Source organism: Grimontia celer, from assembly GCF_900055185.1.
Classification (GTDB): domain Bacteria; phylum Pseudomonadota; class Gammaproteobacteria; order Enterobacterales; family Vibrionaceae; genus Enterovibrio; species Enterovibrio celer.
Window position 1 is genome coordinate 519,044 of sequence record NZ_FIZX01000001.1, and the last position, 115,343, is coordinate 634,386.

Consider the following 115,343-nt stretch of genomic DNA (forward strand, 5'->3'; position numbering starts at 1 on the left):
TCTGCCAAAGGTGATGCAGAAGCCATGATCGACAAAGAGATCATGATGTCTCAACTGCGCACATTATCACTTGAAGCAAGTGCCAACGATGCAGCAACTCAACTGGAAACCTTTACGTTGAAAGCAGACCGTCTTGGCCTCGCCATTCCTATGGTGTTTGATTTTGCCGCCAAAGGTAAAGCTTCGGACATGTCGTTTGATGCTACAGGCAAAACCACAGTTGAAGTCGACGAAGCCATCACCTTGATCACCGCAAAAGCGCTGGAACTGAATACGACAGTCGCAGGCAAGTCATTGCCTCGCCCTGAGATGAAAATCAGTATGGCTGGCGATGTGGCTTTTGATAACAAGGCACAGAAACTGTCACTTGAAAACCTGAAAGCGGCAGTAGACGAGCTGAACCTTGATGGTAAAGCGTCGGTTGCACTCGCCGATATTCCAGCCATTCGATTTGATGTTCACAGCCCGAAAATCAATCTGGATACGTTCCCAGGCGGCAATACAGCTGCAGCAGAAGATAAACCAGCAGCATCGGGTGGCTCGCAAGGCGGCGCAGCAGAAAAGCCTGCTGATAAGAAACCGCTGAGCGATGTTGAACCTGACCTTTCGGCTCTGAAAGGATTGGATATCGCAGGTAAGATCACAATCGATGATTTCGTTGCCAGCAACGTGCAGGTAACAGATGTGATTGCAAACTTTGCGGTTAATCGTGGCAAGGTTGATGTCAAACAGTTCGATGCCAAGTTATACGACGGGACAATCAACGTAGAAGGCAAGCTTGATGCGACCACTTCTCCTGCCCGCTATCAGGTGAAAAAAGACATCAAGAACGTCAATGTCCTTCCACTTATGCAAGCTGCAGCAAATCAGGATATGTTGGCAGGTATAGGCAGCATCGATGCAAACGTGAGTGGTGTTGGCCTGTCGGAAAAACGTCTGCGAACTGGCATAACGGGCACTGTGGCGATCAATTTTGCTGATGGTGCAATTAACGGCATCAACATTCCGGAGATGATCCGCGAAGCGAAAGCAACACTCAAAGGTCAACGTGCTGAGTATGTTGAAGAAACCCGTAAAACGGACTTTAGTGCGCTGACAGCAACGTTCAATCTTGGCAAAGGCATCGCTTCTACCCGCAACATGAAGATGGAAGCGCCAGCACTGCGTGTTCGTAGTGAAGGTCAAACCAATCTGGTGAAAGAAGACCTCGACTTCGAAGTGTTTGTCTCTGTGGTGGGTACCAGTAAAGGGCAGGGCGGCAAAGACATTGATGAACTCAAAGATGTCACCATTCCAGTGAAAATCGGCGGTACTTGGACAGCACCAAGTTACAACCTGGATGTGAAATCCCTGCTGACCAGTAACAAAGTACTGGAAGAGAAAGCGCGAAAAGAAGCAGAGCGTGGTTTGAAAAAACTACTGGGTGACAAAGCCGAAGATGACAAAGTGAAAGAGGCAGCTGACAAACTGCTCAAAGGTTTGTTCAACTAAACCGCCACCTCGACCCCAACCTGAAAGCCGCATTCTGCGGCTTTCTTTTTATCTATTTCACCAAATACTTAAGTTCAATATCCGTTGCTATACTCGATAAGTACTTGTCTCTAAAACAAGAACTTCCGTTTGGAATGGAGCATCCAATGAGAAAATACCTGCCACTGTTCTTCTTGCTGGCGATAGCACAGAACGCTTGGGCGAAAGATTCGTTCAATGTTTGCTGGAGCCATTATGTGGGGTGGGAACCATGGGCATACATTGAGGCAAGTGGTGCGATGGCGCGATGGGGAGACAAGTATGGCATTGAGGTTAACATCAAAAGAGTCGACGATTATGTGGACTCTCTGGAGCGTTTTTCTTCCGGTGAATTTGATGCCTGTACCATGACGCAAATGGACGCGCTGGCATTTCCGGCGACTAAGGGTGTGGATACATCCGTGCTGATTATTGGTGATTACAGCAATGGAAATGATGGCATTTTGAGCCGCGATGCTGGCAGTGTCATTGACTTGAAAGGGCAGGATATCTTGCTGGTGCAGTATTCCGTTTCACATTACTTGTTAGCACGGGCTTTGAAGAGAGCTGGTCTGAGTGAAGCGGACGTCAATTTGGTGAGTGTTTCTGACGCCGAGATACTTGATGTTTTCCGATCAGGAAAAGCACCCACTCTGGTAACCTGGAACCCTATCCTTAAAAAGGCACAGACAGAAACCAAAGCTAAACTGATATTCGACTCCTCTGAGCTTCAAGGCGAAATTCTGGATTTGATGGTAACCAGAACGGATACAGATGAAAGGCTAAAAAGAGCGTTGACAGGTGCTTGGTACGAAACCATGGAGCGTCTCAGAAACGAAGACATGTCAGTGGTTTCATCCATGGCAGAAAGTGCGGGAGCTTCAAGGGTTTCTATTCTTCAACAACTCGCCTCGACGAAAATGCTGTACAGCCCGAGAAGAGGTGTCAAAGTCGCTAACAGTAAATCGACGCTGAATGCCATGGACAGGGTGCGACAGTTTTGCTTTGAGCACGGACTTCTTGGCGATATCACCAATCTTGATGACATTGGTATCTCGTTCCCTGATGGCTCAGTGCTGGGGGATTCGAAGAACATCAGATTCCGAATAGACAGCCGTTACATGCAGATGGCAGCGGAAAACCGACTTTAAAAAGGCAGACTTCCGGGCCTGCCTCATTTCTATCTTGTTAAGCTCTCGCTTTCTTCAAAGACTTTTCCCGTTTGAGGATATCCTGCAAAGCTGCCAATAAATCAACAGCGGATAAAATGCCTACCAAGTTTTCTGTTTTATCAAGAACAGGCAGAGCACCGACGTTATGGTCGAGCACTTTTTGGTTGGCTTTGGATAAGGTTTCGTAGGTGTGGCAGGTGATCACATCCGTTACCATCACGTCACCCACATTTAAATCATCTGAGAGCAGATAAGGGTGCTCGATGTCAGGGGCTTCATCGGCCCAGTTTGGCCTGCGAAGTTGTCGGTCGCTAATAATCCCGACCAGTTCGTCGTTTTCCACCACAGGAAGATGGCGAATGTCTTTATCCCTCATCAGGAAATACGCCTCGCGTACTCCCATATCTGGGCTGATGGTAACCAGTTTACGCGTCATGTAATCGGAAACTTTTCCTGGCATCGTATCGACCTTCCTCATTGTTTGGATTGACTCCTTTAAACCTACAAAAAGTAAGGACGTAATGTTGGGAGGCATCGCCCAGAAATCCAGTAGGAACAGATCTGCGCCAACACAGTTATTCGTTTCAATTTATGTATACCCAGTCAGAATGTGCGCTAAAATCAGCCACCTGAACAAGAAAAAATAAAATAGGAAAACCAAGGTTCATGGACTCTATTTCTCAGGCAGCCCTCGGCGCTGCAGTTGCCGGTCTGGTTGCCGGTAAGCGATGCTCTCCAAAAGTACTTCTTGCCGGTGCCGCGCTAGGCACCGTGCCCGATTTAGATGTGGTATTGGATTACGGTGACCCGATTTCCAATATGATTAAACACCGTGGGTTTAGTCATTCCCTGTTTGTTCTGTTCCCGTTTGCTGCCGTATTAGCGGTTTTCTGGAAGCGGTTTTTCGCCAAAGAATGGCCGCTATGGCAACTCTGGGCCTTGTTTACCGCGGTGCTGGTAACGCATCCGATTCTGGATTCTTTCACGACGTACGGCACACAGCTGCTCTGGCCATTGGATACGCCACCAGTAGCAATCTCCAGTGTCTTTATCATTGACCCGCTTTATACCATTCCGCTGCTCATTCCGGTTTTGGCAGCGTTTATTTGGCGTAGCCGTGCCGCCAAACTCTGTGGCGTGGGGCTGGCGATTTCTACGCTTTATCTCGCCTGGTCGCTCGTTGCGATCGGCGTAGTGAAAGATCGGGTCGAAGAAAACGTCGCGGGCACGCACCTTGAAGGACAACCCGTGTTTATTGGACCGACGCCTTTCAACACCGTACTTTGGCGCGTGGTCGTGCTGGATGACAACAAATACTGGGAAGGCCTGACATCGTTGCTGGACGAAGATCCAACCATTGACTGGATGCCGATGGTGCGAGGAGATTGGACATTTCCGAGCAAGCCGGAACTACTGACCGATTTTGAAAACTTCACCCGTGGCTTTGTGCGTTACGAGCAAGATGGTGACGCATTAACGGCGACGGATTTGCGTCTTGGTATGGCCATGTATCACCCGTTTAGCTTTGTAGTGGCTGAGCAGGGAGAAAATCAGGTTTGGCAATTGGTGCCGCCAGTACAATTGGATCCAGGCCCGGTGCTCCCAAGGCAAATCCCTGCACTATGGATGCGTCTCCTTGGCTGGCAAAGTATTGATGCCATGCTGTGTAATGAGCATGATTGCTTTCGTGACGACTTATCATCCAACTAATAGTGATACCAATCGTAGTAAATATCTGCTCATCCTAGGGGCTGTTGACCTTTGGTGGTGAAATTTTGTTCTAGCGCTAAGCGTTTTAGGCGCGGCGAGGTGTGTGCCGCCTAGCATTCTAAGCAAACACACCTCAACAAAGCATAAAACGCTTAGAGCAGAACCCTTCGGGCAGCGTTTGTGGGGAATTTTTGCTGCGTTATCGGCTTCTCATGTAGGCTAGCTACACATCAAAGCCTCTGCCTTGCATAAAATCCCCACAAACTGCTGCAAAAATCATCACCAAAGGTCAACAGCCCCTGGCCAGTTAAAATGCTCGATAACTGCGTTGAAAAGTTTGATTGTAGAATAACTACTTATCGAAATTTCCGCCTTGTTCTCGAGCATTTTTTCTGCGCTATTTCTGATCATCTACTTACTGTGATTGGTATGAAAAGCCCAGCAATGCTGGGCTTTCTTCTATCTAGTGTCGCGGAAGGGGCTAATTACCAATCAATGCCTTTGCGTACCTTGATACCAGAATCAAAAGCATGCTTCACATTGCGAACTTCAGAGACGGTATCTGCCATCTCAGTCAGTGTGCGGTGAGCAGCGCGGCCAGTGATAATCACTGACTGCTCGCTCGGACGGTTTTCAAGCGCTTCTACCACTTCATCCAGCTCGATGTAGCCGTAAGTTACCATGTAGGTCATTTCGTCCAGCAATACGACGTCGTAACTTGGGTCAGCCAGCATGCGCTTACATTCCTGCCATACTTCTTGTGCGGCTTGGGTGTCAGCTGCTTTATCTTGTGTGTCCCAGGTAAATCCTGTCGCCATAACATGGAATTCAACACCACATTTTTCCAGCAAATTGCGCTCGCCACATTCCCAAGTGCCTTTGATGAATTGGGCCACACCGCACTTCTGGCCGTGACCTGTTGCACGAGTGACCATGCCAAATCCTGAGGTCGATTTCCCTTTGCCGTTGCCGGTAATCACCAACAGCAAACCTTTCTCAATCTGTGCAGCGGCCACACGCTCGTCGACTTGTTCTTTGACTTTTTGTTGTCGGGCTTTATAGCGCTCATCGCTCATGAGATTTTCTTCCTTTCAAAGTAATTAGGCCGAAGCAGTATGGGTGGTCAGCTAAGTTGGATCACAACATACCAAAACCCACCTATTTTGGAAGAGTGTAAATCTGAGTAAATCGCTCTGGTATTGGCGTTCGTACGGAAATTAGTCAACTACACTCAATCAGAATAAAACCACGAAGGATAAAAGATGAAAAAATTAGGATGGCTAGTGATGGCCCTGCCTTTAAGCGCGATGGCAGGCGAAGTGGTCGATTACAGTTCCAATGGTATGGCTTTAGAAGGGTATTACGCTGCTGCCGAGGGAGACGCCAAGGGGGCGGTGATTTTAATCCATGATTGGGATGGACTGACTGGCTATGAGCAAAAGCGCGTGGATATGCTGTCTTCTATGGGCTACAACACCTTTGCGGTGGATCTGTATGGCAAAGGCAATCGCCCGATAGATACCAATGCCAAGAAAGCGGAAGTCGGCAAGCTTTATAAAGACAGAGAAAAAATGCGAACCTTGATTCTCGCTGGCCTCGATAAAGCGCGAGAAATGGGTGTAGAGGACGTGGTGGTTGCTGGATATTGCTTTGGCGGCGCAGCAACGCTGGAGCTGGCACGCTCTGGAAAAGGCTCTGGCATCAATGGTTATGCAACATTCCATGGTGGGTTGTCGACACCTAATGACCAAAGTTACCCTAAAAACACCGCACCGATTTTTGTCTCTCATGGTGGGGCTGACAGCAGCATTCCAATGAGTGATGTGGCAGATCTCTCTGAAGAGCTAGAAGTCGCAGGTATTCCGTATCTGATTGAAGTCTATTCCGGTGCACCCCATGCCTTTACGGTGTTTGAGTCGCCACGCTACCGTGAGGTCGCGGACAAACGCTCTTGGGCAACCTTCACTGGCTTCCTTGAAGAGAATCTCTAAAAGAGCGCCTTCATACATCTGTCTCACTTACTTTGCTCTCCGTTCCTTGATTCGTTACAGTGTCCGTAATGAACAGGGAATGGAGTGCCAATGTCCGCTAACAAACCGAAAATTCTCGTTGTCTGTATGGGCAATATTTGTCGTTCGCCTACCGGAGAAGCAATACTCCGTGCCAAAGCCAAGGCACGCGGTTTGGATGTTGAAATTGATTCTGCAGGTACCATCGGGTATCACGCTGGCTCTAAGCCTGATGAAAGGGCCAGGAAAGCTGGAGAAGCCAGAGGCTATGACTTTTCAGGCATTTATTCCCGCCCGGTGGAGGATGGCGACTTTGAAAAGTTCGACATAATTCTGGCGTCAGATAAAGCGAATCTAGCCGATCTTCTGGATCGCTGCCCTGATGAGATGCGTGAGAGAGTGTCCTTGTTCTTAAGTCACGGTAATTCTTCTTTGGCGGAAATTCCTGACCCTTACTATGGCGGCTCTAAAGGCTTTGAACTGGTTCTGGATTTAATCGAAGAAGCCAGTGACAGTGTGCTGGATAAAGTGGTCGTCAAATAAACACATTTCGAGTGTTTCTCTAGCCCGCCCAGCGCGGGCTTTTTCATGTCAAACGGAACAATGTTTGGCAACTTTGCCTGTCATGAAGCAATTTCCCACCTTTATGCTTGTTTAAAATTGATCGCTCTTATAAATTTAAGATCTATAGCTGATAGCTTTTTGTGAGGTAAGGGATTGAAACTTCAGCAGCTTAAATATCTAAAAGCGATAAAGGACAATAATTTAAACGTGTCCGCGGCCTCCCAGTCGCTTTTTACGACCCAGCCAGGCGTCAGTAAACAAGTCGGATTGCTGGAAAAAGAACTGGGCGTGAGGATTTTTGAACGTCGTGGTAAGAACCTCAGCGGTATTACCCCGATCGGTGAACGAATCCTTGAGCAGGTCGAGCGCATGCTGGCGCTGGAGCAAAAAATCAAAGCGCTGGCGAACGAGCATCTGGATCCGAGTGTAGGTACGTTGAATATCTATACCACGCATACCATCGCCCGTTATCTGCTGCCAAACAGCGTGTCTTACTTCACTAAAAAGTATCCGAACATCAACTTCCACTTGCATCCGACACTGCCGTTGCAAACGAAGGGGGTGATCAGTAAGGGGCACTCTGACTTTTCAATCGTTGCCCATGACATTGGTGCCGATAACGATTTGATCCAGTTGCCTGCGTATCTTTGGACCATGGGGCTGGTGGTGCCGGAAGACCATCCGCTGGCGGATGTGCGTAAGCCGACGCTCAAGCAGCTGTCTGAGTACCCGATTTTGAGTTATGAGCCAGGCTCAACGGGTCGTCAGGTTCAGGATGAAGCCTTCAGTAGAGCGGGTATTCACCCCAACTACTTTATGACGGTGATGGATGCGGACGTGATTAAGCGTTATGTCCAGCTTGGGTTCGGTATCGGTATTATCTCTACTTTGGCGGCGCGAGATATCGAAAACACCGGCCTGACTTATATCAACCTCGATCATTTGTTCGAGCCATGTAATGCTTGGATTTGTTTCTCGAAAGACATTTTGCTGCAGAACTACATGTATGACTTCCTGATGTCATTCTCGCCACATTTGACCAAAACGCTGATGGAAAGTGTGCTGATGCAAAACAGCAGCGATAAAGTCGATAAGCTGTTTGAAGGGCTTGAACTCCCTGTTTACTGACCCGGAAAAAGTGAGATGAAAAACGCCAGCTTATTGCTGGCGTTTTGCATTTAATTGGTGGGAGTTTCACTTTCAACATCTGGCGAGGTCCGAATGACCCTGCCTTGATTGTTATTTAGCTCCGGGTGGTCAACCAAAAGATGCTTTCGGATTGCGGGTGGCTCAGGCTCATTTTCCGGATGGTTCTGATGGAAAATGGGGGTTTTCGGTCGATACACATGGTGCGGTCTGCCATCATCCAAAACAGTTTCCGGAATGCGTTTACCTATGATGACTTCAATCGCTGTCATGGCATCGTCCGTTGGGAGCAAGACGGTTTCTGATTCATCAACCGCCACTTCTTCGGCAGCGTTTAATGCAAATGGCGAAGTCGCAATGGCCACACCTACCAACAGGAAAATCGCCAGTTTTTTCATTGCTTGGGCTTCAATGTCTGACATATTTCCTCCTATGCGGGTGTGCCGTCGTTTCTGTCACGTGCAGCAACGAATCCATAGAAGATGTAGCCGAACATGGTGAGGATAGAACCCCAGAACACGGCAGACTGACCACAGGCATACACGCCATAGATGCTGTAAATCACCGCAAACGTCCCGATAACCGCCGCCGTTTTATACTCCTTCTGGCTGACGTTCTGTTTGCGGAGGATGACTTCCAGACCTGTCAAGGACAGGATGTACGGTACCATATTGATAAACACGGCCAGATTAAGCAGCACGTTGAACTGTTTGACCAAATTTGGCGAAATCGTCATCACCGCCAGCAGCAATTCGAGCCCCAGCATGATCAACATACCTTTAATTGGCGCATTATCTTTGTTGACTTCACCGAACACTTTCGGGAACAGACGAATATCCGCTGCGGCTTTCGATACCTGCGCATTGGTAAACTGCCAGCCAAGCAAAGAGCCGATACAGGCAATCACTGCCAGTGCCGTAATGACGCTACCGACAGTCTCGTTAAACATGTAGGTATAAACCAGCCCGAAAGGCGCATCGGATTTGGCCAGTTCTGCGTTCGGGATAATCCCCTGAATCACCGAAGTCGATGTGATGTAAACGATAGCGGTGAAGCTGGTGGCGAGCATGCACGCCAAAGGAACGTTCTTTTCGGGGTTTTCCACGGCCCCCGAATTTGCGCCGGCTGACTCTATCCCCAAAAAAGCCCAGAGGGTTAAAGCGATGCCTGATGACACTGCAGTGATAGTGGTGTCCTGATGGGGATTCCAAGCTTCTGCAAAGACTTCAGGTTTGAACCAGAACCAACCAGCAACAGACAATCCAACTACAGGAATAATGATGCCCCAAACCGTGATGGCTGAGATTTGTCCCGTGATTTTCGGCCCCCAGAAGTTAGCCACCATGGTCACAACCAAAATAGCGACGACAGCGGCAAAAGTGTGGATAGGGGTGGTTTTTATCCAAGGAAAGAAGGGCACTAAATAACCAGCCGCAGAGACTGCAATCGCTACCGCGCTGATCACCAGACAGACGTAATAGGTATACGAAGCAATAAAAAACGATGATTTCCCGTGTGCTTCGTTGGCATAGGCTGACATGCCGCCGTCTTTGTTACAGTACATACCGCACTTGGCGAAGGCGTAGGCAATACACATTGCGCCTAACGCTGTCACTACCCATGAAAGCAGCGAAATTGCCCCGGTTTGAGCAAGACTTGCTGGCAGCATTATGATGCCCGAGCCCATCATGTTTACAGTCACTATGGTGGTTAATCCCACCAGTCCCATTTTATTTTGTTCTGACGCCATACTGATTCTCCACTGCATTATTTGGGCAAGAAATGCAGGTATTCACCTTGCTGCTTACACGTTCGATTGACGATCTCCCGCCGATGCATCGAAGCAAGTGAAAAGGCTTTGCCTGTCGAATTGAAAGTAGAAGTGGAGTAGTGAGGTGTTTGGTTCTTTTACAAGACAAAAGCGCAGTTCGTTCTGGTGAAACTAATTACATATATCTTTGTAAGCCAATAAAAGTAGAGGATTGATCGTGTGCCTTATCGGCAATGCATCAGGTCTCACTTTGGCTTTTTCTTAAAATTTGTCTTTTTTGCGACTTTGTCTATCCAAGGGCTCTTCTATGGTGAATGGGATTAAAACAAAACACTTCTCCTCATTCAGTGTCGGAGCTTGGCTATGAAGACCTACGGAAAGAAATTTAACGTTCTTATCTTGGAAGAAGCCCATAAAGAAGGTGTAGTAGGGCATGCAATTGAAAGACTGATTGCTGAGCTGGAAAACAGCGGTGCAAGAGTTATGGTAGCAACAAGCTTTGATGATTGTTATTCGGTGATTTTCTCGAATACTGCGCTTGATTGTCTGATGCTAACATCAGCCATGAGCGGCTCCCAAAGTGAAGAAAATGAGCGCTTTTATGTGTTGATTGAAAAGCTCAATCGTCGTCAGCAAAATGTCCCTGTATTCCTGTTGGCAGAGCGCAAGAAAATTACTCTTCACGTTACCCGTGAGATGATGGAAAAAGTCGACGAGTTCGCCTGGATTCTGGAAGACACACCAGACTTTATTGCTGGCCGCGCCGTCGCCGCAATGAACCGTTACCGTAAGCAGCTACTGCCTCCACTTATGTCCGCATTGATGAGGTACGACGATATTCATGAGTATTCGTGGGCAGCACCGGGTCATCAAGGTGGTGTGGGCTTTACCAAAACCCCTGCAGGACAACGCTTCTATAACTACTACGGTGAGGGACTGTTCCGCACCGACATGGGGATCGAACGCGGCAGCTTAGGTTCATTGCTTGACCACACAGGCTACTTTGGTGACAGTGAGCGCTATGCAGCCAAGGTATTTGGCGCTGACCAATCCTACTCTCTGGTGACGGGCACATCAGGCTCCAACCGCACCATTATGTCTGCCTGTATGAATGAGAATGATCTGGTGATTTGTGACCGCAACTGTCACAAGTCGATTGAGCAGGGGTTGATGCTCTCCGGCGCGCGGCCTGTTTACCTGCTGCCAACACGCAATCGCTATGGCATTATCGGCCCCATCTATCCTGATCAGCTCTCCAAGCAAGTGCTCGATCAGCGTGCGAAAGATTACTCACTCACCAAAGATTACGCTGACCAACGTGCCGTTTATGCTGTGCTGACAAACTGTACCTACGACGGTCTTTGTTATAACGCTGAAAGGGCGCAGGATATTCTGGCCGAGAGCAGTGACCGTATTCATTTCGATGAAGCTTGGTACGGATATGCACGCTTTAACGCGATTTATGACAAACACTACGCGATGCGTGGCGAGCCAACCGAAGATCCGGATGCGCCAACTGTGTTTGCGACTCACTCTACCCACAAACTGCTGAATGCCTTGTCCCAAGCGTCTTGGCTGCACGTGAGAAACGGTAAAGGCGCTATCAGCTTTGAGCGCTTCAATCAGGCGTACATGATGCATGCGACCACTTCTCCGCTGTATGCGATCTGCGCATCGAACGATATCGCTGTGTCTCAGATGGCGGGTAACCGAGGTCATTCGTTGACGCTGGAAGTGATTCGCGAAGCGGTAGATTTTCGTCAGGCGATGGGGCGGCTGAATCGTGAATACACAGAAAATGGTGATTGGTTCTTCACACCATGGAATGCGGACACCGTCAAAGACCCACAAACCGGGGAAACGTACGCCTTCGAAGATGCGCCAGCGGACCTGCTATGCGAGAGTCAGGATGCCTGGGTGATGCACCCAGGTGATAATTGGCATGGCTTCAAAGACATGCCTGCAGACTGGTGTATGCTCGATCCAATCAAGGTCAGTATTCTCGCGCCAGGTATGGGCGATGATGGCAAACTGCTTGATAAAGGTGTGCCAGCCGCACTGGTTACACTCTACCTCGGACGCTTCGGTATAGTGCCAACGCGTACCACGGATTTTCAGGTGATGTTCCTCTTCTCCATGGGTATCACTAAAGGTAAGTGGGCGACACTGGTCAATACGCTGATGGGCTTCAAGCGCCACTACGACAACAACACACCGCTGGTGGATTCATTGCCTGACTTGGTATCAGATTTCCCTGATGTCTATGGTGACATGGGGCTAAAGGATTTGGGCGATAAGATTTTCAGTTACCTGAAACTGCACAATCCGGGTGAAGTATTGAATGCAGCTTATGAAACGCTACCAGAAGCCGTGATGACACCACGCGCTGCCTATCAGGCGATCGTGGCTGATAACGTGGAAATGGTGCCTTCGCATCAACTCGTTGGGCGTGTTGCCGCCAATGCGGTTATCCCATATCCACCGGGCATTCCGATGTTAATGTCCGGAGAGAGCTTCGGCGACGAGAACAGTCCGCAAATCAAATACCTCAAGAGCCTAGAGGTGTGGGATGAAGAATTCCCGGGCTTTGAAAAAGAAACCGAGGGGACAGAAATGCATGATGGTATCTATCATGTAATGTGCGTTAAGAACGTTTAACTGTTTCTGCCGATCAATACGAAAAAGGCCTGATAGTGCATCAGGCCTTTGGTTTATTTAGGGGGAGTCAAGCTTAGTGGCAGGCGATATGGATAAAAATCTGCGCACCGACCAACAGGAAGTCGTCATCCACGTAGTAAGGGTTTGAGTGCAGGTAATTACAGATGCCTGCCTCTTTGTTACCACTACCGAGGAAGAACATCGCGCCTTTGCGATCTTCTGCTGCATTCACCATCAGGCTGAAATCTTCAGAACCTGTCATTGGATTGCCATTTGGATCCAGACGGTCTGTAGGCACGATAGCGCGCGCTGCTTCCACCACGCGCTGGTATGCGTCTGGGTGGTTGATGACTGCTGGGTAGCCTTCGCAAACCATGGTGGTTTTGAAGCCACGGATTTCACTTTCTTTTACGAAAGTTTCGAAGCTGTCTTTCAGGATCTGGTCAGTTTCAGCGTCCATTGCGCGGATAGTACCGCGAGCCTGTGCGTAGTCAGGCACAGCGTTAGGAATGCTGCCGCCATTGAACATACCGCAACCGAAGACTGCAGGGCTGAACGGGTTAGTGCGCTTGGCGACCACGTAGTCCATGTCCATGATGATGCGGCTGGCCTCGCGAATCGCATCCAGACCTTTCTGCGGGGTTGAACCGTGGGCAGAAACGCCGTGTACGTCCAATGTCCACGCAGAGCCATAAGAAGACATGATGCCGTTGTTGATTTTCACAAAGCCGTATTCCAGTGCAGCATCGTTGTGCAGTGCATACACTTCCGCGACACCTTTCATACAACCCAGCTCAACCATTTTGCTTGCGCCCGGAACACGCATGTCTTCTTCCGCCATTTGGAAGATGAAGCGCACGTTGTGTTTCAGCTCGGCTTGGTTTGCGGCAAGGTATTTCGCTGTGGTCAGGATGATCGCCATGTGGGTATCGTGACCACAGTTGTGTGAGCGGCCTTCATGCGTCGAACGGTATTCGTTGTCCGTCATGTCGTCCATTTCCAGTGCGTCCATGTCCGCACGGAAGCCAACACGTTTCCACTCAGGATTCACGGTCAGATCAGCGATGAAGCCAGTGAAACCTTCGTAAGTGGTCAGGCTGTAACCCATCTCAGTCATCAGCGCCTGGCAGTAAGCCGTGGTTTTGAATTCTTCACCTGAGATCTCTGGGATCTGGTGCAGGTCACGACGTGTGTTGATGCTGAACTCATGCAGGCCAAGTAGCTTGCTGTCCAGATTGAAGTTTGAGTACTTAGCCGACATTTAGATAATCCCTTTCATTTGGAAGCCGATTTGTGCAATCACAGACGCGCCGAAGAAACAGCTGGTCGCCACAATCAGGAAGATAACGATAACTTTCCAAGACATCTTTTTCAGCTCTTCCATCTGTCCGCCAACGGACAGTCCTGCAAATGCCAGCAGCGGCACACACACAGACAGGAACTGGATCTTACCCACTGATTCCAGGAAGTAAGTGCGAACTGGTGTCTCAGGCAGACAAATCAGAATACCGATAATGGTCGCGTAGGCGAACGTTGGAAGTGAAGAAGGAATGAACTTCTTCGCAACCAGAGAGAGGAACACAATCACAGACATGGCAATGAAACTGTGAACCATCTCAGTTGGCGCAGTACCGTTGGTCAGAAATTGGGTAAAGCCAGCCAGTACAATCGCAAGCGAGACCAGCTTCATGTCATTCATAATCACTTTCATGGCTTATTTACCTTTATTGCAAATTTTGTACATCAGCTCAGCCAATGGCAGGCCAAGGAAAGTCAGCGACAGTGCGCCCAGAACAGATGAAAGCAGATTAGATGCCGCAGCAATACTCAGCACTTGTTGTGCCAGCGCTGGTTCGAGACCTGATACCAGTGCGCCTGATGCTGCGCTTAGCATTGAGCCAGAACCTACGCCTGAACCCGCAGCCAGTGCCAGTGGGTGAAGACCCGTCAGCGGCGCGATACTGCCCAGTACAGAGAACCATAGGGTGCCGATAACAGAACCACACAGGTAGATAGCCAGTACACCAACGTACTCTGGACTGCCAGTGCCGAATTTGCCTTGGATAACAGCGATAGAAGGTTCACGGCTGATCGATGAACATGCGCCGATCGCTTTGCGGTCGAACTTGAATTTCACCGCCAAAGGAATGGCAATCAGGATTGGAAGAAGGTTACCCAACTCTTGGAACAGTAGTGGAACACCGGCATCGATGATCATGTCCAGGTTAGGGATGATCATGCCTGCGTATTGGGTACCCAGCACCAGTAGACAGTAACCGACCATCTTGCCGCAGAAACCTTCTTCTTTCTCAGTGAAGACTTTGCCCCACGCTTTGATCTTGGACTTGGTCCAGTTTACTGACAGCGCCATGCCGAACATCACGGCAAACAGCATTGGCAGGATAGAAATAGTGGCAAATCCCAGATCAATCTTCTTGGTACCGATAACAAACTGGGATAGGAAAATCAGTGCGGATACCGCGATGACACTGGTCATGATGACGCGTGCCTGACCGCTTTTGTTTTCTTCTGTGCTCATAGTTATTCAACAGTAAAAGTGGAAATCGCCGCTGATTATAGGGACGGATGAAAAGCGAAACGTGAACAAGATCAACGGTCGGTATCGGGATCTAGATGAAAACTAAATATGATATTCCCTTACGGAATTAGTGGTTATAGGCCGGTAAAATGCGCTTAGGTTTGGTGTTGTAACTGTTGGTTTTAAGTGTCATTCGGTAACCGGATTAACTGTTCATCTCCGCTTAGGTAACAAGATCGTCAAGCCGCAGATAAAAGAAAACCCGGCGCGAGGGCCGGGTTTAAGTTGGTCAATGTCAGCTGCTACAACAAAGGCGCACAGTTACAGTTGCCGTTTGAGGCACTTTGCTTGCTTTCTTTCTGAGGCTGATACCATTCCTCAAGGCCATCTTGCAGTTGCTTAGCGGCTTGAGCAGGGCTCATTTGGCCTGTCATCACACCCACACTGGTTTCCCAAATCTCAAGCTCGAAGTTTGGCTCTCCACGGGACAGAACCTGTGCTGAGTTACGGATGGTCGAATCACACTGGTCGCGCCAGGAGATCATCTCCTGAGCGATCGGGTCTTTCACATCAAAGAAGTGGTTAGACAGCGAGAAGAAGCCAGAGATTTCGTTGGTCAGAAGCTCTGCGAACTCCGCGGTGGTCATCCATTTCAGGAAGGTCTCCGCTGCTTCTGGGTTTTTAGACTTGGAGTAGATGCCCATACCAAGGTCTGTGTGGTCGCTGAAATAACAAGCATCGCCGCGTTTCTCAACCGGTGGCGGGAATACACCCATGTTGACTTTTCCACGGAAGGTGCCGATATCCCAAGAACCTGCCGGGTAGACTGCCGCTTTACCGTCAGCAAACATTTTGATCGCGTCGTTATAGCCGCGCTGCTCAAAGCCTTCGCCCATGTAGCTTGCCCATTTACCAAGCTCACGGAAGGTATCGCGATATGGTTTGCTGTCGACGCGCTCTTTACCGGTTAGCAGGCCGTCACGGCCATCTTCACCTTTCCAGTAGGTTGGACCAATGTTCTGGAAGCCCATAGTCGCGGCTTCCCATTTGTCCTTGGTGCCCATTGCCAGCGGCAGGTAACCCGCGCGCTTGGCTTTTTCCAGCGCCCAGTAGAAATCGGCTTTGGTCACTGGCTCATTCACGCCGACATCTTTAAAGATGTCTTTGTTGTAAAAGAAGCCATGAATAACAGATGCCATTGGCAAACAGAACGTCTGTGCGCCAGAGTCAGTCTGCCAAGGTGCCAGAGCGAAACTCGGGAAGTTCTCCATCCCTTCCATTTCGGTCACTTCTTTCAAAAGACCGCGCTTGAAAAGACCCAGCGAGCCATCAAAAGGGCGGCAGGCAATCAGGTCACCCGCGGATTCACTTTTAAAGCGAGCTTCCATGTCACCGTTCCACTTGGACGCATCCAGGTCTGGTGGTGAGCGGTATTCCACTTTGATGTTCGGGTAGTGTTTGTTGAACGCTGGGATGATTTTTTCGTTCCACACTGCGTCGTCGCTGCGCCATGAATCAATCACCAGCGTGGTTTGTGCATTCGCCAACGTTGAAGCGGCAAAGGTGAGTGCTGCGATAGGCAGCAGGGCTAACTTCTTCATTCTCTGCTCCTTAAACGCGGAAGTTTGCAATCAGGTTTTGCTGGTCTTGTGCCAGGTCTGCCAGTGCTTCACTGCTCGAAGCTGATGCGCGTGCATCTTTCTCCGCTTCGTAGGCGACGTGCGCGATACCGTTGATGTGTTCTGCGACATCATGGCTCACTTTGATTTGTTCTTCGGTCGCCTGAGCTACGTGCACGGCCATCTCGTGAATGGACTTCATGCGCGAAACAATGTCCTGCAAGGTTTCATCAGTCATACGGGTTTGTGTCAGACACTCTTCCATCTGTTTCTGACTGGTGCTCATGGTTTCAGCCATGCGCGAAGCATTGCCTTGCAGATTATTGATCATCTGCTGAATTTCTTCCGTCGACTGCTGGGTGCGAGTCGCCAGAGCACGCACTTCGTCTGCGACAACGGCAAAGCCACGGCCATGAGAACCTGCGCGTGCTGCTTCAATCGCTGCGTTGAGTGCCAGCAGGTTGGTCTGCTCTGCAATATCCTGAATCACATGCAAGATAGAGCCGATGTTGTTGGAGTACTGGTTAAGCTGCTGGGTGTTGTTCACCGCCTCTTCGATGTTGCCGGAGAGCTGTTCAGTCAACTGACGGCTGCGGGAAACCTGTGAACGACCGCTATTCGCTGCATCGTTCGTGCTTTCTACTTCTGATACTGTCAGTTCAGTAGAGCGGGAGATTTCCTTCGCACTCACTTCCATCTCAGAAATTGCCGCTGCAACCTGGTCGGTTCGGGATTTTTGGTCTTCCACTCGTGACATGGCGCTTTCGCTGACATTTGCTGCGCGGCTTGCCTCATCCAGCAGGTGCTGTGCACCGTCACCGAATTTGGCCAGTGTTTGAGCCATGGTATTCGCCAGTTCATCAATCGAGCGGCTGAGCTCTCCAAATTCATCCTGTGCGTTGTAGTTTGCACGGGTGCGCATGTCGCCGTCGGTCATCTTGTCGAGCACGTTTCGGATCAATGCCAGTGGCTTTTGAATACTGCGAGTGGTGCTGACGCCAACCCAAAGGCTGACAACCGCAGCAATAGAGGTCATTAGAATGACATAAAGGAAAGCTTCACTCACTGCTGCTTCAGCATCTTCACGACTGCTGGTAGCAAGTTGCTGTGCGTATTGAGCGTAACCTTCAAGTTGGCCCTGAATGTCTTCCATCTGGCGGTTGGTGCGTTGGCTTTCCTGTTGAAGGCGTGCATTAACCTGCTGTTGTTGGCTCAGCACATCAATCAGGCCGCTTTCACCTAGCGTCAGTGATTCAACCTTCTTCAGGTTTCTTGAGTAACGGGCTTTTACATCGTCTTCTACGCTGATGAGCTCCAGACGTTTGAATGCGATTTCGATGTCTTTCGCCATAGTGGCACGAAGTTTATCGAGATTGGTGTCTTGATCGGCGCGGCGCAACATTTTCAGATCACGGGCGATACCGCTGGTGATGAGTTCCGCGCGATTGTGCAGTGAGCGCTTAACAGAAGCTTTTTGCAAAAGAAGGTTCGCTGCCCACTGGTAAGTATCTTCGAGGCGTAGGAATTTCAGATCCAATGCTTCGCGCTCAGCAATCAACTGGTTAGATTGCTTCTGCAGCTCAATCAGCACTTTTGCCTGCTCAAAGTAGCCGTTCGACGCTTGGGAAATAGCATTCAGTTGCTGGCGTTCGGCGTCGGTCGGACGGCTCTGTTGAGCGGTGTTGAGCGTGTCAAAGAAGCGGCGTTTCTGCTCGTCAAATGTTTGGTCAATCTGGCTCGCTTCAGATGGGTCATTGTGGAAAGTTCTTACCAATAGATTGGTGCGCATCAGCTGAGTGATCAGGTTTCCGGATGCAACAACCATGGGGGTGGATTGGTCTGTGATTTGTTCAACTTTGCCCTGTAGGGTCTTTGCGTTGAACAGGCTAACGCTGCTGAGTAATGCCATTAATACGAACATTAAGACAAAACCTGCAACTGTTCTCTGTACGACGGACAACTTCATTGTTCTCTCACTCTACGACAGTCTGGCGATGGGGATTCAAAAACTACGCGGTACATTCCGGTAGCCTTGAGTCACAACGGCTTCTAAATTTACGCCTCTAAATAAAGACTTAGGAGAAGCCAAAAAAGGCCGAGGATTGTGACATCAAACATTCTTATCGGCACACCGTACGTCGTTCTTTAATAAAAAAATGCTATCTGACGCACAAATAATTCGCGGACAAAAATAAATGTTGAACGAATGTATCAAAAACGATTCATGACTGTATGATTTATTGGTTCTAGGGTCTGTTGACCTTTGATGATGATTTTTGCAGCGGTTTGTGGGGATTTTATACTTTGTTGAGGTGTATTTGCTTAGAATGACTAGGCGGCACACACCTCGCCGCGCCTAAAACGCTTATAGCTAGAACAAAATTTAACCATCAAAGGTCAACAGACCCTAGGACGCTGAGGTTTAGCAGGAAAGGACTGACGGATACAAAAAAGCCCCTTTTACGGGGCTTTTGACAAGAAAAGAAGTTAGTGAGTTACCACTTTTTCTTCGGCGCAAACAGCTCGTCGAGTTCGTCGCCTTCTTTCTCTTTTGGCTGTTGGGCCGCGGTAGTTTTGTTCAGCGCAGTATTCACATCTTCCAGCATGGCAGAAAGGCTTTCTTTCGCCGATTGACAGTAAGGGTCATTCTTAGCGCTAACCACATCCAGTGCCTTTTTAAGCAACTGTTGGGCAGTACCCATCTGACCTTTGATCTTCGCATCGTTCACACGTTTCAGCACGTTCTCGATGTTGATCTTCATTTGCATCTGCTCAAGGCGCGAGTTTTCCGCCACAAACGCTTGAGTTTGCATACGGCCCTTGGTGTGCTCTGCCTTGATGACTGCACGCAGACGCTTGACCAACTTGAGCATTGAAATGGCTTCGCGATCGCTGTCTGGAACGCGGAAAGAGGTGGACTCTTTATTTTGGTAAGTCTGCTTGATCTGATTAACCTGCTGCTGCACATCAGCGATACGCTGAGGCAGAGAGCGATCGCTCTTGTCGATCTCGTGCATGGTTTTGAGAGCATCAAGAATTTTCTGGTTCAAACAAACCAGCAGGGACCCACTGTAAGGAAGGTTATGTGCGTTACCGATCAGCTCTTCAGTGGCATCAATAACTGCAATATATTTAGCCATTTCCTGGCGCTTTGAAGACTCCACGCGCTGACGTTGCTGGGCCATAATGTTGTAGCCAACAATAAGACCAAGCAAAATGACGCATAGGCCAACAACTAAGGCAATATTCATAAGTGAGCGTCGATAATCCCTGTTTAAACGATGACTGCCTAAGATACACGATCTGCTGATAGGGTCATAGTTTGTTAGTACTATTTTCGATCTTAGCTAAATTCTGACGTAGCGTAACCCTTTTCTCTAACTTACTGCGCCGGAACGCACGTTTATTTACTGCGCTATCATTAAGTTATCGCCCATATTCATTAGCCTTGAAGCCTAAGCCAGACAAGGTATTTTGGGCGCTGGATAAAGGTTATGTGCTGTAAGGCTACGCCTTCGCTAATTTTAGCGCTATAACAGCATTAGTCCCATTTCTTGCTTGCTGCAACATTATGAAATTACAACAACTAAAGTATATCGTCGAAGTGGTTAACCACGATCTCAATGTTTCTTCAACAGCAGAAAGCCTCTACACGTCCCAACCGGGTATTAGTAAACAAATTCGAGCGCTTGAAGACGAGCTGGGTGTGCAAATTTTTGGCCGTAGTGGCAAGCACCTCACTAAACTGACTCCTGCTGGCTGTCAGATTGTTGACATTTCAAGAGATATTCTTTCACGCGTCGACAGCATCAAATCGGTGGCACAGGAATATACCAACCCAGAACGTGGCCAGTTGAATGTTGCGACGACACATACGCAGGCGAGATATGCATTGCCTGAGGTGATTTCGCGTTTTGTGAAACGCTACCCGAAAGTATCCCTGCACATGCATCAGGGAGCACCCAGCCAGATTGCCGACTTTGTGTTAAAGGGAACATCTGACTTTGCGATTGCGACCGAAGCATCGCACCTTTACGAAGATTTGCTGATGTTGCCTTGTTATCACTGGACGCGTTCGTTGATCGTGCGAAAAGATCATCCGCTGGCTCAGCGTTCTTCCATCACCATTTACGATATTGCTCAGTACCCGTTGGTCACTTACGTGTTCGGTTTTACCGGGCGATCCAGTTTGGATACTGCTTTCAACAAAGCCAAACTCAAACCAAACATTGTTTTTACTGCCACGGATGCTGACGTCATTAAAACCTATGTCCGTTTGGGTGTCGGTATTGGTGTGATGGCTCGGATGGCCTATGACAATGAATTAGATAAAGATTTGGTGGCGATAGATGCCAGCCATATTTTTGATGCCAGCACAACACGGATTGGCTTTAGAAGAGGTACAGTACTTCGCAGCTATATGTACGATTTCATCGAGAGTTTCGCACCGCACCTGACCCGCGAAACCATAGAGAAAGCGATGCAGATGAAAGATCCAAACGAAGTAGAGAAGTTCTTCGATCAGTTTGACCTCCCTGTGCGATAGGCTTCGTTAAGAGAAGTCCTGCACCTCATCCTGAGATGGGTATATACTTCGCCTGTTTTTCCGGTGATTCCGCAGTGCGGGTGGAGTGCTTTCTTGTCAGTGCCCTTCAATGTTCTCTCTGAACGCTTTACTCAATTAGATGCTTTATTGTCTTCGCATAAGGCGTTTTGGCAGGGCGTTCCCTTTGATTGCCTCGACTTACCGTGGCGGGAGAGCCATCCAGAATTATGTGAATGGTTGGACTCTCAATCTCTTCAGGAACTGGAAACCTGGAAAGCGAATCCGACAACGTTAGCCAAAGTGCTCAATGAGTGGCTTCCGGAAGCGGACGCTTTTGTCAGTTTATCTGCGATCACATCACAAGAAATCGAGGATGTTTCCTGTGAATCTCATTGGTCGACGGGGGTTCCAGGTCGTAAATGGTCTCAAGTCAGTACGTTTACGGCGGCAGTGCCAGGTGGTGAAGGAGAGCGCTGGTTAGAGTGGTGCGCTGGTAAAGGTTTTTTGGGACGCTTTCTGGCGGTAACGAAAAAAGCGAATGTCACCAGTCTGGAGTGGCAGCAAGCACTCTGTGACGATGGGCAGGCTTACGCTGCTCAGCATCAGTTACCGATGCAGTTCGTACAGGGCGATGCCTTTGCCAAAGAAAGCCAACAGCTCGTTGAAGAGTGTGATCACGCGGTTGCCCTGCATGCGTGTGGTGACTTGCACGTAACACTGTTACGTCACGCGGTGGAAGCCAAACCAGAATCGGTATCAGTATCACCTTGTTGCTATCACTTGATTCAGAACAAGCACTATCAACCCTTGTCTTCGGTAGCAAAAGCCTCGAAATTGTTGCTTAGTAAGCACGATTTAAAGCTTCCACTGCAGGAAACTGTGACGGCCGGACAAACCGTCAGGAATAAACGTTTTGTTGAAGTGAGCTTCCGACTTGGCTTTGATGCGTTGCAGAGAAGCTTGTCCGAATCTGATAAATATTTACCTGTGCCCAGTGTACAAAAGTCTTTGTTAAGTGAAGGATTTGAGGCATTCTGCTATTGGGCGTCCGAACAAAAAGGCATCATTCTGCCAGAGGGTATTTGCTTCGATGACTTCCTTCAAATCGGAGAATCCCGCTTCCATACCGTAGAGAAAATGGAGACAGTAAGAACGTTGTTCCGACGTCCCCTCGAAATATGGTTGGTTCTCGATCGTGCCCTTTACCTGACAGAAAATGGCTACCACACAGACATCTCGACATTCTGCTCTCGCGAACTGACGCCGAGGAATTTGCTTATTCATGCCATAAGGAAAAAGTGAATGGCACTGAGTACTGAAGAACTCGTCTTAATCACACTGGCATTGAGTGCCGGTGCTTTTGTTCAAAGTTTGATTGGCTTTGGGCTTGCCATTGTATCTGCTCCAATCCTGATGTTCATTGAACCCTCTTTGGTTCCTGCGGCAGTGACACTTGTGACGCTTGGGCTGGCGATAGTGAATACCTGGCAATACCGCAGTCAGTTGTCATTTAAAGGGATCAGCTGGGCGTTCGTCGGGCGGATACCGGGAACCTTTGTTGCTTCCGCGCTGCTGTTCTATCTCTCCGTTAATGCACTTGAGTTACTGATGGGGGCAGCAGTGCTGATTGCTGTAGTTGCCAGTATCTTCAAATTCGCCGTAGAACCGAACAACAAGAACATGTTCTGGGCGGGGTTTGCAGCTGCTGTTATGGGAACAACCACTGGGATAGGCGGTCCACCGATGGCGTTGGTGCTGCAGAAAATGGATGTGGTGAAACTCCGGGCGACGCTTGCAGGGTATTTCATTTTCAGTTGCGCGATTTCTTTAGGTGCGCAAGCTATGGCGGGATACTTTGAGCTATGGCACTTGAAAGTTAGCCTGATCTCCTTGCCATTTGTTCTGTTGTCTTCTTTATTGGCGCTCCGTCTAGCGCCTTATGTCAGGGCAGAGTGGGTAAGGTACGGATTGCTGATTTTGTGTGGTTTTGCTGGTATCGCGCTTCTCAGCAAGGGGCTTGCTTAGTCGATTGATACCAGCGGTGCTTTGTCAGTTTCACAGATACAAAAAAGCCAGCGTAATCGCTGGCTTTTCTTTCGGCACATTAAGCTCAAAACTTCAGGCTGACTTGCATACCAATGAACTGGCTGTCATAAGGTGCGCCCGCATCTGCCGCGTAACGCGCTGCATCCTGGTTATTGAACCATGGGTCATAGTTCATGCGAACGTCAGTGTCGCCCTGCCACATGTTCGTCACCCAACCATGGATATGCCCCACTGGGTTTAACAGGAACAGGCTGACGCCACCCAGCGTATCAGAACCTAAAACTTCGCCGCCGTCAGCAACAATGTTTTGTTCGGTCAGATACATCCATTCACCGACAGCCGCACCAAACAAAGGTGTGACGATGATGTCCTGAATCGATGGAACTTCTGCAAAGGCTTCCACACCGTATTCCCAGAAGAAAGTCGACATGGTGAACGAGTATAGGAAAGACTCAAACTCGTTGAAGCCAGAGTGACGCGCTGCGGTGTAGTAAACACCACCAAAATAAGGGTGCATCACATAGTTCAGGTAGTGGTCGTCTTTATCCCATACAGGACCTTCAGAAACGTTATCCCACCATTTTTTACCAAGGTTGGAGAAGTCGCGATCTTCTGCTGTCCAGTTGGTGACGCTTTCAGGCAAGAAAGTCATCAGGCCAACAGTTGCCACACTGAGGCCAAGAATGGTGTAGGTCTGACCCATCAGGTAATCCCAGTCTTTACCGGAAGAGGTAGACAGGTAACGAGGCAGTCCTTGTGAACGGTATTCATTTACATCAAAAGAATAAGCGTTCTGAATAGGCTCGTCTGTCTCCAGCACAGTATGACTGTAATTCAACTGGTTGTTGTAGACATAGGCCTGCTGCTCGAAGTTGATGGTGGACGCATCGAATGCAGAGACAGAATGAGTTACAAATAAAGCGGCGGCTGCGATAGTAGAGCGAAAGCGCACGTAGGATCTCCCACACAAACAAAATGCCAAACCTCATCGCGACAAATTGTGCGAGTGGTCTGGCATATAAATTCTTGAGTTAGACGAATTTTCGTCCATCGATGCGATTCAGTACGTCCTTTCTGAATGACACCGATACATATGGTTACTACCCAATACCGTGTGCTAATTGTGAGGCAATCACGGAAAGGCCGCTAATCATAGCAACGGAAAGGGCTACTTTTCCACCGGAAACTTGATATTGGTCGCGATTTAAACCTAAACGGCGCACTTTCAGAGCCATTAAAACGGGAAGTACGACAGCCAAAATGACCAATGCTATGGAGGCAAAACCTAAAGCTGCAATGAATCCTTGCGGGTAAAACAAAGCGACCAGCATGGGAGGGATAAAAGTCACTAAACCTGTTTGAATTCGGCCTTTTGTAGATGCCGGGCGTTTCAGCATATCAGCCATGAAGTCAAAGAGACCCAGACTCACGCCCAGAAAGGAAGTCGCAAGCGCCAGATCAGCGAATAGAGAAATCGCATTTGCGATGCGCGTGGAATCTACCACCGCACTGATAGATTGAATGAACATCCCCAGATTAGAGTTTTGAGAAAGCGTTGACGCCCCTAATACACCGAAACTTGCGGCTTGCCAAAGTACGTAGATAACCAGAGGTAGTGCTGACCCAATCAGCATAACTTTTCTTAGTACTTTAATGTTAAGCCCCGTGTAGGCGACCACTGACGGGATGCTGCCGTGAAAGCCAAATGAAGTGAACATCACTGGAATCGCTGCGATGAGTAAGCCTTCTTGAAGAGGCAGAGACACCAGATTCTGACCCTCTCCCAACGGAAGCAGTAAGGCAAGGGAAAGGCCGAGTAATACGACTTTGAGTAAGAACAGTCCGCGGTTAATCACATCGACCTTTTGGGTACCTAACATCACGACGGTAGCGACCAGCACAGTAAACAGCACAATCCCAGTATTCTGAGGAAGCGACTCTGCCATCCTGAGTGCAGACAATTTGTTATGGAACTGGCTACCACCGCCCGCAATGTAAGCGGCGCAAAGCGCGTAAAGTAGAAACAATGTGGCGGCCGTTGCAACCCACTGTCCTTTTTTGCCAAGGAATTGTCGTGCCAGACTATTTAGGGTCGCGTTTGCTGGTGCATGTTGGTGAACCTCTAACATTAATAATGCGGTATAGCTCATCAGCATCCACATGGCGATCATCAGGAAAATGGAGTACGTGAATCCCAGCCCGGCCGATGCAAGGGGGAGTGCCAACATACCGGCTCCGATGGTGGTGCCAGCAATAATGAGAGTGCTTCCTAAAACTTTACTGCGCATAGTCGACTTCTTGTAATGATATATTTACGAAATTGGCGTGAGGTCGGGTTGATACTTCTGTTACAACGCCAGAATATAGAATTCTATTTTGCTGTAAAGGTAAATGTAAGCATTAAGGTACGGTTGGTGTAATTATTTATTTACGATTGGCGTTGTTTGTCCAAGCTGTGAAAGCACGTTGAATTTGAATCGCATCTGGTGAGTATTTTTTGTGCTTGAACGGGCTTCCTGATAACGTTTTAGTATTAATACAGTCCGAACAAGGAGATATCGGTGGAACACAGCAAACTTCGAGTTGCAATGCTCAGCACTGGAGAGGAAGTGCTTCACGGAGACATCACCGATACCAATGCGGCTTGGCTGTCTAGACGCTGCTTTGAGGAAGGGTTCGCTATGCACCGCCGTGTGACGGTGGGGGATGCTCTGGATGACATCGCCATTGAACTCGTTAGGTGCAGTCAGGTGTCTGATGTAGTGATCGTCAATGGTGGCTTGGGGCCAACCACGGACGACCTGACTACAGAAGCCATGGCAATGGCGATGGATGTCGATCTGGAACTCAACAGCCTTTGGCTGACGGAGCTAAAAAACCGCTTTGAAAAGAACGGTAAGACAATGCCTAAAAGCAACATCAAACAAGCAATGTTACCTGAAGGCAGCGAGTTGGTAGATAACCCTGTAGGCAGTGCGTGCGGATTTTCTGCCGAGCTTAATGACTGTCTTTTCTTCTTCACCCCTGGTGTGCCGAGCGAGTTCAAGCAGATGTTCGATAACGAAATTCTGCCAAGGCTTCAAGAGCGCTTTCCCAATACTTACCGCCGGGAAATTAACCGCTTCTATACTTTTGGGTTCTCTGAGTCTCTTCTGAATGACAAGCTTGAATCATTGGCGCTACCAGAAGGTTTCGAGTTGGGTTACCGGTCTTCCTTGCCTTTCATTGAAATAAAAGTGTTTTCACCGCGACAGCATTCGGATATCTCGCTGGTGGCTGATGGTGTGCGTAATGTCCTTGGGGATTTGATGGTAGGTGATGGCCTTCCCATGCTGGAATCTGTAGGTGTATTACTTGAGGACTCTGGTCTCACACTGGCTGTAGCCGAAAAATTCTCTGGTGGTTATCTCACTAATTGGCTGAACCAAGATGATGATACACGTCAGGCACTTATTCAGTCTTGGGTGTTGAGTGAATCCACACTCACAGCAGATGGAGATTACAATCCGCTGGCTGCTGTGCTCGCCATGGCGGCAGCTTCCCGTGAAAATGCTGGGGCCAACATTGGTCTTGCCTGCGGAAATCTTGAATCGGGCAGAGTAGCGCTTGGTTTGTCTTCTCAGGAAGGTGACTGGGGAGTGATCGTGAAGCCCCGTCGCAACCAGACGTCGGAGAATTTTCGGATTTACTGCAGCACCATGTTGCTTGACCTACTTAGACGTTATCTAACTGGTCAAAACATGTTCCCTGAGATTGCCTCTCTTGTGACGTTGGAATCGCTTCATATTCCTGTCGAGGAAAGTGAGGAAACAGAAGAGTAACTAAAAAATGGCCTGAAAATCAGGCCATTTTGTTATCCGTGATGGAAAGAGGAAGTTGCACCTGAGTGGGTCTGAGGATATTGCTTAAAGTAGTTAACACATTGCTTTAAATCTTCGAGTAATAAAGCAACCATGTCTTTGCTGACGCCATGGCGGATCATAATGCGTTGAATCACAGTATCCTGTCTGTTACCCGGGAGCGGATAAGATGCAATCTGCCAACCACGCATTCGCATGCGATCAGACAGGTCATAGAGTGAGAATCCCCAATCCCCCTCTTTCAGGCAATAGCTAAGCGCTGGCAGGCCTCCTCGACCATCGTAGAAAAGGTCAAATGGGCCAATTTTGGCGATTTCATCGGCGAGCCACTGTGCGGTTTTCAGACACGTCGTCTGAATGCCCTTATAGCCATCAAAGCCCAGACGGAGGAAGTTGTAGTATTGCGCGACAATTTGCCCGCCTGGCCGCGAGAAGTTCAGCGCGAAGGTCGGCATGTTCCCACCGAGATAATCTACGCTGAACACCAAGTCTTCTGGAAGATGCTGTTTATCGCGCCATACTACCCAGCCAACGCCAAGTGGCGCGAGGCCATATTTGTGGCCAGAGCTATTGATGGAAACCACGCGGGGCAACCTGAAATCCCACTTCAGATCAGGATTCACGAAAGGTGCAATGAATCCGCCAGATGCTCCATCAACATGGATGGGGATATCCAGTCCGGTTTCGTCTTGAATATCGTCGAGCTTTTTCGAAATAGTCTCTACAGGTTCGAAAACACAAGTGTAAGTGACGCCGAGAGTGGGAATAACGCCAATGGTGTTTTCATCGACGTATTCTGAAAGCTTGTCTGGATTCATGCAGACTTCGTCACCATCAAGCGGAATTTCCCGCATTTCTACGTCGAAGTAGCGGGCAAACTTGTGCCAACAAATTTGTACCGGCCCACAAACAATATTGGGTTTGTCGGTTGATTGCCCGAGTGCTTTCCGTTTGGTGCGCCAGCGCCATTTCATTGCAAGGCCGCCGAGCATCGCGGCTTCTGAAGAACCCGTGGTCGAGCAGCCGACTGTCGTATCACTTTCTGGGCTGTTCCACAATTTGGCGAGGATATGCACGCAGCGAGCTTCAATTTCTGCAGTCTGTGGATATTCATCTTTATCGATCATATTTTTGTCGATACAGACATCCATCAAATCGTGAACGCTGGGCTCCATCCATGTTGAGCAGAAGGTTGCCAAGTTTTGCCGCGCGTTACCATCCATCAACAACTCATCTTTTAGTAGCTGGGCAATCAGTTCAGGTGATTGGCTTTGTTTAGGAAGGGAATACTTTGGAAGTTGAGTTTGAGAGAGGGCTTCTTCGTAGATGTTTTCGTTTTCGGTATTTTCTTTATTGGTGAAGTGCAATCCCATGATTTGCTCCTTTTACTGGGCAGCCAGCCGCACTGTGTTAGCGGCTTCGTCGTAAAGAACTGCAATTAGTATTAGATTGCATGCCTCTTTGAAATGACTGAAATATGAGATAAGCCGGAGAGAAGTCCTGAAGATGATGTACCTGTGAGCGGAGAAAAAAGTGCGCCCATCAGGAGGCGCACTATAAAGTACGAAGGATTACTTAAACAGGTTAGGTAAGAACATGACTAACCCTTCGGAGAAAGTCAGTAACATCAACACAGTGAACAATGCGCCCAGCAGAGGCGCCGCTTCACGCACAAAGTCGACCATTCTTACCCTGAGTATCGAGCAAACGGTAAACATCATGGAACCAAACGGCGGCGTGACACCACCAATCATAATGTTCACGATAACCACGATACCGAAGTGTACAGGGTTGATGCCGAGGTTCAGCACAGCTGGTAGCAGCAGTGGTGTCAGAATGATCATCGCCGCACCGCCTTCAATGAACATACCGACAACGAGCAGAAGAATGTTGATGATCAGCAGTAGCGCATACTTGTTATCGGTAAGACCAATCAACATGGATGCGACGTTCTGGGGAATTTGTTCCAGAGTCATGTAGTAACCGAAGACCAATGCACCCACGATGATAAACATCACGCTGCTGGTGCCTTGGATGGTTTCCCGCAAGATCTGCACAAAGTGCTGAGGTTTAAGCTCGCGATAGATCAGCAGGCCAATGATGGTACATAACAACACCGCAATCGCACCGGCTTCTGTTGGCGTAAACAGGCCAAAGCGCATACCCAGAATGATACCGAATGGGATCAGCAGTGCAGGTATGGCTTTCCCGAAATAATGAAAGCGCTCTTTTGCTGAGGCAGGCTTTTCACGGGAAGGCTTGTAGTTACGCTTTTTGGCGATGAAAGCGATGGTGATCATCAGTGACGCTGCCATCAAGAACGCAGGCACATATCCGGCAATAAACATCGAATGCACAGATACGTTGGCGAGCAGCGCGAAGATAATAAGGTTGATGCCAGGTGGGATCACTGGGCTGATGCTGGATGAAGTAGCAGTGACAGCGGCAGTAAACGCCACGTCGTAGCCTCGTTTCGTCATCTCAGGAGCCAGTATCTTTGACTGCATGGCAGCATCAGCATTTGCAGAGCCTGAAATGCCACCCATAAGGGTACTCAGCATGACGTTAACATGGGCCAAGCCACCGGTTTTATGACCAATCAGAGAATCAGCAAAGGCAAGCAGGTTCCGGCTTATTCCCGAATAGTTCATGATTGAACCGACCATAATGAAAAAGGGTATGGCCAAAAGGGGGAATGACGACACGCTGGAAATAAAACGCTGCATCACCAGGCTGACGGGCAAAGAGTCATTGATAAACAGGAAGTACACCATTGCTGACGCTATTAAAGAGAACGCAATGGGGATGTTTAAAAGGAATAAAACAAAAAGAAGTATGATAGGTATATAGATATCCACTGCATTCACCTACTGCGCTTCGTTAGAAGGTTCAGATGGCTTGAGGTCGTCGAGGATGAACCGAACCGTATGAATTGCCATTAATGAAAAACACACTACCAACACCCCGTTGATGGTGAAATATGACATGCCCATGACGGGGGTCACTTTCGTTGAGAGCATGGTGTAGTTGAAGCTCAGGTAAGCCATCAGAATGTTGAGCGCCAAGAGAAAGAAAGAGATCATCAGGCGAAAATATCGCTGCCCTGACGCAGAGATAAAACTCAGAATGACATCAACACCCATATGTAGCTTGTGCTTGTAGCAAGAGCTGATCCCAAAGTAGACCGCCCAGGTAAAGCAAATCACGGAAAGCTCCTCACTCCATGGCACGACGAAGCCGAGACCGTAGCGCAAGAAAACGTTGATGATGACTACCAGAACAGTGATAGAAATCGCTATAGAGGCAAGGATTTCCTCTAAGTTGTATATAAATCGCATTACAACTCCAACACATAGAAAAACGCCCCACTAGAGATAGCGGGGCGCTAAAAGGTGTTTATTTTGATGCGCGGATTTTTTCCAGCTCCGCGTTAATGGTCGCGTGAACGCCTTCGCTCCAGGTAGGGAACTGGTTGTAAACTTCCGCGGTCAGCTTGTTGAACGCAGCAGTGTCAACATCGTTGAAAGTCACGCCTTGCTCTTTCAGCTTCTGAGTATACTCTTCGTCAAGTTTAATCAGCTGCTCGGTGTTAGATTCCGCACCCGCAACGATTTCTTCCATCACGATGTTTTGCTGTTCTTCAGAAAGCTTATCCCAAACGCTTGGCGAGATATAAAGACCAACTGTGCCCAGGAAGTGGCCTGTCTTAGACATGTTTTTAGCAACTTCATAGATTTTTGTTGAGTACATGGTCAGGATTGAACCTTCCAAACCATCTACAACACCCTGCTGAACACCGGCATAAGTTTCTGGGAATGGGAGGGCTGCAGGTGCTGCACCCATTGATTGCAGTGTGCTGATAAACAGTTGGCTACCAGGAACACGGATGCGCATGCCTTTCATGTCTTCCGGTGTTTTGATCTCTTTATTGGTGATCATATGACGGAAGCCAAAGATGTAATCGGCATTCAGTACCTTGATACCTTTCTTCTCAACCTGTGCAGTCAGACCGGCTACGTATTCTGATTTCATCAGCGCCAAATATTCATCGTAATTGTTGTAAAGCATTGGTCCAGCCAGCGCTGCGAAATCTGGCACGTAGTCACCGAGGTAGCTCAGATCTTCTACCGCAATCCAATTCGCACCGTTTACTACCTGCTCAAGGTTGTCTTTGTAAACAGGAAGCTGACCGCCAGGGAAGACTTTGATATTAACGCTGCCGTCTGTACGTTCACGAATCTTGTCCGCGACTTTAATCAGTTCTTGTGTCAGCAGTTCATTTTGCTGAAACACAAGGCTCATGTTGATGTTCACTTTATCTGCAGCTAGAGCATTCGAGGCCATGCCGAAGATCGCTGATAGGGAAAGTACAGTTCCAAGGAGTAATTTTTTCATTCTGTTGCCTTTAGTTCTTAGTGAGGTCCATTTTTTACCAAGTGCACTTTGGCTTTATGTAATAGCGTTTCTGTAATTATTGTGAGGTCGCTCGAATAACGATACGGTATTACGAGGGTGTTTCAAATGAACATCTAAATGTTCGTTCGAATGTTGTGATCATGTTAACAGCTCGCTTTTTGTTAGCTTGAGTCTGCAGGTATACGCTGTGCATTCTTGGTTTTTGGCGTGTGAGCACTAATAATTTCAAATGAACATTTTATGGAAGGAAAAATGATAATTGGTCATCGAGGTGTGGCAGCCATCGCACCCGAAAATACCTTAGCTGGGATCAATGCGGCAGCGGACAGTGGCCTGAATTGGGTAGAATTGGACACCCAGCTTACCGCTGACGATGTGCCGGTATTGTTTCACGATGAAACAGTCGACAGATGTACAGACGGAAAAGGTCGATTGGATAGCTTTTCGCTTGAGCAACTGACGTTATTAGATGCGGGCGCATGGTTCAACGAACAGTTCCGTGATGAATGCATTCCAACATTACACCAGACGCTTACACTCTGTGGAAAAAGGGGGATGGGCGTCAATCTCGAGATAAAGTGTTACGAAGAGACAGATGTAGCCTTGCTGGTTGAAAAGGTCGCAGAGGTAGTGAAGGAAACCCAGTTCCCTTTAGATCAGCTTTTACTATCAAGCTTTTCCTTGGCGGCTATAAAGTGTTGTGCCGAGATGCTGCCGGACTATCGGGTGGGATTTATCACAGACCAAAGTTCACCAGACTTTCTTTGTGACATTGAGGACTTAGAGCTATTCAGCATTCATTGTGACCAACGAACTCTGACACCCGAACTGGCAGAGGCTATTACCCAAAAAGGCTATCAGCTAAATATATGGACGTTAAATGACGCTGGGAAAGTTCAAGATTTTGTCGACATGGGAGTCACACACATTATTACGGATGACCCAGAGATGTCTGCACCGTAATTTGACTATTAATGATGCTGGGAACGACTCCTATGACACCTAGACAAAGACAAATCCTCGATTACCTAAAAGCCAATGGGAATGTTCAGATTGAAGAGCTGGCAGAAATGTTCTCAATCACCACACAAACCATCCGAAGAGATGTGAACTGCCTTTCGGAGCAGGGGTTGGCGCGTAGGGTTCATGGTGGAGTCAGCCTCCCGGCTATTCTGACAAATACAACCTATCAGTTTCGTTTTCAACTTGAGTCCGAGATAAAACAAATACTGGCGAAGAAGGTAGCAAGCCATATTCCTGAAGGATCTACCGTGTTCTTGGGAATAGGCACGTCTATGGCTTACATCGCTCAATGCCTCGCTCAATATGAGAAACTGCGTATTGTGACGAACAACCTTCAGGTCGAGAAGGTGCTTCAGGGAAACTACAATGTGGATGTTTTTCTGGCGGGAGGGTTAGTGAGAAGCCAGCATCAGGATGTAGTTGGACAAAGTGTTTTGAGGTTTTTTGAAGATTTCGAAGCAGACATTGGGATTGTCGGTTGTGGTTCGGTAACCGCCAGTCACTTTGCTATGGAGCATGAGCCGATCGAAGCTGAAATATCCAGAAGCATTGTTGCTAATTCCCGGGAGTCTTGGTTATTAGCAGATGCCAGTAAATGGGGCAGATTTGCGTCGTCTAAGGTGGCGAGCCTATCTGACTTCTCGAAGGTGTATACCAATCAAGATTCACTGCCTTCAGATATCAACGTCTGTGGTGTGAAGTAGGGATACAGAGAAAAAAATATGCCAAAAAGAAGGCCGCGACCGAGTCAGAGGTTCGCGGCTTTTTTTGCTACAAAAGAAACTTGGTAATCAAATTCCAGTGAGACATCTTCACTGGGAGTAGAGCGGCACGTCAGGATTTCACCGGCGGCGAGGTATGCCATCGCGTCTTCCTGAGCAACATTGCCCTTGTCTAACTTGCAGCGGCAGGCTCCACAAACACCATTGCGGCATTGAAACTCTGGCTGCAGACCTGCTTGCTCAAGTTGTTCAAGCAGAGGCTGGTGGGTGTTACCCACCAGCGTTTGTCCGTTCACTGTAATAGCGATTCGGCTCATAGTTCGAAATCACCTAAGTCGTCGATGTCAACGTCGTTGTCAATTTGGCCAACCAGGTAAGAACTGATTTCTGCTTCCTGTGGGGCAACCTGAACGTTGTCAGAAGACAACCAAGCGTTGATCCAAGGAATTGGGTTCTGGCTTGCACCTTGATAAGCAGGTTTAAGACCAACAGCTGCCATACGTAGATTGGTGATGTACTCCACGTACTGACACAGAATGTCTTTGTTCAGGCCGATCATAGAGCCGTCTTTGAACAGGTATTCCGCCCACTCTTTTTCTTGCTCAGCCGCATCTTTGAACAGGTCAAAACAAGCCTGTTCGCATTCTTTGGCGATCTCCGCCATTTCTGGGTCGTCGTCACCGGAACGCAGAATGTTCAGCATATGCTGGGTGCTGGTCAGGTGAAGCGCTTCATCGCGGGCAATCAGCTTAATGATCTTGGCGTTACCTTCCATCAGCTCACGCTCTGCGAAAGCAAATGAACAAGCAAAGCTCACGTAGAAGCGAATCGCTTCCAGTGCATTAACTGACATCAGGCAGACATACAGCTTTTTCTTTAACTCGCGCAGAGACACAACAACGGTTTCGCCGTTGACTGTGTGTTCGCCTTCGCCGAGACGATGGTAATCGCTGGTGGCTTGAATCAGGTCATCGTAGTAACCAGCGATGTCATTTGCTCGCTTGATGATGTGCTCGTTTACCACGATGTCATCAAACACCAGTGCCGGATTGGTCACGATGTTACGGATGATGTGGGTGTAAGAGCGCGAGTGAATGGTCTCTGAGAAAGACCAGGTCTCAATCCAAGTTTCCAACTCTGGAATAGAAACCAGCGGAAGCAGTGCCACGTTAGGGCTACGGCCTTGGATTGAATCCAGCAGCGTTTGGTATTTCAGGTTGCTGATGAAAATGTGCTTTTCATGCTCTGGCAGCTTGTTGTAGTCGATGCGGTCACTGGAGACATCGACTTCTTCAGGGCGCCAGAAGAAGGAAAGCTGCTTCTCAATCAGCTTCTCGAAAATTTCGTACTTTTGCTGGTCGTAGCGAGCAACGTTAACCGGCTGACCAAAGAACATAGGCTCTTTGAGTGCGTTATTGTTTTCTTTAGAAAAAGTGCTGTAAGCCATTGCCGTAAATTTACCAATCAGGTTGAAACTTCAAAGAGGGAGCTATTGCTCCCTCCAAATTCTTTACTTAGATTTTGCAAGCGCCGCCTGCGCAATCATCATCTTGTGCAGCGAGATCTTTCTGCGCGTCGTCTGCACCATCACGGGTGTTGTGATAGTACAGGGTTTTGACACCCAGCTTGTAGGCAGAAAGCAGATCTTTAAGAAGCAGCTTCATTGGTACCTTGCCACCAGCCTGTTTGCTTGGGTCGTAGTTCGTGTTGGCAGAGATTGCCTGGTCCACGAACTTCTGCATCAGACCAACCAGTTGCAGGTAACCGTCGTTTGACTCGATGTTCCAAAGCAACTCGTAGTTGTCTTTGTACTTGTCGTACTCAGGAACGACCTGCTTCAAGATGCCATCTTTAGACGCTTTAATTGATACGAAGCCGCGTGGAGGTTCGATCCCGTTTGTGGCGTTAGAGATTTGCGAAGAAGTCTCTGAAGGCATCAGTGCAGAAAGCGTTGAGTTACGCAGACCATGCTCCATGATCTCTGTGCGCAATGCATCCCAATCAAAGTGCAATGGCTCGTCACAAATCGCATCCAAATCACGCTTGTAAGTATCGATTGGCAGCAAGCCTTTCGCGTAGTTGGTTTCGTTAAATGAAGGACATGCGCCTTGCTCTTTCGCCAGACCAACAGACGCTTTCAACAGGTAGTACTGAATCGCTTCGAACGTGCGGTGAGTCAGGCCGTTTGCACTGCCGTCTGAGTAACGCACGCCATTTTTCGCCAGGTAGTACGCAAAGTTGATCACGCCTACACCCAAAGTACGACGGTTCATGGTCGCTTTACGTGCCGCTGGCAGCGGGTAATCCTGGTAATCCAGCAGTGAATCAAGTGCGCGGATAGTCAGGTCAGCCAACTCTTCCAGCTCGTCCAGTTCTTTAATCGCACCTAGGTTAAACGCAGACAGCGTACACAGTGCAATCTCGCCCTGATCGTCTTCAACGTTGGTCAATGGTTTGGTTGGCAGCGCGATTTCCAGACACAGGTTAGACTGGCGAATCGGTGCAACCTGAGGGTCAAACGGGCTGTGAGTATTACAGTGGTCCACGTTCTGGATGTAGATACGACCCGTTGAGGCACGCTCTTGCATCATCAGCGAGAACAGCTCTACCGCTTTGCGGGTTTCACGCTTGATGGATGGGTCGTTCTCGTACTGAACGTAAAGACGCTCAAATTCTTCTTGGTCTGCAAAGAACGCGTCGTACAATCCCGGTACATCTGATGGTGAGAACAGAGAAATGCTCTCACCTTTGATCAGGCGGGTGTACATCAGTTTGTTGATTTGAACGCCGTAGTCCATGTGACGAACACGGTTCTCTTCAACACCACGGTTATTCTTCAGAACCAGCAGACTTTCTACTTCACGGTGCCACATTGGGTAGAACAGGGTAGCTGCACCACCACGTACACCACCTTGTGAACAACACTTAACAGCTGTCTGGAAGTATTTGTAGAAAGGAATACAACCAGTGTGGAAAGCCTCGCCACCACGGATTGGGCTACCCAATGCACGGATGCGACCAGCGTTGATACCGATACCGGCACGCTGACTCACGTAGCGAACAATTGCACTCGCTGTTGCGTTGATTGAATCCAAACTGTCATCACACTCAATCAGTACACAAGAGCTGAACTGACGGGTTGGTGTGCGTACACCAGACATAATTGGTGTTGGCAGAGAAATCTTGAACAGAGATACCGCGTCATAGAAGCGACGGATGTAGTCCAGACGGGTCTCTTTCGGATAGTTAGCAAATAGACATGCTGCAACCATAATGTACAAAAACTGTGCACTTTCGTAGATTTCACCAGTAACACGGTTCTGTACCAAATATTTACCTTCCAACTGCTTCACTGCTGCGTATGAAAAATTCATATCTCGCCAGTGGTCAATGTAGGTATCAAGAATGTTCAATTCTTCGGCAGTATAGTCTTCAAGCAGATGCTTATCATACTTGCCCATATCAACCATTTTGTTGACGTGGTCGAAAAGCGTTGGTGGCTCAAATTGGCCGTAAGCCTTCTTGCGCAAGTGAAAAACGGCCAAGCGTGCAGCCAGATACTGATAATCCGGCGTCTCTTCAGAGATCAGATCTGCAGCAGCTTTGATGATGGTTTCGTGAATGTCTTCAGTTTTGATACCGTCGTAAAATTGAATGTGAGAACGGAGTTCGACTTGTGATACAGAGACATTGTCGAGGCCTTCAGCGGCCCAGGTGATGACGCGGTGGATTTTGTCGAGATCTATGTTTTCCTTAACACCACTGCGCTTTTGGACGGTAATTTGTTGGTTCATTTATCTTGTTCCCGGTATTTCCTTGCCTGAAGACCTGTTTTAGCAAAATTTCACAAATTGCAAGGATGATTTGTGATCAATATTAAACTTATGGCGTAGTCATCAAAACACTATATATAGGGTCTACGCTCGACTTGAGTAACAAGATAGTGGTGGGAGGGAGATAATGCAAGTTCCCCCTGAAACAGGTGTCTGTGGATATCTTGGGGATGGGAATTGTTATGTTAGTGCTTACTCACTGTTTTATCCCAAGTAAGGCAATGGTATAGAAAAAATCAACGTTTTTTACGGTACGAAATCAAATAAAAAAAAATATTCTGCTTGCCTGATGACGCTTTCGGTGCATCCCGTTAAGCGTCTGAATAGTGGTTATTTTCTGTTCTGGACCAGTGTGATTGGGATCAGAATAATGACAGAATCTCTACAGGTTTATTAAAAATCTGATCGGCCTCCCATTCGGTTGGTCGATCGGTTTCGCCGATATACCCCCATGACGCCACCGCAGACATCATGTTGGCCGCTTTGGCAGCCACAATGTCATTCAGTATATCCCCAACATATAGGCATTTTTCTGGTTCGATAGTCAGAATCGACGCACCATGCAGTAATGGCGCAGGGTGGGGCTTTGCATGTGGTGTAGTGTCGGCACAGACAATGGTTCTGGCCTGCAAGAGCAAAGGGAAGTAGGGAAGGAGCATTCCAGTCAGAAACCCCGGCTTGTTTGTCACAATGCCCCAGGGGATTTGTCGAGCGGTGAGTTGTTCAAGCAACTCGATGACACCACTATATAGTGTGGTTGTGGTGCAAATGTTTTCTGCGTAGTGCTCGAGAAAGGAAAGTCGCAGCTGGTCGAGGTCTTTTCCTTGCAGCGTTTCACCAAATCCAGTACGCAACAATCCTCTTGCTCCGTGGCTGGTATTGGCTTGAATCTGTGAGTCAGAAAGTGGGGGAAGCCCATGGTCTTTAAGTACACAGTTTGCAGCGTTGGCCATATCCGGAGCAGTATCAAGTAGGGTGCCATCCAAATCAAACAGAACTGCTTCTACGCTTCCTTTCATTAATTTTCCTTGTTCAGGTTTTGGCGCTCAAAATAAAGCCCGGATTAGTCCGGGCTTTGAGTATGTACGATGTAATTCACGTCCACATTACGTGGTGACAGCCAGTATCGATCCGTCAGTGGATTGTAATGTAATCCTGTCATGTGTTGTTCCTGAAGTGGCGTGTAGTCGATCATCTTCAGCAACTCAGAAGGGCGGATGAACTTGTTATGGTCATGCGTGCCTTTAGGCACAATCTTCATCACATGCTCGGCACCAACAATCGCAAACAACCAGGATTTAGTATTGCGGTTTAGGGTAGAGAAGAATACGTGACCGCCCGGTTTTACCATCTTCGCACAGGAAGCAATCACAGAAGCAGGATCGGGTACATGCTCCAGCATTTCCATGCAGGTCACCACATCGTAATGGCCCTGATGTGCTTCAGCATGTTCTTCGGCAGTAGATTGTACGTAAGAGACAGTCGTGCCTGTTTCTAGCGCGTGCAAACGTGCCACCGTTAGTGGCTCTTTGCCCATATCGAGGCCGGTTACATCGGCACCTTCTCGTGCCATGCTTTCTGCCAAGATACCGCCACCACAACCCACATCGAGTACTTTCTTGCCAAAAATCCCGCAGCTTTTCTCAATCACATAGTTGAGGCGAAGGGGATTGATTCGGTGTAAAGGCTTAAACTCACCTTCCAGGTCCCACCAACGGGAAGCCATGTCTTCGAATTTTTGAATTTCCGCCGGATCGACGTTGAGTTGGGTTGTCATCTACATCTTATCCCTAAATTTTTTTTCCATTATACCCGTTTTGATTGCCATTGCAGGTGGAAGATTCATTGCTCAATACAGCAAGGTTGAAGTCTTTATGATTTGAATGTTACTACGGCTGATGGATAGATAAAGATTGAGCGAGGAGATCACAAAGCCGGAGGCAGACCCCCGGCGAGATTGGAAAAGTAGATGGTTATCGTGTTGGATAAAAGTTAAGCGGCATTGGTAACGGCAACAGCAGCCAGAAGCCCTAACAAAGTGTATTTTCCAACAATGATTGCCATACCCACCGCATTGATTGCTTGATGTAACATAGCGCACCCCCAATTTTTCTTAGCGACACTTTGCTGTGTCATGGGTATTTTCCCCTACAGAAAAAAGGGATATTGAGAGCAGGTTCCCATTGTACTTTTCCCTCCTTTATTACATCCGGATCCGTGAAGTAGGTGGTTTTCTCTGTTGAAAGGCGATTTAGCCGGCTTTGGATATGAAAAAAGACGCCTGAGCGCTTCTCAGCCTTTTTGGCAAATTTTGCTGGTTCCACCCTGTCATTGAGCGTTTTTTGGCCCTGTCGTGCGTTAGAGCGCCAAAATAAGAGTAATTCGTGATTTATCTCGGGTTTAGGCTGTGACTCTTTGCCCGCTTTTATGGTATTCTCACCTGTCTTGCACGTAGTCATTTTTGACATACTTACCTGAGGGATATTGGCTCCATGAGCGATCTTGCTAAAGAGATCACGCCCGTCAACATTGAAGAGGAGCTGAAAAGCTCATACCTCGACTACGCGATGTCAGTTATCGTGGGTCGTGCTCTTCCAGATGTGCGTGATGGCCTGAAGCCTGTACACCGCCGCGTTCTTTTCGCGATGAATGTACTGGGCAATGACTGGAACAAAGCATATAAAAAATCTGCGCGTGTTGTTGGTGATGTGATCGGTAAATACCACCCACACGGTGACAGCGCTGTTTACGACACCATTGTTCGTATGGCTCAGCCGTTCTCACTGCGTTACATGCTGGTCGATGGCCAGGGTAACTTCGGTTCGATTGACGGCGACTCAGCGGCAGCAATGCGTTACACCGAAGTTCGCATGGCGAAAATCGCCCACGAGCTGTTGGCTGATCTGGATAAAGAAACTGTCGATTACGTTCCTAACTACGACGGTACTGAACAGATCCCAGAGGTAATGCCTACCCGTATTCCAAACCTTCTGGTGAACGGTGCTTCCGGTATCGCCGTAGGTATGGCGACCAATATTCCTCCGCATAACCTGACAGAAGTGATTAACGGTTGTTTGGCGTACATTGAGAATGAAGACATCACGATTGAAGAGTTGATGACTCACATTCCTGGCCCAGACTTCCCAACTGCTGCAATGATCAATGGCCGTAAAGGCATTGAAGATGCTTACCGCACCGGTCGTGGCAAGATTTATCTGCGTTCAAAAGCAGACATCGAAGTCGAGAAGAACGGTAAAGAAACCATCATCGTTACCGAAATCCCTTATCAGGTGAACAAAGCGCGTTTGATCGAGAAGATCGCCGAGCTGGTTAAAGATAAGAAGATTGAAGGTATCAGTGCACTGCGTGATGAGTCTGACAAAGACGGTATGCGCATTGTTATCGAATGTAAGCGTGATGCGGTAGGTGAGGTTATCCTCAACAACCTGTACGCACAAACTCAGCTTCAAACCTCTTTCGGTATCAACATGGTTGCGCTGGACAACAACCAGCCACGCCTGTTTGGTCTTAAAGACATGCTGAAGTGCTTCGTGAATCACCGCCGTGAAGTGGTGACACGTCGTACTATTTTCGAACTGCGTAAAGCCCGCGACCGTGCACACATCCTTGAAGGTTTGGCCATTGCTCTGGCGAATATCGATGAAATCATCGAGATGATCCGTAATGCACAAACCCCAGCGATTGCGCGCGAAGAGCTGCAAAACCGTGGTTGGGAATTGGGTACTGTAGCTGCGATGCTGGAAGCAACCGGTGTTGATGCTGCACGTCCTGAGTGGCTGGAAGACGAGTTCGGTGTTCGTGATGGTAAGTACTACCTGACTGAGCAACAAGCGCAAGCTATCTTGGATCTGCGCCTGCACAAACTGACAGGTCTCGAGCACGAGAAGATCCTGGATGAATACAAAGAGCTGCTGGCATTGATCGGCGAGCTGATGTTCATTCTGTCCAGTCCTGAGCGTCTGATGGAAGTGATCACCGAAGAGCTGACTGCTGTTCGTGATGGTTTTGGCGATGAGCGCCGCACTGAAATCACAGCTGCAAGTGCTGACATCGACATCGAAGACCTGATCAATCAGGAAGACGTTGTTGTGACCCTGTCACATGAAGGTTACGTGAAGTATCAGCCTCTGACTGACTATGAAGCGCAGCGTCGTGGTGGTAAAGGTAAGTCAGCGACACGAATGAAAGAAGAAGACTACATTGAGCGTCTTCTGGTGGCGAATACACACGATACTATTCTGTGTTTCTCAAGCCGTGGCCGTATGTACTGGCTGAAGGTTTACCAATTGCCGTTGGCATCACGTACTGCTCGTGGTAAACCGATTGTTAACCTGCTGCCTCTGGAGCAGGACGAGCGCATCACTGCGATCCTTCCTGTTAAAGAGTACGAAGAAGACAAGTTCGTCTTCATGGCAACCGGTGACGGTACTGTGAAGAAGACACCGCTGACTGATTTCAGCCGTCCTCGTAGCGCAGGTATCATCGCAGTGAATCTGCGTGAAAACGACTCCCTGATTGGCGTTGATATCACTACTGGTGATAACGACATCATGCTGTTCTCGAAGTCTGGCAAAGTTGTTCGCTTCAACGAAGGCCAGGTTCGTGGCATGGGCCGTACCGCGGCTGGTGTTCGCGGTATCAAACTGGCAGAGGGCGACAAAGTTGTTTCTCTGATTGTTCCTCACAATGACGGTGATGTTCTGACGGTAACTGAAAACGGTTACGGTAAGCGCACTGAGCTTGTTGAGTACCCAGCGAAGAGCCGTGCAACTCAGGGTGTTGTATCTATCAAGGTTTCTGAGCGTAACGGCTGTGTAGTTGGTGCGGTTCAGGTAGAAACCGGTGATGAATTCATGATGATCACCAACGCAGGTACGCTGGTACGTACCCGTGTGGCAGAAGTCAGCCAGGTTGGCCGTAACACCCAGGGTGTGACGCTAATCCGTACCTCGGAAGACGAGAAAGTGGTTGGCCTTCAGCGCATCGATGAGCCTGATGAAGAGTTGCTGCCATTGGATGAAGACGGTGAAGTTGACGCAGAAGTTCAACCAACTGCCGAAGCACCAGCAGAAGACTCAACAGATGGAGAAGCGACCGAGGAGTAATTCCTGGCCTGCATTCATCAATCTGAAAAAAACGCAGCATTCGCTGCGTTTTTTTTATTCCCTTTTTAATTGTGTCGTCATTAGATCAACACTTTCCGTTCCAATCGCTTGCGAAAGGTGATAAAACAAAACGAATAACAATTCATCACGGCTTCTCTCTGCCCCCATTTGCGGGCGTTGTCGGGAATGGATTTCCTCAGTGACAAAATTAGAAAGCCATAAATAAGCGATTTAATGCAGGAGCATTCAAAAATCATGGAAAAGGTATATAACTTCTCTGCTGGCCCGGCGATGTTGCCGGAAGCGGTTCTGGAAAAAGTACAGGGTGAACTGACTAACTGGAACAGCTTGGACACTTCCGTCATGGAGATTTCTCACCGCAGTAAGGAATTTCTGGCTGTTGTTGAAGAAGCCGAGAAAAACCTCCGTGAACTGCTGTCTATTCCTGACAACTACCATGTTCTTTACGCACAAGGCGGCGCCCGTGCGCAGTTTGCAGCGGTGCCAATGAACCTTTTGGGCAGCAACACCATTGCTGACTATGTAGACGGTGGGTACTGGGCAGCCAGTGCAGTAAAAGAAGCCAAAAAATACTGCACACCTAACGTGGTAACAGTAAAAACGGAAATCGATGGCAAACGCGCGATCTTGCCTGCGAAAGACTGGAAATTGAGTAACGATGCTGCGTTTGTTCACTTCTGTCCAAACGAAACCATTGACGGGATTGAAATCCGGGATTTGCCAGAAACAGACAAGCCAATCGTGGCAGACATGTCTTCGACGATTCTGTCTCGTCCTATCGATGTGTCTAAGTACGGTGTGATTTACGCGGGTGCGCAGAAAAATATCGGTCCTGCTGGCATCACGCTGGTGATTGTTCGTGACGACCTGCTGGGCAAAGCGAAAGACTTCCTGCCGAACGTACTGAACTACGCCACGCTGGTAGATAAAGAGTCTATGTTCAATACGCCACCGACATTTGGTTGGTATCTGGCGGGTGAAGTATACAAATGGCTGAAAGAGCAGGGTGGCGTGGAAGCCATGCAGAAGAAAAATGAAGAGAAAGCTGCGTTGCTTTACGACTTCATTGATGGTTCTGACTTCTACGTGAACAACATCCATGCTGACAACCGTTCTTTGATGAACGTGCCTTTCCAGTTGGTGAATCCTGAGCTTGATGCGAAATTCCTGGCTGAATCAGATGCGCTTGGTCTGAAAGCGCTGAAAGGCCACCGTGATGTGGGTGGTATGCGTGCATCTATCTACAATGCGATGTCTTTGGAAGGTGTTCAGGCACTGGTTGCCTTTATGAAAGACTTCGAAGCCAAAAACGCGTAATAAGCCAAGTTTGCGCTTACCACCGTGTTCTAAAAGCCGCCGTTAACTGGCGGTTTTTTTACGCCGCTTTTTTGAAAATTGCACGCCTGACTTTCGCTTTCACCGAGCGCCAATGGGTGATCGGGCGGTTCGGTGAACGAGCTCTCAAATGAGCGATAATTTCTTCCGTTAATTCAATTTCACCGCCATGGGCAAGCCAGACGCCTCGAGGCTTTAGTTGTACGATTTTATCGACCGACGCTTTGTAGCGATTAGGGTAGAAGACGGGAAAAGGCGGAATGTAACGCCCTTTGACTGTCACCATTAAGTCGGCCACATAAACTCGATGCGTTGGTTCATGGTATAGAGACAAATCGCGATCGGTATGCCCTTGGGTAAAAAGCGCTTTCCATTCAGTAAAGCCGGGCAGTGGCTCTTCATCATTCAACATTACATCTGCTTTCAGCTTTCTGTTGTACCAAATGTTTTTTGCTGGTTGGCCTTTCCGTTTGGCCACCCACTTTGCCAAAAGTAAGTCGCTCCAATGCATCAGCACACCATCCAGTCCTTGATACCAGTTGCCTGGGACGTTGGCTGTGGCTATCTGACAGCCCGATAACTCTCGAAGTTTCACCGCTCCACCCGCGTGGTCGGGGTGCATGTGAGTGACGACGACCAACTTCAGATCATTTAAAGAGCGGTTCAGCTCTTCGGTGATGAACTGGCAAACTTTATCAACGTCAGCCCGGCTGCAGCCATCTAAGAGCAAGAGTCCATGCTGATGCTCAGCAAGGTAAATGGATTGAATGTAGCCGTCTAACTGGTGCAGTTTGATCAGTGTCGACACGTGGGACTCCTCTCTCATCAGACCAGTGAGAGTATACCCATTCGTATCAATTTTTCTGCATATTTGTAGTTGAAGTGTTAAATCAGAACAAAGCGTAAGCACTTGGCGCAAACGGTTTCCGCAACCGATTGCTTTTGGTTTTTTCCCGGATAGAATGGCGCGAAATTTCCTTCAGCCCAATCACTTAACTGATTGAATGCTCTGAGTAACAGCAATCACAGAGAGAAGCATTCTATCAACTGCTCTACCCATTCAGCGTATTGCAGCGAGTGAGTTTAAATAGGTATAACAATGAGCTCTCAGCGCCCATCAGAAAACGCTCGTCCATCGGAACTCGTCTATCGATTGGATGACAGGCCACCCTTGCCACAAACGCTTTTCGCTGCTTTCCAACACCTTTTAGCTATGTTTGTCGCAGTGGTGACGCCCTCTTTAATCATCTGCCAGGCACTTGGGCTTCCTACGAGTGACACCAACACCATCGTGAGCATGTCACTGTTTGCGTCGGGTATTGCTTCGTTTATCCAAATCCGTACGTTCGGTCCGCTGGGATCGGGGCTACTTTCCATTCAAGGCACAAGCTTTAACTTTCTAGGACCAATTATTGGCGCTGGTTTGGCGATGAAGGCAGGCGGTACGCCAACGGAAACAATGATGGCGGCGATCTTCGGGACCATTATGGTTGCTTCCCTAACTGAAGTTTTCCTTTCACGTGTGCTGGAACATGCGCAGCGTATTATTACGCCGCTAGTATCTGGTATCGTCGTTACCCTGATTGGCTTGACGCTGATTCAGGTAGGTCTAACCTCGATGGGTGGCGGTTATGCCGCGATAGAAAACGGCACCTTCGGTGATTTGAAAAATCTGTTGTTGGCGGGTTCAGTGCTGGCTGTGATCGTCTTTTTAAATCGTATCGATAATCCTTATCTGCGTGTATCGTCGATTGTGATCGCGATGACAGTCGGCACAATCATCGCCTATGCCTTGGGTATGGTGAACAGCGCGCCAACAGAAGATGTCGCCTTCTTTGCCATCCCGCAACCTATGCAGTACGGCATCTCGTTCGACTTTGCGCTACTTATTCCTCTCATTATCGTCTTTTTGGTGACTTCATTGGAGGCGATTGGTGATATTACAGCAACGTCGGAAACATCGGAGCAGCCAGTGTCAGGGCCTATTTACATGAAACGAATCAAAGGCGGTGTATTGGCGGATGGTGTGAACTCGGCATTGGCAGCGGTATTGAACAGCTTTCCTAATTCTACGTTTAGTCAGAACAACGGCATTATCCAGTTAACAGGCGTAGCAAGCCGTTATATCGGTTACTTTGTTGCGGGTATGCTGGTGATTTTGGGCCTGCTGCCCGGAGTAGCAACGCTGGTTCAGCTGATTCCGGAACCTGTACTAGGCGGTGCAACCATCGTGATGTTCGGTACGATTGCGGCCTCGGGTATCCGTATTATTTCCCGCTGTGAGCTTAACCGACGCGCGATTCTCATCATGGCGCTTTCATTCTCAATGGGATTAGGTATCGCTCAGAAGCCAGAAATCCTTCAGTTTATGCCTGAGTGGATTAAAAACATTCTCTCGTCGGGCATGGCGGCAGGTGGTTTGACAGCGATTATCCTGAATTTGGTGTTGCCACCGGACAGCGAGCCTAAGGAAAGTTAACGCACTTTGCTAGAAGGGTAGCAGTAGCAATACTTAACGCCGCTATCCTTCTCTAATCTCTAATCTCTAATCTCTAATCTCTAATCTCTAATCTCTAATCTCTAATCTCTAATCTCTAATCTCTAATCTCTAATCTCTAATCTCTGACCTCAGATCGTTTTCTTGTTTTTTCTGGCTTGTCTCTATACTGAGAAAGTGGAGGTGCAGTTATGTCGAATCGTTCTGAATCACTTGACCTGAAAGGTGCAGACATGGAGTCGCAATTAGAAGGTATGCAGGGAAGTGAAAAGGAAAGTTACAACAGCCAGTTAACTGATAACCCAGAGCAAAAAGTCATGACATGCCAATATCAGGATCCTGATGGCGAAGCCCATTGCTGTCATGAACCCGCAGGAGAGTCGGGCTTTTGTTTCTGGCACGATGAAAATACCCCAAAAGACCAGCCGGATGTAAAAGAGAAGCTTGAGAAATATGCTAAGCGCGGTGGGCAGCTGCGGGGGATTATTTGCAAGCGCGCCAATCTCGTTGATGTGAATTTGGTGAAGCATGGGCCTGGTGGGGGCTATGACCTTAGCTACGCTAACTTTTACCGCTCCAACATGACTAATGCACACCTGTTCAACGCCAAGTTTGATCACGGCAGTTTGATGAAAGCCGACTTGCATGACGCCAATATTCACTGCGCCAGTTTTCTAAAATGCAACTTGCTTGGCGTGAAACTCACTGATACCAAGATTGATAACATCAAGATTGGTGACACCTTACAGCAAGAGGTGGAAGGGCGGGTCGCCGAGAAAAAGGGGGACATGGAAAAAGCACTCGACCTTTACGAGCAGTCTGAAGAAATTTATCGGGATCTACGAAAAGCTTCAGAAGCACAGGGCATTTTCACCATGGCAGGGCATTTCCTCCAAAAAGAACTGACCATGCGACGATATCAAATGCCTTTGTTTTCCACTCAGCGGGCGATGTCGAAAACCGTTGACCTTTTTTGTGGGTACGGAGAAAGTCCTATTCGGGTCGTGTTTTTCTCCCTGGCGCTAATTTTTCTGTGTGCGATGATCTACTTCTTCACCGGCATCCAATTTGCTGGGGAGTATGTCGGGTTCCAACAATCTCAAGCCTTTGACGCCAATATGATGGCGTTTTTTGATTGTCTGTATTACAGCGTAGTGACCTTTACAACGCTCGGCTATGGTGACTTTATACCAATAGGAATGTCGCGGTTAGTCGCTGCATCAGAAGCATTCACTGGAAGCTTTACGATAGCTTTGTTCGTTGTGGTTTTCGTTAAGAAAATGACCCGTTAAACTCCACAATACTAATCGGTCTTTAAAAGCAGCAAAGGGTAGCCCCGGCGCTGCTTTTTCGTTACTCTCGAGATACGAAAAATTAAGGATTTATTTTGTTCAGATGGAGCAGTTGACGTTACAACCCATTTCTAAAATTAACGGTGAAGTGAATCTTCCCGGTTCTAAAAGTGTTTCTAACCGCGCGCTTTTACTTGCCGCGCTGGCTAAAGGCACAACCCGCCTGACCAACCTGCTGGATAGTGATGATATTCGCCACATGCTCAATGCACTGAGCAAGCTGGGGGTGACTTATCGTCTGTCAGCCGACAAAACCGAGTGTGAAGTCGAAGGTCTGGGTGGCGCATTTAAAACGTCTGAACCCCTCGAACTTTTTCTAGGTAATGCTGGCACTGCGATGCGCCCGCTGGCGGCGGCGCTTTGCCTTGGCGAAGGTGAATATGTACTGACGGGTGAGCCTCGTATGAAGGAGCGCCCAATTGGACACCTGATCGATGCGATGCGCACAGTCGGTGCAGACGTGACCTATCTGGAAAATGAAAACTACCCACCACTGAAAATTGTCAGTAATGACATTCAAGGTGGCGACGTAGAAATCGACGGTACGATTTCAAGTCAGTTCCTGACTGCGCTTTTGATGACGGCACCTCTTTTCAGTGGTGATACCAATATTCGAATCAAAGGCGATTTGGTTTCAAAGCCCTACATTGATATCACCTTGCACATCATGGCGCAGTTCGGTGTTGAAGTCGCAAATAGCGATTACCAGACCTTCCATGTTAAGGGTAATCAATCATACATCGCGCCAGGCGATTTCCTTGTTGAAGGTGATGCGTCATCTGCTTCTTACTTCTTGGCTGCTGCGGCAATCAAAGGTGGTGAAGTAAAAGTAACGGGAATTGGTAAAAAGAGCGTTCAGGGTGATGTGAAATTTGCAGATGCACTGGCTGCGATGGGCACTGAAATAGAGTGGGGTGATGATTATGTGATTGCACGTCGCGGTGAATTGAAAGCCGTCGATTTGGATTTTAATCATATTCCTGACGCAGCGATGACCATCGCTACAGCAGCGCTGTTTGCGGAAGGTACTACCTCTATCCGTAACGTGTATAACTGGCGTGTTAAAGAGACGGATCGCCTGTCGGCTATGGCCACAGAATTGCGTAAAGTTGGTGCGGAAGTCGAAGAAGGTGAAGATTACATCACTATTACTCCGACACCAAACCTGCAACATGCAGCGATTGATACCTACGATGACCATCGTATGGCGATGTGTTTCTCATTGGTGGCGCTCAGTGATACGCCAGTGACCATCAATGACCCAAAATGTACCTCTAAAACCTTTCCAGACTACTTCGATAAACTGGCTTCCTTGTCGGAAAGTTAAAGAAACAGATTGTCAGTGACAGACAACAGGCCAGCGATTCGCTGGCCTGTTTTTTTTGCCCAGACTTCCCTATAATACGCCACCGATTCTATGGAGTAATTCGCAGTAAGTTGGTGAGTATTCATCAACTAAGTTGCTCTATTTTAAAACGATCTGGAGAATTCTATGTCTACCCAAGCACCCGTAATTACTGTTGATGGCCCTAGCGGTGCCGGAAAAGGTACCCTTTGCATGCTATTGGCGGAGAAGCTGGGCTGGCATTTGCTCGATTCAGGCGCCATCTATCGTGTGCTTGCGCTGGCAGCAATTCACCATGGTGTTGATCCTGATTCAGAAGACGCTTTGGTACCGCTGGCTGCCCATTTAGATGTGCAGTTCAAAGCGGAAGGTGAGTTGGTGAAGGTGATCCTCGAAGGCGAGGATGTGTCCAGCGAGCTGCGCAAAGAAGAAACTGGCATGGCGGCATCCAAAGTCGCGGCATTACCGCGCGTTCGTGAAGCTTTGTTGCGTCGTCAACGCGCGTTTGCAGATGCTCCGGGATTAGTAGCTGATGGTCGCGATATGGGCACAGTAGTATTTCCTAAAGCGGAAGTGAAAATCTTCTTGGATGCAAGCGCTGAAGAACGCGCTCAGCGCCGCATGAATCAGTTGCAACTAAAGGGGTTAGATGTTAACTTTGACCGCCTTTTGAGCGAAATTCAGGAACGTGATGATCGTGACCGCAACCGCGCAGTTGCACCATTGCGTCCCGCAGATGATGCTTTAGTTCTGGATTCAACCTCTCTCAACATTGAGCAGGTGCTAGAGCAAGCATTGTCCTATATTGAAAGTAAACTTACCGTTGCTTCTTGAAGCAGCGGGTTTAAACCGTTGGTCGCAAGGATGATGACTGACATTACTATCAACCCCACGTGGTAGGACACCCGTGGTAGTTTAAATATTGAAGATTAAATTAATGACTGAATCTTTTGCTTCACTCTTTGAAGAATCTCTTAAAGAGCTAGAAACCCGCCCAGGTGCGATCGTTAAAGGTACTGTAGTAGCTATCGAGAACGGTTACGTTCTGGTTGACGCAGGCCTGAAATCTGAATCTTCTATCCCAGCTGAGCAATTCAAAAACGCTGCTGGCGAGCTGGAAATCGAAGTTGGTGCTGAAGTAGATGTAGCACTGGACGCGATTGAAGATGGTTTCGGTGAGACTCAACTGTCTCGCGAAAAAGCGAAGCGCCACGAAGCTTGGATCCAACTGGAGAAAGCTTACGAAGAAGCTGAAACTGTTATCGGTGTTATCAACGGTAAAGTTAAAGGCGGTTTCACTGTTGAGCTGAACGGCATCCGTGCGTTCCTGCCAGGTTCACTGGTTGACGTACGTCCAGTACGTGACACTGCTCACCTTGAAGGCAAAGAGCTGGAGTTCAAAGTTATCAAGCTGGACCAGAAGCGCAACAACGTTGTTGTTTCTCGTCGCGCAGTTATCGAATCTGAAAACAGCGTTGAGCGTGATGAACTGCTGGCTTCTCTGCAAGAAGGCATGGAAGTTAAAGGTATCGTTAAGAACCTGACCGACTACGGTGCATTCGTAGATCTGGGCGGTGTTGACGGCCTGCTGCACATCACTGACATGGCTTGGAAACGCGTTAAGCACCCATCAGAAATCGTTAACGTAGGTGACGAGATTCTGGTTAAAGTTCTGAAGTTCGACCGTGACCGCACTCGCGTATCACTGGGTCTGAAGCAACTGGGTGAAGATCCATGGGTAGCAATTGCTAACCGTTACCCAGAAGGTCACAAACTGACTGGTCGCGTAACCAACCTGACGGACTACGGCTGCTTCGTTGAAATCGAAGAAGGCGTTGAAGGTCTGGTACACGTTTCTGAAATGGACTGGACTAACAAAAACATTCACCCATCTAAAGTTGTTAACGTGGGTGACGAAGTTGAAGTTATGGTTCTGGACATCGACGAAGAGCGTCGTCGCATCAGCCTGGGTCTGAAGCAATGTAAAGCTAACCCATGGCAGTCGTTTGCAGAAATGCAAAACAAAGGCGATCGCGTAACTGGTAAGATCAAGTCAATCACTGACTTCGGTATCTTCATCGGTCTGGACGGCGGCATCGACGGTCTGGTTCACCTGTCTGACATTTCTTGGAATGTTGCAGGCGAAGAAGCAGTTCGCGACTTCAAGAAAGGCGACGAAATCTCTGCAGTTGTTCTGCAAGTAGATGCTGAGCGTGAGCGTATCTCTCTGGGCATCAAGCAGATGGAAGAAGACCCATTCAACAACTACCTTGCTGACAACAAGAAAGGTGCGATTGTTAAGGGTAAAGTAACTGCAGTTGACGCTAAAGGCGCAACCGTTGAGCTGATCGAAGGCGTTGAAGGTTACCTGCGTGCTTCTGAAGCATCACGTGACCGCGTTGAAGATGCGACTCTGGTTCTGGCTGTTGGCGACGAAGTTGAAGCGAAGTTCACCGGTGTTGACCGTAAGAACCGCGTAATCAACCTGTCTGTTCGCGCGAAAGACGAAGCTGAAGAGCAAGAAGCAATGGCAACTCTGAACAAAGCTGAAGAAGGCGCGTTCGGTAATGCAATGGCTGACGCGTTCAAAGCTGCGAAAAGCGAATAATTAATGTGAAGTGAGGGGGAAAAATTCTCCCTCTACAGTTATACTGTTGAGAAACATACTAAAAGCGGGGTGATCATGACCAAGTCTGAGTTGATCGAAAGACTATGTAGTCAACAAACCCATCTTTCTGCCAAACAGGTAGAAGATGCCATCAAGGAAATCCTTGAACACATGGCCACTACACTCGAGGAAGGTGACAGAATCGAGATTCGTGGTTTTGGTAGTTTCTCTTTGCATTATCGCGCTCCTCGTGTTGGACGCAATCCAAAAACTGGTGACAAGGTTGAGCTCGACGGCAAGTACGTCCCTCATTTCAAACCAGGCAAGGAGCTTCGCGACCGAGTCAACATTAGCTGATTCGATTTCGAATAAAAAAACGGCATGCTATTCGTATGCCGTTTTTTTTATGCCCATTGCAATGGTCTGACAAGCCAAATTGCTGCATAATCACATATATACCCAAATCTCTTCTTCTGGGCATGGCAGTTGCCGAGGGGATTTAGGTATAAGAGTCCGGTAAGTGTTTGATGCAACATGTTGAGCATCTTGAACCGGAGAGAATAATGAGGGAGTGACTGTGAAGATTATTGGTATCGTATTACTCGTCCTGTGTTTTCTTATCACACTCGCCCTTGGTGCACAGAATCAGGAAGTTGTGAACTTCAATTATCTGGTGGCACAGGGAGAGTTTCGATTATCTCTACTTTTGGGCGTAGTCTTTGGCACTGGTTTTGCGCTTGGCTGGTTGATCTGCGGCATGCTTTATCTAAAAGCACGTATGTCTGCAGCCATGTTGAAAAAGCAGGTAAACAAGCAGCGTCAAGAGTTGGACAAACTGCGTACGGACCCTGTTAAGGAATAAGCGTAAATGCTAGAGCTGCTGTTTCTGTTGCTGCCAATTGCCGCCGGTTACGGTTGGTATATGGGTAACAGGAATGCTCGTCATCGTCGACAGGATCAGTCGCATCATCTATCAAGACAATATGTCGCAGGTCTTAACCTTCTTCTGTCAGACCAATCTGACAAAGCGGTTGACCTTTTTATAGAACTGCTCCAGGTCGATAACGAGACGATAGACACCCACCTTGCTCTCGGTAACCTTTTCCGCTCCCGCGGAGAGGTAGACCGTGCTATTCGCATTCACCAAAATCTGATTGCCCGTCCAAATCTCACGCTTGATCAGCGCAACCTTGCACTTCAACAGCTTGCTAAAGATTATATGGTTGCCGGCTTTTTTGACCGAGCAGAAAAGATTTTCCACCAACTTGTTGATGAGCCTGACTACAAAGAATTCGCCCTCCAGCAACTTCTTGCTATTTATCAGCAAACCCGTGAATGGGAAAAGGCGATCGATATAGCTAGCAAGTTGGTTAAAGGTGGTAAGAGTAAGCTCAAGCGCGATATTTCCCATTTCTACTGTGAGCTGGCGATGCAGTCTATGGGCGATAATGATGAGAAAGGTGCTCGTCAACTTCTTAAGAAAGCCCTGGCCACTGACAAAGCTTGTGTGCGCGCTTCTTTGATGCTTGCCCGTCTTGATATTGGCAATGAAGATTATAAAGATGCAGCGAGAGTGCTTGAGCAAGTTCTAGAGCAAGACCCGGATTTTGTTAGTGAAGCTTTGCCGCTGCTGGATAAATGTTATAGCGAAATGGGCAAAGAAATGTCCTTGGTTCGCTTCTTGAAAAGTTGTATTGAGAAGAACACTGGTGCTTCGGCAGAACTGATGATGTCCGACATTATCAGTGATCATGAAAATGCAGCCATGGCACAAAGCTTCCTCACCCGTCAGTTGACGAAAAACCCTACCATGAAAGGCTTCCACAAGCTGATGCAACTGCACGTAGAACAAGCAGAAGAAGGCCGCGGTAAAACCAGCTTGAACACATTGAAGCACTTGGTAGAGGAACAATTAAAAGTGAAGCCACACTATCGCTGTAGAAAGTGTGGCTTTTCGACTCACTCGCTTTACTGGCATTGTCCGTCCTGTAAAGGCTGGGGGTCGATAAAACCGATACGAGGCCTAGACGGAGAATAATTAGGAATGCAGGACCCTAAAGTAATTGTTGCATTGGATTACCCAAACATTGATCAGGCGCTGGCGTTTGTCGATCGCATCGAGCCAGGCAGCTGTCACCTGAAAGTGGGTAAGGAAATGTTTACCCTGTATGGCCCTGACTACGTTCGTAAACTGCACGAGCGTGGACACACTGTCTTTCTTGACCTTAAGTTCCATGACATTCCAAATACCTGTGCGCGAGCGGTTGCTGCAGCAGCAGAACTGGGTGTTTGGATGGTGAATGTTCACGCCAGTGGCGGCGAGCGCATGATGGTGGCAGCACGTGAAGCGCTTGAACCTTATGGTAAAGATAAACCAATGCTGATTGGCGTAACGGTGCTGACCAGCATGGAGCAAAGCGATTTGGCGGGTATCGGTATTGGCCGCGAGCCACAGGAACATGTGATGTCGCTGGCAACGCTGACCCGTAACAGCGGCCTTGATGGTGTGGTTTGTTCAGCGCATGAGTCTGCGATGTTGAAAAGCGCGCTTGGTCAGGAATTTAAGCTAGTGACGCCTGGTATTCGCCCTGCGGGCAGCGATGCGGGAGACCAACGACGTATCATGACACCGGTAGAGGCAGTAACGGCTGGCTCTGATTATCTGGTAATTGGTCGTCCGATCACCAAGGCTGTAGACCCAATGGCTGTGCTGACGGAAATCAATGCATCATTGGCATAACGCCAACAGCATTTGAAAAGTTAATAAAAAGCCCTGCATTGCAGGGCTTTTTCACATTAGGCCATATGGTATCTAGAACGCCTGTCGAGTGTTGGCGCGGTAAAGTGACTTTCTATCAGTCTTTGCGTCAATGCGTGTTCGGGGGCAGTGAAGACCTGTTGGGTAGTACCGGACTCAACGACTTCGCCGTTTTGCATCACCATGACTTTATCGGCGACATGTTTTACGACTCCCATGTGCTGAGACACGTAAACATAGGAAAGTCCCATCAACTCCTGCAACTCTAAAAGTAGGTTGAGGATCTGCGAACGCATCGACATGTCCAGTCCGTTCAATGCTTCATCTGCGACGATGACACAAGGCTGAAGGATTAGGGCTCTAGCGAGGGATACACGTTGCTTTTGACCCGTTGCCAGCATTTGTGGGTAGAAGTAGGCATGTTCGGGAAGCAGCCCCACCTGACGTAGCGTATCGACAACACGTCGTTCGCGTTCTTGAGGCGTCATATTGGTGTTTCGCTTGAGTGGCGCTTCGAGAATTTGCCCTATCTGATTTCGTGGATTCAACGACGTGTTGGGATCCTGAAAAATCATCCGGATAAGCTTACAGCGGGTTTGATAGTCGCTTGCGCCCAGCACTTCACCATTCACACGTATCTCACCACCCGTTGGTGACACAACGCCAGCGAGCATCTTGGCAAGAGTTGATTTACCAGAACCATTCTCTCCAATAAATGCCAAGGTCTCGCCCGCTTCGATGGAGAAAGAAACCGGCTTTACCGCTTCTATCACCCGCTTGGTGAAAAGACCTGTGCGGTATTGATAGTTTTTACACAAGCCATCGACTTCAAGCAGTGCGGTCATGCTTTTTGACTTCCATATTGAGTGGGAAATGACAGGCAAACTTATGATTTTTCACTTTACGTGTCCGAGGAACCTCAACACATTTGCGCTGTGCATAAGGACAACGAGGACCTAAACGACAGCCTATTGGCAAATGCTGTAAAGGAGGAATCGAGCCGGGTAAGGCTTCCAGTTTACTCTTGTGCGGAATGTCCTGACTGAAGTCAGGCATCGCGCGAAGGAGCGCATCGGTATAAGGGTGATGAGGCGCTTGCAGGATCTGCTTGCGCCCTGCTGATTCAACAGATTGCCCGCAGTACATTACTGTAATTCGGTCCGCCCATTGGGTCACAGTAGTCAGGTCGTGGCTGATCAACAAAATCGTTGTGTTTGCCAGTTGGTTGGTGCGACTGAGCAGACGAAAGATTTGAGCCTGTGTAATCGGGTCCAAATCATTGGTTGGCTCATCCGCTATCAAAAGGCGAGGGCGGTTGGCAATGGCCATCGCAATCATCACTTTCTGACATTCGCCATCCGTGAGTTCATACGGATAGCTCTTCATGATGCGCTTGTGGTCTTTGATCCCCACTTTGTGCAGCAGCGCGATGGATTGCTGTTTACGCCAAGACAGCCTTTGCCACCAACTGCCACTGAACGAACCGGATGGTATCGCTTCTTCCAATTGGTAACCCACCTGCTCAGATGGGTCTAGACAAGTAGAAGGCTCCTGGAAAATCATGGCGATGTCTTTACCAACCACATGACGTCGTTCACGCGCTGGTAGAGCTAGCAAGTCGATATCGCCAAGACGTAAGCGGTCAGCAGTGACGCGCCAGTTATCTTTAGTGACACCACAGATGGCTTTGGCTACCAGACTCTTACCCGAGCCTGATTCACCCACCAAACCACGGATTTCACCTTCACTTATGGTCAGGCTCATGCGGTCGACCGCTTTGACCAGACCTTGCGGTGTTTCGATTTCTATCGTCAGGTGTCGAATATCTAACAACGGCATTATTCTGTCCCCGCGTTAATCGCTTGAGTAATGCCATCACCCACCAGGTTGACGACAAGTACGCTGATCATGATAGCCAGTCCTGGCAAGGTCACCGTCCAAGGTGCGGTGAACACCAGTTCAATCGAATCGCCCAGCATTGCACCCCATTCTGGAGAAGGCGCCTGCGCGCCGAGGCCAAGGAAACCCAGTGCTGCAATATCCAGAATGGCTACCGAAATCGCGCGGGTCAATTCTGTGCTCAGTGTTACCAGAATATTAGGTAATACGGAGTGATACAGTAAATAGAAGCTGTTCGCCCCATCCAAACGCGCTGCCAGAATGTACTCTTTTTCCATTTCCGCATGGACCGCAGTGTAGACCGCGCGGATAAAGCGTGGGATCAGTGCGAGCCAGACCGCCAGCAAAATACTCAGTTCTCCCGGCCCCTGAAACGCGACGACAATGATGGCTAGCAGCAGAGAGGGAATAGACAACACTGTATCCAAAAGGTGGTTCAGGAAGCTGGATTTCAGGCCCGAGGTCATACCCGCCAGAATACCAATAAGTACACCCAGAACACCTGCAGCCAAAGCGACAAGTACCGCATAGCCAAAGGTGAGTCGGGAGCCTTCAATTAGCCGGGAAAGCATGTCCCGCGTTAGATCATCGGTACCCAGAAAGTAATCAACTGTACCTTTGGTGTCCCAAGAAGGTGGCATGAGCAGCTCACCAGTCTGGAACTGTGCGCCATATGGAGCAATCCAAGGTGCCAAGATGGTGACCAAAAGTAAAATGCACAAACACCAGAAGCCGAACACCGCAAGGGTATTTTCCCGAAACGCTTTCCATGAGCGCTCAAGTTGCGTTGGAATGCGCTCTTCTAAATAAACACTATTTGAGGGCATACCATTCCTTCCTTGCCAGAGGACTGATAGCAGCTCCGGTCAGATCAGAGAAAATGTTCGCGATCAGAACCACACTACCGACAGCAAGCACACCAGCTTGTACGGCAACATAGTCCTGGAAGCTCAGTGCATCCAACAGCCAAGTACCAATACCTGGCCAGTTGAAGACAGATTCGGTAATGATGGCAAAGGTCATCATGGTTGAAATTTGGATGCCGAACTTAGGAATAATTGGCGGTAGGGCATTTTTCAGCACATGGCGCATGACGATTTCCGATTTAGACAACCCTTTTGTCGCAGCTGCCTTGATGTAGTTTTGGCTCATCACGTCTGCAACGGAATCACGCAATAGCTTGATGATTTCGGTTGTTGGCGCCACAGCCAGCACCAGTGTCGGCATAATGAGGTGGCGGATAATGTCCTCCAACGCCTGACTGCGCTGTGGGTGATTGGACAACAGCACATCAACGAATGCAAAACCGGTAATGGTTGGGATTTCGAAAAGCAAATTGTAACGGCCTGATACCGGCAACCAGCCCAAATAGAGCGAGAACACCATGATCATCAGGATAGCCATCCAGAAGATCGGCATGGAGAAAGTCACCAGCGTGAGCGATGAAATGACCATGTCTGTGGAAGAGCCACGGCGAATGCCTGCTAAAGTGCCAAATGGAATACCCAGTAACAAGGCGACTAGAAAAGCAAAGAAGCAAAGTTCCAGAGTTGCGGGGAATACGCGGGATAAAGACTCTGTTACCGGCTGGCCATTGGCTGCAATGCCAAGATTGCCTTGCATGATCTCGCGCAGATACTGTGCCCAACCTGCCCAATATTCGTATTGATTAAACACTGAGAGTGGGTCGAGCTTGACGATGTTGTAGCCGATCATGCTTAGGATCAGCAGCGTGATAATGAAAAGATTGAGCCGGCGAATGGCGTAGATCAACATAGATCAGCGGCTCCTGGATACGTTAGCAAAAGACTTGTCTCCAAACGGGCTTAACGTGATGCCCTGAAGTGACGCATTTCGCGCCTGGTAGTGAACACCGTGTGCCAGCGGTATAACTGGCATGCGGTCATTAAGAATGCGTTGTGCCTGCAAATACAGGTTGCGGCGTTCGTTTCGCTCGTCGGTGGCAATTGCAGAATCAATGAAGCGGTCAAAATAACGGTTGCACCAGTTGGAGAGGTTCCAGCCAGTGAATTTGGCGTTGCAGGAGAGCAATGGTCTCAGGAAGTTATCCGGGTCACCGTTATCTGCAATCCATCCTGTTAGCACCATACCAAGCTCATCAATGTCATCACGTAATAACTTACGGTTGATGTCTTCAAGCGCAATAATATTGACCGTGATACCAATGGGTGCCAGATTCGCCTGAATTAACTCTGCCGTTTTTCTTGGGCTTGGGTTATAGGCTTTGGGCGTTAAAGGCACAATTAAGTCCACTTCAAAGCCATGACGGTAGCCAGCTTTCGCCATCAAGCTTAGAGCGAGTTGGGGATCGAAAGCCACGTAAGACTTTTCGTTATACGCCCATGACATTGGCGGCAACATGCCATTCGCAGGTGTTCCCGTACCGTAGTAAACCGACTGAATGAGAGCGTCGCGGTTGATTGCCAGACTAATAGCCTGACGAACTTCCAATTCTGAAAGCGCAGGGTGGCGGGTATTGAGCGCAAGAAAAGCGACGTTCATACCAGTCTGTGAGGCTAGAACAAAGTCGGGGTTATTTTCGATAACAGAAAGCTGGCTGGCAATGGGCGATGAAAGCACATCACATTCTCGGGTGATGAGCTTACTTAGCGAACCTGTTCCTCGATTACTGATGTCATAGGCGATTTGCTCCATAGGCGCAGCACCATTCCAGTATCCCCAGTGCCTTTTCAATCGAATGAAGCGGTGAGGTTCGTATTCATCCAGATAGAAGGCTCCTGAGCCGACAGGGTGTGAGTCAATTTTGGCTGGTGTTCCCTTCGTTAACAGATGTTCAGCATATTCCGCAGAATGAATGACCGCATAAGTGGTTGAGAGGGTAGATAGGAATGACACATCAGGTCGAGACAAGACGAATTTGACTGTATAGTCATCAAGTGCAATGACATCATCAACTAACCCTGCAAAATCCATACTTTCAAACCACGGATAGTCGCCGCCCGAAACTGTGTGGAAAGGATGCTCAGGGTCAATCAATCTTTTAAAGCTGAAAACCACATCTTCTGCATTTACGCCACGATGGGGAATGAACCAGTCAGTAACTTGAAAACTGGCGCTCTGGCGGAGATTGAAAACGTACTCCTTACCATCTGGGCTTACTTCCCAGCTCTGTGCCAACATAGGAACAGGTTTATAAGTCTGTGGGTCGAGCTGAAGAAGCCGATCATAGATTTGGCTGGAGAGCGCATCAGCGGTCAGACCGCCATCGGTCAACTGTGGATTGAAGGTGTTAGGTTGACCCGGACCGCAATAAATGAAACCACGGTTACGCGCAGCGTTGTCAGAGAACGGGTCTTCACATCCTGCTAAGAAGAGGATGGTTACGCTTGCCAGTAGCAAGCGGCCTAAAGCGCTCATAAGCCAATGATTAGGTGATAAAGTTAAGTGTTTTAATTTACCACTGAAGCAACGGAGTCACCAAGTGGCGGCGCAAATATCTGGGTAATTTCAGAACAATTGGCGAAAAACTTATGCCGAATCGGTGTTTTCATCACCAACCAGATTGTATTTTCGCAGCAACCCTCTTATTTGATGGTAGCTTAAGCCAAGCAGCTCTGCGGCGCGTCGTTGATTAAATCGTGCCTGTTCCATCGCCTTTTCAACAATTTCCTTCTCTTGCTCTTGCTGCCATTGACGCAAGTCGAGTGGGAAGGTGATTTCTGATTTCGACTCAGCCTTCTCAGCACGCTTTTCGTTTCGCCAGGGCGCTTTGAATGGGTCGAGTTGAATGTCTTCCGCATCAATCTCGCTACCTTCGTCAGCGTGACGGTATATGGCGCGCTCTACAACATTCTTCAGTTCACGTACGTTACCCGGCCAGCGATAGGTGTTGAGTAGTTTCACTGCTTCCGTCGAAAAGCCGGAAAAGTAGCTGTAACCGAGTTCACGACACATCTTCAGTGCGTAATATTCGGCGAGAAGCAGAATGTCTCCCTGACGCTCACGAAGCGGTGGAAGATGGATAACATCAAAAGCAAGCCTGTCGAGCAAGTCTGCACGAAACTCACCGTCATCGGCCATCTGAGGCAAATTCTCATTGGTTGCACAGACTAGCCTGACATCAGCGCTCAGCACATCACTTCCGCCCACGCGTTCATATTCACCATATTCGATGACACGAAGGAGCTTTTCCTGCACGCCAAGTGGCGATGTTGCTAATTCGTCCAGAAACAGAGTGCCGCCTTCCGCCCGCTCAAAACGACCTTTGTGCTTTCCTTTTGCGCCACTGAATGAACCGGCTTCATGGCCAAACAGCTCAGAGTCAATCAAGCCTTCACTCAATGCTGCACAGTTCAGGCTGACCAGCGGGCCATCCCAACGGCGTGACAAATAATGCAGGCGTTTGGCGATAAGCTCTTTACCTGTACCTCGCTCCCCCAGAATCAGAACGGGGCGGTCGAGCGGCGCAAGACGGGAGACATGATCGAGAACGGAAAGGAAGTGATCGGATTCGCCAATGAGGTTGTCAGGTTTCTGCATGGTGAAATTTGCCAACTGTTAGTTTATTTCATCATACCCTTATGAGGGGAAAATGCACGTAATGAGTTAACTTGTTGTAATATATAGGATATAAAAGTTGGCACGGGACTTGATGTATATCTGGCAAATGAGGTTTTCCCTCACCTGTAAGCGCACAGAGCGCATTCGGCAATAAGGAGCATCACAATGGGTATTTTCTCTCGCTTTGCAGATATTGTTAACGCTAACGTCAATTCACTGCTGGATAAAGCAGAAGATCCACAAAAAATGGTTCGCCTGATCATTCAGGAAATGGAAGACACACTGGTTGAAGTTCGCACTTCTTCAGCACGTGCGCTGGCAGACAAAAAAGAACTGGCGCGTAAAATCGAAGGCATTGAGCGTCAACTGACCGATTGGCAGGAAAAAGCGACGCTAGCACTTCAGAAGTCTCGTGAAGATCTGGCTCGCGCAGCACTGATTGAAAAGCAAAAAGTGCACGATGTCTTGCTGACTCTCAAAGAAGAGTACAATCTGGTCGATGAAACTATCGGTAAATTGGGTAACGAAATCGCAGAGCTTGAAACCAAGCTGGCAGAAACCCGTGCCCGTCAGCAAGCGCTGGTGATTCGCCGCGAAGCCGCTGGCAAACGCCGCGATGTTCGTCGCCAACTCGATACCGGCCGCACTGATGAAGCACTGGCAAAGTTCGAGCAATACGAGCGCCGTATTGATGAGCTGGAAGCAGAAGCAGACAGCTACAGCATCGGTAAAGGCAAGCGTCTTGAAGACGAATTTGCAGACCTGCAAGCGCAGGACGAAATCGAAAAAGAACTTGAGCGCATGAAAGCGGAACTTAAGGACAAAGAATAAGCCCCTCACAAAAGGTAAGGAGTAGGCATGTCAATGGCGTTTCTTTCAATTCCACTGGTGGTGTTTTTTGTATTCGTTGCACCACTGTGGTTGTGGCTCCACTACCGCAGTAAACGACAAGTCGGTCAGGGCTTGAGTGGTGATGAGTTTGAGCAATTGCAAGCCCTGGCAAACCGAGCGGAAGCATTGCAAGACCGCATTCATTCTCTGGAGCGCATTCTTGATGAGGAAGCGCCAAATTGGAGACATAGACAATGAGCAAAACGTTGTATCGTGATCCTGTAAACGGGAAGATCGGTGGCGTTTGTGCAGGTGTCGCCGATTACTTCGGGATGGAAATCTGGTTAGTGAGGATCCTGACTGTGACGGCATTTCTGATGGGACTGGGCTTTTTCGTTATCGTGGCATACATTGCTGCCATGCTCATCCTTGAAAAAATGCCGCCGGAAGAGGCAAAGCGTACTTTCCACTACAAAGAGCATCAAGTGAAACAAAAACCTTGGCAACAAGGGAAATCAGCAAGCCAATTGCTGGCTGATATTGATAATGAAATGGGAGAGATGGAACAAGACGTTGCCAAAATGGAAGCGTATGTAACATCAAAAGAGTACGAATTGAATCGACAGTTCAAAAAGCTCTAATCAAAATCCATGATGACGTTATCCCCCGCTTTTATCGCGGGGGATTTATCTTTTGAGGGGTGCTGCTATTTATGAATTCAGTGAAGCGTCAGGTGAATAAATGGGTGAGCCGTAGTCTCGACAGACATGTTCGCCTTGCAGTGACGGGGCTTTCCCGTGCCGGTAAAACCGCCTTTATCACCTCACTCATCAATCAGTTGCTGCACAGCGCGACCAATCCGCGCATGCCTTTGTTTGCGCCTGTCCGCGAAGGACGTGTTCTCGGTGCGCGACGTGTTCAGCAGAGTCAGCTTCATATTCCAGCCTTTGACTACGATCTTGGCATTCAATCATTGCGCGCGCATCCGCCAACTTGGCCTTCTCCAACGCGTGATGTCAGCGAGATTAGGCTGGAAATTCGTTATCGACCTGAAAAAGGGGCGATGAAGTTGTTGCAGGATACGGCGACGCTGTATCTCGATATCGTTGATTATCCTGGCGAATGGCTGCTTGATTTGCCGCTGCTTTCCATGAGTTTTGATGAATGGTCGCGTAAACAAAGTGGCATCTTGACCGGTAAGCGCAAAGAACTGGCGGAGGATTGGTTGGAAGCGGTCGACAGTTTCGACCCGTTAGCGGATGCCGATGAGAAACTGATTGGCGAGATGGCGGCGAAATTTACTGCTTACCTCCATGCCTGTAAGGAAGAAGGGGGACTGCATTGGGTGCAACCGGGCCGATTTGTGTTACCGGGCGAATATGCTGGTGCACCCGTGCTCCAGTTTTTCCCATTGATTGGCAATAAGTATGGTGAAAGCCAACTGGCGAACGCGCCGAAAGGTAGCAACTACGCCATGCTGAAACAGCGATACGATTACTACTGCCAGCACATTGTGAAAGGCTTCTATCAGGAGCACTTCTCCAAAGTCGACCGACAGATTGTGCTGGTGGATACCCTGCAACCGCTGAATGCCGGGCCAGCGTCGTTTAACGACATGCGAATGGCATTGGAGCAGTTAATGCAAAGCTTCCGCTACGGTAAGAGTGGCTTGCTGCGCCGACTTTTTGCGCCGCGTATCGACAAGATCCTTTTTGCGGCGACCAAAGCTGATCATGTTACGCCAGACCAGCATCCGAATCTGGTTTCTCTGCTTCAGCAGCTGATCCATGAAGCCTGGCAAACTGCCGCGTTTGAGGGTATCGATATGGAGTGTGTCAGCCTCGCTTCTATTCAAGCGACTGAGCCTGGCATGGTCAATCATCAGGGTGAAACCATGTCTGCACTGCGTGGCACGTTGGAAAATGGTGAGCCAATGTTGATGTACCCGGGTGATGTGCCGTCGAGGTTACCTGGAGAGTCCTTCTGGCAGGATAACCAATTCGAGTTTCGTCAGTTCCGACCGATGCAAACCGATGTAGACGAGCCTTTGCCGCATATTCGCGTGGACAAGGCATTGCAATATTTGCTGGGCGACAAACTGAGGTAGGAGGCGAGATGAACGATTATAAAAAAGCCGTCGTGTTTGATGAGCCTGAAAAACAACAGGATGAATCGCCTGAGCTGACGCTTCAACGTCAATTTGAGCAGGACAACACATCGTTTGCTGTCACCAGCGTGGAAGAAGAAAGTGATGCCGAAAAAGCATTGGAAGCGACTCTAATCTCTCCCAGAAAAAAACGATGGGGATTGCGCGCGCTGGCAGCAGCAGGCATTGGTTTGGTCTGTTGGCAAACGGTTGATTCTGTCTGGACAGCAGTGCAGAGCGGAGATTGGCTGACGGTCGGCTGGAGTGGTTTTGTTGCTGGTATTGCAGTGATGGGCTTAGGCGCATTGGGGCGCGAATTTCTGGCACTCCGTCGCCTGAAAGGCCGACAGGACGAACGCGAAGAAGTCACCGCCATCATGGCGGCTGAAGGTATTGGCAAAGCCAAAGGCGTCTGCGAGAAGCTCTCAAAACAGTCAGGCGTTGAACTTACGGCGGGCTATGACAAATGGCAGACGTCGTTGGCGGCGACGCACAACGACCGCGAAGTCTTCGAGCTTTACGACCAGATGGTGGTGACAGAGCAAGACGTTCGCGCAAAAAAAATGGTGACCAAATATGCGTCAGAAGCTGCGGTCATGGTGGCACTTAGCCCGTTGGCGATCGCCGACATGTTGCTAGTGGCATGGCGTAACTTCAGACTATTGGAGCAAATTTCTACCGTGTACGGTGTGAAGCTGGGCTACTGGTCGCGCATTCGATTACTCAAGTTAGTGTTAGCTAACATGGCATTTGCTGGCGCCAGTGAAGCGATCACGGATATCGGCACGGATCTGCTTTCGGTCGATATTGCGGGCAAGCTTTCCGCAAGAGCAGCGCAAGGGCTGGGTGTTGGGCTGTTGACGGCAAGACTCGGTTACAAAGCCATGTCTGTAATGCGCCCACTGCCTTACATTGGTACAAACGCCCCAAAGCTGTCTGACATGCGTAAGCAGTTACTCACCAAACTGACTCCAGGAAACTAGGGGCTGTTGGCCTTTGGTGATTGAATTTTGTTTACGCCATAAGCGCTTTAGGCGCGGCGAGGTGTATGCCGCCTAGTCATTCTAAGCAAATACATCTCAACAAAGCATAAAGCGCTTAGGGCTGAACCCTTCGGGCAGCGTTTGTGGGGACTTTCTACTGCGTTATCGGCTTCTCATGTAGGCGAGCTACACATCGAAGCCTCTGCCTTGCACAAAATCCCCACAAACTGCTGCAAAAAAACATCACCAAAGGTCAACAGCCCCTGGCGCCAATGGCGCTGTTTTCCTTTTGCAGGGAGAGGATTAGCTCTCTCACGTTTTCATTGGCACCGCTTGACTCAATGGCCTGAGAGGCGCACACTCCTTTCACTGTCAACAATTCCTGACACTTTTTTATACAGCTAATTGAATATTTCACGCTTTCAGGGATTAGAGGGTTTAACCTCAACGACTATTCATTTCAACGCGGCTGACACCGGGATACAGGATGCCGTCAGCCCCACTGCATACAGGACACTACCGTGAGATTACAGGTCTTTTGCGAAGATCGACTTGGATTAACCCGCGAACTCCTCGACATTCTGGCACGTCGTAACATTGACTTGCGTGGTATCGAAATTGACCAGGTCGGCATTATCTATCTCAACTGCCCCGAAATAGAATTCGAAGAGTTCAGGCAATTGATGTCGGAAATCCGTCTTATCAGCGGCGTGACTGATGTGCGGAAAATACAGTTTCTGCCAGCCGAGCGCGAACACCGTGAACTGCGCGCATTGCTCGAAACACTGAGCGACCCCGTCTTTTCGGTCAATCTCAGTGGCAAAGTCGATATGGCGAATAAGGCCGCATTGCGTCTGATGGGCAGTGAAGAGTCTGATCTGATTGGCGAAACGGCTAACAGTGTGTTCCCTGATTTCAACTTCACCCATTGGCTGGAGCGCGATAACGCCGGTCAAATCCATCGCCAGGTTGTGCTTTCAGGTATGGATTACCTGATGGAAGTGATGCCGGTATATGTAACCGACAGTGAAGACAAAGACGTGCTGGCCAGTGCGGTAATACAGCTTAAACAGGTTTCCATGAACCATCTGCCAACGACGTTATATCGTACGCCGGGCGAACATGGTTTTGAGCATCTGGTGGGTCAATCCAGCAAATTTCGCACCTTGGTCAATCAAGCGAAAAAATTTGCCACGTTGGATGCGCCACTCCTGATTCAAGGTGAAACTGGTACAGGCAAAGAAATGCTGGCCAAAGCCTGTCATCAACGGTCACATCGCGCAGAACACCCATTCCTGTTGGTGAACTGTGTTTCCATGCCGGATGATGCCGCAGAAACTGAGCTGTTTGGCTGCGCACCGATGGAAGGGCGTGAGGGTAAAAAAGGTCAGCTAGAGCAGGCTGATGGAGGAACCGTGTTCCTTTATGAAGTAGGCGAAATGAGCCAGCACCTGCAGATCAAACTGCTTCGATTTATGCAAGATGGCACCTTCCGTCGTGTTGGCGAAGAAAAAGAGATCAAGGTTGATGTCCGTGTGATTTGCTCCACACAGAAAAATCTTTCAGAGCGCGTCGCTGCGGGGCAGTTCCGCGAAGATTTGTATTATCGATTGAATGTTCTTTCCCTGACTGTCCCGCCTTTGCGTGAACGCCCTTCAGACGTGCAGCCTCTTGCTGAGCTGTTCCTGAATCAGTTTGCCGCTGAGCTGGGTCAGGAAAGACCTATGTTGCAACAAGGTGTACTCGAGTTTTTGAACCAGTATTCTTGGCCGGGCAATGTCAGACAGCTACGAAATGTGCTGTTCCGCGCAATGACACAAATCGAGGAAGGTTGCCTGACCAAAGATGACATCCAATTGCCGTAAACGGAACAAAGTGCCTTCCTGACAGAGGAGACACTGGAAGGCTCGCTGGATGACATCATGAAGCGTTACGAGTCAGGTATTCTGTCGAACCTTTATCGCAGTTATCCATCAACTCGAAAGCTCGCGAAGCGGCTCAGCGTTTCTCACACTGCTGTGGCAAACAAACTTCGCGAATACGGTATTGGTAAGAAATAGAAAACAAAAACGGTGGCCTCAGCCACCGTTTTTTTCCATGGTGAGGAGCTTTTGTTTGATTTCCAAACCATAGCGATAGCCGGTCAACTCGCCATCACTGCCAATAACACGGTGGCAAGGGATGACCAAGGGGATAGGATTGACATTATTCGCCATCCCGACGGCCCGACAAGCTTGAGGATTACCGATTTCCCGCGCAATATCAGCGTAAGACCTTGTTTCTCCGTATGGGATTTCACGGAGCACTTGCCAGACCTTATGTTGGAATTCGGTGCCATCAGGCGCGAGGGGAATATCAAACTTGGCGCGTTCCCCTTTAAGGAACTCGATGATTTGTTTCTTGTACTGGGCGAGATGTTTGGGGGAGTGCTTCCACTGTTTGCAAGACTCAACAGGATGATGAAGGCATAAGGTCAATTGTCTGAGCCCAGACTCATCAGCCAATATGTGAATTTTCCCCAGCGGTGATTCAAAGCTATCGTAATACATAAGTAACGACACAGTTGGATAGGAGGCGAATTGTCTGTCGAAATTATAAACCCTTTCCCGCATTTACGTATTGATAATCTTATCATTCGTGCGATTCAGAAGCCTGATCTCCCACTTATCGTGAATTATTTTCAGGCCAATCGCCAATATTTGACACCTTGGGAACCCTTGAGACCGGACAGCTTTTTTACCTATGAAGGTTGGGAAAGACGCGTTATTCAATTGACTGAATTACAGCGTCATGGGCTTGCGTACTATTTCATGATTTTTGAAGAGGGCAGTGACGAAGTTTGTGGCGTTATTACCTACAACAACATCATGCAGTTCCCGTTTCATGCCTGTAATGTTGGGTACTCGTTGGCAGAATCTGCGCAAGGACGAGGCATCATGCGCCGGGCGCTGAAAGCAACGAATCAGTGGCTTTTCGATAACTTAAATATGCACCGTATTATGGCGTCGTACATGCCAAGAAATAAGCGCAGTGAAGCCGTTCTGGAAGCTGCCGGGTTCAAGAAAGAAGGCGAAGCCAAGGATTATTTGCTGATTAACGGAAACTGGGAAGACCACATCCTCACCTCTGTCATTAACTCCAAATGGGTAGCTTCAACCAATGAGTGAAATGTCCGCATTTGAAAGGCTTGAAAAGCAGCTGGCACTGATAGTCGAGATTGATCAACTCAAAGCTGTGTTAAGAAGAACCCGTGTGAAGAGTGATGATGGGCGATTGGAAAATTCTGCTGAACACAGCTGGCAGGTTGCTTTGATGGCACTGTTGCTGGAAGAACATGCTAATGAGCCAGTAGACATTGCGAAAGTGGTGAAGATGCTGCTGCTCCACGATGTGGTTGAAATCGATGCAGGTGACACCTTCGTTTACGATTTAGAGGCGGCAAAACTTCAGCCAGAGAAAGAGTTAAAAGCAGCCAAGCGTATTTTTGGTATGTTGCCGGTAGATCAGCGGGATGTGCTGATGTCATTGTGGTTAGAGTTTGAAGCAGGTGAAACGCCGGAGGCGAGATATGGGAAAGCGTTGGATCGTATGTTGCCTATGCTTTTGAACTACCACAGCGAAGGGCAGAGTTGGAAAGAATATGGTGTGCGCTACGATCAGGCGTTGACCATTAACGGCAAGATTGAAAAAGGCTCCGCTCTGCTCTGGGAAAAAGTACAAATGATGCTGAGTGAAGCAGTCGAAAAAGGTTGGTTGAAAAAATAATCCCGGCAATAGCCGGGATTTTACTGCCTGCAATGACGCCTAGGCTTGTTAGGTCACGGTAATCATACGCATGGTGTTTGTCGCGCCGACATAGCCCATCACGTCACCTTGAGTGAAAATCACTACGTCCCAAGGTTTTAGGTAGCCTTTCTCTTTCAGAAGGGCAATGGCTTTGTGAGCCACTTCTGCACCAGCACCGGTGTCACTTTCGAAATAGACCGGTGTCACGCCACGATAAAGCGCTGCACGTGACAGTGTGGATTCATGTTGGGAAAGGGCAAATATTGGCTTGCCCGAACTGATACGGGACATCATGAGTGCTGTTTTGCCGGACTCAGTCAGTGACACCATGGCTTTTACTTTCGGCATATGGTTTGCCGCGTACATCGTCGCCATGGAAACCGTTTCTTCAATCAGCTCAAACTCTTTGTTCAAGCGGTGATTGGAAACGTTAATTGATGGCATCTTCTCTGCACCAATACAGACTTCAGCCATAGATTTCACGGTTTCCAGCGGGTAATCGCCCGCTGCGGTTTCAGCAGACAGCATGACGGCGTCTGTTCCATCCAGCACAGCATTTGCCACATCCATGACTTCTGCGCGTGTTGGCATGGGTGCTTTGATCATCGATTCCATCATTTGTGTCGCGGTAATCACACAGCGGTTCATCGAACGGGCACGGCGGATAAGTTTTTTCTGCACACCCACCAGTTCGGGGTCGCCGATCTCCACACCCAGATCACCACGAGCCACCATCACAGCATCAGAAGCTTCGATGATGTCATCAATGTTCTCGTCTGTCGCCACCGTTTCTGCACGCTCAACTTTGGCAACCAAACGTGCGTCCAAACCAGCATCACGCGCTAATGAGCGCGCCAAACGCATATCATCACCATTACGTGGGAACGAAATCGCGAGGTAATCAACATTGATCTTCGCGGCGGTGAGAATGTCCTGTTTGTCTTTGTCAGTCAGAGCAGGAGCTGATAAACCGCCACCTTTTTTGTTGATGCCTTTGTTGTTGGAAAGTGGCCCACCAACGGTGACTTCCGTGTGGATTTTAGTACCGTCGACGGAGAGCACTTTTAACTGAACGCGTCCATCATCGAGAAGAAGGATGTCGTCGGCCGATACATCACTTGGTAGGTTTTTGTAATCGATGCCGACACATTCTTTGTCACCTTTACCGGGCTCAAGCGCTGCATCTAAGACAAAGCGGTCACCCACGGCGAGTTGCACTTTGCCATCGGCAAAGGTGGAAACACGAATTTTTGGCCCTTGCAGATCGCCGAGGATACCAACATGGCGGCCAAGCTTGGCTGCGATAGCACGAACTTTGTTTGCACGGTCGATGTGATCCTCAGCGGTACCGTGAGAGAAGTTCATCCTCACCACGTTGGCGCCAGCAGCGATGATTTGTTCCAGCATACCTTCCTTATCGGTAGCCGGGCCCAATGTAGTCACGATCTTTGTTCGACGTAATATCTCAGACATGAAAGTCTCCTGAGTAGAAAATGCTTACGAAAAGATAGCTGTATAGATAGTGATAATTATGTTTATTAAGAAGTGTAGCTGAGCGGGCGGAACTAAAAGAAAAAGGGCAGACCTTCGGTCTGCCCTTTAAATCAGGTAAGTGACTCTTTGTTGAATCTAGAGTCCTTAATAGCCTCTTTCACGCGTTTTAGGTTCTCGCGGAATCCAGGGCCTCGACGAAGTGTAAAGCCGGTTGCCAATACATCAATCACGGTCATCTGAACGACGCGGCTTGCCATTGGCATGTAGATGTCAGTGTCTTCTGGTACATCGAGAGTGATGGTCAGCGAACAGACTTTATCCAAAGGTGAGCCTTTCTCAGTAATACCAATGACGGTTGCACCGTTTTCCTTTGCTAGATTCGCCACATCTACCAGCGACTTGGTACGGCCAGTGTGTGATATAACAACAACAACGTCACCATCTGTACAGTTAATACAGCTCATGCGCTGCATAACGATGTCATTGAAACAGACGATAGGAATGTTGAAGCGGAAGAATTTGTTTTGCGCATCGTGAGCAACAGACGCTGAAGCTCCTAAACCAAAGAAAGAAATTTTCTTGGCCTGAGTCAGCAAATCCACAGCTCGATTGATTTGATGGGCGTCAATGCTGTTTTTCGCTACATCCAGACATGCCATCGTCGATTCGAAAATCTTCGAGGTGTAAGCGTCAGCGCTGTCGTGCTCCTCGACATTTCGGTTCACGTAAGGTGTACCGTTCGCCAGGCTTTGTGCCAGATGAAGTTTAAAATCAGGGAAGCCCTTGGTATCCAGCCGGCGACAGAATCGGTTCACCGTTGGTTCGCTGACGTCTGCCATTTTGGCGAGTGTGGCGATGCTGGAGTGAATAGCAGTCTGAGGAGAAGCGATGATCACTTCAGCGACTTTCCTTTCCGACTTACTAAAGTTTTCAATATTTTTTTGTATTTTTTCCAGGGTGTTCATTCAGATTACCGCGTTGCTTCCGCTGTCTGTTTTGTCAGTCTTTGCTGCCTTATTTGGCTGGCAGCGCGGTCTGACGCTATTGGGTGAAATATTTCGATGTCCAACAATGTTATAGTCGAGTCTAACGGTTGGATTCGTTTAAAGACATTTTAACCAAAAATTACCTTTAAAAAATTTGTATTCATTCACGCTTTTAGTTGCTTAATTACACAATGCCGAAGGTTTTTTTCACCAAATGCGAAATCGGTTCGGTTCTTGTGGCACGTCTCGAATGAATAAAGCTAAGAATTGAAAATGGCTTACAGGGAACTTTCGATGTCGAAACCATATAAAACAGTTTCAATAAGCGGATGTGGTTGGCTTGGCCTTGCACTTGCCGAACACCTGCATCATGTAGGGTATGCGGTTACGGGTAGTAAACGCAGTTCAGCGTCTCTTGAAACGCTAAAATCGAAACACATAAACGGCGTTGTGTTCGACATATTTAGCGAAAAACGCGACCTTTCATCACAGCCTTTGTTTGAGAGCGATGTCTTCGTTGCCAACATTCCCCCTGGCAGACGCACTGTAGATGGCAACGAGTTTGTCAGTGCAATGAAGAACCTGGTAGATACCGCAAAATCTGGTGGTGTAAAACAGTTCATCTTTATCAGTACCACTTCTGTTTACGGGAGTGTCACAGGGATCGTTAAAGAAAGCACAGCCTGTGAACCCTCGACGGAATCTGGTAAAGCACATCGGGAAATAGAAAATTACGTCCTGAAAGAGTTTGGTGAACACGGCGTAGTGCTCAGGCTATCGGGGCTGATTGGCGATGAAAGGCATCCAGGTAAGCACCTAGCAGGAAGAGAAAATGTGAGTGGTGGGTTAGATCCGGTGAACCTTATTCATCGCGAAGATTGCATCCAAGCCATAAGCGCAATTATTGCGCTTGAGAGAGGTGGAGAGATATTCCACTTGAGTGCAACTGACCACCCAACCCGTTCTGAATTCTACCGCTGGGCAGCGAAAGGATTGGACTTGAAAGAACCAGTGTTTATTGAAGACGGAGGGGAGGGGAAAGTCATTGAGTCTGCCCAGACCTTAGAGATATTGGGCCTCACGCTTAAGTATCCGTCCCCATTTGATATGCCGCTGCCTGAGCTCGGTAAGTAACAGCAGACATAAAAAAAGCCCGCTTCATTTGAAGCGGGCAACATAAATGTTTGTAAGCAGGAGTAAGAAAAAGCAGCAGCATCTAGCGATAAGTCAGAAATCATGTGTGGCGGCCAGCAATACATCAAAAGGCACTTATCTGCTATCTACATACATTCAGACTGAGGTATTTTCATTAAGTTCAAAATTTTCGAAAAAAATTTTTCTCCACCCTACTGTGACCAATCCTTGCCTTCATACGAAAAAAAGCCCGTACTCAAATCAGTGTACGGGCTCCAGAAGAATAAAAACTTCTAAGAAAAAGCAGTGGCATTATATGTGACCTGATGAAACGCCAATTGTTCCCCTAAGGTTCGATTTTTTTCTCACTAATGAGTGTGACTTTGAGCCTTTTCACCGAATGACATTACTTTACAACAAGTTATCGCAACCCATTTTTTAACCCCAGAACATCGAATTTTTTGATGATTGTTTAGGGGTTGTTATTAATGCTAACGGGATGTAAAGTTAAACAGGTGTTTAATACAGGTGAATGAAAATGGCAGGGAAAGGCGAAACCAAAGGAAAAATTCTGGATGCCGCGGAGCAGCTGTTTGCTGAGCATGGTTTCAAAGAGACCTCACTTCGCACCATCACGAGCAAGGCGGGGGTTAACCTGGCTTCGGTGAATTATCACTTTGGTGATAAGAAGTCACTTGTGCGTGCGGTACTTGCCCGGTATCTCGAACAATTCATGCCGCAACTTGAGCAGGAATTAAAGCTGCTTTTAGTGAAAGACGAAATCTCAATGGAAGAAGTGTTCGCGTGCACTAAACGCCCACTGTTGGGGCTAGACACCTTCCGTCGTCATGGCGCTTCTACGTTTATGCAGCTGATCGGCCGTGGTTACACCGACGTGCAGGGCCACCTTCGTTGGTTTATCACTACCCGCTATGACTCGGTACTCACTCTATTTACCCAAGCCGTTGCCAAAGCTAATCCATCTCTAAAACCTGAACATGTTTTCTGGCGACTTCACTTTACGCTGGGCGCGGTGATTTTCACTATGGCGTCAAACGTAGCATTAAGTGAAATCGCTGAGAATGATTTCGGTAACAATGTCACCACCGAAGACATTCTCGATCGATTGATCCCTTATCTGGCTGCTGGTGTGGATGCGCCTGCCGGTCAGGAACTATCACTTGTGCCACGCAACATTCCGCGTAGTGCAGGATAAAGCTAAAAAATAATAAAAAAATTAACGTGTTACAAATACAAGGATCTGAATCATGAGCTCTCAACCATCACTTAGAAGACGTTATTTAAGCGACCCAGCGTTTAAGTTTTTCAAAAAGGTTCTTCCGCCGCTGTCTGAAACCGAGCGTGAGGCGATGGAAGCTGGCAGTGTATGGTGGGATGGCGAGTTGTTCGCCGGTAATCCCGACTGGCGCAAGTTGCTGCAGTATCCAAAACCACGCTTAACTGACGAAGAAAAAGCGTTTATGGATAACCAGTTAGAAGAACTTCTGGGGATGCTGGACGATTTTGAAATTGTTCAGGAGCGTAAAGATCTGCCACCAGAGGTCTGGGAGTTCCTGAAGAAAGAAAAATTCTTCTCACTGATCATTCCGAAAGAATACGGTGGTCTTGAGTTCTCTGCATATGCAAACTCAACAATTGTTTCACGCATCGCCACGCGAAGCCTGAGTGCGGCTGTCACAGTGATGGTACCAAACTCTCTTGGGCCAGGTGAGCTACTGACTCACTACGGCACCGAAGATCAAAAGAACTACTGGCTGCCACGTTTGGCAAATGGCCAAGATGTTCCATGTTTTGCTTTGACTGGCCCTGAAGCGGGTTCAGATGCGGGTTCTATCCCGGATAAAGGCATTGTGTGTATGGGCGAGCACGAAGGTAAAGAAGTGCTGGGTATTCGCCTGACGTGGAACAAACGCTACATCACACTTGCGCCAGTGGCTTCTGTACTTGGCCTTGCTTTTAAACTGCACGATCCAGAAGGCCTGCTGGGCGATAAAGAGCAACTTGGCATTACCTGTGCCTTGATCCCAGCTGATCACGAAGGCGTTGAAATTGGTGAGCGTCATAATCCGCTAGGTTTGTCCTTCATGAACGGCCCAACACGTGGTCAGGATGTGTTCATTCCAATGGAGTGGGTCATCGGTGGTCAAGATTATGTCGGTCGCGGCTGGCGTATGCTGGTGGAATGTCTGTCAGCAGGTCGTGGTATTTCACTGCCAGCACTGGGTACGGCAGTCGGCCACCTTACTGCGCGTACAACAGGTGCTTACGCTTACGTACGTAAACAGTTTGGTATGCACATCGGTAAATTCGAGGGTGTGGGCGAGGCGATGGGCCGCATTGGTGGTTACACCTATATGCTCGAAGCGGCGCGCACACTGACCACGACTTCTCTGGATATGCATGAGAAGCCGGGTATTGTGACTGCCATTGCCAAATACCACATGACTGAACTGGCGCGCACCATCCTGAATGATTCGATGGACATTCATGCGGGCCGTGCTATCCAGTTGGGGCCTTTGAATTATGTTGGTCACCACTACTTTGGTATGCCAGTGGCAATCACAGTAGAGGGGGCGAATATCCTGACCCGTAACCTGATGATCTTCGGACAGGGTGCGACACGTTGTCACCCATACGTACTGAAAGAAATGGAAGCGGCGGCAGAGCAAGATGAAGCAAAAGGTGCAGAAGCGTTTGATTCGCTGTTGATCAAACACATTGGTTTTGCCACTAAGAACGTGTTGATGTCTTTCACCAATGCATTTACTCGCTCAAGCTTTAACAAATCACCGGTATCGGGCGAAACGGCGGCTTACTATCGTCAACTGTCCCGTATGAGCCGCGCGCTGGCAGTTACGGCCGATGTTGCCATGTTGACGCTGGGCGGCGAGCTGAAACGCCGTGAAATGCTGTCTGCCCGCTTGGGCGATGTACTGAGTCACCTGTACTTGGCTTCTGCAGTATTGAAGCGCTACGAAGATGAAGGTCGTCAGCAAGCTGACCTACCATTCGTTCACTACTCACTGCAGCATTGTTTGAACAAGTGTGCGGAAGCTTTTGACGGTGCGTTCAACAACTTCCCGCAGAGAGGTGTTGGTTTCTCGCTGCGTGCCATCCTGTTCCCACTGGGTATGCACTACAAAGCTCCATCAGACAAACTGGCAACGCAAATTGCTGATCTTCTGATGACCCCGGGTGCACACCGCGAGCGTCTGACGCACCTTTGTTATGTTGGCGACAAAGCAACTGACCCGGTAGGTATTATGGAGCGCGCTTTCGAAGCCATGGTGGCGGTTAAGCCGCTTGAGAAGAAAATGGCGGTTGCGGCAAAGGCGAAGAAAATCCCTGCGAAAGGTTTACTGTCCGAACGTTTGTATGCTGCCCTTGAGCAGAATATTCTGACCCAAGAAGAAGTTGACCAAATCAAACACGCTGATGGGCTGCGCTACGAAGCGATTCAGGTGGATAACTTTGACCCTTCATGGTTCAAGTCAGAATCTGAGTCTGCACCGGCTAGCCCGAAGAAAGGTAAAGCTGCATAACAGCAGATTTGTTCTCAAAAACGCCGCAACTGCGGCGTTTTTTCTTGCTAACACCTCCAACCACTACCCGAAATCGGGGTTTTGCGACAAAAACAAGTGCCAAAACAAGATGAAGTATTTATCCTAAGCCCAACTTTGAAAGGAAGGTTGAATATGATCATCAAACCGAAAATTCGCGGATTTATCTGTACGACTACCCATCCAAAAGGATGTGAAGCTAACGTAAAAGAGCAAATCGAATACACCAAAGCCCAAGGCCCAATTGCTAACGCACCAAAGCGTGTGCTGGTAGTAGGCTCATCTAGCGGCTATGGCCTGTCATCGCGCATTGCTGCTGCGTTTGGCGGCGGTGCAGCGACCATCGGTGTGTTCTTCGAAAAGCCAGGCACGGAGAAAAAGCCGGGCACAGCGGGTTGGTACAACTCTGCGGCATTCGACAAATTCGCCAAGGAAGAAGGTCTTTACTCAAAGAGCCTGAACGGCGATGCATTCTCTGATGAAGCGAAAAAGAAAGCGATCGAGCTGATTAAAGAAGATCTTGGTCAGGTTGATATGGTGGTTTACTCACTGGCTTCTCCAGTTCGTAAACTGCCAAAAACCGGTGAAGTGGTTCGTTCATCACTGAAGCCAATTGGTGATGTTTACACTTCTACAGCAGTAGACACCAACAAAGACCAAATCATCGAAGCCAGTGTTGAGCCTGCAACAGAGCAGGAAATCAAAGACACGGTTACCGTGATGGGTGGCGAAGACTGGGAACTGTGGATTCAAGCACTGTCTGACGCAGGCGTGCTGGCTGACGGTTGTAAGACAGTGGCATACAGCTACATCGGTACTGAGCTGACTTGGCCAATTTACTGGGACGGCGCATTGGGCCGTGCGAAGATGGACTTGGACCGCGCCTCAGCGGCACTGAACGACAAGCTTTCCGTGACTGGCGGTACTGCAAACGTAGCGGTACTGAAATCGGTTGTGACTCAGGCGAGCTCAGCGATTCCAGTTATGCCTTTGTACATCGCTATGGTGTTCAAGAAAATGCGCGCAGAAGGCGTTCACGAAGGCTGTATGGAGCAAATCTACCGCATGTTCAGCCAGCGCCTTTACAAGGCTGATGGTTCAGCGGCAGAAGTCGACGACAAAAACCGTTTGCGTCTGGATGACTGGGAGCTGCGTGACGACATCCAACAACATTGCCGTGACCTGTGGCCGCAAATCACTTCAGAGAACCTGAAAGATCTGACAGACTACGTGGAATACAAAGAAGAATTCCTAAAACTGTTCGGCTTTGGTGTTGAAGGTGTGGATTACGACGCAGACGTTAACCCAGAAGTGGATTTTGACGTTAAAGCTATCTAATTCAGACAGCTGAAATAGTGAAACTGAAGCCAGCGTATTATTCGCTGGCTTTTTCTTTTGAGCGTTTGCAGGCCGCGCTGCATAAGGGCTGCGATGAAAAATGCCAGAGATTTTTGCTAAAAGTTTGATCAATGTGGCTGATATTTATCAGATTTGCTCGATAAAGAAGCAAACAAACCAAAACGCCGAAATTAGTGCGTGACAGCCCAAAAAACTTATGTAGAATGCCAACCCGTACCGCAGAGGACGGCAACTTACTGAAGCGGAACAATCGAAGGCGCGTTGGCAGAGTGGCTATGCAGCGGATTGCAAATCCGTGGACCTCGGTTCGACTCCGGGACGCGCCTCCATGATGCGACACTAGCTCAGCTGGTAGAGCGCAACCTTGCCAAGGTTGAGGTCACGAGTTCGAACCTCGTGTGTCGCTCCAATCTCTTTAAAAGAGATTCGGAAATGGGAATCGCTGTCATTGTGCGAGAACAATGAGATACGGACGCGGGATGGAGCAGCCTGGTAGCTCGTCGGGCTCATAACCCGAAGGTCGTCGGTTCAAATCCGGCTCCCGCAACCAATTGCGACACTAGCTCAGCTGGTAGAGCGCAACCTTGCCAAGGTTGAGGTCACGAGTTCGAACCTCGTGTGTCGCTCCAAATTATTTGCAGATGGTGCCTATCATCGCAATCACAGAATTGCGTGCCCTGGTGGTGGAATTGGTAGACACAAGGGATTTAAAATCCCTCGACGTTCGCGTTGTGCCGGTTCAAGTCCGGCCCGGGGCACCATTTAAATTAAGGCCTACAAGCATAAGCTTGTAGGCCTTTTTCTTTTGGTCATTTCTCAGCGCGAAAGTATAGGGGGCTAGCTCCGATTTTCTGTCGCAGTTGCCACCTATTTCCCTGTTACTGACTGCTGATGGTCTCTCGCGCGTCAAGCTTCGCGAGTTGTTTGTCATGTATCTTGCCCAATAGAACCAGCGATGAGATCGCACCAATCATCGCTAGGAACATATCTGATTGCGTGTCCCAAACGTAGCCCTGCGTGCCAAGGAAAGCTTCAGCAGACTCTCCAGACATAACGGCAACCCACCACTCGATAAGTTCATAGAACGCACTGAAAGCCAAACAGAACGACACGATAAAGAAATTGCGCCAGCGTGGTGAAGGTATCACTGAGTTTCGAATCAGTATTTCACGAGCTACCAAGGCCGGTATGAAGCCCTGCGCAAAGTGACCCACTTTGTCGTAGTTATTGCGTGCGGTATTGGTTATCTCTTTGATGTAATCAAACAGGGGGACTTCTGCGTATGTGTAATGCCCACCAACCATCAAAATCACGCAATGAACCAGAATAAAGAAGTAAGTGATTTGGGTGAGCGGAAAAGACTTTCGGGTCATCGCTAGAGCGATAAGTGCAATAAGTGCTGGCGCTACTTCAAGGAACCAGGTGAACTGATCTTTTGGGTTGATTGCTGACCAAATAAAAACAGCAAAGAAGATAGCAAGCCAGATTGTTAAGTTTGCTTTATTCATTTTGATACCTAACGTTTTAATAACAGTCACTTACCCACACTGTCAGCTAGCTTAGGCTATTAGCGTAGTGGGCGCAAAGTATTGGTAAGTCTGATGACTTTGACCTGAGATTGATGTGGTCATCTTGTATGTGACAATAGGACTCATGGCGTTGGGCAGAATGACACAAAAGCCGATATCTGGTTTATCTCTCCTAGAAGGATGGCATCCCCAAAAAGTTTCTAATTAGCGTCAGCATCGAGATTGGTTTCCTCCATGTTTTGCCAGTTGCCAGTTGCCAGTTGCCAGCACAGCGGAGTTGAATAGCTTTCTAGACTGCCTCGGTAAGGCTGAATAGCCATAATTGGTAACAGATGTAACCGAATTAATCGAATTTTAACTGAATGGAAAAAAACGCTTGAGTTCAAAAAAGTGGCTATGTTACCTTTCGCGACAATCTCGAACATAGAGCTTTTCGGGACACACGCGGCGCAATGTTGAAGAAGTTGTCGCCGCACCGTAGGTACTAGGAAATGGTTTCCTAGTAGAAGGGCATTAATAGAGCTGTCTGGCTTCAACGAAGTCGGGGCATATTGAGGAACCCAACAGTGATTATGTATTACCTCCACTTCAGCTTCGTTTTACCAAACTGCAGTATTATTACTGAGCCTTGATCCACCCGATCAAAAGAGACGCTTTCCAAACGTTTTAAAGCTGTTCCCCCACGACTCGATCGTGATGCTTTGCCGTCTTTGTTTTAGCGCGCTCGAACACACTATGGTTTCCGCCGATATCGCATGACGTGATTCTGCGGGTATTTCCCGAACTTTCGGGGGTGTGCTCCACGACTCATCTGCTGAATTCCTCTTAACACAAGATTTGTGTGAAGGGACTGCTACACGCAAATTCTGCAGAGCGAGGGTGGTGAACATGGAAGATCAACAACTATGATTAACTTTCCTAACGAAACACAGGACAAGCTGGCGACGAGCCCAGTCCCGGTTTTACAAGGCCTTCACGACCTGACACCAGACGAACTTCTACTAAGTCAGGAGCATTACGAATCTGAGGTTCGTTCTTATCCTCGCCGCTTGCCGGTTGCTATTGCAAAAGCGAATGGCGCACTGGTCGAAGACAGCCGCGGTCAGATTTATCTGGACTGCCTCGCAGGCGCGGGGACTCTGGCACTTGGCTACAACCATCCTGAAATCAATCAGGCTTTGATTGAACAGCTTCACGCTGGCATTCCTTATCAAACGCTGGATATCACGACGCCAGCGAAAGATGCATTCATCCGTGAGCTGATGGCGTTTCTTCCCCAAGACTTTGCTGAAAATGCGAAAGTCCAGTTCTGTGGTCCTTCGGGTGCTGACGCCGTTGAAGCGGCAATTAAACTCGCCAAACAAACTACTGGACGTAACACTATTGCCGCGTTCCATGGTGCTTACCATGGCATGACTAACGGTACCATGGCGCTGATGGGTAACCTTGGAACTAAAGCGCGCCGTCAGGGTTTGATGGCTGATGTTCATTTCCTGCCTTTCCCATACGATCTTCGTTGCCCATATGGCCTTCATGGCGAACAAGGTGCGCGTCAGGGCTTGCGTTACATTGAACGTATGCTGGCTGATGACGAAAGTGGTGTGCAGAAACCTGCTGCTATTATCGTTGAGCCAGTGCAAGGCGAGGGCGGTGTAATTCCTGCGCCAGCGTTTTGGTTGAAAGAGCTGCGCCGTATTACCCAAGAGCATGGCATTCTGCTGATTTTCGATGAAATCCAATGTGGTATCGGTAAAACAGGCTCCCACTTTGCGTTTGAAGATTCAGGCATCACGCCAGACATTCTTTGTCTTTCTAAAGCAGTTGGTGGCGGTTTGCCAATGTCGCTGTTAGTGTTCGACAAAGAAATCGACACTTGGCGTCCAGGTGAACACACTGGTACTTTCCGCGGTAACCAGCTTGCGATGGTATCCGGAGCGAAAGCGATGGAAATCATCCGTCGTGACAACCTGGCAAACCAAGCTGCAGTTTCGGGTGAATACCTTCGCCGTGGCCTTGAGAAAATTGCTGAGAAAACGACTTGTATCGCTGAAGTGCGCGGCAAGGGTTTGATGCTGGGTGTGGAAATCTGCGACCCAGAAGGCACCAAGAATAAATTTGGCGAACCTCAATCTGCCCCGGATTTGACTGTTGCCATTCAGCGAGCGGCGCTTGAGCGCGGATTAATCATCGAAAAAGGCGGACGCGACGGTTCAGTGCTGCGCTTCCTGCCGCCAATCATCATCACTTTTGAGCAAATCGACTTCGCGCTGAAAGCGTTGGAAGAGGCGATTGACTCGCTGGTTGAACCAAAACCTGTTTCGCAGCCAATGGACAGCATCCAGCAAAGCTGGCGCGAGCATTTCATTCATGTCGGTAAAAACGGCGCTGATGGCTTTGAATCTGCAATGAATCAAAGCACCTTGGCATTGAAGAAACTGTTTGAAACCACAGACTCACCATACAGTGGCCTCGACCCTATGGTGCTGCAATCTCAGATCCGCCGCGCGCAATTGGGCGAAAACCCTCAGTCGCTGACGGATGTGATTGATGAGACGACGGACTTGATCGGTAAGAATTCCATCATTGTTCAGCATCCTCATTGCATCGCGCACTTACATACACCGCCAATGCTGCCTGCTGTGGCTGCAGAAGCCTTTATCACTGCGCTGAACCAGTCTATGGACTCTTGGGATCAGGCAAGTGCAGCGACCTTCGTAGAGCAAGAAGTGACTGACTGGCTTTGCAAGCGTTTTGGCTTTGATGAGCAATCAGACGGTGTGTTCACCAGCGGTGGTACCCAAAGCAATCTGATGGGTCTGCTGATGGCGCGCGACCACATCATCAAGCAAACCAGCGGTCATGATGTGCAGAAAGATGGTTTGCCGGAATACGCCGACAAGCTTCGAGTGATTTGCTCGAAGAACTCCCACTTCACTATGCAGAAATCAGCGTCATTGCTGGGTCTGGGTGAAAATGCGGTGGTCTGTGTCGACACTTACACCGATGGCACCATCAGCATCGAATCAGCAGAAGAAGCGGTGGCATCGCTCAAAGCTGCAGGTTTGATTCCGTTTGTGATCACTGGAACCGCAGGTACCACGGATAACGGATCTATCGATGATCTGGATGATGTGGCGGATCTGGCTGAAAGACACGGTCTTTGGATGCACGTAGATGCGGCATATGGCGGTGCGTTGATCTTGAGCCGTCACCACGCACGTCTAGAAGGTATTGAACGTGCTGATTCCGTGACGGTCGATTTCCACAAAATGTTCTTCCAGCCAATCAGCTGTGGCGCCGTGCTGCTGAAAGATAAATCGCACTTTGGCTATATTCGCCATCACGCCGATTACCTAAACCGTGAAGAAGATGTGCTGCCGAATCTGGTAGACAAATCTATCGCCACTACACGTCGCTTTGATGCCCTGAAAGTATGGATGACGCTGCAAAACGTTGGCCCACAGGCACTGGGTTCTATGGTTGATCACCTTCTGAACCAAACACAGCAAGTTGCGGACATGGTGAATCACCGCCCGGACTTTGAGTTGCTGGCTGTACCTTGTCTTTCTACCGTGTTGTTCCGCTACACAGGTTCAAATAAGTCTTTGGATCTGGATGCCCTCAACAAGCAAATCCGTTTGGATGGCTTAGTACAGGGTCGCGCTGTGGTCGGAGAAACCGTGGTCGATGGTGACATTGCACTGAAATTTACGTTGCTCAACCCATGCCTGTCACTGACAGATTTTGAGCAACTACTCACTGAACTTGAAACGCTGGGCGGCGAAATCGTCAAGCAGTCTTCACTCTGATTTTTTGCCGGGCATTTGAACCGGTAGTTTTGAAAGGAATTTAACATGGCAGTTTTACAAATTGGTGCAGGTGGTGTTGGTTGGGTTATTGCGCACAAAGCAGCGCAGAACAACGATGTATTCGGCGACTACACCATTGCTTCCCGCACTGTGGGTAAATGTGAAGCGATCATTGAATCAATTAAAGGTCGTAACAACCAGAAAGATTCCAGCTACAAGCTGGAATCACGAGCGGTTGATGCTGACGACGTGGAAGCGCTGGTTGCACTGATCAATGAAGTGAAACCGGATCTGGTTATCAATGCGGGTCCTCCATGGGTCAACATGACCATCATGGAAGCGTGCTACCAGACTAAAACGTCTTACCTCGATACCTCTGTTGCTGTTGACCTGTGTTCTGAAGGTCAGCAAGTGCCACAAGCTTATGACTGGCAGTGGGGTTACCGCGAGAAATTCGAAGAAGCAGGCATCACAGGTATTCTGGGGGCGGGCTTCGATCCGGGCGTAGTGAGTGTTTTTGCTGCTTACGCATACAAGCACCTGTTCGACGAAATCGACACCATTGACGTGATGGACGTGAATGCTGGTGACCACGGCAAAAAGTTCGCGACTAACTTTGACCCAGAAACCAACATGCTGGAAATCCAAGGTGATTCTTTCTACTGGGAAGACGGTGAGTGGAAGCAAGTGGGTTGTCACACCCGTATGATGGAATTTGATTTCCCTCTGGTTGGCAGCCACAAAGTTTACTCAATGGCTCATGACGAAGTGCGCTCCCTGAAAGAGTTTATTCCGGCTAAACGTATTGAGTTCTGGATGGGCTTTGGTGACCGCTACCTGAACTACTTCAACTGTATGCGCGACATTGGCCTGCTTAGCCCTGACCCAGTTACGCTGCAAGACGGTACTGTGGTTGAGCCGCTGAAAGTATTAAAAGCACTGCTGCCTGACCCAACATCTCTGGCGCCGGGTTACACAGGTAAAACCTGTATCGGTACTTGGGTTCAGGGCAAAAAGGATGGCAAGCAGCGCAGTGTGTTCGTCTACAACAATGCTGACCACGAAGTGGCTTACAAAGACGTTGAACACCAAGCGATTGCTTACACCACAGGCGTTCCTGCCATCACTGCAGCGCTGCTTTACTTCAAAGGTGAGTGGAATGGCAAAGGCGTATTCAACATGGAACAGTTGGACCCGGACCCATTCCTGGAGCTGATGCCATCAATTGGTCTGGACTGGGGCGTTGAAGAACTGTCACCAAGCGAGCCAGTTATCAACATCCTGAAATAAGCGCGACTTAAGTAAATGCCTGCATGACAGTTTCTGTTGTGCAGGCTTTTCTGTAGAGAAAGACCATGAATCCAACAGAATTAAAAACCCCTTATTTTCTGATTGAAGAAGATAAGCTGATTGAAAACCTCGAGAAAGCGAAACGCCTGAAAGATCTCTCCGGTGTGAAACTTGTACTGGCACTGAAATGCTTCTCTACTTGGGGTGTTTTCGACATCATCAAGCCTTACCTTGACGGCACGACCAGCAGTGGTCCATTTGAAGTGAAATTGGGTCACGAAACCTTTGGTGGCGAAACCCACGCCTATAGCGTTGGTTACAGCGAAGATGACGTGCGTGAAGTGGCAGACATCTGCGACAAAATGATCTTCAACAGCCAATCTCAGCTGACAGCTTATCGCCATCTTGTGGAAGGAAAGGCGTCGATTGGCCTTCGCTTGAACCCTGGTGTGAGCTATGCAGGACAGGATCTGGCGAACCCAGCACGTAAATTCTCGCGCTTGGGTGTTCATTTCGATCAGATTGATCCTGAGATTTTTGCGTCACTCAATGGCGTGATGTTCCATATGAACTGCGAGAACAAAGACGTCGACGCCTTTGTTGGGTTGCTTGATGCGATTTCAGAAAAGTTTGGCAGCTATCTCGACCAGTTAGAGTGGGTGAGTCTCGGTGGTGGCGTCTTCTTTACTTGGCCGGGATACGACATTGAAAAACTCGCAGCTGCACTGAAAGCGTTCGGTGAGCGCCATGGTGTGCAGCTTTATCTGGAACCGGGTGAAGCCATTATCACCAAGACGACAGATCTGGTTGTTACCGTGGTGGATATCGTCGAAAACGAGATGAAAACGGCGATTGTCGATAGCGCGACTGAAGCTCATCGACTGGATACGCTGATCTACAACGAACCTGCTTCCATTGGTGAAGCCAGCGAGAATGGCGAGCACACATATGTCATTGGCAGTTGCTCTTGTCTAGCGGGTGATCAGTTCTGCGTGGCGAGTTTTGACGAACCACTTAAAGTGGGTCAGCGCCTGCATATTCTTGATAGTGCTGGCTACACCATGGTGAAACTGAACTGGTTTAACGGCCTTCGCATGCCATCGGTTTATTGCCAACGAAGCAATGGTGATATCCAATTACTGAACGAATTTGATTATCAGGACTTCAAACGCACTTTGTCACAGTGGTCAGTGAGCTGATTTAAATTCAAATGTAAGGGAGCTCCGGCTCCCTTTTTAATACTCGTTTCTTCTGATTTTATGAATCGTGTCAGAGTGTCAGTTTTTATTGCTTGGAAATTGCACTAAAACTGACTAATGATCCGACCATCACGGGGATTTATCGAAACACGTTGAGTTATTAGCGTGTTGGCTCAGGAGGAGCAAAAATGGACGCACTGCTATTTGTCATCATCATTGTTGCGCTGGTTGTTGGAACACGGACACTGAAAAGCTACTTTGCCTACCGGGCACAGGTGCGTGAATTCGAAGCGAACAAAGTCGCAGAGGGTTCAGGGGAGTTGGTCGCTGAAATTGATGCACTTAAAAACCGCATTGAAGTGCTTGAAAAACTGGTGACCGATCAAGGTTATGAGCTGGATAAGAAAATCCGCGCACTGTAATTACTTCACGGCCAAATAATGCTTTCTTTCCTCTGTAGACATTTTTTCAATGGCATAGCGCAGCATGGTTCTTGGCATGTCTGGGCCGTGTTTATCGAGAAAAGTGCGTAGCAGGGGAAGGTCTCTTTTCCCGAGTTCCCTCAGCATCCAGCCACACATTTTGTGGATCAAATCTTCTTTATCTTGAAGTAGCTTTTCTGCAAGTTTGATGGTGTCTTCAAACTGATTTTTTCTTATGAAAGGGAAGGTCGCCATCATCGCTATCCGTCGTTCCCATAGGCTGCTAGATTCTGCCAGCGAGTAGAGAATGTCCCGTTTTTTATCAGTGAGGTAACCGCCCACAATATGGTGTGCGGAGCTGTCGACCAGATCCCAGTTATTTATAAGGTGGGTTCGGGAAAGATAGAAATCAAAAATGACCTTTTGTTGTTCTGCGTCTGCCTTCTTAAATTGCTCAGACAGAATCACTAAGGCAAGCAGCCTGATTTCATGCCACTCGCTTTCCAGCAGCACTGAAATTGTCTTGAGAGAAGCAGATTTATGACGTTTGGCAAGCTCTCTGACCACGGGCACCCGAATGCCAACAAACTTGTCGCCTTCACCGTATTCGCCGGGGCCAGATTTAAAGAACCTTCCTGAATGCTCTGCGATCTTGGGGTCGCCTAGTTGTTGTGCTTCAGCAATGATGCGTTGCGCGTCAGTCATATCCTTTCCTCCAATGGGGTCATTATAACCATGAAAATTCTAGCTTACTGATAAAAAGGAATATTTCGTTCGAAAAAGATGACTTGGCTTCAGTTTGTTCAACTACATTAAAACTGCACTGAACTTGCTTCACTTCAAAAATTAACCCTACAACAAACCATGCTTTATCACGATTTAGCCAGATTGCATCCAGTCTGACATTTCTCTGGTGGATACTTGTCGAGTCCTTTATCTCTTGATGCATATAGTTGATGTGGCAGCAAAATTCGCTTTCCGTAAGAGATCTTACGGAGCGAGAAAATCGCTAAATACCAAAGAAGTAAAAGCGAAAGGGCTAGCCAACCATTCATTTTGATAAGGACTTTAGAAGATGAAACAGACAGCTTTTCTCAGTGCGATAATAGCTGCAACCCTTGCCGCGCCTGCGGCAATGGCTATGAATCCTCAACCTGATCCACAAAATCCAGAGGGTTTCGTTGTCACCCGTGCAGAAGTGCAAGCGGCCGAGGTGGCAAAAACGCATGACCCGATGTACACCACTTGGGCGCAGGCACTGCGCACGCGAACGAACGACATTGTTGAAGCCATTGTTCCCGGCGCAGCTTCTAACCCGGAGAACGTTAAGCGCGTTGAGCGTGTATTCCCTGAGGCAGATTGGGACTTCCTGACTCAAATGGCTGCACCGGAATACACCTATACCCGATTCCTGCGTGCGATTGGCAAGTTTCCTGCGTTCTGTGGCGAATACACCGATGGTCGTGATTCTGACGCTATTTGTAAGAAGTCGATCGTGACTGCGTTTGCGCACTTTGCTCAGGAAACCGGTGGTCATATTGCAATAGACAACTACTGGGATAACCCACAAGGTTTGGAAGAATGGCAGCAAGCGCTAGTCCATGTCCGTGAAATGGGTTGGTCAGAAGGGCAGGAAGGCTACACGACTGGCTGTGGGCAGAATGACTGGCAAAACAAACGCTGGCCTTGCGCTGCCGGTCAAGGCTATTTCGGGCGTGGTGCGAAACAGCTTTCTTACCATTTTAACTACGGCGCATTTTCAGAAGTGATGTACGCGGGTGATGCAACCAAACTGCTCAACGAGCCCGGTTTGGTGGCTGATTCCTGGTTGAATCTGGCTTCCGCGATTTGGTTCTTCCTCACGCCACAAGCGCCGAAACCTGCGATGTTGCACGTCATTGATCGTACCTGGGTTCCTTCACAGCGTGAACTGGATGCAGGCATTGGCTATGGCTTTGGTACCACAATTAACATCATCAATGGTGGGATTGAGTGTGGTGAGCAAAACAAGGACAAGGGTCAGCCAGTTAACCGTATCCGTTATTGGGAAGGGTTGGCAAAGCATTTCAATATCCCTATCGAAGCGGATGAAACCAATACCTGTTGGCAACAACTGCCTTATGGCAGCCTCAACCTGCAAGGCGCAACAGATGTGCTTTACACCAACTGGGATGGCAACTGGAAGTACTTCGCAGATCGTCCTGGCGGCTATTCGTTCGAGTGTGAATTAGTGGGTTACCAAACGGCTTATTCCGCATTGGTGGAAGGTGACTATGAGAAGTGTGTGACTAACTTCTATGAATCTCACGCTGGTTGGCCAGCAGTGCGTGTTGTTGATGTCATTGATACCAACCCTGGTGACGGTTCTAACCCAGGAGATGGCGGTACGCCAACCAATACTTGGGATAAAGATGCCGTCTACCTTACTGGTGACCGCGTCACAGTGAATGGTGTCACGTATGAAGCGAAGTACTGGAACCAAGGCGTGAACCCAGAGACCGCAGGTCAGTGGGGAGCTTGGAAGGTAGTCTCTGGTGATACGACGGGAGGCAATACGCCAACGAACCCAGATACTGGCTCAGGGAATGGCACAGATACAGGCACGGATACAGGCACGGATACAGGTACAGGTGGTGATACCGGAGGGACTGGTGGTGACACAGGGACAACAAACCCTGATACCGGCACCAACCCTGATCAGGGAGAAACCACTTGGAACGCGACCACAGTTTACCTAGGCGGTGATCAAGTATTGGTAAACGGTGTGACGTATGAAGCGCTTTATTGGAATCAGGGTAACAATCCGGTTTCTGGTGCTCAGTGGGGGCCTTGGAAGAAAATTTAAAGCGTTTGTAAATTGAAAATGTCGTGCTCTGCTTAGTGGGTGGAGCACGACTTTTTATGGATTAAGCGGCACGTCAATACCGTGCTGGTGCCGAGTATCATGCAAACAATGAAGCCACTCGCAGAATAATCACTTAGTTATATGTCGTAAAATCAGTACATTCTGTTGTCTATTTTTATTGAGAATATGCTCACCGTCAAATAATCACTTAGCAACAAATCATCCTGTCTCATAACTCGTCGGCGCATTAAACATTCTGACATTCCTTTTACCGATAGTAGTCGTCTTGTGTATTCACTCATGCATATAGTCTCCCTGTCCGCGCTATCAATAAAAGAACACTGAATCGCCGCGGCCTGCAGCGTTATCTACAACCTAGTTGGTCAGATAGAACACGGGTCGAAGGAGCATAAAAAAGCGCAATTTGGGCACGTCCAATGGACGTTCGCAGAAAAAGTTTTGATAAGGAATTTAAGATGAAACACTCGGCTTTATTTACCGCCCTGTTCGGCGCGAGCTTTCTGGCTCACAGCGCCGTTACCATGGATCCAGTACAAGACCCTGACAATCCGAACGGATTTGTTGTTTCGCAATCAGAAATTCAGGCCGCGGAAGACGCGCTGACTCTGGACCCAATGTATGACATTTGGTCTCAGGCACTTCGCACTCAGCCAAACTCAGTGGTAAATGCCATTGTACCTGGCGCAGCAACCAACCCTGATAACGTCAAGCGTGTAGAGCGTGTTTTCCCGGAAACCGATTGGAATTTCCTGACTCAGATGGCAGCACCTGAGTACACTTACACCCGCTTCCTGAAAGCGATTGGTAAGTTCCCGGCATTCTGTGGTGATTACACCGATGGACGTGATGCTGATGCGATCTGTAAGAAGTCGATCATCACTGCGTTTGCACACTTTGCGCAGGAAACCGGCGGCCATATCGCTGTCGATAACGTGTCAGATAACCCGCTTGCACTGGAAGAGTGGCAGCAGGCGCTGGTACACGTTCGCGAAATGGGTTGGGCAGAAGGTCAGGAAGGCTACACCACAGGTTGTGGTCTGGATGACTGGCAAAACCGTCGTTGGCCATGTGCGGCAGGTCAGGGTTACTTTGGCCGTGGTGCGAAACAGCTTTCTTACCACTTTAACTACGGCATGTTCTCTGAAGTAATGTTTGATGGCGATGCAACCCGCTTGCTTAACGAACCAGCATTGGTTGCGGATTCATGGTTGAACCTGGCATCTGCGATTTGGTTCTTCCTGACGCCACAAGCACCAAAACCAGCGATGTTGCATGTTATCGACCGCACCTGGAAACCTTCGCAGCGTGAAATCGATGCGGGTATTGGTTACGGCTTTGGTACTACGATCAATATCATCAATGGTGGTATTGAGTGTGGTGAGCAGAACAAAGATAAAGGTCAGCCAGTTAACCGCATCCGTTACTGGGAAGGTTTGGCTGCGCACTATCAAATCCCAATTGAAGCAGACGAGAAGAACACCTGTTGGCAGCAAACGCCATTCGGTAGCCTGAACCTGCAAGGCGCGACAGACGTGCTTTACACTAACTGGGATGGTAACTGGAAATACTACCCGGACCGTCCAGGCGGTTTCTCATTTGAGTGTGAGCTGGTGGGCTTCCAAACCGCATACTCTGCACTTGTACCTGGCGATTATGAGAAGTGTGTGACCAACTTCTATGGCTCTCATGCTAACTGGCCAACCGTACGTGTTGTCGCTGATGCAGACAAGCCTTCTACCGGTACTCCGGGTGGTGGCGGTGAGCCAGTAGATCCGAACGCTTGGAGTGCTACCAAGGTTTATAACACGGGCGATCGCGTGGTGGTAAACGGTGTTACTTATGAAGCGATGTACTGGACACAAGGTGATGATCCACTGCTGAGTGAAGCATGGGGACCTTGGAAAAAAGTCCTGTAAGGACTAATTAGTCTTAAAAATCAGCCGCGTGTTTCGATAAGAAATGCGCGGTTTTTCTTTTTTAATCAGAGAGATAATAGAGAGTGTTAAGGGGAAGAAGAGACTGGAAAAAGGACTTTTTCGAGGTTGTAATCTGACAAAAGATATCACAAAAAAATTATAAATATCAGACTTGCCTGAAAAATTTCTGTGCCTATAATGCTGAAAACCGGAGCGTCTGCCAACGCTCCGGTTTTTTTGTGCCTGCTTTCTGGTGACGTAATGAACAATCTGCCAATTGATTCATACGTGGGAAAGCAACCTGTCCGAAAGGGCACATTGTCTAAATGATGTAAGGAAAGACAAATGCGTATCGAACAAGACTTGAAGTTGGGTTTCAAAGATGTACTGTTTCGCCCGAAACGTTCTACCCTAAAAAGCCGTTCTCAAGTTGAATTAACCCGCGAGTTTACCTTCAAGCACAGTGGCCGTCAATGGCCTGGTGTTCCTGTTATCGCTGCAAACATGGACTCTGTAGGTTCATTTGATATGGCGAAAGCGCTGGCTGAACACGGCTGCATGACAGCGGTTCACAAACACTACACAGTTGAAGACTGGGCGACGTTTGTCGCGGGTGCAGATGCGAAAGTGCTGAACAATGTGATGGTATCTACCGGTACGTCTGAAGCGGATTTCGTAAAAACCCAGGAAATCATGGCGCTGTCAGATGAGCTGATCTTCATCTGTATCGACATCGCTAACGGCTACTCTGAACACTTGGTTGAGTATGTTCAGAAAGTCCGTGCAGAGTTCCCGGATAAAGTGATCAGTGCAGGTAACGTGGTTACCGGTGACATGGTTGAAGAACTTATCCTTGCGGGTGCAGATATCGTGAAAGTCGGTATCGGTCCTGGTTCTGTGTGTACAACCCGTGTGAAAACCGGTGTGGGTTACCCACAACTGTCAGCCATCATTGAATGTGCGGATGCTGCGCACGGTCTTGGCGGTCGCATCATCGGTGACGGTGGCTGTGCCTGTGCTGGTGACGTTGCAAAAGCGTTCGGTGGCGGTGCAGATTTCGTGATGCTGGGCGGTATGCTGGCTGGTCATGAAGAAAGCGGCGGTGAAGTGATTGAACAAGATGGTAAATCTTTCATGAAGTTCTACGGCATGTCATCGCAATCAGCGATGGACAAGCACTCTGGCGGCGTGGCGAAATACCGTGCAGCAGAAGGTAAGACCGTAATGCTTCCTTTCCGTGGTTCGGTTCACAACACCATTGCAGATATTCTGGGTGGCGTGCGTTCAACCTGTACTTACCTAGGTGCAGCGCAACTGAAAGAGCTAACAAAGCGCACCACTTTCATCCGCGTACAGGAGCAAGAAAACAACGTATTCGGTAAAGAGTAAGTTGTTCGCTAAGCGAAACCGCTAAAACAAGCATCATTTGAAAACGCCTCTTTTTGAGCCACGCCTTGTTATGCAAGGTAAAGCAAAAGAGGCGTTTTTGTATTTGTGTTATGTGTGCTTTCCTATGAGGGTGATGCTACTTTGTGGTTTGGAATTGTCCCCAAGCTGTCCAAGAGCCAAGCCTATATACAATTCAATCTTACACTTTTGAACGGATAACAAACAAACCTGTCTATTTTTGAACTCTATTGTGCTTCGTAAAATAGCGCCATCAACTTGCTAACATATAATGAAGGTTCGCTATGAGCACATCACAACTCATTCTTGAGTTATCTCTTATCGGTACAATGCTACTCGTTACGGGTATTTTTTTGGTTCGTAGCTATGACAAAACTGATAGCGTAGGAACGAAAGTTCAAAAGATCCTAACTGGTCTTCTTGGTGCCTTTATGGTGATGGCGGGAACAGTAAAATTCTTTGACCCGTTTACTACTATGTTCGCAAAACAAATCGCACTGAGTGAACTGCCTTTTCCGACTCTGTCTCGTTGGGCGGGTCAATTAGGTGAGATTTTTGCAGGTTTACTGCTACTGGTGGTGATGATTGGTAATAAGGCACTCGCAGCACCGATTAAAGATAAAGCCATGCAATTATCAACGCTATTAACGACCGCAATTATGATTGTCGCGGTGTATGTTCACCTATTGCCAAGTGTGCCGGCAGAAGTGCTACCGCTTCAGTCTAAACCACCGGTAATGACACTGATCATTCTTGGGTTAGCTTGGTTAAATGCATTCCTATATTTTCGCAAAAAGTAATCGTTAAAGTCACATAATAAACGCCAGATTAGTTCGTCTAGTCTGGCGTTTTTCAATTCATAAATACAATAACTACGAATTTCGCTCTGAGTGAATCGAAGCCAGAAATTCCGCCGATTGCCCAAATCGTTCAAAAATCATGTCCCTAAAGGCAACCACTCTGGTCGCTATCAGCTTTCTGTCTGCCCACACCAAGAATGCTTTACCCGTTGGGTATTCTACGTCTGGCAATACCTCTACTAACTCTTTTCTTTCCGCATGCTTTTCAAAAGCTGCGCTTGGCATCATACAGATACCAGCTCCTGCTATTGTCGCATCAATATTTAAACGCAAACTGCTGATTGAGTAGCGAGGCTGATAGGGGATACGGATCGCTTTGCCATCTTCTTTTAACTCCCAGTATGGCAAGTTATTACCTGAGAGTAGCTGATGGTTAATCAACTCTTCCGCTCGTTCTGGCTGACCATGTTTTTCAATATAGCTTGGCGATGCTGCAAGCATTAATGGTGATTCAAACAACTGACGTTGTATTAAATGATTGGCATGAGGTCGGGTCGTCACAATCGCAAGATCAATCTGCTCATCAAAAAAGCGTTCTGTACCTGAGCTAAATTGAATAGTTACGGAGACCTCCGGGTGAAGCTGCATAAACTCAATAGCCATCTTTTGCAGGAAATTATCAGCAAATGGTTCTGGGCAAGATACTCGGATTTCACCCGTTAATACGGGCTGACTATTCGAAAGCTGCGTCCACTCATCATTAAGCTGCATGAATAGGGCAGCGAAGCGTTGGTAGTATTCGTCACCTGCCGTAGTGAGCTGGAACTGTTTTGCATTACGGTGTACCAGTTTTTCACCCAGTTTATCCTCAAGGCTTGCCACCGCCCTTGATAGCGTTGGGGCTGAAACGTGTGTTTTAAGGCTCGCTGCTGCAAAGCCGCCGAACTCGACCGATTGGCAAAACAGATAGAGATTGGAGATGTCTTTTGCTTTCATAATTGATCGCTTTTGAGGATTGCACTCTGAGTTAATCATTCAAATATGAAAGATTCAAGTTCAATGTTGTCTATTTTTGATTGTGATGGTCGGTGCCAATATAACCCCATCAGTTAGCCAATCGCAGTTAAGTATAAGAGAGAGCAGCATGAAAAAACTTCCACGTAAGTTCCAGTACCCACTAATGGTTTCTATGGTTCTACCTATTATGCTTCTTAGCATGCCAGCCATCATGGTAGCTAAAACACTGCAAGAAAACGGTCTGTTCTCCGATGCATTTCTTGAGGCGTGGTTAAGCGCCGTTTCACAGATTGTGCCATCTGCCCTGCTAGTTTTAGCCCTCGTTGCACCAACGGTTCGTCTGTTTGTAACCAAAGTATTGCTAGAACCAGAAGTAAAATAAGTCTGTAGAGTTAATAAGTTAAAGAATAGGAAAGAGATAATGAGCGAGTTTAAACTACACACCGTTGAGTCAGCACCTGAGAAAAGCAAAGTAATCCTTGAGGGCGCACAAAAGCAGATGGGTATGGTTCCAGGTCTTTACGCAGTAATGGCTGAATCTCCTCAAACCCTAACAGCGTACACGCAACTGCATCAGCAATTCACCAACACATCATTCGACGCTGAAGAGCTGACTGTGGTATGGCAAACCATCAACGTTGAGCACGAGTGTCACTACTGCGTTCCTGCACACACTGGCATCGCACATTCAATGAAAGTAGACACAGCACTGACCGAAGCATTGCGTAATGATGAAGCAATGCCAACACCTAAACTTCAAGCACTAAAAGACTTTACTCTTGCAGTAGTACGTGAGCGTGGCCATGTATCAGAAGCAGACCTAGCGGCATTTTTTGCAGTGGGTTACGGCCAGCAGCAGGTTCTAGAAGTGATCCTTGGTCTATCGCAAAAAGTGATCAGCAATTACGTAAATCACATAGCTCACACACCAGTAGACAAAGTATTCGAGAAGTTTGCTTGGGCTAAAAAATAATCCCGCGACTTAGCTTTTACTAGGACACACAGAAATTGGAAACAACATCAAGTATTTATGTGTTGAGCTAGAAGACGCTCTTCGGTTATCAAAAGAAATTGAGAGCTGACAGATTAGATTTAGCAAATCGTCTCGCAATGGATAGTGCTTTTACTCTAGCTCACTTGTGTTCAAAAATGTTCCAGAGCCAAAACGCCACCTCTGATGAAGTGGCGTTTCGCTTTGAAGTTGGCGTTAACCTTTCTTCTTTTTGCTGATCTTTTTGGCTTTTTTGATCGCAGATTTCTTAGAGGCTTGCTTTTGGGCAACTTCCAGCGATTGGGCGGCTTTTAGCGCCTTTTTCGCCTCTTTCAGCTTTTTCCCTGCTTTGTTTTCACCTTTTTCTGCCGCGTGAAGGTTTTCTACCGCGTGTTTCACTGCGGCTTGTGCAGCGGATGTCGCTTCAGATGCCTGTTTGGCTTCTTCAGAGCGTTGCTGAACCTTGAGCTTCAATTTGGCGATACTGACTTTCTTACTCATTGTGTATCCTTCTGTCCTTAAGGCGCTTTGACGATTTGAGTGTCCAACCGATTGACGACTTCCATATCTTTCCCTGGGTAATCGAGTTGGCTGAGGAAATGGCGCATACAATTGAGGCGTCCGCGTTTCTTGTCGTCAGAGAGTACAACCGTCCACGGGGCATCTTTGGTATGGGTGTGGAACATCATGGTGTCTTTGGCTTTGGTGTAATCATCCCACTTGGAGAGGGAGGCCAAATCCACTGGGCTTAACTTCCACTGCTTAAGCGGGTCGTTTTTGCGTGATTTGAATCGGCGGAATTGCTCTTCCTGACTAACAGAAAACCAGTACTTGAATAGCTTGATACCACTGTTGGTGAGCATGCGTTCAAGCTCAGGAACCTGACGCAGAAACTCCAAATACTCGGTGTCATCACAAAACCCCATGACTTTTTCGACACCTGCTCGGTTATACCAAGACCGGTCAAACAGGATAATTTCGCCTTTAGTTGGTAGGTGTTTGATATAGCGTTGGAAGTACCATTGGTTACGCTCTCGGGCATTGGGTTTTTCCAATGCAATCACATGCGCTCCACGTGGGTTGAGGTGCTCCATAAAGCGTTTGATCGTCCCGCCTTTCCCGGCGGCATCACGACCTTCAAACAAGATCACTATGCGTTGATTAGTGTCTTTTACCCAACCTTGCATTTTCAACAGTTCTATCTGAAGTTCATGCTTGTTTTTCTCGTACTCAACCACGTTCATTTTTTTGTTGTAGGGATATTTTCCGTCGGCATTCCAAGCGAGATTTTTCACTTTCTTATTCAGATCAAAAGGGAAAGAGTGGGTGTTATTTAATTCGATGCCCGGATTTGTTTGTTGTCCTTGGGACAGGACGGGGTTCTGCGTCATATTTTCCACTCCTTCTTGAATGCACACCGAAATTGGCTGCGATTCCTTTTGTCTATATATTGAGAAATATGTCAGTTAGGTTAATTATGCATGACGGCTTGGTGTAAATTAAATGTTATTAATCTATGACTTTAATAATTAAAAATTATCATCATGAATCTGACTCAGCTTAAGCTTTTCAATGAATTAGCGCGGGAGTTAAGCTTCGTGAAAGTGGCTAAACTCAACCACATCAGCCAGCCTGCGGTGAGTGTGCACATCAAGAAGCTGGAGCACGCACTGGGTCAGCAGTTGCTTTCCCGTACCTCCCAGACAACGCAGCTCACGCCGGAAGGGTTGTTGATCCTAGAGGATGTGAAGGAAATCCTCAGGCTCTGCGAAAACATCAAGGTTCGGTCTAATTACCACCAGGGTGTTGTGGAAGGACATGTCCGTGTCGCGGCGATACACAGTGTGGGTATGTATGAGCTGGGAGATTTCTTGGCCTCGTTCATGAAGGCGTTTCCTAATATTCGGGTACACCTTGAATATCGTCATAGCGAAGAAATTTATGAGGATATTCAAAAGGAAAAGATTGATGTGGGGATTGTCGCTTATCCTCAAAAAAGGCCCACGATTGAATCCTTACCTTTTTCTGAAGACCAACTGGTGCTTATTACCGGAAATAAGCATCGGCTCTCCCATAAAAAATCGATTTCTCTTTCAAATATTGAAGAAGAGCCTTTTATTGCCTTTGGGGAAGGCATTCCTACCCGTGTAGCTATCGATAATCTGTTAGAAAAAAACGGCGTGAGTGTAGATATCCGTATGACACACAACAATATCTACACGTTGAAAAAAGCGGTTGAAGCAGAAGTTGGTGTGGCGATCGTGCCCTCTGCCACAGTTGGGGAAGAAGTTGAAAGGGGGACACTAAAGCGTATTAAGCTGAATGTGGAAGACACAAAGCGTCCTATTTCTGTTATTCGACTCGCTGGCAGAAAGGGGAGTGCGCCGGTAAATTTGTTCGTAGAAAGATTGCTGGCATTTTCGCGCAGCTAAAGAAAAAGCCGCAATGAGCGGCTTTTAGATCAGAGCAATGATGATTTAAATCGTGGTGAAGTCGAAAATATCGGCTGTCACATGATTCGCATTGAATTGCTTTAGGGTGATGGTGGTGTTGTCGCCATCAAAGGTGATGACTGTGGATGCACCGACCTGCTGCGTATTAATTTGGCTAAAGCGTGTCACCAGAGAGCTGTCAATTTCTATGGTGTCTTGGAAGCGGTTAAAGTCTTGGATGGTGTCTTGACCGTCATGGTCACGGAAGACAAAAGTATCTTTACCGGTGCCGCCAATGAGATAGTCGTTACCATTGTTGCCAACAATACGGTCATCACCATTCTGACCGCCAAGCCTGTCGTTACCGATACCGCCAACAACATGGTCATTACCATCACCGCCCCATAGGGTATCGTTGCCTGTGCCGCCGTTGAGGCTGTCATTACCTTCGCCGCCACGCGCAACATCATCACCATGGCCACCTCTGATCACGTCGTTGCCTTCGTTACCACTGATATTGTCGTTGTCAGCGCCACCATCAATGGTGTCGTTGCCTTGACCACCGTATATGTCGTCGTTGCCATGGCTGCCGCGGAGGATATCATCACCATAGCCACCGGCAATATGATCGTTACCGCGCGCGCCGCCGAAGTTATCATTGCCAGCACCGCCGTGGAAGAAATCGTCTCCTTCACCACCGTCGCCGTAATCATTACCCAGGCCACCTAAGATGAAGTCATTACCATCCCCACCCCAAATACCGTCGTCGCCAGTTCCCCCTACGATGTGGTCAGTACCAGCACCACCTTTAATGATATCGTGACCATCTCCGCCATCTATCTCATCGTTTCCATCACCGCCGAGCAACATGTCGTTCCCGTTTTCTCCCGCCAGGATGTCGTTACCGGCACCGCCATCGAGAGTATCGTTCCCGTCTCCGGCCCAAAGGTCATCGTTCCCATTACCGCCAATAAGCTGGTCATCGCCGGTAAAGCCTTCTAAAAGGTCGTCTCCATCACCGCCGTTCATGTAGTCGTTGCCAGCTTGACCAAAGAGCCTGTCATTGCCGTCGTCACCATACATGATGTCGTCACCGTCACCGCCAAGTTGGAAGTCATTGCCCGCACCGCCATGCTGAGTGTCGTTGCCGTCTTGTCCCCAAAGTTGGTCGTCGCCAATGCCACCTTTCTGAACGTCGTTTCCGTCTCCGCCCCAAAGAACATCGTTACCCGTGCCTCCATCTATTTCATCGTCGCCTTCATCGCCAAAGAGAACATCGTGGCCATCACCACCGGAGAGAAAGTCATTGCTGTCTCCACCAAACAACCGGTCATTTCCAGTACCGCCATAGAGTTTGTCTACGCCTTCCTGACCATACAGTTCGTCATCGCCATTTCCGCCGTAAAGGACATCATCTCCTAGGTTTCCTTCGACGCGATCATTACCATCGTCGCCGTAGAGAAAATCTGCGCTCAAACCACCTCGGACGATGTCATCACCATCACCGCCGTGAAGCTCATCCGAGTCTCGACCACCCACAATGGTATCGTTCCCTGCGCCTCCATCGACATAATCTGTGCCGCCATCTGCGCGGATAAAATCATCACCATCATGTCCATAGATTTCATCGGTATCATTGGTGCCGATAAGAATGTCGTTGCCGTTTGTGCCGTTGATAATGTTTGCCATTACTTGCTCCTTTGTCCTTCAGGAAACAGACACCGATAGAATTATTGTTTTTCGATGTCGTGGTTACTTAATGCCGTGATTGTTCGATTGAATATGACAGTTCAATGGCCAGCGTTCTTTCAAGGTAAACGAGGCAGTGCTTGGCTATGTTAGCGGTGGCTAATGAAGCAGTGGAAAAAACGGTTGAGAAAAGAATGAGGATATGAGCGGTTAGTGAAACGTTGCTATTGCGCTGACTTTATTGGTCTCATTAACGGATGTAGGTAGATAGTTGTGTAAATTAAAGAGGTTAGCGCCTTTAAATATATCGCTCTGCTTTGAGCGGAGATATCGTCATCGAGTTGGAACGCTGAAGTATGGAATTTTCATGAAAACTGTTCGAAAAACAACCATGCACAGCAAGGCATAGGCTTATGTCCGGACTTTTTTCTTCTTGGTGAGGAAGATGTAGCACTCCATTAACGTATACATCTTGGCATTTGCCTAGATTCCGCTTAACGTTAAGTGGTTAATCAAGGAGAGACGAATGTCAGAGTGTGAGCAGGTCATTCAGGCGCTGAAAAAGCAGTTAAAATCACATGGTGTGAATTATCAGGATGTCGCAAAAGCGCTGGACTTGAGCGAAGGTTCGGTAAAGCGGCTTTTCTCAAACGGGGGCAGTATGAGCCTTGAACGTTTGTCCGCAGTGTGCAACCTGATTAATCTGGAAATGACGGCGCTGTTTAAACTTGCTGAAGAAGAGAGCCAGAACCTTTCTTCATTAACGTGGGAGCAGGAAGAGCAGTTAGTGGCTGATAAAGCGTTACTGCTGGTGGCAGTTTGTATTACCAACGGTTACCGCTTCGAGCAAATCCTAAGCCAGTATAATCTTAATGAGCCTCAATTAATTCAAAAGCTGGCACATCTTGACCGCATTAAAGTGATCGAGTTGATGCCGGGTAACCGCATTAAGCTCAAAATCTCTCCATCATTCTCTTGGATTGCTGGCGGTCCTATCCAACAATTCTTTCAGCAACAGGTCATTAAAACCTTTTTCCGTACGCACTTTTCCAAGGACGACGAGAAACTGGTGATGTCGACCGGGCTTATGTCCTTGCCGACTAATTATAAGTTTCAGCAGCGCATTCAGCGTCTGGTCAAAGAGTTTTATGAATCGTGCAACAGCGACAGCGATTTATCCATGCAGGAGCGGCATGGCACTTCCATGGTTATCGCCTTGCGTCGTTGGACGTTCCCGCTGTTTGATGAATTTGAAACCGGGGAAGAGTCGCCAAAAAGTCGCGCCGGATAGTACCCCCAGTATCACCATTTGCCACTTTGACTGACAGGCTTTGTGGCTTCCAGGCCTTCATGCAACCTACTGGTCAACAGGAGAAACACTCTCCGATGACAGAAGGTAAAGGAGGCAATGATGCTGAACCGACCGAAAATGATTTCACAAATCGCCATTTGGGGCGTATTGCTTGTCACCATGTTTATCGCCACGTTTTCGCCGAAAGCGTTGGCGGCGGGGCTCCTCAAACCCGTCAACAGCCAACATAAAGATCTTCAAATTGAATCCCACCATGTCGACGTCGCTATTCAAGACGGATATGCCACCACGTCTATAGAACAGACGTTCTACAACCCTAATGATGTTGAACTGGAAGCCTTGTATTCTTTTCCCGTTCCCCAGAAAGCGGTTGTCGGCGAGTTTATCTACTGGATTAACGGCTCACCGGTAATCGCAGAGGCGGTTTCCAAGGAAAAAGCCCGTAAAATCTATGACGACCAAAAAGCGCAGGGTAACGCCACCGCATTGACAGAAAAAGACGAATTCAAAACCTTTGATATGAGGGTGTACCCAGTTCAGCCCCAGCAGAGTGTGAAAGTGAAGCTGGTGTATATGCAAGATGCTCTGCTGGATCATGGGATTGGGCGTTATGTGTATCCGTTGGAAGAAGGCGGTGTAGATGAAGCGAAAAACAGCTTTTGGACCCGTAACGACAAAGTCGAACAAGACTTTTCGTTCAACGTGACATTGCGTTCTTCTTATCCTGTTGATGGTGTAAGGCTGCCTGCCCACCCTTCGGCAGTCATTAGTCAGGAAGCCGATGGTGAGCACACCTCGTGGAAAGCGAATATCACCAATCACATTGCCAATACGGTGCAAGAGGGAGAATCCCAGCAAGCCGTGCAGGCTTCAATGAGACTTGATCAGGATGTGGTTTTCTACTGGCGTTTACAGGATGGTTTGCCGGGCCGTGTCGATATGGTGTCCTATCGCGACCCTCAGGCATCAAAGCGCGGTACGGTGAAACTGACGTTCACGCCGGGTGATGACTTGACGCGAGTCACGCAAGGACGTGATTGGGTGTTTGTTCTGGATAAATCTGGTTCCATGTCCGGTAAGTATTCAACGCTGGTGGAAGGTGTTCGTCAGGGGCTGGGCAAATTGCCTTCTGAAGACAGGTTCCGCGTCGTGATGTTCGACAGCAATACCTATGATTTAACCGGTGGATTTGTGGCGGCTAACTCAGCGAACGTCAACAAAGCTCTGCAGTCGGTCGAGCAGGTTGAACCTAGTAACGGCACCAATCTCTATGAAGGTATCTCTGCCGCTATTCGCAAGCTGGATGATGATCGCCCCACTGGGATTGTCTTGGTCACAGACGGCGTAGCGAATGTGGGAGTCACGGAAAAACGTCGCTTCTTTGAGCTGATGGAAAAACACGATGTACGCCTGTTTACTTTCATCATGGGTAACAGTGCCAATACGCCGCTGCTGGTGCCGATGACCAAGTTGTCGAATGGTGTGGCGACGTCGGTATCCAGTGCAGATGATATTATTGGTCACCTGATGAATATCACCAGCAAGTTGACCTATCAGGCATACCGCAATATCCAACTCAATATTGATGGCGTGAAAATTAAAGACCTGACACCGGAGCAAATCAGCAGTCTCTATCGTGGTGAACAATTGACTGTGTTTGGTCATTACTTCAAAGGCGGCGAGGCGGATATCAAGCTGACTATGGACATTGGTGGTGAGTCCCGCGAGTACCGCACCAAAGTTATGTTGCCAGATTCAGCGACTGAGCATCCTGAACTCGAGAGAATGTGGGCGTTCTCAGCGATTGGAGACTTGCAGGAGCAAATGGATTATCTGGAGCAAAAAGATAGCGACAAAGAGCAAGCGATTGAAGATATCGCGCTGGAATATGGTTTGCTGACCGATTACACCTCGCTTCTGGTGGTAGAGGAAGACGTTTTTCAGCAACTGGGTATGGAACGCAAAAACCAGACACGAGTGCTGAAAGAGCAAAGTGCCCGTGAGATCAGACAGAACAAACCAGTGAAACCAACACGTGCTGACAACACTCAGCCGATGTTTACCCAACCCGCTCCAACGCATTCCGGCGGTGGTAGCAGTGGTGGCAGCATGAACATCCTGGTATTGCTGAGTATGATTTTGTTCGGTGTTAGCCGAGTGATGGTGGGCAGAAAACAAAACCGATAAAAACGTTGTGAACGAAAATAAACGAAAAGAGGCTGCGAAATGCAGCCTCTTTGCTTTGGCCTTTACTATTTAAGTCAGGCTCAAACCACCGTCGATAACCAAGGTATGGCCTACGATGTATTTCGCTTTGTCTGAACTCAGCCAGACAATCGCGTCAGCAATTTCCTGCGGCTCGGCAAACCGTTGGCAGGGTACCTGACTTTCTACAGTCTGCTTGAGTGATGTTCCCATTTCTTCCTGTTTTTGTTCCCAGCGGGGTGTCCAGGTAACGCCAGGGGCAACACTGTTTACACGAATTCCTTTTCGGATCGCCTCTACCGCCACAGATCGTGTGATCCCCTCCAGCCCATGTTTGGTGCCGGAATACATGGCGGCATTTGGGGTTGGTCGAACCCCGTTAACGGAGCTGACATTGATGATGCAAGCACCTTCCTGCATCAAGGGAAGTTCATAGCGGAGGCATAGTGCAGGCACCCAGTAGTCACTGATCATGGTGCTGTAGAGAGCATCTATCGGAAGGGTCGAGAACTCACCGCGCGATTCAATGATGGGTGAAGCGTTGTTGATGGCGATGTCGATATGGCCATAGTTCTCGCGTATATAGCCGAAGAAACGGTCAACCTGATGAACATCTTTCAAATCCAAGGGCAGGTAATCGACCGCTGAAAGTTGCGGATACTGTGCCATCGCCTGATTCCACTTTTCTTCATTTCGGGAGCAGGTAATGACCTTATATCCGGCATCATGAAAGGAAAGCACGGTTTGAAGACCAATGCCGCTACTACCGCCAGTGACAAGAACTATTTTCATGCGCGCTCCATGTCGGCAAAAAGAAATGCCTGGCTAGCGGTGCGTGAAAATATCGTCCACCATAATCCGCTGTGTAGTGCGAACATGTTTCTCTGCTTCATGTTCTTCGTGGAACTGTTGCTCGCCAAGCATACTCAGAATGTCAAAGAAATACCGTACGCTACCTCTTTGATTATTCATTGTTTTAAGCATAGCATCGGTGTAAACATCTGGTGCGGTATGTGTCAATTCTGAGGCGATTTTTCCAATCTGCTGGCAGCAGTAAACCGTGCGTGTGCGGTCTGCTGCGTGCGCGTAAGTGATACATAAAGACCACTCCTCACTCCGCAGTGCTTCCCATATGGAATTGGCGACATCGAGACGATCGTTTATTGGCGTATTGGCAAGCGAGCGCAAGTAAAAGCGACGTTTTTTGACCTTCATTTTATTCTTGATGCGTTCAGACGTGACGAAAGCTTTGGTCAACACTGGCATGGATATCATGTAAACCAACAAGGTACCGACGAGTGTGGCGAGAAAGAAAATGTCTGTGGTGAGACCAAAGTAGAGGCAGGATACCGTGGTTATCACAGCAAACAGCATGAAAGCAGCAGAGATTATAAGCCTTGCATACCATCTTGCCGTGTTGGCGTAATTAGGTGCCTGTTGGTTAAGAGACTGAAACGACACCCCTTTGAAAGCAAGTTTGGGGTATTCAGGGATAGGGAATTGCTCCTGATGCATAACAACCCTCCATCATTCAGTTCGATTAGTACTTACAGATTACTTTTTTCGGCAGGAAATTCGTTAGCTTTAGTCAAAAAGTGAGAACAAAACCATCAGAGAATCCGCATGTTATCGAGGAAATGGTGCAGGCATTCGTTACATCAATCCTAAATATCGCTGAATTCGCTTTCTGAATGGCTAGTGTTCAATTTCCCCTTTGACCCAGCCTTGCTCGATGGCGTACTTCACTAAGCCAGCTGTTGAGGTCACGCCGAGCTTTTTCTTCACTCGCAAACGGTGTGTTTCCACGGTGCGTACGCTGATGTTCAATTCGCGGGCGATGGTTTTGTTGCAAGCGCCGTTAGCGATGAGAATGAGCACGTCTTTTTCTCTAGGAGTAGGGATGTTGTCATCGTGTTCTTTGTTTTCCATCTGGCTCATGCTTTCCATCAGAGTTTCGGAAACCCCGGCACTGAAGTAAGAACCGCCGCCTGCGATGATATCCAGAGCCTGAACCAATTCCTGAGAAGATACATCTTTCAGCACATAACCTTTGGCGCCGCCACGGAATGCCGAAACGATGTACTCTTTGTTGTTGTGCATACTGAGGATGACGACTTTGATTTCGGGGGCTTTCTCCCTCAATTCACTCAGTACTTCCAAACCGGTTTTTTTCGGCATAGAAATGTCGGTAAGCAGGATATCCGGTCCCAATGCCAAAGACTGTTCAATGGCAGATTCACCATCACTTGCGGCACCAATAATAGTGAACTGAGGTTGCTTGGATAAGCGCTCCATCAGTCCGTCCTGAAGCAGGACATGATCGTCTGCAAGTAATAGCGTGGTCATGAGTTTCTCCTTGTGACTCTTAAATCCTTTCTGCGTCTATATAGCAATGGGCACAATTGCCCGTACTTCCGTACCCTGATCATGCAAGCTACTGATAGAGAAAGTGCCATCGAGGTTCTCGATGCGCTCCCGCATATTCTTTAAGCCCATCGACTGGCTGGTGTTCGACACTCTATGTTCTTCGAAACCGATGCCGTCATCAGCGATGGTTAGCACGATTTCGCCTTCTTCTTCCTGCAATATCATGTCGACTGCTTTTGCCTTAGCGTGTTTCTCAGCATTGTGGAGCGCTTCCTGAGCGACACGGAACAGGGTGATCTCTGCTGATTTCGATACCTTACCCATATCCAGGTGGTGCTCAAACAACACTTTCATCCCGGAGCGCTGGGAGACCTCTTTGGCGAGATCTTCCAATGCCACCAAAAGCCCAAGATCATCTAGCAAGGCAGGGCGAAGATCTTTAGATATACGACGAAGCTCCCGCACCGCTTCACTCAAGGTTGATTGGCCTAACATGATGTATTGGTCACGTTCACTGTCAGATTTAGCGTCTTTGATATTATCGAGGCGATATTTCACAGAGACCAGAATCTGGTTGATGCCATCGTGAAGCTCCCGCGCAACGCGGGTGCGTTCTTCTTCCTGTGATTCGATAAGCTGTCGGTTCAGTGCCTGTAGTTTTTGGTCGGCGAGTTCGCGGGCGTTGATATGAATGCTGGTGGCAAGGCTCGCCATGATCCCGATAGTGATGATCAGCGCGATCCCCAAACCGATGAAGGTCTTGCTGATGGTTTCGTCAATTTTGCTATGAACGGATTCAACCTGAATCTCGATATCATCAATGTAAACACCGGTACCTACCATCCATCCCCATTTATCAAGACCAATGGCGTAGCTAAGCTTTTTCACCTGTTCTTTACGGGAAGGTTTATGCCAGTAATAGTCGACAAAACCACCGCCTTGCTGTGCGGTGCGAATCAGCGCCTGAAGGAGTTTGAACCCTCGGCTATCTTCTACTTCCCAAATATTCTGGCCGACAAATTCAGGTTGATAGGGCAGGACTAGGTTGGTGCCATCATAGGTATAGGCAAAGAAATAACCATCTTCGCCATAGGTGAGACTATTCAAAATATCGATGACTTGCTGCTTCGCCTTTTCATCGTTTTCGTTGGCAGCATCATAAACCGGAGAAATTGATGCGCGCGCAAGCTCTACGTACTTGAGCAATTCTTGTTTCTTGGACGAAAGGGTTTCCGAACGGATGAGATTGGCTTGATTCTTAGACAGCGTATCGGACTGAATCACCACCAAGCCAATAATAAGGCCAAACATCAAGAGCAAAGGAAGCATTGCCAGTACCAGCAATTTCATCCTTAGTGGCATTACCATGCCTGATAACCTCGTCATTATCACTCCGTCAGTTTCGTTGAGCTTCACTCAGTTACGTATAACTACGTACGACGACTACGCAATGCTATGGACGTTAAGTCCGTTTTCTAACTGATATTTTTTTTGATGTTGCAGAGATAGTCTGGATGTTAACAACTTTTTAACGGTGTCAATGTGCTCTAAACCTCAACCCTACATGCAGCATCTGAATACATGCCAAAAAGTGAAGCTGCGCACCAAGGAGTGGACAATGAAAAAGGCAATGTCAACATCAATAAAAGCGGTCGCTTTAGCAACACTTTGTTTTTCAGGCTCGGCACTGGCTGACAAAGTATTGCTAAAAACGCCTATCGCATTTGGTACACACCTGCCTGCGCTCGGCACACCCATTAAGTGGGTCTCTGAGCGAATTCAGCCAATTTCAGGCAATACCATCAAGATGAAAGTCTATGAGCCAGGCAAGCTGGTCGCCCCTTTGGAGATTCTTGATGCTGTATCCAGTGGTAAAGTGAACTCTGGCTACGCTACAGCAGGCTACTGGCAAGGGAAAATGCCAGCAGCAGCCTTGTTTTCTGCGGTGCCGTTTGGCCCAGAAGCGCCGGAGTACATGGCGTGGATGTTCTACGGAAACGGTCTGAAACTCTACCAAGGCATGTACGACGAAGCAGGTTACAACGTCAAAGTGCTGCCATGTGCCATCATCTCACCGGAAACGTCTGGCTGGTTTAAAAAGCCTATTGAGAAGCCAGAAGATCTGAAGGGGCTGACAATGCGTTTCTTCGGTCTGGGCGGTCAGGTAATGGAGAAACTGGGCGTGGGTACCGTGCAGCTGCCAGGCGGTGAAATCTTCGGCGCGCTTGAGAAAGGTGCGATTGATGCAAGTGAGTTTTCTCAGCCGGCAATCGACCAGCGCTTGGGCTTCCACAAGATTGTTAAGTACAACTATTTCCCTGGCTGGCACCAGCAAGCGACCATGTTTGAACTTTTGATCAACAAAGATACATGGGATGGCATGGAAGAAGATCAGCAAGCCGCTCTGGAAACGCTGTGTTTAGCTTCAATGACCAACTCCATCGCGGAAGGCGAGGCGATGCAGTTTGAAGCGATGCAGAAAGCGCAGGAACAAGGTGTTGAACTGCGTTACTGGAACGAAGAAATGCTGAATTTATTTGAATCTACCTGGCTGGAAGTAGTGGAAGAGCAGAAAAAAGACCCTTACTTCGCAAAGGTATGGGCTGACATGTCTGACTTCCGTAAGAACTACCAGATTTGGGAATCGAAAGGGTTCCTGCCACGCAACAACTAGTGTGGTTTCGGGCAGCAGGATGCTGCCCGTTTTTTCTTTTCTATGGGTGTAGGAGCAAGTTATGACCCAGCCTTCTCACTCACTTCCTGCTTCACCGCTTGCAGACAGCATTGAGCATGTCGTCCGGGTTGTCGGGCGCACACTGGCTTGGAGCTATCTCATTCTGGTTCTGGTTATCATCACGCAGGTAGTGCTTCGTAAAGTATTCAACAATGGCCAGATCGCGTTGGAAGAGTTGCAGTGGCATCTCTATGCCATCGGTGTTTTGTTTGGCCTTTCTTATGCCGAGATGACTGGAACACATGTTCGGGTTGATATTTTCTATCATCGCTTTTCGCAGAAAACCAAATCCTGGATAGAAATCATCACCGTGCTGTTTTTTGTCTGGCCTTTTATGTACGTCATTTTTATCCACTCTCTGGACTTTGTGTATGAAGCCTGGAGGGTCAATGAGCGTTCGAATGCGCCTTCTGGTTTGCCTTGGCGGTGGTTGATTAAATCCGCTATTCCATTCAGTGCTGCCTTGTTAGCGTTTGCCAGCCTTGCCCGACTACTCCGTGCTGTCGCTTACCTGAGAAAAGGAGGTTCACATGGAAGCGAATGAGATTCTTATTTTGGCGATGTTTGGCAGCTTCATCGTATTGCTGTTCATTGGCATTCCCGTCGCTTGGGTTTTAGGCGGAGTGGGTGTTGCGTTTGCTTTCATTGGCTATTACAGCGATATCTACCTCGACACATGGACAGGACTGGATTTCACCACCCTCGGACTTGTGGTTAACCGCCTCTACAAAATCATGGACAACTGGATATTGGTGGCCTTACCGATGTTCATATTCATGGGAAACATGCTGGATAAATCAGGTGTTGCAGACCGCTTGATGCATGCGATGCAGGCGTTGTTTGGCCGTGTGCATGGTGGTTTGGCGATAACCGTGATGGCGATTGGGATTATCCTCGCCGCATCGACAGGGATTATCGGCGCATCTGTCGTGCTGCTGGCAACCATGTCTCTGCCTGCCATGATGAAGCAAGGCTACAACCTACCACTGGCGCTGGGCACTGTTGCTTCTGCGGGTACGCTGGGGATCTTACTACCTCCTTCCATCATGCTAGTGATCATGGCGGATCAATTAGGACTTTCGGTGGGTGACCTCTTTATGGGGGCCATGTTTCCCGGCTTGATGCTGGGCGCAATTTATATTGTGTACCTGTTGATCATGGGCGTAGTGAAGTCAGATTCCCTGCCTTTGCCGGAAGATGTGAAAGGCGTTGATTGGTCAGTCATCAAAGATGTAGCCAAAGCAATCGTGCCAACCTTCATGCTGATTATTGTGGTGTTGGGTTCTATCTTTGCAGGGATAGCTACACCAACAGAAGCTTCAGGTGTCGGTGCATTCGGTGCGATTTTGCTGGCGGTTTACTACAAACGCTTCTCGCTGGCTGTGCTGAAAGAAGTGCTGCTAGATAGCTACAAAACCACCGCTTATATCTTCGCGATATTTATTGGTGCGACCTGTTTTGCTTTGGTACTGCGTGAGCTGGGCGGCGACGAGTTTATTGAAAGTGCCTTTGAAGCACTGCCATTTGGGCCCTATGGCATCGTGGCATTTATCTTGTTGGTGATTTTCCTGCTGGGCTTCTTCCTTGATTGGATTGAAATCACCTTGATTGTGCTGCCGCTGTTAGCGCCTGTGGTATTAGGATTGGATTTGAGCATTGGCGACTATCCGGGGCTGGATAATCCAGAATTGGTATGGTTTGTGATGCTGGTGGCCATGGCCTTGCAGACCAGCTTCTTAACGCCTCCCGTTGGGTTTGCCTTGTTCTATCTGAAAGGGGTATGTCCACCGGAAGTGAAATTGATGGATATCTACAAGGGTGTTGTCCCGTTCATCATACTTCAACTGCTGGCATTGGTGATGTTAGTGTTCTGGCCGAATCTGATACTTTGGTTACCGTCGATTGCTTATGGTTAGTGTGGGTTAGCCACCCAAGAGCAGCAGACCCTCACCGCAAAGAAAAAGCCGACTTTTCAGTCGGCTTTTTACTCCCTGTCTCATGCGATTAGGCTTTTGAACTTTTCTTTCTGAGTGCATCCAGCTTTTCTGCGGCTTTATGCAGCACGGTATCAGTCTTGAATTTGCCTTTGCTATCCGGTTTTCCTGCTGGGATACCCGTGAACAGTTCGATAGCTTCACTGACATGATCGATGGCATAGATGTGGAATTTCCCTTTTTCAACGGCATGAATGATGTCTTTGCGTAACATCAGGTTGTGCACGTTGGAGCGGGGAATAATCACACCTTGAGAAGATTTAGGTCCTTTTATGGTACACACGTCGAAGAAGCCTTCGATTTTCTCGTTCACACCACCAATGGGTTGCGCCTGACCAAACTGGTTCATCGAACCCGTGATAGACAAATCCTGACGCAGCGGTATACCGGAAATCGCAGACAGAATCGCACAGAATTCCGCCATAGAAGCACTGTCGCCATCCACACCACCGTAGGATTGTTCAAAGGTAATGCGCGTGGTCAGCGGTATTTTCGCTTGCTTACCCAACAGCGACGACAGGTAGGCAGTCAGGATCATCACACCTTTAGAGTGAATGCTGCCACCCAGCTCAACGCTGCGCTCGATATCCAGTACCGCACCATCACCAAACGAGGTCGTTGCAGTGATTCGGTTAGGTGCTCCAAAGCTGAAATCGTTGGTTGCCAGCACAGACAATGCATTCACCTGGCCCACAGCTTTGCCTTTAGTGTCAATCAGAGTTGTGCCAGTAGTGAAACCTTCCATGACGTGGTCACGCAAGCGGCTGACACGCATGTCGCGGCTTGCCAATGCTTTCTCGACATGGGATGCACGGATGATATTGGCATTACTGACTTTGGCCTGGTAGTTGGACTCGCGCAGCAAATTGGCTATGTCAGCAGAGTGCAGGGAAAGCTTGTCCTGATCGCCAGACTGACGACTGCTGTGCTCAATGATTCGGCCAATAGCACCCGGGTCGCAATGCAACAGGTTGTTGTCGTGACAAATGCTGGAGATGAACATGGCATATTTCATTTCGCTGTCATCATTGCGTGGCATGTCATCTTCGAAATCTGCGGTCACACGGAACAGCTCACTGAACTCGGCATCATAATTCTGGAGCAGCTTGTAGGTGTGATAATCACCGAACAGGATGATTTTTACATCCAGCGGAATTGGCTCTGGCTCGAGCGAGATAGTGCCGCTGAGTGTCACTTCGCGCTCTAGTGAACTGAGCGAGGCTTTACGCGAGCTCAGTGCGCGCTTCAAGCCATCCCAAACATAAGGACGCTCAAGAACTTTCACCGCATCAATCAGCAGTACACCGCCGTTGGCACGATGGATACTGCCTGGGCGGATCAGCGAAAAGTCAGTGAATACTGTGCCTTTGTAGGTCGCATTTTCGACGTAGCCGAAAATGTTGTGGTATGTCGGGCTGTCTTCGACGATAACCGGCGGCACTTCTTCTTCCTGCGCGACCAACACATTGACCTGATAACGACGCGGCAATTTCTTATCCAGCGCTGCATAGGCGAGGGCGGCTTGCTCTTCGCTTTCTTGCAGGAAGATATCGAGGTTTTCCAGCACATCGCCTTGCATTTCTTTCAGGTATTTCTTCACCTGAGGCAGGTCAGAATAGGACTCGATCAGCTTCACCATATGATGGGAAATGGCTTCGGTCGCAATTTCTTCATCCAACTTTTGCTGTTTCTCTGCATAGGTTTCTTCCCATTCGGTCAGCTTACGCACCAGACCACGGAGCTGAATTTCCAGATCACGAATGGCCTGATCGAAATGCTCCTGCTCTTTCTGGGAGAGAGCATCGAAGGTTTCTTCGGTATGCGGTTCTTCGCCATTCAAGGCAATAAACTGATAGTCGCCGGAAGTGGTGATAGAAAGACTGACGCTTTGCAGTTTTGCTTCCTGACTGAGTTCCCCCAATGCACCTTCCTGCATTTCTGTCAGGCGGTTTTTCAGTGCGTCGGCGCGCGAGTAGTACATCTCGTTGTCAAAGGCGAGCTGCAGGGATTTGCCCAAGCGTCCCATCATTTTCTCAAGGTCTTTTTTCAGCTTGAGGCCGCGGCCAGCTGGCATTTGCAGCACTTTAGGGATGCGCGAATCTTGAAAGTTGGCGACATAACACCAGTCATAAACCGGATGAGTATATTGCCAATGACGGCTGAGGTAGCGCATCACCATAGTTCGCTTGCCGAGACCGTTCTGGCCGACTGCGTAGATGTTGTAGCCTTTTTCCTTAATGGACATCGCAAACTCAACGGCCTGACGAGCGCGATCTTGCCCCACAATCTCTTCGAGTGGTTCAAGATGCTTGGTAGATGAAACGTCGAGTTTGGTCAGCTGTGAAGTGCGATAGAGCTTGTCACTGGTTAATGGCTGATGTGGCATAGCGCTCTCCTTTCACTGTGTTTCTCATAAAACTCAGTGTAGCGCCGTTAACTTACTGATTTTGAGCTAAAGAATCGCAGACGTGTTGGCATTGTGGGCTGGCGCACTATATTCATTGGTTTATGGTGAACAAGTGCGCAAAAAGTAGTCGATATGGTTCAGCTTTTGGGAGCGAGGAATCAGTGCGCTGTCCAACCGCCGTCGATGGTAATGGCCTGTGACGTGATGTTCTTCGCAGCAGGAGAGCAGAGAAAAAGGGCGGTTTCGGCTAGCTCACTCAGATCAATGAAGGCTTTTTTCGGCATTGGTTTAAGCATGATGGTGTTGATCACTTCTTCTTCCGTGATGCCGTGATTTTGCGCTTGGGCGGTGATTTGGTTTTCCACCAAGGGAGTTTTTACGTAAGAAGGGCAAAGTGTGTTGATGGTGACATCATGCTCTGCACTCTCAAGCGCAATGGTTTTGGAAAAGCCGAGCAGACCATGCTTTGCTGAGACATACGCTGATTTGTAGGGAGAGGCGACAAGGCTGTGAATGGAGCCAACATTGATGATTCGCCCAAAGTTGCGTTCGTACATGGAAGGGAGAAAGGCTTTGGTCAGCATGGCTGGGCCACACAGTAAAATGTCGATGATAAGACGCCATTTGTCCTCGGGGAATTGCTCCAGCGCGGAGACAAATTGGATACCTGCATTGTTAACGAGAACATCGACGTGTTCGTCTACACGTGAAGGAGCAGAAGCCAATTGTTCGGAGTTGGTGACATCCAGCTCTATACCCTGAACATCCACATCGAATTGGCTTTTCAATTTGTTGACGGCGTTATCCAGCGCTTCTTTATTGATATCTGAAAGGGTGATCTTGTGGCCCGCCTGCGCAAAACCTTGCGCCATGCCAAAGCCAATTCCGCTTGCACCACCTGTAATAAAGACATGTTTTGCCGTCATTTCCGTTCTCCCTAACGTTGGCTGGTTTATCCAACGTTAAGGGTAGTTAAAAATTCAGGCAATCCGTAGTAGTACGCAATTGCGGTGTTTAATCTCAGGATTTGGATGGTTTCAATTTGCTCGCAACACTGAAAAGTCCAACGATAACCAGTCCTGCAACCAATCCAATCAAGCCATTAAGAAGAGTTGGTACTAGTGCGGATATTACAGTGCCCACTGTCGGTATTAGCGCAGTTTCCTGAGCAGCGTCTGTAATGAGTTCCGAAAGCAGATGAACGCCATGGGTGAGGATGCCACCGCCCACTAAAAACATGGCGATGGTACCGACGATGGAAAGCCCTTTCATCAAATAAGGCGCAAAAGAGAGCAAACCACGGCCTACGGCTTGTTTGATACTTCCTGCTTTCTGGCTGAGATAAAGTCCGGCATCATCGATTTTGACAATCACTGCGACCAAACCATAAACGCCTATCGTCATCAAAAACGCGATGCCGAACAGGGTGACAACTTGGGTGAGGAAGGTGGCTTCTGACACGACACCTAGCGTGATGACAATGATTTCAGCAGAGAGGATAAAGTCAGTACGAATGGCACCTTTTATCTTTTGCGCTTCGTATTCTGCTGCGTCCAGCGTAGCAGTGTTAAAGTCCTGTTCGCTGGCAGAATGTTCTTCTTTTTTGTGAAAGAAGGTATGCAGTACTTTCTCAGCACCTTCATAACAAAGGAAAAGACCGCCTAGCATAAGAAGAGGGGTGATCAGCCAAGGCGCAATCGCACTGATAGCGAGGGCCGCAGGCACCAGTATTAGTTTATTGAGAAACGACCCTTTGGCGACGGCCCAGACGACGGGTAACTCCCTGTCGGCTTTGACTCCGGAAACTTGTTCGGCATTCAGGGCAAGATCATCTCCCAATACACCGGCAGTTTTCTTCGCGGCGATTTTACTCATGACAGAAACGTCATCCAATATCGTAGCAATGTCATCAAGCAATGTAAGAAGGCTGGCTCCTGCCATGGTCATTCCTCTTTTATCTATACAAAAAGAGGCGGATAACCGCCTCTTTCTTCGTTAATTCAAAAACGCTTAGAGCTGTTTTTCTATGGCTGCGAGCAGCGTATCTATGTCAGATTTTGTCACGTCTTTGTGAGTCACAAAACGCATCGCCTTGTGAGAAGGCGAGAACATAATCCCCTGTTCTTTCAACGCCGAAGCAATCGCATGAATGTCAATATGCGTTGCAACGTCAGCGTAAACAATGTTGGTTTGAACCGGGTAGATGAAGGTATTGAATCCCGGAATCGCACCGAGATTTTCAGATAGATAGCGTGCGTTGTCGTGATCATCTTTGAGACGTTCGACATTTTCAGTCAGGGCAATCTTACCCGCGGCTGCCAAAATGCCAGCCTGACGCATGCCACCACCGACCATTTTACGCAGTCGACGTGCACGCTGAATGTAGTCAGCATCGCCCAATAACAGCGAGCCAATTGGTGCACCCAGGCCTTTTGACAAACAAATGGTCATTGAATCGAAGTGTTGGCTGATTTCTTTGATGTCTACGCCGAGCGCTACCGATGCGTTGTAAACACGTGCGCCGTCCAAGTGAAGTTTCAGATTATGTTGATTTACGAAATCCCGGGCTTTCGCCAGGTATTCCACAGGAAGTATTTTACCGCCTATGGTGTTTTCCAAACTGAGAAGTTTGGTGCGCGCAAAATGAGAGTCATCCGGTTTAACCGCCGCCGCGAGCTTCTCAAAGCACAAAGTGCCGTCTTTGTTGTTTTCGATAGGTTGAGGTTGTACTGAGCCAAGCACTGCTGCGCCGCCTGCCTCATACTTGTAATTGTGCGCTTGTTGACCGCACAAATATTCGTCACCACGGTCGCAATGTGACAAAATACCCAGCAAGTTTGCTTGGGTGCCTGATGAAGTAAATACCGCAGCCTCAAAACCATGGCGCTCAGCAGCCCACTGCTCCAGTTCGTTGACCGTTGGGTCGTCACCATATACGTCATCACCCACGGGCGCGTTAGCCATGGCTTCGCGCATTTTTTGATCCGGCTGTGTCACTGTGTCTGAGCGAAAATCAATCATTCTTATCTGTCCTGATTACATCTATGATCGAGTAAGCAGATTACTCCTCATTGAAGAAAAAGTAATTACAAAACATCAGGAATCATTCTGTCGTCCATAACTTGAGTCAGAAGGGCTGGGTCGATACCAATGGGAGGAAATATATGGATATGTCGCTGGTTTTCATCTCGTTAGCCTGTCTTGTGACAGGCTTTTCAAAGTTCTCAATCGGTGGGATGGGGCTTATCATTTTGCCGCTGACTATGCTGGCATTTCCAGGACCGGAAGCGCTGGGTGTGATCATTCCGCTTTACCTCCTTACCGACTTTATTGCCGTGCTGACTTACCGCAAAAATGTAAATTGGCGTGTGCTGGCAAAACTCCTGCCTTTTGGCGCGCTAGGCGTCATCGGAGGCACCTATGTTTTGGGTAACATCGACCCACATACCTTCATGACGATTCTGGGTATTTTGATTTTCACACTACTCGGTATGTCAATCTGGCTGGATTACCACCCACTTCCTGTTTTTACCAATCGTTATGCGGCGAGTGTTGCTGGTGCATTGTGTGGATTTGTTGGAGTCCTGGCAAATGCCGCTGGCCCACTGATGGGACTTTTCCTCCTTGAACAGAAGATGGATAAATCCGCCTATGTGGCAACACGGGTTTGGGCGTTCCTGACCTTGAATATCATGAAGCTGGTGGGCCTGATCAGTTTGGGGCTGATTAACACAGAAACCTTACAGGCGAGTGCGAGTGGTTTGCCGGCGCTGTTTATCGGGATGTTTATTGGCTACAAGGTGTTTGCCCGAATTTCTGCAGAGCAGCTTAAGTTGATTGTGCGTGGGGCAATTTCACTGAGTGCGGCACACATGCTTTTCTTTAAGTCGTCGAATTAGCTATAACCCATCAGAATAAAACAAAAAAACCGCGGCTCATGGCCGCGGTTTTTTTCGTTAAAGCGAGTTAGCTTTTCAGCAATTGCCAGTAACGGTTGTAGATGCTGACCGCTTCACCCACATCGTTAGTGA

General features: G+C 48.4%; 98 protein-coding genes, 5 tRNA genes and 1 pseudogene (2 of these 104 running past the window's edge). 58 read left to right on the plus strand and 46 right to left on the minus strand.

Going from position 1 to position 115,343, the window contains the following annotated elements; genetic code table 11:
- A protein-coding gene (locus GCE9029_RS02370) for an AsmA family protein (RefSeq protein ID WP_062663098.1) crosses the window boundary here: on the plus strand, positions 1 to 1,491 show its 3' portion. The gene continues 651 nt to the left of window position 1, outside the view; the window shows 1,491 of its 2,142 coding nt (coding positions 652-2,142); its start codon lies beyond the left edge, outside the window; its stop codon occupies positions 1,489 to 1,491.
- 146 nt (positions 1,492 to 1,637) lie between these two features.
- Positions 1,638 to 2,660 carry a putative urea ABC transporter substrate-binding protein gene (locus GCE9029_RS02375; protein WP_062660861.1) on the plus strand — a complete coding sequence of 341 codons (1,023 nt, stop codon included), beginning with the start codon at positions 1,638 to 1,640 and terminating at the stop codon, positions 2,658 to 2,660.
- Between the two features lie 37 nt (positions 2,661 to 2,697).
- Here the strand turns inward: GCE9029_RS02375 and GCE9029_RS02380 are convergent, their stop codons facing one another.
- Positions 2,698 to 3,141, minus strand: a complete 444-nt coding sequence (locus GCE9029_RS02380) for a CBS domain-containing protein (RefSeq protein WP_062660862.1) — start codon at positions 3,139 to 3,141, stop codon at positions 2,698 to 2,700.
- Between the two features lie 206 nt (positions 3,142 to 3,347).
- On the opposite strand from GCE9029_RS02380, the gene GCE9029_RS02385 reads away from it, so the two are divergent.
- Positions 3,348 to 4,391, plus strand: a complete 1,044-nt coding sequence (locus GCE9029_RS02385) for a metal-dependent hydrolase (protein ID WP_062660863.1) — start codon at positions 3,348 to 3,350, stop codon at positions 4,389 to 4,391.
- Between the two features lie 485 nt (positions 4,392 to 4,876).
- On the opposite strand, the gene cobO is transcribed toward GCE9029_RS02385, so the two are convergent.
- On the minus strand, positions 4,877 to 5,467 hold the full coding sequence (cobO, locus tag GCE9029_RS02390; RefSeq protein WP_062660864.1) for a cob(I)yrinic acid a,c-diamide adenosyltransferase: 591 nt from the start codon (positions 5,465 to 5,467) through the stop codon (positions 4,877 to 4,879).
- Between the two features lie 186 nt (positions 5,468 to 5,653).
- On the opposite strand from cobO, the gene GCE9029_RS02395 reads away from it, so the two are divergent.
- From GCE9029_RS02395 to GCE9029_RS02405, 3 genes are all read left to right on the plus strand, one after another.
- On the plus strand, positions 5,654 to 6,382 hold the full coding sequence (locus GCE9029_RS02395; RefSeq protein ID WP_062660865.1) for a dienelactone hydrolase family protein: 729 nt from the start codon (positions 5,654 to 5,656) through the stop codon (positions 6,380 to 6,382).
- Positions 6,383 to 6,472: 90 nt separating this feature from the next.
- Complete coding sequence (locus GCE9029_RS02400) at positions 6,473 to 6,943, plus strand: low molecular weight protein-tyrosine-phosphatase (RefSeq protein ID WP_062660866.1); 471 nt, start codon at positions 6,473 to 6,475, stop codon at positions 6,941 to 6,943.
- Between the two features lie 174 nt (positions 6,944 to 7,117).
- A complete protein-coding gene (locus tag GCE9029_RS02405) occupies positions 7,118 to 8,092 on the plus strand; it encodes a LysR substrate-binding domain-containing protein (protein WP_062660867.1) in 975 nt (324 codons plus the stop codon).
- Positions 8,093 to 8,142: 50 nt separating this feature from the next.
- On the opposite strand, the gene GCE9029_RS02410 is transcribed toward GCE9029_RS02405, so the two are convergent.
- A complete protein-coding gene (locus tag GCE9029_RS02410; protein WP_062660868.1) occupies positions 8,143 to 8,532 on the minus strand; it encodes a hypothetical protein in 390 nt (129 codons plus the stop codon).
- Between the two features lie 8 nt (positions 8,533 to 8,540).
- Positions 8,541 to 9,860 (minus strand): putrescine-ornithine antiporter, encoded by a 1,320-nt coding sequence (potE, locus tag GCE9029_RS02415; protein WP_062660869.1) that lies wholly within the window; start codon positions 9,858 to 9,860, stop codon positions 8,541 to 8,543.
- Between the two features lie 384 nt (positions 9,861 to 10,244).
- Here potE and adiA point away from each other — a divergent pair, with 384 nt between their 5' ends.
- Positions 10,245 to 12,539, plus strand: a complete 2,295-nt coding sequence (gene adiA, locus GCE9029_RS02420) for an arginine decarboxylase (RefSeq protein WP_062660870.1) — start codon at positions 10,245 to 10,247, stop codon at positions 12,537 to 12,539.
- Between the two features lie 73 nt (positions 12,540 to 12,612).
- Here adiA and GCE9029_RS02425 read toward each other — a convergent pair whose 3' ends face one another.
- The 6 genes from GCE9029_RS02425 to GCE9029_RS02450 form a co-directional block, all read right to left on the minus strand.
- Positions 12,613 to 13,800, minus strand: a complete 1,188-nt coding sequence (locus GCE9029_RS02425; protein WP_062660871.1) for a M20 metallopeptidase family protein — start codon at positions 13,798 to 13,800, stop codon at positions 12,613 to 12,615.
- The gene (locus GCE9029_RS02430) at positions 13,801 to 14,250 is read right to left on the minus strand and encodes a hypothetical protein (RefSeq protein WP_046302963.1); all 450 of its coding nucleotides are present in this window, start codon (positions 14,248 to 14,250) and stop codon (positions 13,801 to 13,803) included.
- A gap of 3 nt (positions 14,251 to 14,253) precedes the next feature.
- Complete coding sequence (locus GCE9029_RS02435) at positions 14,254 to 15,078, minus strand: DUF3100 domain-containing protein (protein WP_002539200.1); 825 nt, start codon at positions 15,076 to 15,078, stop codon at positions 14,254 to 14,256.
- 302 nt (positions 15,079 to 15,380) lie between these two features.
- Positions 15,381 to 16,679, minus strand: coding sequence for an ABC transporter substrate-binding protein (locus tag GCE9029_RS02440; RefSeq protein ID WP_062660872.1), 1,299 nt, complete (start codon positions 16,677 to 16,679; stop codon positions 15,381 to 15,383).
- A gap of 10 nt (positions 16,680 to 16,689) precedes the next feature.
- A complete protein-coding gene (locus GCE9029_RS02445; RefSeq protein WP_062660873.1) occupies positions 16,690 to 18,663 on the minus strand; it encodes a HAMP domain-containing methyl-accepting chemotaxis protein in 1,974 nt (657 codons plus the stop codon).
- 529 nt (positions 18,664 to 19,192) lie between these two features.
- On the minus strand, positions 19,193 to 19,948 hold the full coding sequence (locus GCE9029_RS02450) for a hypothetical protein (protein ID WP_062660874.1): 756 nt from the start codon (positions 19,946 to 19,948) through the stop codon (positions 19,193 to 19,195).
- 320 nt (positions 19,949 to 20,268) lie between these two features.
- Here GCE9029_RS02450 and cysB point away from each other — a divergent pair, with 320 nt between their 5' ends.
- The 3 genes from cysB (at position 20,269) to GCE9029_RS02465 (ending at position 23,268) form a co-directional block, all read left to right on the plus strand.
- Positions 20,269 to 21,243 (plus strand): HTH-type transcriptional regulator CysB, encoded by a 975-nt coding sequence (gene cysB / locus GCE9029_RS02455; protein WP_062660875.1) that lies wholly within the window; start codon positions 20,269 to 20,271, stop codon positions 21,241 to 21,243.
- A 93-nt stretch (positions 21,244 to 21,336) separates the two neighbouring features.
- Entirely contained in the window at positions 21,337 to 22,545 is a 1,209-nt protein-coding gene (locus GCE9029_RS02460) for a methyltransferase (RefSeq protein ID WP_062660876.1), read from the plus strand.
- Positions 22,546 to 23,268 carry a sulfite exporter TauE/SafE family protein gene (locus tag GCE9029_RS02465; RefSeq protein ID WP_062660877.1) on the plus strand — a complete coding sequence of 241 codons (723 nt, stop codon included), beginning with the start codon at positions 22,546 to 22,548 and terminating at the stop codon, positions 23,266 to 23,268.
- Between the two features lie 85 nt (positions 23,269 to 23,353).
- Here GCE9029_RS02465 and GCE9029_RS02470 read toward each other — a convergent pair whose 3' ends face one another.
- Positions 23,354 to 24,166, minus strand: coding sequence for a DUF3943 domain-containing protein (locus GCE9029_RS02470; RefSeq protein WP_438356858.1), 813 nt, complete (start codon positions 24,164 to 24,166; stop codon positions 23,354 to 23,356).
- A gap of 223 nt (positions 24,167 to 24,389) precedes the next feature.
- On the minus strand, positions 24,390 to 25,577 hold the full coding sequence (locus tag GCE9029_RS02475) for an aromatic amino acid transport family protein (protein WP_062660879.1): 1,188 nt from the start codon (positions 25,575 to 25,577) through the stop codon (positions 24,390 to 24,392).
- Positions 25,578 to 25,850: 273 nt separating this feature from the next.
- Here GCE9029_RS02475 and GCE9029_RS02480 point away from each other — a divergent pair, with 273 nt between their 5' ends.
- The gene (locus GCE9029_RS02480; RefSeq protein WP_231870021.1) at positions 25,851 to 27,110 is read left to right on the plus strand and encodes a CinA family nicotinamide mononucleotide deamidase-related protein; all 1,260 of its coding nucleotides are present in this window, start codon (positions 25,851 to 25,853) and stop codon (positions 27,108 to 27,110) included.
- Between the two features lie 32 nt (positions 27,111 to 27,142).
- Here GCE9029_RS02480 and gad read toward each other — a convergent pair whose 3' ends face one another.
- The 4 genes from gad to GCE9029_RS02500 all read right to left on the minus strand — a co-directional run bounded on the left by gad (position 27,143) and on the right by GCE9029_RS02500 (position 31,544).
- Positions 27,143 to 28,522, minus strand: coding sequence for a glutamate decarboxylase (gene gad, locus GCE9029_RS02485; RefSeq protein WP_062660880.1), 1,380 nt, complete (start codon positions 28,520 to 28,522; stop codon positions 27,143 to 27,145).
- A 198-nt stretch (positions 28,523 to 28,720) separates the two neighbouring features.
- A complete protein-coding gene (locus GCE9029_RS02490; protein WP_197475313.1) occupies positions 28,721 to 30,007 on the minus strand; it encodes a TRAP transporter large permease in 1,287 nt (428 codons plus the stop codon).
- 9 nt (positions 30,008 to 30,016) lie between these two features.
- Complete coding sequence (locus tag GCE9029_RS02495) at positions 30,017 to 30,487, minus strand: TRAP transporter small permease (RefSeq protein WP_062660882.1); 471 nt, start codon at positions 30,485 to 30,487, stop codon at positions 30,017 to 30,019.
- A 58-nt stretch (positions 30,488 to 30,545) separates the two neighbouring features.
- Positions 30,546 to 31,544 (minus strand): C4-dicarboxylate TRAP transporter substrate-binding protein, encoded by a 999-nt coding sequence (locus GCE9029_RS02500; RefSeq protein WP_062660883.1) that lies wholly within the window; start codon positions 31,542 to 31,544, stop codon positions 30,546 to 30,548.
- Positions 31,545 to 31,817: 273 nt separating this feature from the next.
- Between GCE9029_RS02500 and GCE9029_RS02505 the strand changes: the two genes are divergently transcribed.
- Both GCE9029_RS02505 and GCE9029_RS02510 read left to right on the plus strand, forming a co-directional pair.
- Positions 31,818 to 32,528: a glycerophosphodiester phosphodiesterase family protein gene (locus tag GCE9029_RS02505; protein WP_062663100.1), complete on the plus strand. Its 711-nt coding sequence runs from the start codon at positions 31,818 to 31,820 to the stop codon at positions 32,526 to 32,528.
- 32 nt (positions 32,529 to 32,560) lie between these two features.
- Entirely contained in the window at positions 32,561 to 33,292 is a 732-nt protein-coding gene (locus GCE9029_RS02510) for a DeoR/GlpR family DNA-binding transcription regulator (RefSeq protein ID WP_062660884.1), read from the plus strand.
- Between the two features lie 44 nt (positions 33,293 to 33,336).
- Here GCE9029_RS02510 and GCE9029_RS02515 read toward each other — a convergent pair whose 3' ends face one another.
- The 5 genes from GCE9029_RS02515 to ubiG all read right to left on the minus strand — a co-directional run bounded on the left by GCE9029_RS02515 (position 33,337) and on the right by ubiG (position 38,920).
- Positions 33,337 to 33,627, minus strand: coding sequence for a 2Fe-2S iron-sulfur cluster-binding protein (locus tag GCE9029_RS02515; RefSeq protein ID WP_002539225.1), 291 nt, complete (start codon positions 33,625 to 33,627; stop codon positions 33,337 to 33,339).
- Complete coding sequence (gene nrdB, locus GCE9029_RS02520; RefSeq protein WP_062660885.1) at positions 33,624 to 34,757, minus strand: class Ia ribonucleoside-diphosphate reductase subunit beta; 1,134 nt, start codon at positions 34,755 to 34,757, stop codon at positions 33,624 to 33,626. Before nrdB ends, GCE9029_RS02515 begins: the two co-directional genes overlap by 4 nt.
- A 67-nt stretch (positions 34,758 to 34,824) precedes the next feature.
- A complete protein-coding gene (nrdA, locus tag GCE9029_RS02525) occupies positions 34,825 to 37,104 on the minus strand; it encodes a class 1a ribonucleoside-diphosphate reductase subunit alpha (protein ID WP_062660886.1) in 2,280 nt (759 codons plus the stop codon).
- Between the two features lie 401 nt (positions 37,105 to 37,505).
- The gene (locus tag GCE9029_RS02530) at positions 37,506 to 38,162 is read right to left on the minus strand and encodes an HAD family hydrolase (RefSeq protein WP_062660887.1); all 657 of its coding nucleotides are present in this window, start codon (positions 38,160 to 38,162) and stop codon (positions 37,506 to 37,508) included.
- Between the two features lie 44 nt (positions 38,163 to 38,206).
- The gene (gene ubiG / locus GCE9029_RS02535) at positions 38,207 to 38,920 is read right to left on the minus strand and encodes a bifunctional 2-polyprenyl-6-hydroxyphenol methylase/3-demethylubiquinol 3-O-methyltransferase UbiG (protein WP_062660888.1); all 714 of its coding nucleotides are present in this window, start codon (positions 38,918 to 38,920) and stop codon (positions 38,207 to 38,209) included.
- Between the two features lie 715 nt (positions 38,921 to 39,635).
- Here ubiG and gyrA point away from each other — a divergent pair.
- Positions 39,636 to 42,269: a DNA topoisomerase (ATP-hydrolyzing) subunit A gene (gyrA, locus tag GCE9029_RS02545; protein ID WP_062660890.1), complete on the plus strand. Its 2,634-nt coding sequence runs from the start codon at positions 39,636 to 39,638 to the stop codon at positions 42,267 to 42,269.
- A 255-nt stretch (positions 42,270 to 42,524) separates the two neighbouring features.
- Positions 42,525 to 43,607: a 3-phosphoserine/phosphohydroxythreonine transaminase gene (gene serC, locus GCE9029_RS02550; RefSeq protein ID WP_062660891.1), complete on the plus strand. Its 1,083-nt coding sequence runs from the start codon at positions 42,525 to 42,527 to the stop codon at positions 43,605 to 43,607.
- Positions 43,608 to 43,665: 58 nt separating this feature from the next.
- Here serC and GCE9029_RS02555 read toward each other — a convergent pair whose 3' ends face one another.
- Positions 43,666 to 44,421 (minus strand): MBL fold metallo-hydrolase, encoded by a 756-nt coding sequence (locus GCE9029_RS02555; protein WP_062663101.1) that lies wholly within the window; start codon positions 44,419 to 44,421, stop codon positions 43,666 to 43,668.
- A gap of 303 nt (positions 44,422 to 44,724) precedes the next feature.
- Between GCE9029_RS02555 and GCE9029_RS02560 the strand changes: the two genes are divergently transcribed.
- From GCE9029_RS02560 to pyrF, 9 genes are all read left to right on the plus strand, one after another.
- Positions 44,725 to 46,104 carry a uracil-xanthine permease family protein gene (locus tag GCE9029_RS02560; RefSeq protein WP_062660892.1) on the plus strand — a complete coding sequence of 460 codons (1,380 nt, stop codon included), beginning with the start codon at positions 44,725 to 44,727 and terminating at the stop codon, positions 46,102 to 46,104.
- A 209-nt stretch (positions 46,105 to 46,313) separates the two neighbouring features.
- The gene (locus GCE9029_RS02565; RefSeq protein WP_062660893.1) at positions 46,314 to 47,414 is read left to right on the plus strand and encodes an ion channel; all 1,101 of its coding nucleotides are present in this window, start codon (positions 46,314 to 46,316) and stop codon (positions 47,412 to 47,414) included.
- Positions 47,415 to 47,517: 103 nt separating this feature from the next.
- On the plus strand, positions 47,518 to 48,801 hold the full coding sequence (gene aroA, locus GCE9029_RS02570; protein ID WP_062660894.1) for a 3-phosphoshikimate 1-carboxyvinyltransferase: 1,284 nt from the start codon (positions 47,518 to 47,520) through the stop codon (positions 48,799 to 48,801).
- A gap of 165 nt (positions 48,802 to 48,966) precedes the next feature.
- Positions 48,967 to 49,653, plus strand: coding sequence for a (d)CMP kinase (gene cmk / locus GCE9029_RS02575; protein ID WP_062660895.1), 687 nt, complete (start codon positions 48,967 to 48,969; stop codon positions 49,651 to 49,653).
- Positions 49,654 to 49,756: 103 nt separating this feature from the next.
- The gene (rpsA, locus tag GCE9029_RS02580; RefSeq protein WP_062660896.1) at positions 49,757 to 51,427 is read left to right on the plus strand and encodes a 30S ribosomal protein S1; all 1,671 of its coding nucleotides are present in this window, start codon (positions 49,757 to 49,759) and stop codon (positions 51,425 to 51,427) included.
- Between the two features lie 75 nt (positions 51,428 to 51,502).
- Positions 51,503 to 51,784, plus strand: coding sequence for an integration host factor subunit beta (ihfB, locus tag GCE9029_RS02585; RefSeq protein WP_002539244.1), 282 nt, complete (start codon positions 51,503 to 51,505; stop codon positions 51,782 to 51,784).
- Between the two features lie 220 nt (positions 51,785 to 52,004).
- On the plus strand, positions 52,005 to 52,289 hold the full coding sequence (locus GCE9029_RS02590) for a LapA family protein (RefSeq protein ID WP_002539246.1): 285 nt from the start codon (positions 52,005 to 52,007) through the stop codon (positions 52,287 to 52,289).
- Between the two features lie 6 nt (positions 52,290 to 52,295).
- Positions 52,296 to 53,465 (plus strand): lipopolysaccharide assembly protein LapB, encoded by a 1,170-nt coding sequence (lapB, locus tag GCE9029_RS02595; protein ID WP_062660897.1) that lies wholly within the window; start codon positions 52,296 to 52,298, stop codon positions 53,463 to 53,465.
- 6 nt (positions 53,466 to 53,471) lie between these two features.
- Positions 53,472 to 54,167 carry an orotidine-5'-phosphate decarboxylase gene (gene pyrF / locus GCE9029_RS02600; protein ID WP_062660898.1) on the plus strand — a complete coding sequence of 232 codons (696 nt, stop codon included), beginning with the start codon at positions 53,472 to 53,474 and terminating at the stop codon, positions 54,165 to 54,167.
- A gap of 56 nt (positions 54,168 to 54,223) precedes the next feature.
- Here the strand turns inward: pyrF and GCE9029_RS02605 are convergent, their stop codons facing one another.
- The 6 genes from GCE9029_RS02605 to pspF all read right to left on the minus strand — a co-directional run bounded on the left by GCE9029_RS02605 (position 54,224) and on the right by pspF (position 60,605).
- Entirely contained in the window at positions 54,224 to 55,030 is an 807-nt protein-coding gene (locus GCE9029_RS02605) for a peptide ABC transporter ATP-binding protein (RefSeq protein ID WP_062660899.1), read from the minus strand.
- Positions 55,014 to 56,024, minus strand: coding sequence for a peptide ABC transporter ATP-binding protein (locus GCE9029_RS02610; protein WP_062660900.1), 1,011 nt, complete (start codon positions 56,022 to 56,024; stop codon positions 55,014 to 55,016). Before GCE9029_RS02610 ends, GCE9029_RS02605 begins: the two co-directional genes overlap by 17 nt.
- A complete protein-coding gene (gene sapC / locus GCE9029_RS02615) occupies positions 56,024 to 56,911 on the minus strand; it encodes a putrescine export ABC transporter permease SapC (protein ID WP_062660901.1) in 888 nt (295 codons plus the stop codon). The genes GCE9029_RS02610 and sapC overlap by 1 nt, the downstream gene beginning before the upstream one ends.
- On the minus strand, positions 56,898 to 57,860 hold the full coding sequence (locus GCE9029_RS02620) for an ABC transporter permease (protein ID WP_062660902.1): 963 nt from the start codon (positions 57,858 to 57,860) through the stop codon (positions 56,898 to 56,900). The genes sapC and GCE9029_RS02620 overlap by 14 nt, the downstream gene beginning before the upstream one ends.
- A 3-nt stretch (positions 57,861 to 57,863) precedes the next feature.
- Positions 57,864 to 59,483, minus strand: a complete 1,620-nt coding sequence (sapA, locus tag GCE9029_RS02625; RefSeq protein WP_062660903.1) for an ABC transporter substrate-binding protein SapA — start codon at positions 59,481 to 59,483, stop codon at positions 57,864 to 57,866.
- Positions 59,484 to 59,594: 111 nt separating this feature from the next.
- Positions 59,595 to 60,605: a phage shock protein operon transcriptional activator gene (gene pspF, locus GCE9029_RS02630; RefSeq protein ID WP_062660904.1), complete on the minus strand. Its 1,011-nt coding sequence runs from the start codon at positions 60,603 to 60,605 to the stop codon at positions 59,595 to 59,597.
- Between the two features lie 186 nt (positions 60,606 to 60,791).
- Here pspF and pspA point away from each other — a divergent pair, with 186 nt between their 5' ends.
- The 6 genes and pseudogenes from pspA to tyrR all read left to right on the plus strand — a co-directional run bounded on the left by pspA (position 60,792) and on the right by tyrR (position 66,646).
- Positions 60,792 to 61,457: a phage shock protein PspA gene (gene pspA / locus GCE9029_RS02635; RefSeq protein WP_062660905.1), complete on the plus strand. Its 666-nt coding sequence runs from the start codon at positions 60,792 to 60,794 to the stop codon at positions 61,455 to 61,457.
- A 27-nt stretch (positions 61,458 to 61,484) separates the two neighbouring features.
- Positions 61,485 to 61,715 (plus strand): envelope stress response membrane protein PspB, encoded by a 231-nt coding sequence (gene pspB, locus GCE9029_RS02640; protein WP_002539261.1) that lies wholly within the window; start codon positions 61,485 to 61,487, stop codon positions 61,713 to 61,715.
- Positions 61,712 to 62,098: an envelope stress response membrane protein PspC gene (gene pspC / locus GCE9029_RS02645; RefSeq protein ID WP_062660906.1), complete on the plus strand. Its 387-nt coding sequence runs from the start codon at positions 61,712 to 61,714 to the stop codon at positions 62,096 to 62,098. Before pspB ends, pspC begins: the two co-directional genes overlap by 4 nt.
- A gap of 71 nt (positions 62,099 to 62,169) precedes the next feature.
- Positions 62,170 to 63,564, plus strand: coding sequence for a YcjX family GTP-binding protein (locus tag GCE9029_RS02650; RefSeq protein ID WP_062660907.1), 1,395 nt, complete (start codon positions 62,170 to 62,172; stop codon positions 63,562 to 63,564).
- An 8-nt stretch (positions 63,565 to 63,572) separates the two neighbouring features.
- A complete protein-coding gene (locus tag GCE9029_RS02655) occupies positions 63,573 to 64,586 on the plus strand; it encodes a YcjF family protein (RefSeq protein ID WP_062660908.1) in 1,014 nt (337 codons plus the stop codon).
- Positions 64,587 to 65,107: 521 nt separating this feature from the next.
- A pseudogene (gene tyrR, locus GCE9029_RS02660) lies at positions 65,108 to 66,646 on the plus strand (transcriptional regulator TyrR).
- 18 nt (positions 66,647 to 66,664) lie between these two features.
- Here tyrR and GCE9029_RS25740 read toward each other — a convergent pair.
- Positions 66,665 to 67,135, minus strand: a complete 471-nt coding sequence (locus GCE9029_RS25740) for a methylated-DNA--[protein]-cysteine S-methyltransferase (RefSeq protein WP_082804253.1) — start codon at positions 67,133 to 67,135, stop codon at positions 66,665 to 66,667.
- A 30-nt stretch (positions 67,136 to 67,165) separates the two neighbouring features.
- On the opposite strand from GCE9029_RS25740, the gene rimJ reads away from it, so the two are divergent.
- Both rimJ and GCE9029_RS02675 read left to right on the plus strand, forming a co-directional pair.
- Entirely contained in the window at positions 67,166 to 67,753 is a 588-nt protein-coding gene (rimJ, locus tag GCE9029_RS02670; protein WP_062660910.1) for a ribosomal protein S5-alanine N-acetyltransferase, read from the plus strand.
- Positions 67,746 to 68,351 carry an HD domain-containing protein gene (locus tag GCE9029_RS02675; RefSeq protein WP_062660911.1) on the plus strand — a complete coding sequence of 202 codons (606 nt, stop codon included), beginning with the start codon at positions 67,746 to 67,748 and terminating at the stop codon, positions 68,349 to 68,351. Before rimJ ends, GCE9029_RS02675 begins: the two co-directional genes overlap by 8 nt.
- A 48-nt stretch (positions 68,352 to 68,399) precedes the next feature.
- Here the strand turns inward: GCE9029_RS02675 and pyk are convergent, their stop codons facing one another.
- Both pyk and GCE9029_RS02685 read right to left on the minus strand, forming a co-directional pair.
- The gene (gene pyk / locus GCE9029_RS02680) at positions 68,400 to 69,845 is read right to left on the minus strand and encodes a pyruvate kinase (RefSeq protein WP_062660912.1); all 1,446 of its coding nucleotides are present in this window, start codon (positions 69,843 to 69,845) and stop codon (positions 68,400 to 68,402) included.
- Positions 69,846 to 69,976: 131 nt separating this feature from the next.
- A complete protein-coding gene (locus GCE9029_RS02685; protein ID WP_062660913.1) occupies positions 69,977 to 70,831 on the minus strand; it encodes a MurR/RpiR family transcriptional regulator in 855 nt (284 codons plus the stop codon).
- Positions 70,832 to 71,146: 315 nt separating this feature from the next.
- On the opposite strand from GCE9029_RS02685, the gene GCE9029_RS02690 reads away from it, so the two are divergent.
- The 9 genes from GCE9029_RS02690 (at position 71,147) to GCE9029_RS02730 (ending at position 77,687) form a co-directional block, all read left to right on the plus strand.
- The gene (locus tag GCE9029_RS02690) at positions 71,147 to 71,986 is read left to right on the plus strand and encodes an NAD-dependent epimerase/dehydratase family protein (protein WP_062660914.1); all 840 of its coding nucleotides are present in this window, start codon (positions 71,147 to 71,149) and stop codon (positions 71,984 to 71,986) included.
- A gap of 538 nt (positions 71,987 to 72,524) precedes the next feature.
- Entirely contained in the window at positions 72,525 to 73,202 is a 678-nt protein-coding gene (psrA, locus tag GCE9029_RS02695) for a TetR family transcriptional repressor PsrA (protein ID WP_062660915.1), read from the plus strand.
- A 52-nt stretch (positions 73,203 to 73,254) separates the two neighbouring features.
- A complete protein-coding gene (locus GCE9029_RS02700) occupies positions 73,255 to 75,549 on the plus strand; it encodes an acyl-CoA dehydrogenase (protein WP_062660916.1) in 2,295 nt (764 codons plus the stop codon).
- A 153-nt stretch (positions 75,550 to 75,702) separates the two neighbouring features.
- Positions 75,703 to 76,905, plus strand: coding sequence for an enoyl-ACP reductase FabV (fabV, locus tag GCE9029_RS02705; RefSeq protein WP_062660917.1), 1,203 nt, complete (start codon positions 75,703 to 75,705; stop codon positions 76,903 to 76,905).
- A gap of 276 nt (positions 76,906 to 77,181) precedes the next feature.
- Positions 77,182 to 77,255, plus strand: a tRNA-Cys gene (locus GCE9029_RS02710).
- A gap of 4 nt (positions 77,256 to 77,259) precedes the next feature.
- Positions 77,260 to 77,335: transfer RNA gene (locus GCE9029_RS02715), tRNA-Gly, on the plus strand.
- A 64-nt stretch (positions 77,336 to 77,399) separates the two neighbouring features.
- Positions 77,400 to 77,476: transfer RNA gene (locus tag GCE9029_RS02720), tRNA-Met, on the plus strand.
- Positions 77,477 to 77,479: 3 nt separating this feature from the next.
- Positions 77,480 to 77,555, plus strand: a tRNA-Gly gene (locus GCE9029_RS02725).
- A gap of 45 nt (positions 77,556 to 77,600) precedes the next feature.
- Positions 77,601 to 77,687: transfer RNA gene (locus GCE9029_RS02730), tRNA-Leu, on the plus strand.
- A gap of 117 nt (positions 77,688 to 77,804) precedes the next feature.
- Here GCE9029_RS02730 and GCE9029_RS02735 read toward each other — a convergent pair.
- The gene (locus GCE9029_RS02735; RefSeq protein ID WP_062660918.1) at positions 77,805 to 78,434 is read right to left on the minus strand and encodes a DUF2238 domain-containing protein; all 630 of its coding nucleotides are present in this window, start codon (positions 78,432 to 78,434) and stop codon (positions 77,805 to 77,807) included.
- Between the two features lie 926 nt (positions 78,435 to 79,360).
- Between GCE9029_RS02735 and GCE9029_RS02745 the strand changes: the two genes are divergently transcribed.
- The 4 genes from GCE9029_RS02745 (at position 79,361) to GCE9029_RS02760 (ending at position 85,175) form a co-directional block, all read left to right on the plus strand.
- Entirely contained in the window at positions 79,361 to 82,264 is a 2,904-nt protein-coding gene (locus GCE9029_RS02745; protein WP_062660920.1) for a pyridoxal phosphate-dependent class III aminotransferase, read from the plus strand.
- A 45-nt stretch (positions 82,265 to 82,309) separates the two neighbouring features.
- On the plus strand, positions 82,310 to 83,554 hold the full coding sequence (locus GCE9029_RS02750; protein ID WP_062660921.1) for a carboxynorspermidine synthase: 1,245 nt from the start codon (positions 82,310 to 82,312) through the stop codon (positions 83,552 to 83,554).
- A gap of 65 nt (positions 83,555 to 83,619) precedes the next feature.
- Entirely contained in the window at positions 83,620 to 84,753 is a 1,134-nt protein-coding gene (gene nspC, locus GCE9029_RS02755; protein WP_062660922.1) for a carboxynorspermidine decarboxylase, read from the plus strand.
- A 188-nt stretch (positions 84,754 to 84,941) separates the two neighbouring features.
- The gene (locus GCE9029_RS02760; RefSeq protein WP_062660923.1) at positions 84,942 to 85,175 is read left to right on the plus strand and encodes a hypothetical protein; all 234 of its coding nucleotides are present in this window, start codon (positions 84,942 to 84,944) and stop codon (positions 85,173 to 85,175) included.
- Here GCE9029_RS02760 and GCE9029_RS02765 read toward each other — a convergent pair whose 3' ends face one another.
- Positions 85,176 to 85,880, minus strand: a complete 705-nt coding sequence (locus tag GCE9029_RS02765; protein WP_062660924.1) for a DNA alkylation repair protein — start codon at positions 85,878 to 85,880, stop codon at positions 85,176 to 85,178.
- A 370-nt stretch (positions 85,881 to 86,250) separates the two neighbouring features.
- On the opposite strand from GCE9029_RS02765, the gene GCE9029_RS02775 reads away from it, so the two are divergent.
- The 4 genes from GCE9029_RS02775 to GCE9029_RS02790 all read left to right on the plus strand — a co-directional run bounded on the left by GCE9029_RS02775 (position 86,251) and on the right by GCE9029_RS02790 (position 92,164).
- Complete coding sequence (locus tag GCE9029_RS02775) at positions 86,251 to 88,020, plus strand: chitinase (RefSeq protein ID WP_062660926.1); 1,770 nt, start codon at positions 86,251 to 86,253, stop codon at positions 88,018 to 88,020.
- Positions 88,021 to 88,496: 476 nt separating this feature from the next.
- Positions 88,497 to 89,957 carry a chitinase gene (locus GCE9029_RS02780; protein ID WP_082804254.1) on the plus strand — a complete coding sequence of 487 codons (1,461 nt, stop codon included), beginning with the start codon at positions 88,497 to 88,499 and terminating at the stop codon, positions 89,955 to 89,957.
- A 345-nt stretch (positions 89,958 to 90,302) separates the two neighbouring features.
- Positions 90,303 to 91,346, plus strand: coding sequence for a GMP reductase (locus tag GCE9029_RS02785; protein ID WP_062660927.1), 1,044 nt, complete (start codon positions 90,303 to 90,305; stop codon positions 91,344 to 91,346).
- 302 nt (positions 91,347 to 91,648) lie between these two features.
- The gene (locus tag GCE9029_RS02790; protein ID WP_062660928.1) at positions 91,649 to 92,164 is read left to right on the plus strand and encodes a hypothetical protein; all 516 of its coding nucleotides are present in this window, start codon (positions 91,649 to 91,651) and stop codon (positions 92,162 to 92,164) included.
- 72 nt (positions 92,165 to 92,236) lie between these two features.
- Here GCE9029_RS02790 and GCE9029_RS02795 read toward each other — a convergent pair whose 3' ends face one another.
- Positions 92,237 to 93,160: a LysR family transcriptional regulator gene (locus tag GCE9029_RS02795; RefSeq protein ID WP_062660929.1), complete on the minus strand. Its 924-nt coding sequence runs from the start codon at positions 93,158 to 93,160 to the stop codon at positions 92,237 to 92,239.
- 148 nt (positions 93,161 to 93,308) lie between these two features.
- Between GCE9029_RS02795 and GCE9029_RS02800 the strand changes: the two genes are divergently transcribed.
- Both GCE9029_RS02800 and GCE9029_RS02805 read left to right on the plus strand, forming a co-directional pair.
- The gene (locus GCE9029_RS02800) at positions 93,309 to 93,563 is read left to right on the plus strand and encodes a hypothetical protein (protein WP_062660930.1); all 255 of its coding nucleotides are present in this window, start codon (positions 93,309 to 93,311) and stop codon (positions 93,561 to 93,563) included.
- A gap of 39 nt (positions 93,564 to 93,602) precedes the next feature.
- Positions 93,603 to 94,154 (plus strand): carboxymuconolactone decarboxylase family protein, encoded by a 552-nt coding sequence (locus GCE9029_RS02805; protein ID WP_062660931.1) that lies wholly within the window; start codon positions 93,603 to 93,605, stop codon positions 94,152 to 94,154.
- 234 nt (positions 94,155 to 94,388) lie between these two features.
- Here the strand turns inward: GCE9029_RS02805 and GCE9029_RS02810 are convergent, their stop codons facing one another.
- Positions 94,389 to 94,673, minus strand: coding sequence for a hypothetical protein (locus GCE9029_RS02810; protein ID WP_062660932.1), 285 nt, complete (start codon positions 94,671 to 94,673; stop codon positions 94,389 to 94,391).
- A 17-nt stretch (positions 94,674 to 94,690) separates the two neighbouring features.
- Positions 94,691 to 95,563, minus strand: a complete 873-nt coding sequence (gene ppk2, locus GCE9029_RS02815; RefSeq protein ID WP_062660933.1) for a polyphosphate kinase 2 — start codon at positions 95,561 to 95,563, stop codon at positions 94,691 to 94,693.
- A 153-nt stretch (positions 95,564 to 95,716) separates the two neighbouring features.
- On the opposite strand from ppk2, the gene GCE9029_RS02820 reads away from it, so the two are divergent.
- Positions 95,717 to 96,604: a LysR family transcriptional regulator gene (locus GCE9029_RS02820; protein WP_062660934.1), complete on the plus strand. Its 888-nt coding sequence runs from the start codon at positions 95,717 to 95,719 to the stop codon at positions 96,602 to 96,604.
- Between the two features lie 45 nt (positions 96,605 to 96,649).
- Here GCE9029_RS02820 and GCE9029_RS02825 read toward each other — a convergent pair whose 3' ends face one another.
- Positions 96,650 to 98,293: a calcium-binding protein gene (locus tag GCE9029_RS02825; protein ID WP_062660935.1), complete on the minus strand. Its 1,644-nt coding sequence runs from the start codon at positions 98,291 to 98,293 to the stop codon at positions 96,650 to 96,652.
- 526 nt (positions 98,294 to 98,819) lie between these two features.
- Here GCE9029_RS02825 and GCE9029_RS02830 point away from each other — a divergent pair.
- On the plus strand, positions 98,820 to 99,584 hold the full coding sequence (locus tag GCE9029_RS02830; protein WP_062660936.1) for a helix-turn-helix domain-containing protein: 765 nt from the start codon (positions 98,820 to 98,822) through the stop codon (positions 99,582 to 99,584).
- Between the two features lie 120 nt (positions 99,585 to 99,704).
- Positions 99,705 to 101,792: a VIT and vWA domain-containing protein gene (locus GCE9029_RS02835; RefSeq protein ID WP_062660937.1), complete on the plus strand. Its 2,088-nt coding sequence runs from the start codon at positions 99,705 to 99,707 to the stop codon at positions 101,790 to 101,792.
- A 69-nt stretch (positions 101,793 to 101,861) separates the two neighbouring features.
- On the opposite strand, the gene GCE9029_RS02840 is transcribed toward GCE9029_RS02835, so the two are convergent.
- The 4 genes from GCE9029_RS02840 to GCE9029_RS02855 all read right to left on the minus strand — a co-directional run bounded on the left by GCE9029_RS02840 (position 101,862) and on the right by GCE9029_RS02855 (position 105,563).
- A complete protein-coding gene (locus GCE9029_RS02840; RefSeq protein WP_062660938.1) occupies positions 101,862 to 102,602 on the minus strand; it encodes an SDR family NAD(P)-dependent oxidoreductase in 741 nt (246 codons plus the stop codon).
- A 33-nt stretch (positions 102,603 to 102,635) separates the two neighbouring features.
- Positions 102,636 to 103,325 carry a hypothetical protein gene (locus GCE9029_RS02845; RefSeq protein WP_062660939.1) on the minus strand — a complete coding sequence of 230 codons (690 nt, stop codon included), beginning with the start codon at positions 103,323 to 103,325 and terminating at the stop codon, positions 102,636 to 102,638.
- 180 nt (positions 103,326 to 103,505) lie between these two features.
- Entirely contained in the window at positions 103,506 to 104,156 is a 651-nt protein-coding gene (locus tag GCE9029_RS02850) for a response regulator (RefSeq protein WP_062660940.1), read from the minus strand.
- Positions 104,157 to 104,192: 36 nt separating this feature from the next.
- A complete protein-coding gene (locus GCE9029_RS02855) occupies positions 104,193 to 105,563 on the minus strand; it encodes a cache domain-containing protein (RefSeq protein WP_231870022.1) in 1,371 nt (456 codons plus the stop codon).
- 244 nt (positions 105,564 to 105,807) lie between these two features.
- Between GCE9029_RS02855 and GCE9029_RS02860 the strand changes: the two genes are divergently transcribed.
- The 3 genes from GCE9029_RS02860 to GCE9029_RS02870 all read left to right on the plus strand — a co-directional run bounded on the left by GCE9029_RS02860 (position 105,808) and on the right by GCE9029_RS02870 (position 108,827).
- Positions 105,808 to 106,851, plus strand: coding sequence for a TRAP transporter substrate-binding protein (locus tag GCE9029_RS02860; RefSeq protein WP_438356859.1), 1,044 nt, complete (start codon positions 105,808 to 105,810; stop codon positions 106,849 to 106,851).
- A 61-nt stretch (positions 106,852 to 106,912) separates the two neighbouring features.
- A complete protein-coding gene (locus GCE9029_RS02865) occupies positions 106,913 to 107,455 on the plus strand; it encodes a TRAP transporter small permease subunit (RefSeq protein ID WP_062660942.1) in 543 nt (180 codons plus the stop codon).
- Positions 107,442 to 108,827, plus strand: a complete 1,386-nt coding sequence (locus tag GCE9029_RS02870; RefSeq protein ID WP_062660943.1) for a TRAP transporter large permease — start codon at positions 107,442 to 107,444, stop codon at positions 108,825 to 108,827. Before GCE9029_RS02865 ends, GCE9029_RS02870 begins: the two co-directional genes overlap by 14 nt.
- A gap of 88 nt (positions 108,828 to 108,915) precedes the next feature.
- Here GCE9029_RS02870 and GCE9029_RS02875 read toward each other — a convergent pair whose 3' ends face one another.
- The 4 genes from GCE9029_RS02875 to ltaE form a co-directional block, all read right to left on the minus strand.
- On the minus strand, positions 108,916 to 111,291 hold the full coding sequence (locus tag GCE9029_RS02875; protein ID WP_062660944.1) for a Lon protease family protein: 2,376 nt from the start codon (positions 111,289 to 111,291) through the stop codon (positions 108,916 to 108,918).
- A 179-nt stretch (positions 111,292 to 111,470) separates the two neighbouring features.
- The gene (locus GCE9029_RS02880) at positions 111,471 to 112,238 is read right to left on the minus strand and encodes a 3-hydroxybutyrate dehydrogenase (RefSeq protein WP_062660945.1); all 768 of its coding nucleotides are present in this window, start codon (positions 112,236 to 112,238) and stop codon (positions 111,471 to 111,473) included.
- Positions 112,239 to 112,332: 94 nt separating this feature from the next.
- A complete protein-coding gene (locus GCE9029_RS02885; protein WP_062660946.1) occupies positions 112,333 to 113,253 on the minus strand; it encodes a DUF808 domain-containing protein in 921 nt (306 codons plus the stop codon).
- 69 nt (positions 113,254 to 113,322) lie between these two features.
- Positions 113,323 to 114,333: a low-specificity L-threonine aldolase gene (gene ltaE / locus GCE9029_RS02890; RefSeq protein ID WP_062660947.1), complete on the minus strand. Its 1,011-nt coding sequence runs from the start codon at positions 114,331 to 114,333 to the stop codon at positions 113,323 to 113,325.
- A gap of 143 nt (positions 114,334 to 114,476) precedes the next feature.
- On the opposite strand from ltaE, the gene GCE9029_RS02895 reads away from it, so the two are divergent.
- On the plus strand, positions 114,477 to 115,211 hold the full coding sequence (locus tag GCE9029_RS02895) for a sulfite exporter TauE/SafE family protein (protein WP_062660948.1): 735 nt from the start codon (positions 114,477 to 114,479) through the stop codon (positions 115,209 to 115,211).
- Between the two features lie 67 nt (positions 115,212 to 115,278).
- Here GCE9029_RS02895 and GCE9029_RS02900 read toward each other — a convergent pair whose 3' ends face one another.
- Positions 115,279 to 115,343, minus strand: partial view of an ABC transporter substrate-binding protein gene (locus GCE9029_RS02900; RefSeq protein WP_062660949.1) — the 3' end only. The gene runs 979 nt beyond the window's last position; 65 of the gene's 1,044 nt are visible here — the last part of the coding sequence; the start codon falls outside the window, past its right edge; it ends in the stop codon at positions 115,279 to 115,281.

What these genes read in the sequence shown, in the direction of transcription:
- GCE9029_RS02375 (WP_062660861.1), top strand. Translation starts at nt 1,638, where the DNA reads ATGAGAAAATACCTGCCACTGTTCTTCTTGCTGGCGATAGCACAGAAC.
- GCE9029_RS02380 (WP_062660862.1), bottom strand. Translation starts at nt 3,141, where the DNA reads ATGCCAGGAAAAGTTTCCGATTACATGACGCGTAAACTGGTTACCATC.
- GCE9029_RS02385 (WP_062660863.1), top strand. Translation starts at nt 3,348, where the DNA reads ATGGACTCTATTTCTCAGGCAGCCCTCGGCGCTGCAGTTGCCGGTCTG.
- cobO (WP_062660864.1), bottom strand. Translation starts at nt 5,467, where the DNA reads ATGAGCGATGAGCGCTATAAAGCCCGACAACAAAAAGTCAAAGAACAA.
- GCE9029_RS02395 (WP_062660865.1), top strand. Translation starts at nt 5,654, where the DNA reads ATGAAAAAATTAGGATGGCTAGTGATGGCCCTGCCTTTAAGCGCGATG.
- GCE9029_RS02400 (WP_062660866.1), top strand. Translation starts at nt 6,473, where the DNA reads ATGTCCGCTAACAAACCGAAAATTCTCGTTGTCTGTATGGGCAATATT.
- GCE9029_RS02410 (WP_062660868.1), bottom strand. Translation starts at nt 8,532, where the DNA reads ATGTCAGACATTGAAGCCCAAGCAATGAAAAAACTGGCGATTTTCCTG.
- potE (WP_062660869.1), bottom strand. Translation starts at nt 9,860, where the DNA reads ATGGCGTCAGAACAAAATAAAATGGGACTGGTGGGATTAACCACCATA.
- adiA (WP_062660870.1), top strand. Translation starts at nt 10,245, where the DNA reads ATGAAGACCTACGGAAAGAAATTTAACGTTCTTATCTTGGAAGAAGCC.
- GCE9029_RS02425 (WP_062660871.1), bottom strand. Translation starts at nt 13,800, where the DNA reads ATGTCGGCTAAGTACTCAAACTTCAATCTGGACAGCAAGCTACTTGGC.
- GCE9029_RS02430 (WP_046302963.1), bottom strand. Translation starts at nt 14,250, where the DNA reads ATGAAAGTGATTATGAATGACATGAAGCTGGTCTCGCTTGCGATTGTA.
- GCE9029_RS02435 (WP_002539200.1), bottom strand. Translation starts at nt 15,078, where the DNA reads ATGAGCACAGAAGAAAACAAAAGCGGTCAGGCACGCGTCATCATGACC.
- GCE9029_RS02440 (WP_062660872.1), bottom strand. Translation starts at nt 16,679, where the DNA reads ATGAAGAAGTTAGCCCTGCTGCCTATCGCAGCACTCACCTTTGCCGCT.
- GCE9029_RS02445 (WP_062660873.1), bottom strand. Translation starts at nt 18,663, where the DNA reads ATGAAGTTGTCCGTCGTACAGAGAACAGTTGCAGGTTTTGTCTTAATG.
- GCE9029_RS02450 (WP_062660874.1), bottom strand. Translation starts at nt 19,948, where the DNA reads ATGAATATTGCCTTAGTTGTTGGCCTATGCGTCATTTTGCTTGGTCTT.
- cysB (WP_062660875.1), top strand. Translation starts at nt 20,269, where the DNA reads ATGAAATTACAACAACTAAAGTATATCGTCGAAGTGGTTAACCACGAT.
- GCE9029_RS02465 (WP_062660877.1), top strand. Translation starts at nt 22,546, where the DNA reads ATGGCACTGAGTACTGAAGAACTCGTCTTAATCACACTGGCATTGAGT.
- GCE9029_RS02475 (WP_062660879.1), bottom strand. Translation starts at nt 25,577, where the DNA reads ATGCGCAGTAAAGTTTTAGGAAGCACTCTCATTATTGCTGGCACCACC.
- gad (WP_062660880.1), bottom strand. Translation starts at nt 28,522, where the DNA reads ATGGGATTGCACTTCACCAATAAAGAAAATACCGAAAACGAAAACATC.
- GCE9029_RS02495 (WP_062660882.1), bottom strand. Translation starts at nt 30,487, where the DNA reads ATGCGATTTATATACAACTTAGAGGAAATCCTTGCCTCTATAGCGATT.
- GCE9029_RS02500 (WP_062660883.1), bottom strand. Translation starts at nt 31,544, where the DNA reads ATGAAAAAATTACTCCTTGGAACTGTACTTTCCCTATCAGCGATCTTC.
- GCE9029_RS02505 (WP_062663100.1), top strand. Translation starts at nt 31,818, where the DNA reads ATGATAATTGGTCATCGAGGTGTGGCAGCCATCGCACCCGAAAATACC.
- GCE9029_RS02510 (WP_062660884.1), top strand. Translation starts at nt 32,561, where the DNA reads ATGACACCTAGACAAAGACAAATCCTCGATTACCTAAAAGCCAATGGG.
- GCE9029_RS02515 (WP_002539225.1), bottom strand. Translation starts at nt 33,627, where the DNA reads ATGAGCCGAATCGCTATTACAGTGAACGGACAAACGCTGGTGGGTAAC.
- nrdB (WP_062660885.1), bottom strand. Translation starts at nt 34,757, where the DNA reads ATGGCTTACAGCACTTTTTCTAAAGAAAACAATAACGCACTCAAAGAG.
- nrdA (WP_062660886.1), bottom strand. Translation starts at nt 37,104, where the DNA reads ATGAACCAACAAATTACCGTCCAAAAGCGCAGTGGTGTTAAGGAAAAC.
- GCE9029_RS02530 (WP_062660887.1), bottom strand. Translation starts at nt 38,162, where the DNA reads ATGAAAGGAAGCGTAGAAGCAGTTCTGTTTGATTTGGATGGCACCCTA.
- ubiG (WP_062660888.1), bottom strand. Translation starts at nt 38,920, where the DNA reads ATGACAACCCAACTCAACGTCGATCCGGCGGAAATTCAAAAATTCGAA.
- gyrA (WP_062660890.1), top strand. Translation starts at nt 39,636, where the DNA reads ATGAGCGATCTTGCTAAAGAGATCACGCCCGTCAACATTGAAGAGGAG.
- serC (WP_062660891.1), top strand. Translation starts at nt 42,525, where the DNA reads ATGGAAAAGGTATATAACTTCTCTGCTGGCCCGGCGATGTTGCCGGAA.
- GCE9029_RS02560 (WP_062660892.1), top strand. Translation starts at nt 44,725, where the DNA reads ATGAGCTCTCAGCGCCCATCAGAAAACGCTCGTCCATCGGAACTCGTC.
- GCE9029_RS02565 (WP_062660893.1), top strand. Translation starts at nt 46,314, where the DNA reads ATGTCGAATCGTTCTGAATCACTTGACCTGAAAGGTGCAGACATGGAG.
- aroA (WP_062660894.1), top strand. Translation starts at nt 47,518, where the DNA reads ATGGAGCAGTTGACGTTACAACCCATTTCTAAAATTAACGGTGAAGTG.
- cmk (WP_062660895.1), top strand. Translation starts at nt 48,967, where the DNA reads ATGTCTACCCAAGCACCCGTAATTACTGTTGATGGCCCTAGCGGTGCC.
- rpsA (WP_062660896.1), top strand. Translation starts at nt 49,757, where the DNA reads ATGACTGAATCTTTTGCTTCACTCTTTGAAGAATCTCTTAAAGAGCTA.
- ihfB (WP_002539244.1), top strand. Translation starts at nt 51,503, where the DNA reads ATGACCAAGTCTGAGTTGATCGAAAGACTATGTAGTCAACAAACCCAT.
- lapB (WP_062660897.1), top strand. Translation starts at nt 52,296, where the DNA reads ATGCTAGAGCTGCTGTTTCTGTTGCTGCCAATTGCCGCCGGTTACGGT.
- pyrF (WP_062660898.1), top strand. Translation starts at nt 53,472, where the DNA reads ATGCAGGACCCTAAAGTAATTGTTGCATTGGATTACCCAAACATTGAT.
- GCE9029_RS02605 (WP_062660899.1), bottom strand. Translation starts at nt 55,030, where the DNA reads ATGACCGCACTGCTTGAAGTCGATGGCTTGTGTAAAAACTATCAATAC.
- GCE9029_RS02610 (WP_062660900.1), bottom strand. Translation starts at nt 56,024, where the DNA reads ATGCCGTTGTTAGATATTCGACACCTGACGATAGAAATCGAAACACCG.
- sapC (WP_062660901.1), bottom strand. Translation starts at nt 56,911, where the DNA reads ATGCCCTCAAATAGTGTTTATTTAGAAGAGCGCATTCCAACGCAACTT.
- GCE9029_RS02620 (WP_062660902.1), bottom strand. Translation starts at nt 57,860, where the DNA reads ATGTTGATCTACGCCATTCGCCGGCTCAATCTTTTCATTATCACGCTG.
- sapA (WP_062660903.1), bottom strand. Translation starts at nt 59,483, where the DNA reads ATGAGCGCTTTAGGCCGCTTGCTACTGGCAAGCGTAACCATCCTCTTC.
- pspF (WP_062660904.1), bottom strand. Translation starts at nt 60,605, where the DNA reads ATGCAGAAACCTGACAACCTCATTGGCGAATCCGATCACTTCCTTTCC.
- pspA (WP_062660905.1), top strand. Translation starts at nt 60,792, where the DNA reads ATGGGTATTTTCTCTCGCTTTGCAGATATTGTTAACGCTAACGTCAAT.
- pspB (WP_002539261.1), top strand. Translation starts at nt 61,485, where the DNA reads ATGTCAATGGCGTTTCTTTCAATTCCACTGGTGGTGTTTTTTGTATTC.
- pspC (WP_062660906.1), top strand. Translation starts at nt 61,712, where the DNA reads ATGAGCAAAACGTTGTATCGTGATCCTGTAAACGGGAAGATCGGTGGC.
- GCE9029_RS02650 (WP_062660907.1), top strand. Translation starts at nt 62,170, where the DNA reads ATGAATTCAGTGAAGCGTCAGGTGAATAAATGGGTGAGCCGTAGTCTC.
- GCE9029_RS02655 (WP_062660908.1), top strand. Translation starts at nt 63,573, where the DNA reads ATGAACGATTATAAAAAAGCCGTCGTGTTTGATGAGCCTGAAAAACAA.
- GCE9029_RS25740 (WP_082804253.1), bottom strand. Translation starts at nt 67,135, where the DNA reads ATGTATTACGATAGCTTTGAATCACCGCTGGGGAAAATTCACATATTG.
- GCE9029_RS02675 (WP_062660911.1), top strand. Translation starts at nt 67,746, where the DNA reads ATGAGTGAAATGTCCGCATTTGAAAGGCTTGAAAAGCAGCTGGCACTG.
- pyk (WP_062660912.1), bottom strand. Translation starts at nt 69,845, where the DNA reads ATGTCTGAGATATTACGTCGAACAAAGATCGTGACTACATTGGGCCCG.
- GCE9029_RS02685 (WP_062660913.1), bottom strand. Translation starts at nt 70,831, where the DNA reads ATGAACACCCTGGAAAAAATACAAAAAAATATTGAAAACTTTAGTAAG.
- GCE9029_RS02690 (WP_062660914.1), top strand. Translation starts at nt 71,147, where the DNA reads ATGTCGAAACCATATAAAACAGTTTCAATAAGCGGATGTGGTTGGCTT.
- psrA (WP_062660915.1), top strand. Translation starts at nt 72,525, where the DNA reads ATGGCAGGGAAAGGCGAAACCAAAGGAAAAATTCTGGATGCCGCGGAG.
- GCE9029_RS02700 (WP_062660916.1), top strand. Translation starts at nt 73,255, where the DNA reads ATGAGCTCTCAACCATCACTTAGAAGACGTTATTTAAGCGACCCAGCG.
- fabV (WP_062660917.1), top strand. Translation starts at nt 75,703, where the DNA reads ATGATCATCAAACCGAAAATTCGCGGATTTATCTGTACGACTACCCAT.
- GCE9029_RS02735 (WP_062660918.1), bottom strand. Translation starts at nt 78,434, where the DNA reads ATGAATAAAGCAAACTTAACAATCTGGCTTGCTATCTTCTTTGCTGTT.
- GCE9029_RS02745 (WP_062660920.1), top strand. Translation starts at nt 79,361, where the DNA reads ATGATTAACTTTCCTAACGAAACACAGGACAAGCTGGCGACGAGCCCA.
- GCE9029_RS02750 (WP_062660921.1), top strand. Translation starts at nt 82,310, where the DNA reads ATGGCAGTTTTACAAATTGGTGCAGGTGGTGTTGGTTGGGTTATTGCG.
- nspC (WP_062660922.1), top strand. Translation starts at nt 83,620, where the DNA reads ATGAATCCAACAGAATTAAAAACCCCTTATTTTCTGATTGAAGAAGAT.
- GCE9029_RS02760 (WP_062660923.1), top strand. Translation starts at nt 84,942, where the DNA reads ATGGACGCACTGCTATTTGTCATCATCATTGTTGCGCTGGTTGTTGGA.
- GCE9029_RS02765 (WP_062660924.1), bottom strand. Translation starts at nt 85,880, where the DNA reads ATGACTGACGCGCAACGCATCATTGCTGAAGCACAACAACTAGGCGAC.
- GCE9029_RS02775 (WP_062660926.1), top strand. Translation starts at nt 86,251, where the DNA reads ATGAAACAGACAGCTTTTCTCAGTGCGATAATAGCTGCAACCCTTGCC.
- GCE9029_RS02780 (WP_082804254.1), top strand. Translation starts at nt 88,497, where the DNA reads ATGAAACACTCGGCTTTATTTACCGCCCTGTTCGGCGCGAGCTTTCTG.
- GCE9029_RS02785 (WP_062660927.1), top strand. Translation starts at nt 90,303, where the DNA reads ATGCGTATCGAACAAGACTTGAAGTTGGGTTTCAAAGATGTACTGTTT.
- GCE9029_RS02790 (WP_062660928.1), top strand. Translation starts at nt 91,649, where the DNA reads ATGAGCACATCACAACTCATTCTTGAGTTATCTCTTATCGGTACAATG.
- GCE9029_RS02795 (WP_062660929.1), bottom strand. Translation starts at nt 93,160, where the DNA reads ATGAAAGCAAAAGACATCTCCAATCTCTATCTGTTTTGCCAATCGGTC.
- GCE9029_RS02800 (WP_062660930.1), top strand. Translation starts at nt 93,309, where the DNA reads ATGAAAAAACTTCCACGTAAGTTCCAGTACCCACTAATGGTTTCTATG.
- GCE9029_RS02805 (WP_062660931.1), top strand. Translation starts at nt 93,603, where the DNA reads ATGAGCGAGTTTAAACTACACACCGTTGAGTCAGCACCTGAGAAAAGC.
- GCE9029_RS02810 (WP_062660932.1), bottom strand. Translation starts at nt 94,673, where the DNA reads ATGAGTAAGAAAGTCAGTATCGCCAAATTGAAGCTCAAGGTTCAGCAA.
- ppk2 (WP_062660933.1), bottom strand. Translation starts at nt 95,563, where the DNA reads ATGACGCAGAACCCCGTCCTGTCCCAAGGACAACAAACAAATCCGGGC.
- GCE9029_RS02820 (WP_062660934.1), top strand. Translation starts at nt 95,717, where the DNA reads ATGAATCTGACTCAGCTTAAGCTTTTCAATGAATTAGCGCGGGAGTTA.
- GCE9029_RS02825 (WP_062660935.1), bottom strand. Translation starts at nt 98,293, where the DNA reads ATGGCAAACATTATCAACGGCACAAACGGCAACGACATTCTTATCGGC.
- GCE9029_RS02830 (WP_062660936.1), top strand. Translation starts at nt 98,820, where the DNA reads ATGTCAGAGTGTGAGCAGGTCATTCAGGCGCTGAAAAAGCAGTTAAAA.
- GCE9029_RS02835 (WP_062660937.1), top strand. Translation starts at nt 99,705, where the DNA reads ATGCTGAACCGACCGAAAATGATTTCACAAATCGCCATTTGGGGCGTA.
- GCE9029_RS02840 (WP_062660938.1), bottom strand. Translation starts at nt 102,602, where the DNA reads ATGAAAATAGTTCTTGTCACTGGCGGTAGTAGCGGCATTGGTCTTCAA.
- GCE9029_RS02845 (WP_062660939.1), bottom strand. Translation starts at nt 103,325, where the DNA reads ATGCATCAGGAGCAATTCCCTATCCCTGAATACCCCAAACTTGCTTTC.
- GCE9029_RS02850 (WP_062660940.1), bottom strand. Translation starts at nt 104,156, where the DNA reads ATGACCACGCTATTACTTGCAGACGATCATGTCCTGCTTCAGGACGGA.
- GCE9029_RS02855 (WP_231870022.1), bottom strand. Translation starts at nt 105,563, where the DNA reads ATGACGAGGTTATCAGGCATGGTAATGCCACTAAGGATGAAATTGCTG.
- GCE9029_RS02860 (WP_438356859.1), top strand. Translation starts at nt 105,808, where the DNA reads ATGTCAACATCAATAAAAGCGGTCGCTTTAGCAACACTTTGTTTTTCA.
- GCE9029_RS02865 (WP_062660942.1), top strand. Translation starts at nt 106,913, where the DNA reads ATGACCCAGCCTTCTCACTCACTTCCTGCTTCACCGCTTGCAGACAGC.
- GCE9029_RS02870 (WP_062660943.1), top strand. Translation starts at nt 107,442, where the DNA reads ATGGAAGCGAATGAGATTCTTATTTTGGCGATGTTTGGCAGCTTCATC.
- GCE9029_RS02875 (WP_062660944.1), bottom strand. Translation starts at nt 111,291, where the DNA reads ATGCCACATCAGCCATTAACCAGTGACAAGCTCTATCGCACTTCACAG.
- GCE9029_RS02880 (WP_062660945.1), bottom strand. Translation starts at nt 112,238, where the DNA reads ATGACGGCAAAACATGTCTTTATTACAGGTGGTGCAAGCGGAATTGGC.
- GCE9029_RS02885 (WP_062660946.1), bottom strand. Translation starts at nt 113,253, where the DNA reads ATGGCAGGAGCCAGCCTTCTTACATTGCTTGATGACATTGCTACGATA.
- ltaE (WP_062660947.1), bottom strand. Translation starts at nt 114,333, where the DNA reads ATGATTGATTTTCGCTCAGACACAGTGACACAGCCGGATCAAAAAATG.
- GCE9029_RS02895 (WP_062660948.1), top strand. Translation starts at nt 114,477, where the DNA reads ATGGATATGTCGCTGGTTTTCATCTCGTTAGCCTGTCTTGTGACAGGC.